Annotated in this window: 101 protein-coding genes, 3 tRNA genes and 1 riboswitch (2 of these 105 only partly in view); of the genes, 43 read left to right on the forward strand and 61 right to left on the reverse strand. The window is 68.6% G+C overall.

Features of this window, described 5'->3' with window-relative positions; translation table 11 throughout:
• The 5 genes in view from PV396_RS19300 to pdhA are tightly spaced (at most 55 nt apart) and all read right to left on the reverse strand, a layout consistent with a single transcriptional unit that may run on beyond the window.
• Positions 1-1,025, reverse strand: partial view of a molybdopterin molybdotransferase MoeA gene (locus PV396_RS19300; RefSeq protein WP_319206083.1) — the 5' portion only. Its footprint begins 409 nt before the window's first position; only the first 1,025 of its 1,434 coding nucleotides appear in the window; the start codon lies at positions 1,023-1,025; its stop codon lies beyond the left edge, outside the window.
• Positions 1,022-1,948, reverse strand: a complete 927-nt coding sequence (locus PV396_RS19305) for an NTP transferase domain-containing protein (RefSeq protein ID WP_319206085.1) — start codon at positions 1,946-1,948, stop codon at positions 1,022-1,024. The genes PV396_RS19300 and PV396_RS19305 overlap by 4 nt, the downstream gene beginning before the upstream one ends.
• Before the next feature lie 55 nt (positions 1,949-2,003).
• Complete coding sequence (locus tag PV396_RS19310) at positions 2,004-3,341, reverse strand: dihydrolipoamide acetyltransferase family protein (protein ID WP_319206087.1); 1,338 nt, start codon at positions 3,339-3,341, stop codon at positions 2,004-2,006.
• Positions 3,341-4,345 carry an alpha-ketoacid dehydrogenase subunit beta gene (locus PV396_RS19315; RefSeq protein ID WP_319206089.1) on the reverse strand — a complete coding sequence of 335 codons (1,005 nt, stop codon included), beginning with the start codon at positions 4,343-4,345 and terminating at the stop codon, positions 3,341-3,343. Before PV396_RS19315 ends, PV396_RS19310 begins: the two co-directional genes overlap by 1 nt.
• Positions 4,345-5,478, reverse strand: coding sequence for a pyruvate dehydrogenase (acetyl-transferring) E1 component subunit alpha (gene pdhA / locus PV396_RS19320; protein ID WP_319206091.1), 1,134 nt, complete (start codon positions 5,476-5,478; stop codon positions 4,345-4,347). Before pdhA ends, PV396_RS19315 begins: the two co-directional genes overlap by 1 nt.
• Positions 5,479-5,652: 174 nt before the next feature.
• Between pdhA and PV396_RS19325 the strand changes: the two genes are divergently transcribed.
• Positions 5,653-6,153, forward strand: coding sequence for an Lrp/AsnC family transcriptional regulator (locus PV396_RS19325; protein WP_416071433.1), 501 nt, complete (start codon positions 5,653-5,655; stop codon positions 6,151-6,153).
• A 295-nt stretch (positions 6,154-6,448) separates the two neighbouring features.
• On the opposite strand, the gene PV396_RS19330 is transcribed toward PV396_RS19325, so the two are convergent.
• Together PV396_RS19330 and PV396_RS19335 are read right to left on the reverse strand one after the other, a co-directional pair.
• Positions 6,449-7,036, reverse strand: a complete 588-nt coding sequence (locus PV396_RS19330; protein ID WP_319206093.1) for a TetR/AcrR family transcriptional regulator — start codon at positions 7,034-7,036, stop codon at positions 6,449-6,451.
• Entirely contained in the window at positions 7,033-8,547 is a 1,515-nt protein-coding gene (locus PV396_RS19335; protein WP_319206095.1) for a 3-hydroxyacyl-CoA dehydrogenase, read from the reverse strand. Before PV396_RS19335 ends, PV396_RS19330 begins: the two co-directional genes overlap by 4 nt.
• 149 nt (positions 8,548-8,696) lie before the next feature.
• Between PV396_RS19335 and paaN the strand changes: the two genes are divergently transcribed.
• Positions 8,697-10,388 carry a phenylacetic acid degradation protein PaaN gene (gene paaN, locus PV396_RS19340; protein ID WP_319206097.1) on the forward strand — a complete coding sequence of 564 codons (1,692 nt, stop codon included), beginning with the start codon at positions 8,697-8,699 and terminating at the stop codon, positions 10,386-10,388.
• Here paaN and PV396_RS19345 read toward each other — a convergent pair.
• From PV396_RS19345 to PV396_RS19355, 3 genes are read right to left on the reverse strand one after another with little or no spacing between them, the layout of a single operon-like run.
• Positions 10,385-11,158: a TrmH family RNA methyltransferase gene (locus PV396_RS19345; RefSeq protein ID WP_319206098.1), complete on the reverse strand. Its 774-nt coding sequence runs from the start codon at positions 11,156-11,158 to the stop codon at positions 10,385-10,387. The genes paaN and PV396_RS19345 overlap by 4 nt on opposite strands.
• A 10-nt stretch (positions 11,159-11,168) precedes the next feature.
• Positions 11,169-12,470, reverse strand: a complete 1,302-nt coding sequence (locus tag PV396_RS19350; protein WP_319206099.1) for an HTTM domain-containing protein — start codon at positions 12,468-12,470, stop codon at positions 11,169-11,171.
• Positions 12,467-13,288 carry a DUF5819 family protein gene (locus PV396_RS19355; RefSeq protein ID WP_319206101.1) on the reverse strand — a complete coding sequence of 274 codons (822 nt, stop codon included), beginning with the start codon at positions 13,286-13,288 and terminating at the stop codon, positions 12,467-12,469. The genes PV396_RS19350 and PV396_RS19355 overlap by 4 nt, the downstream gene beginning before the upstream one ends.
• Before the next feature lie 291 nt (positions 13,289-13,579).
• Here PV396_RS19355 and PV396_RS19360 point away from each other — a divergent pair, with 291 nt between their 5' ends.
• Positions 13,580-14,728 (forward strand): acyl-CoA dehydrogenase family protein, encoded by a 1,149-nt coding sequence (locus PV396_RS19360; protein ID WP_319206103.1) that lies wholly within the window; start codon positions 13,580-13,582, stop codon positions 14,726-14,728.
• A 43-nt stretch (positions 14,729-14,771) separates the two neighbouring features.
• Here the strand turns inward: PV396_RS19360 and PV396_RS19365 are convergent, their stop codons facing one another.
• The 4 genes from PV396_RS19365 to PV396_RS19380 form a co-directional block, all read right to left on the reverse strand.
• Positions 14,772-15,101: a rhodanese-like domain-containing protein gene (locus PV396_RS19365; RefSeq protein ID WP_319206375.1), complete on the reverse strand. Its 330-nt coding sequence runs from the start codon at positions 15,099-15,101 to the stop codon at positions 14,772-14,774.
• 36 nt (positions 15,102-15,137) lie between these two features.
• A complete protein-coding gene (locus PV396_RS19370; protein WP_319206105.1) occupies positions 15,138-16,031 on the reverse strand; it encodes a hypothetical protein in 894 nt (297 codons plus the stop codon).
• A gap of 108 nt (positions 16,032-16,139) precedes the next feature.
• The gene (locus tag PV396_RS19375) at positions 16,140-17,594 is read right to left on the reverse strand and encodes a DUF2252 domain-containing protein (RefSeq protein WP_319206107.1); all 1,455 of its coding nucleotides are present in this window, start codon (positions 17,592-17,594) and stop codon (positions 16,140-16,142) included.
• Between the two features lie 247 nt (positions 17,595-17,841).
• A tRNA-Leu gene (locus PV396_RS19380) sits at positions 17,842-17,925 on the reverse strand.
• A 468-nt stretch (positions 17,926-18,393) separates the two neighbouring features.
• Between PV396_RS19380 and PV396_RS19385 the strand changes: the two genes are divergently transcribed.
• The 7 genes from PV396_RS19385 to PV396_RS19415 all read left to right on the forward strand — a co-directional run bounded on the left by PV396_RS19385 (position 18,394) and on the right by PV396_RS19415 (position 27,773).
• Entirely contained in the window at positions 18,394-19,245 is an 852-nt protein-coding gene (locus tag PV396_RS19385; protein WP_319206109.1) for a DUF3662 and FHA domain-containing protein, read from the forward strand.
• 10 nt (positions 19,246-19,255) lie between these two features.
• The gene (locus PV396_RS19390) at positions 19,256-19,783 is read left to right on the forward strand and encodes an FHA domain-containing protein (protein WP_319206111.1); all 528 of its coding nucleotides are present in this window, start codon (positions 19,256-19,258) and stop codon (positions 19,781-19,783) included.
• A 98-nt stretch (positions 19,784-19,881) separates the two neighbouring features.
• Positions 19,882-21,450, forward strand: coding sequence for a Stp1/IreP family PP2C-type Ser/Thr phosphatase (locus tag PV396_RS19395; protein ID WP_319206377.1), 1,569 nt, complete (start codon positions 19,882-19,884; stop codon positions 21,448-21,450).
• 27 nt (positions 21,451-21,477) lie between these two features.
• Positions 21,478-22,926 (forward strand): FtsW/RodA/SpoVE family cell cycle protein, encoded by a 1,449-nt coding sequence (locus PV396_RS19400; protein ID WP_319206113.1) that lies wholly within the window; start codon positions 21,478-21,480, stop codon positions 22,924-22,926.
• Positions 22,923-24,395 carry a penicillin-binding protein 2 gene (locus tag PV396_RS19405; RefSeq protein WP_319206115.1) on the forward strand — a complete coding sequence of 491 codons (1,473 nt, stop codon included), beginning with the start codon at positions 22,923-22,925 and terminating at the stop codon, positions 24,393-24,395. The genes PV396_RS19400 and PV396_RS19405 overlap by 4 nt, the downstream gene beginning before the upstream one ends.
• Positions 24,396-24,565: 170 nt before the next feature.
• Entirely contained in the window at positions 24,566-26,575 is a 2,010-nt protein-coding gene (pknB, locus tag PV396_RS19410) for a Stk1 family PASTA domain-containing Ser/Thr kinase (RefSeq protein WP_319206117.1), read from the forward strand.
• A gap of 142 nt (positions 26,576-26,717) precedes the next feature.
• Entirely contained in the window at positions 26,718-27,773 is a 1,056-nt protein-coding gene (locus PV396_RS19415; protein WP_319206119.1) for a restriction endonuclease, read from the forward strand.
• 94 nt (positions 27,774-27,867) lie between these two features.
• Here the strand turns inward: PV396_RS19415 and PV396_RS19420 are convergent, their stop codons facing one another.
• Genes PV396_RS19420 through PV396_RS19445 form a run of 6 tightly spaced genes read right to left on the reverse strand, consistent with a single transcriptional unit; the run spans position 27,868 to position 32,514 of the window.
• A complete protein-coding gene (locus PV396_RS19420) occupies positions 27,868-28,623 on the reverse strand; it encodes a class E sortase (RefSeq protein ID WP_319206121.1) in 756 nt (251 codons plus the stop codon).
• 50 nt (positions 28,624-28,673) lie between these two features.
• Complete coding sequence (locus tag PV396_RS19425; protein WP_319206123.1) at positions 28,674-30,101, reverse strand: class E sortase; 1,428 nt, start codon at positions 30,099-30,101, stop codon at positions 28,674-28,676.
• On the reverse strand, positions 30,098-30,736 hold the full coding sequence (locus tag PV396_RS19430) for an aminodeoxychorismate/anthranilate synthase component II (RefSeq protein WP_319206125.1): 639 nt from the start codon (positions 30,734-30,736) through the stop codon (positions 30,098-30,100). The genes PV396_RS19425 and PV396_RS19430 overlap by 4 nt, the downstream gene beginning before the upstream one ends.
• Positions 30,733-30,915 (reverse strand): hypothetical protein, encoded by a 183-nt coding sequence (locus PV396_RS19435; RefSeq protein WP_198539328.1) that lies wholly within the window; start codon positions 30,913-30,915, stop codon positions 30,733-30,735. Before PV396_RS19435 ends, PV396_RS19430 begins: the two co-directional genes overlap by 4 nt.
• A 44-nt stretch (positions 30,916-30,959) precedes the next feature.
• A complete protein-coding gene (locus PV396_RS19440; protein ID WP_319206127.1) occupies positions 30,960-31,688 on the reverse strand; it encodes a class E sortase in 729 nt (242 codons plus the stop codon).
• A gap of 46 nt (positions 31,689-31,734) precedes the next feature.
• Positions 31,735-32,514, reverse strand: a complete 780-nt coding sequence (locus tag PV396_RS19445; RefSeq protein WP_319206129.1) for a DUF881 domain-containing protein — start codon at positions 32,512-32,514, stop codon at positions 31,735-31,737.
• A 142-nt stretch (positions 32,515-32,656) separates the two neighbouring features.
• On the opposite strand from PV396_RS19445, the gene crgA reads away from it, so the two are divergent.
• A complete protein-coding gene (gene crgA, locus PV396_RS19450; protein WP_006383246.1) occupies positions 32,657-32,911 on the forward strand; it encodes a cell division protein CrgA in 255 nt (84 codons plus the stop codon).
• A 295-nt stretch (positions 32,912-33,206) separates the two neighbouring features.
• On the opposite strand, the gene PV396_RS19455 is transcribed toward crgA, so the two are convergent.
• Together PV396_RS19455 and PV396_RS19460 are read right to left on the reverse strand one after the other, a co-directional pair.
• A complete protein-coding gene (locus tag PV396_RS19455) occupies positions 33,207-34,103 on the reverse strand; it encodes a rhomboid family intramembrane serine protease (RefSeq protein ID WP_319206133.1) in 897 nt (298 codons plus the stop codon).
• A 140-nt stretch (positions 34,104-34,243) separates the two neighbouring features.
• The gene (locus tag PV396_RS19460; protein WP_319206135.1) at positions 34,244-34,777 is read right to left on the reverse strand and encodes a peptidylprolyl isomerase; all 534 of its coding nucleotides are present in this window, start codon (positions 34,775-34,777) and stop codon (positions 34,244-34,246) included.
• Between the two features lie 393 nt (positions 34,778-35,170).
• On the opposite strand from PV396_RS19460, the gene PV396_RS19465 reads away from it, so the two are divergent.
• Complete coding sequence (locus tag PV396_RS19465) at positions 35,171-35,875, forward strand: DUF5324 family protein (protein ID WP_319206137.1); 705 nt, start codon at positions 35,171-35,173, stop codon at positions 35,873-35,875.
• A 164-nt stretch (positions 35,876-36,039) separates the two neighbouring features.
• Here PV396_RS19465 and PV396_RS19470 read toward each other — a convergent pair whose 3' ends face one another.
• Positions 36,040-36,561 (reverse strand): GtrA family protein, encoded by a 522-nt coding sequence (locus PV396_RS19470; RefSeq protein ID WP_319206378.1) that lies wholly within the window; start codon positions 36,559-36,561, stop codon positions 36,040-36,042.
• A 393-nt stretch (positions 36,562-36,954) separates the two neighbouring features.
• Here PV396_RS19470 and PV396_RS19475 point away from each other — a divergent pair, with 393 nt between their 5' ends.
• Both PV396_RS19475 and PV396_RS19480 read left to right on the forward strand, forming a co-directional pair.
• Complete coding sequence (locus PV396_RS19475; protein ID WP_319206138.1) at positions 36,955-37,962, forward strand: sporulation protein; 1,008 nt, start codon at positions 36,955-36,957, stop codon at positions 37,960-37,962.
• Positions 37,963-38,044: 82 nt separating this feature from the next.
• Positions 38,045-38,500 carry a TerB family tellurite resistance protein gene (locus tag PV396_RS19480; protein WP_319206140.1) on the forward strand — a complete coding sequence of 152 codons (456 nt, stop codon included), beginning with the start codon at positions 38,045-38,047 and terminating at the stop codon, positions 38,498-38,500.
• Between the two features lie 356 nt (positions 38,501-38,856).
• On the opposite strand, the gene PV396_RS19485 is transcribed toward PV396_RS19480, so the two are convergent.
• A tRNA-Ala gene (locus tag PV396_RS19485) sits at positions 38,857-38,929 on the reverse strand.
• Positions 38,930-39,110: 181 nt separating this feature from the next.
• On the opposite strand from PV396_RS19485, the gene PV396_RS19490 reads away from it, so the two are divergent.
• The gene (locus PV396_RS19490; protein ID WP_319206142.1) at positions 39,111-39,659 is read left to right on the forward strand and encodes a DNA-binding protein; all 549 of its coding nucleotides are present in this window, start codon (positions 39,111-39,113) and stop codon (positions 39,657-39,659) included.
• Between the two features lie 220 nt (positions 39,660-39,879).
• Positions 39,880-41,817: a serine/threonine protein kinase gene (locus tag PV396_RS19495; protein WP_319206144.1), complete on the forward strand. Its 1,938-nt coding sequence runs from the start codon at positions 39,880-39,882 to the stop codon at positions 41,815-41,817.
• A gap of 1 nt (position 41,818) precedes the next feature.
• On the opposite strand, the gene PV396_RS19500 is transcribed toward PV396_RS19495, so the two are convergent.
• A complete protein-coding gene (locus PV396_RS19500) occupies positions 41,819-43,189 on the reverse strand; it encodes a hypothetical protein (protein ID WP_319206146.1) in 1,371 nt (456 codons plus the stop codon).
• Positions 43,190-43,491: 302 nt separating this feature from the next.
• Positions 43,492-43,620, reverse strand: a complete 129-nt coding sequence (locus PV396_RS19505; RefSeq protein WP_003999697.1) for a DLW-39 family protein — start codon at positions 43,618-43,620, stop codon at positions 43,492-43,494.
• A 348-nt stretch (positions 43,621-43,968) separates the two neighbouring features.
• On the opposite strand from PV396_RS19505, the gene PV396_RS19510 reads away from it, so the two are divergent.
• Positions 43,969-44,310, forward strand: coding sequence for a DUF6344 domain-containing protein (locus PV396_RS19510; RefSeq protein WP_319206148.1), 342 nt, complete (start codon positions 43,969-43,971; stop codon positions 44,308-44,310).
• Positions 44,311-44,458: 148 nt separating this feature from the next.
• Here the strand turns inward: PV396_RS19510 and PV396_RS19515 are convergent.
• The 9 genes from PV396_RS19515 to dnaA all read right to left on the reverse strand — a co-directional run bounded on the left by PV396_RS19515 (position 44,459) and on the right by dnaA (position 57,348).
• Positions 44,459-44,532: transfer RNA gene (locus PV396_RS19515), tRNA-Ile, on the reverse strand.
• 143 nt (positions 44,533-44,675) lie between these two features.
• Complete coding sequence (locus PV396_RS19520; protein WP_319206150.1) at positions 44,676-45,551, reverse strand: DUF3566 domain-containing protein; 876 nt, start codon at positions 45,549-45,551, stop codon at positions 44,676-44,678.
• 18 nt (positions 45,552-45,569) lie between these two features.
• Positions 45,570-48,149 carry a DNA gyrase subunit A gene (gene gyrA, locus PV396_RS19525; protein WP_319206152.1) on the reverse strand — a complete coding sequence of 860 codons (2,580 nt, stop codon included), beginning with the start codon at positions 48,147-48,149 and terminating at the stop codon, positions 45,570-45,572.
• Between the two features lie 66 nt (positions 48,150-48,215).
• Positions 48,216-50,285, reverse strand: coding sequence for a DNA topoisomerase (ATP-hydrolyzing) subunit B (gene gyrB / locus PV396_RS19530; RefSeq protein WP_319206381.1), 2,070 nt, complete (start codon positions 50,283-50,285; stop codon positions 48,216-48,218).
• Positions 50,286-50,656: 371 nt separating this feature from the next.
• Positions 50,657-51,214 (reverse strand): DUF721 domain-containing protein, encoded by a 558-nt coding sequence (locus PV396_RS19535; protein WP_319206154.1) that lies wholly within the window; start codon positions 51,212-51,214, stop codon positions 50,657-50,659.
• Entirely contained in the window at positions 51,211-52,332 is a 1,122-nt protein-coding gene (gene recF, locus PV396_RS19540) for a DNA replication/repair protein RecF (RefSeq protein WP_319206156.1), read from the reverse strand. Before recF ends, PV396_RS19535 begins: the two co-directional genes overlap by 4 nt.
• A gap of 52 nt (positions 52,333-52,384) precedes the next feature.
• Positions 52,385-53,260, reverse strand: a complete 876-nt coding sequence (gnd, locus tag PV396_RS19545) for a phosphogluconate dehydrogenase (NAD(+)-dependent, decarboxylating) (RefSeq protein ID WP_319206158.1) — start codon at positions 53,258-53,260, stop codon at positions 52,385-52,387.
• Positions 53,261-53,442: 182 nt separating this feature from the next.
• Complete coding sequence (dnaN, locus tag PV396_RS19550; RefSeq protein WP_319206383.1) at positions 53,443-54,573, reverse strand: DNA polymerase III subunit beta; 1,131 nt, start codon at positions 54,571-54,573, stop codon at positions 53,443-53,445.
• Positions 54,574-55,452: 879 nt separating this feature from the next.
• The gene (dnaA, locus tag PV396_RS19555) at positions 55,453-57,348 is read right to left on the reverse strand and encodes a chromosomal replication initiator protein DnaA (protein ID WP_319206159.1); all 1,896 of its coding nucleotides are present in this window, start codon (positions 57,346-57,348) and stop codon (positions 55,453-55,455) included.
• A gap of 386 nt (positions 57,349-57,734) precedes the next feature.
• Here dnaA and rpmH point away from each other — a divergent pair, with 386 nt between their 5' ends.
• The 9 genes from rpmH to PV396_RS19600 all read left to right on the forward strand — a co-directional run bounded on the left by rpmH (position 57,735) and on the right by PV396_RS19600 (position 64,747).
• Positions 57,735-57,872, forward strand: coding sequence for a 50S ribosomal protein L34 (rpmH, locus tag PV396_RS19560; RefSeq protein ID WP_006381191.1), 138 nt, complete (start codon positions 57,735-57,737; stop codon positions 57,870-57,872).
• A gap of 21 nt (positions 57,873-57,893) precedes the next feature.
• Entirely contained in the window at positions 57,894-58,265 is a 372-nt protein-coding gene (rnpA, locus tag PV396_RS19565; RefSeq protein ID WP_319206161.1) for a ribonuclease P protein component, read from the forward strand.
• Positions 58,262-58,615, forward strand: a complete 354-nt coding sequence (gene yidD / locus PV396_RS19570) for a membrane protein insertion efficiency factor YidD (protein ID WP_307627715.1) — start codon at positions 58,262-58,264, stop codon at positions 58,613-58,615. Before rnpA ends, yidD begins: the two co-directional genes overlap by 4 nt.
• Before the next feature lie 3 nt (positions 58,616-58,618).
• Positions 58,619-59,902 (forward strand): membrane protein insertase YidC, encoded by a 1,284-nt coding sequence (yidC, locus tag PV396_RS19575; protein ID WP_319206164.1) that lies wholly within the window; start codon positions 58,619-58,621, stop codon positions 59,900-59,902.
• Positions 59,903-59,917: 15 nt separating this feature from the next.
• Positions 59,918-60,433, forward strand: coding sequence for a protein jag (locus PV396_RS19580; RefSeq protein ID WP_053745998.1), 516 nt, complete (start codon positions 59,918-59,920; stop codon positions 60,431-60,433).
• A gap of 182 nt (positions 60,434-60,615) precedes the next feature.
• The gene (gene rsmG, locus PV396_RS19585) at positions 60,616-61,332 is read left to right on the forward strand and encodes a 16S rRNA (guanine(527)-N(7))-methyltransferase RsmG (protein WP_319206168.1); all 717 of its coding nucleotides are present in this window, start codon (positions 60,616-60,618) and stop codon (positions 61,330-61,332) included.
• 296 nt (positions 61,333-61,628) lie between these two features.
• Positions 61,629-62,702: a ParA family protein gene (locus PV396_RS19590; RefSeq protein ID WP_319206385.1), complete on the forward strand. Its 1,074-nt coding sequence runs from the start codon at positions 61,629-61,631 to the stop codon at positions 62,700-62,702.
• Positions 62,699-63,799 (forward strand): ParB/RepB/Spo0J family partition protein, encoded by a 1,101-nt coding sequence (locus tag PV396_RS19595; protein ID WP_319206170.1) that lies wholly within the window; start codon positions 62,699-62,701, stop codon positions 63,797-63,799. The genes PV396_RS19590 and PV396_RS19595 overlap by 4 nt, the downstream gene beginning before the upstream one ends.
• A 330-nt stretch (positions 63,800-64,129) precedes the next feature.
• Complete coding sequence (locus tag PV396_RS19600; RefSeq protein WP_319206172.1) at positions 64,130-64,747, forward strand: GNAT family N-acetyltransferase; 618 nt, start codon at positions 64,130-64,132, stop codon at positions 64,745-64,747.
• A 90-nt stretch (positions 64,748-64,837) separates the two neighbouring features.
• Here the strand turns inward: PV396_RS19600 and trxA are convergent, their stop codons facing one another.
• The 7 genes from trxA to PV396_RS19635 all read right to left on the reverse strand — a co-directional run bounded on the left by trxA (position 64,838) and on the right by PV396_RS19635 (position 74,464).
• The gene (gene trxA, locus PV396_RS19605) at positions 64,838-65,167 is read right to left on the reverse strand and encodes a thioredoxin (RefSeq protein WP_006374396.1); all 330 of its coding nucleotides are present in this window, start codon (positions 65,165-65,167) and stop codon (positions 64,838-64,840) included.
• 43 nt (positions 65,168-65,210) lie between these two features.
• Positions 65,211-66,182 carry a thioredoxin-disulfide reductase gene (gene trxB / locus PV396_RS19610; protein ID WP_319206174.1) on the reverse strand — a complete coding sequence of 324 codons (972 nt, stop codon included), beginning with the start codon at positions 66,180-66,182 and terminating at the stop codon, positions 65,211-65,213.
• Positions 66,183-66,351: 169 nt separating this feature from the next.
• Positions 66,352-67,236, reverse strand: a complete 885-nt coding sequence (locus tag PV396_RS19615) for a hypothetical protein (RefSeq protein WP_319206176.1) — start codon at positions 67,234-67,236, stop codon at positions 66,352-66,354.
• Complete coding sequence (sigM, locus tag PV396_RS19620) at positions 67,233-67,943, reverse strand: RNA polymerase sigma factor SigM (RefSeq protein WP_319206178.1); 711 nt, start codon at positions 67,941-67,943, stop codon at positions 67,233-67,235. The genes PV396_RS19615 and sigM overlap by 4 nt, the downstream gene beginning before the upstream one ends.
• Before the next feature lie 23 nt (positions 67,944-67,966).
• Complete coding sequence (locus tag PV396_RS19625; RefSeq protein WP_319206181.1) at positions 67,967-69,664, reverse strand: protein kinase family protein; 1,698 nt, start codon at positions 69,662-69,664, stop codon at positions 67,967-67,969.
• A gap of 118 nt (positions 69,665-69,782) precedes the next feature.
• Positions 69,783-72,044, reverse strand: a complete 2,262-nt coding sequence (gene murJ / locus PV396_RS19630; RefSeq protein ID WP_319206183.1) for a murein biosynthesis integral membrane protein MurJ — start codon at positions 72,042-72,044, stop codon at positions 69,783-69,785.
• A 47-nt stretch (positions 72,045-72,091) separates the two neighbouring features.
• The gene (locus PV396_RS19635; RefSeq protein WP_319206185.1) at positions 72,092-74,464 is read right to left on the reverse strand and encodes a DUF6049 family protein; all 2,373 of its coding nucleotides are present in this window, start codon (positions 74,462-74,464) and stop codon (positions 72,092-72,094) included.
• Positions 74,465-74,694: 230 nt separating this feature from the next.
• Between PV396_RS19635 and PV396_RS19640 the strand changes: the two genes are divergently transcribed.
• Positions 74,695-76,161 carry a CCA tRNA nucleotidyltransferase gene (locus PV396_RS19640; protein ID WP_319206187.1) on the forward strand — a complete coding sequence of 489 codons (1,467 nt, stop codon included), beginning with the start codon at positions 74,695-74,697 and terminating at the stop codon, positions 76,159-76,161.
• 396 nt (positions 76,162-76,557) lie between these two features.
• Here the strand turns inward: PV396_RS19640 and PV396_RS19645 are convergent, their stop codons facing one another.
• From PV396_RS19645 to PV396_RS19665, 5 genes are all read right to left on the reverse strand, one after another.
• Positions 76,558-77,331, reverse strand: coding sequence for a hypothetical protein (locus PV396_RS19645; protein ID WP_319206189.1), 774 nt, complete (start codon positions 77,329-77,331; stop codon positions 76,558-76,560).
• A gap of 935 nt (positions 77,332-78,266) precedes the next feature.
• Positions 78,267-78,719, reverse strand: coding sequence for a hypothetical protein (locus PV396_RS19650; protein WP_319206191.1), 453 nt, complete (start codon positions 78,717-78,719; stop codon positions 78,267-78,269).
• A gap of 115 nt (positions 78,720-78,834) precedes the next feature.
• The gene (locus PV396_RS19655) at positions 78,835-80,097 is read right to left on the reverse strand and encodes an MFS transporter (RefSeq protein ID WP_319206193.1); all 1,263 of its coding nucleotides are present in this window, start codon (positions 80,095-80,097) and stop codon (positions 78,835-78,837) included.
• Positions 80,098-80,203: 106 nt separating this feature from the next.
• Positions 80,204-81,286 carry an inositol-3-phosphate synthase gene (locus PV396_RS19660; RefSeq protein WP_319206195.1) on the reverse strand — a complete coding sequence of 361 codons (1,083 nt, stop codon included), beginning with the start codon at positions 81,284-81,286 and terminating at the stop codon, positions 80,204-80,206.
• Between the two features lie 43 nt (positions 81,287-81,329).
• Positions 81,330-82,016, reverse strand: coding sequence for a PadR family transcriptional regulator (locus PV396_RS19665; protein WP_319206197.1), 687 nt, complete (start codon positions 82,014-82,016; stop codon positions 81,330-81,332).
• Between the two features lie 383 nt (positions 82,017-82,399).
• Here PV396_RS19665 and PV396_RS19670 point away from each other — a divergent pair, with 383 nt between their 5' ends.
• Positions 82,400-85,171 (forward strand): transglycosylase domain-containing protein, encoded by a 2,772-nt coding sequence (locus PV396_RS19670; RefSeq protein WP_319206199.1) that lies wholly within the window; start codon positions 82,400-82,402, stop codon positions 85,169-85,171.
• A gap of 154 nt (positions 85,172-85,325) precedes the next feature.
• A complete protein-coding gene (locus PV396_RS19675; protein WP_319206201.1) occupies positions 85,326-86,834 on the forward strand; it encodes a glycosyltransferase family 87 protein in 1,509 nt (502 codons plus the stop codon).
• 79 nt (positions 86,835-86,913) lie between these two features.
• Here PV396_RS19675 and PV396_RS19680 read toward each other — a convergent pair whose 3' ends face one another.
• From PV396_RS19680 to PV396_RS19690, 3 genes are all read right to left on the reverse strand, one after another.
• Positions 86,914-87,945 (reverse strand): alanine racemase, encoded by a 1,032-nt coding sequence (locus PV396_RS19680; protein WP_319206202.1) that lies wholly within the window; start codon positions 87,943-87,945, stop codon positions 86,914-86,916.
• Between the two features lie 66 nt (positions 87,946-88,011).
• On the reverse strand, positions 88,012-89,133 hold the full coding sequence (femX, locus tag PV396_RS19685; protein ID WP_319206204.1) for a peptidoglycan bridge formation glycyltransferase FemX: 1,122 nt from the start codon (positions 89,131-89,133) through the stop codon (positions 88,012-88,014).
• A 151-nt stretch (positions 89,134-89,284) separates the two neighbouring features.
• On the reverse strand, positions 89,285-89,599 hold the full coding sequence (locus tag PV396_RS19690) for a hypothetical protein (protein ID WP_006381651.1): 315 nt from the start codon (positions 89,597-89,599) through the stop codon (positions 89,285-89,287).
• 264 nt (positions 89,600-89,863) lie between these two features.
• Between PV396_RS19690 and rpsF the strand changes: the two genes are divergently transcribed.
• The 4 genes from rpsF to rplI all read left to right on the forward strand — a co-directional run bounded on the left by rpsF (position 89,864) and on the right by rplI (position 91,581).
• On the forward strand, positions 89,864-90,154 hold the full coding sequence (rpsF, locus tag PV396_RS19695; protein ID WP_146481131.1) for a 30S ribosomal protein S6: 291 nt from the start codon (positions 89,864-89,866) through the stop codon (positions 90,152-90,154).
• An 80-nt stretch (positions 90,155-90,234) separates the two neighbouring features.
• Positions 90,235-90,822 carry a single-stranded DNA-binding protein gene (locus PV396_RS19700; RefSeq protein WP_319206207.1) on the forward strand — a complete coding sequence of 196 codons (588 nt, stop codon included), beginning with the start codon at positions 90,235-90,237 and terminating at the stop codon, positions 90,820-90,822.
• A gap of 57 nt (positions 90,823-90,879) precedes the next feature.
• A complete protein-coding gene (rpsR, locus tag PV396_RS19705) occupies positions 90,880-91,116 on the forward strand; it encodes a 30S ribosomal protein S18 (RefSeq protein WP_003949403.1) in 237 nt (78 codons plus the stop codon).
• An 18-nt stretch (positions 91,117-91,134) separates the two neighbouring features.
• Positions 91,135-91,581: a 50S ribosomal protein L9 gene (rplI, locus tag PV396_RS19710; protein ID WP_319206209.1), complete on the forward strand. Its 447-nt coding sequence runs from the start codon at positions 91,135-91,137 to the stop codon at positions 91,579-91,581.
• Between the two features lie 160 nt (positions 91,582-91,741).
• Here rplI and PV396_RS19715 read toward each other — a convergent pair whose 3' ends face one another.
• A complete protein-coding gene (locus PV396_RS19715) occupies positions 91,742-93,079 on the reverse strand; it encodes an MATE family efflux transporter (protein WP_319206211.1) in 1,338 nt (445 codons plus the stop codon).
• 459 nt (positions 93,080-93,538) lie between these two features.
• Between PV396_RS19715 and dnaB the strand changes: the two genes are divergently transcribed.
• Together dnaB and PV396_RS19725 are read left to right on the forward strand one after the other, a co-directional pair.
• Positions 93,539-95,014 carry a replicative DNA helicase gene (gene dnaB / locus PV396_RS19720; protein WP_319206213.1) on the forward strand — a complete coding sequence of 492 codons (1,476 nt, stop codon included), beginning with the start codon at positions 93,539-93,541 and terminating at the stop codon, positions 95,012-95,014.
• A gap of 64 nt (positions 95,015-95,078) precedes the next feature.
• Positions 95,079-96,464 carry a serine hydrolase domain-containing protein gene (locus PV396_RS19725; protein WP_319206215.1) on the forward strand — a complete coding sequence of 462 codons (1,386 nt, stop codon included), beginning with the start codon at positions 95,079-95,081 and terminating at the stop codon, positions 96,462-96,464.
• A 57-nt stretch (positions 96,465-96,521) separates the two neighbouring features.
• On the opposite strand, the gene PV396_RS19730 is transcribed toward PV396_RS19725, so the two are convergent.
• Positions 96,522-96,974, reverse strand: a complete 453-nt coding sequence (locus tag PV396_RS19730; protein ID WP_319206217.1) for a GNAT family N-acetyltransferase — start codon at positions 96,972-96,974, stop codon at positions 96,522-96,524.
• Between the two features lie 92 nt (positions 96,975-97,066).
• On the reverse strand, positions 97,067-97,933 hold the full coding sequence (locus PV396_RS19735) for a GNAT family N-acetyltransferase (RefSeq protein ID WP_319206219.1): 867 nt from the start codon (positions 97,931-97,933) through the stop codon (positions 97,067-97,069).
• Positions 97,934-98,095: 162 nt separating this feature from the next.
• Between PV396_RS19735 and PV396_RS19740 the strand changes: the two genes are divergently transcribed.
• The gene (locus PV396_RS19740; RefSeq protein ID WP_319206221.1) at positions 98,096-98,728 is read left to right on the forward strand and encodes an HAD-IB family phosphatase; all 633 of its coding nucleotides are present in this window, start codon (positions 98,096-98,098) and stop codon (positions 98,726-98,728) included.
• A gap of 393 nt (positions 98,729-99,121) precedes the next feature.
• Positions 99,122-100,786 carry a globin domain-containing protein gene (locus tag PV396_RS19745; RefSeq protein WP_416071434.1) on the forward strand — a complete coding sequence of 555 codons (1,665 nt, stop codon included), beginning with the start codon at positions 99,122-99,124 and terminating at the stop codon, positions 100,784-100,786.
• Between the two features lie 15 nt (positions 100,787-100,801).
• Here PV396_RS19745 and PV396_RS19750 read toward each other — a convergent pair whose 3' ends face one another.
• The 4 genes from PV396_RS19750 to PV396_RS19765 form a co-directional block, all read right to left on the reverse strand.
• Positions 100,802-101,284 carry an NUDIX hydrolase gene (locus PV396_RS19750; protein WP_319206225.1) on the reverse strand — a complete coding sequence of 161 codons (483 nt, stop codon included), beginning with the start codon at positions 101,282-101,284 and terminating at the stop codon, positions 100,802-100,804.
• 205 nt (positions 101,285-101,489) lie between these two features.
• Entirely contained in the window at positions 101,490-102,659 is a 1,170-nt protein-coding gene (locus tag PV396_RS19755) for a cystathionine gamma-lyase (RefSeq protein WP_319206227.1), read from the reverse strand.
• Entirely contained in the window at positions 102,656-103,147 is a 492-nt protein-coding gene (locus PV396_RS19760) for a low molecular weight protein-tyrosine-phosphatase (protein ID WP_319206229.1), read from the reverse strand. The genes PV396_RS19755 and PV396_RS19760 overlap by 4 nt, the downstream gene beginning before the upstream one ends.
• A gap of 8 nt (positions 103,148-103,155) precedes the next feature.
• A complete protein-coding gene (locus PV396_RS19765; protein ID WP_319206231.1) occupies positions 103,156-103,533 on the reverse strand; it encodes a phage holin family protein in 378 nt (125 codons plus the stop codon).
• Positions 103,534-103,581: 48 nt separating this feature from the next.
• On the opposite strand from PV396_RS19765, the gene PV396_RS19770 reads away from it, so the two are divergent.
• From PV396_RS19770 to PV396_RS19785, 4 genes are all read left to right on the forward strand, one after another.
• Entirely contained in the window at positions 103,582-103,899 is a 318-nt protein-coding gene (locus PV396_RS19770) for a cupin domain-containing protein (RefSeq protein WP_164408297.1), read from the forward strand.
• Positions 103,900-104,073: 174 nt separating this feature from the next.
• Complete coding sequence (locus PV396_RS19775) at positions 104,074-104,286, forward strand: DUF5326 family protein (RefSeq protein WP_319206233.1); 213 nt, start codon at positions 104,074-104,076, stop codon at positions 104,284-104,286.
• A 427-nt stretch (positions 104,287-104,713) separates the two neighbouring features.
• Positions 104,714-105,448: an IclR family transcriptional regulator gene (locus PV396_RS19780; RefSeq protein ID WP_416071442.1), complete on the forward strand. Its 735-nt coding sequence runs from the start codon at positions 104,714-104,716 to the stop codon at positions 105,446-105,448.
• Between the two features lie 100 nt (positions 105,449-105,548).
• Positions 105,549-105,986 (forward strand): SsgA family sporulation/cell division regulator, encoded by a 438-nt coding sequence (locus PV396_RS19785; RefSeq protein ID WP_319206237.1) that lies wholly within the window; start codon positions 105,549-105,551, stop codon positions 105,984-105,986.
• Between the two features lie 107 nt (positions 105,987-106,093).
• On the opposite strand, the gene PV396_RS19790 is transcribed toward PV396_RS19785, so the two are convergent.
• Positions 106,094-107,971, reverse strand: coding sequence for a YibE/F family protein (locus tag PV396_RS19790; protein ID WP_319206239.1), 1,878 nt, complete (start codon positions 107,969-107,971; stop codon positions 106,094-106,096).
• Positions 107,972-108,042: 71 nt separating this feature from the next.
• Positions 108,043-108,230: riboswitch (TPP riboswitch) on the forward strand.
• On the opposite strand from PV396_RS19790, the gene thiC reads away from it, so the two are divergent.
• Positions 108,223-110,043, forward strand: a complete 1,821-nt coding sequence (gene thiC / locus PV396_RS19795; protein ID WP_319206241.1) for a phosphomethylpyrimidine synthase ThiC — start codon at positions 108,223-108,225, stop codon at positions 110,041-110,043. Its footprint overlaps the riboswitch before it by 8 nt.
• 158 nt (positions 110,044-110,201) lie before the next feature.
• Here the strand turns inward: thiC and PV396_RS19800 are convergent, their stop codons facing one another.
• From PV396_RS19800 to PV396_RS19810, 3 genes are all read right to left on the reverse strand, one after another.
• Complete coding sequence (locus PV396_RS19800; RefSeq protein ID WP_319206243.1) at positions 110,202-111,077, reverse strand: hypothetical protein; 876 nt, start codon at positions 111,075-111,077, stop codon at positions 110,202-110,204.
• 205 nt (positions 111,078-111,282) lie between these two features.
• Positions 111,283-112,416 (reverse strand): metallophosphoesterase, encoded by a 1,134-nt coding sequence (locus PV396_RS19805; RefSeq protein ID WP_416071435.1) that lies wholly within the window; start codon positions 112,414-112,416, stop codon positions 111,283-111,285.
• 387 nt (positions 112,417-112,803) lie between these two features.
• Positions 112,804-113,916 (reverse strand): LacI family DNA-binding transcriptional regulator, encoded by a 1,113-nt coding sequence (locus tag PV396_RS19810; protein WP_319206247.1) that lies wholly within the window; start codon positions 113,914-113,916, stop codon positions 112,804-112,806.
• A gap of 470 nt (positions 113,917-114,386) precedes the next feature.
• On the opposite strand from PV396_RS19810, the gene hisC reads away from it, so the two are divergent.
• A protein-coding gene (hisC, locus tag PV396_RS19815) for a histidinol-phosphate transaminase (protein WP_319206249.1) crosses the window boundary here: on the forward strand, positions 114,387-115,343 show its 5' portion. Its footprint extends 123 nt past the window's final position; only the first 957 of its 1,080 coding nucleotides appear in the window; its start codon is at positions 114,387-114,389; the stop codon falls past the right edge of the window.

Raw genomic sequence — 115,343 nt, forward strand, 5'->3', positions numbered from 1 at the left:
ACGAGCAACTCGGCGCCGAGGCGGCGCAGCGTGGGGTGGACGTGGTCGACGGGTCCGGCGGCGGTACCGCCGGTGGTGACGACGATCTCGGCGGGGGAGTTCCTCAGGGCTTGATAAAGCGCCTCGGCGTCGTCCCCGAGTCTGCGTACGGCGATGACGTCGGCGCCGAGCGAGCGCAGCCAGGGCGGCAGCATCGGGCCGAGGGCGTCCCGGATCAGACCGTCGTGCGGCAGCCCCTCGGTGAGCAACTCGTCGCCCAGAACGAGGACTTCGGCCCGGGGCCGAGGGATCGCGGCGAGGGTGTCGTATCCGGCGGCGGCGGCGAGCCCGAGGACGGCCGGGGTCACGAAGGCGCCGGTGGGCAGCAGCTGGTCGCCGGTGCGGCACTCCTGGCCGCGCGGACGGATGTCCTGGCCGTGGCTCATCTCCCGGGTCGCGTGCAGCCTGCCCTGATCGTCCGTGCGGCCGTGCTCGCTGCGCAGTACGGCGGTCGTGTCGTGCGGGATACGGGCGCCCGTCGCGATCCGTACCGCCTCGCCGTCGGTGAGCGGCTCGGGCTGCGCGTGCCCGGCGAGCACACCGGCCTCGCGCACGTCCCAGGGACCGGGGCCCGCGACCGCCCAGCCGTCCATCGCGGAGGTGTCGAAGGAGGGGAGGTCGGTGAGGGCCGCGAGCGGGGCGGCGAGGACCAGGCCGAGAGCGGCCTCGACGGGTACGGAGATCGGCGCCGAGGCGGTACGGGAGACCCGGCGGGCAGCGCGCTCGGCGATGGCGCGGGCCTGGGGCCACGGGGTGGCCCGGAGGCGCTCGGAGGCGGGTTCGGGCGTGGGGGCGGGGTCGGCGCCGGTTCCGGCGGGGCGCGGCTGGTCGGCCTCCACGTCGTAGACCCCGTCCCCTGCGGGGGCCGGGGCCTCGGCGCCTCCTGGAGTGGGTCCCGCGCCCTGCTTGCGGCCACTGTTGCCTTGGTTCACGAGGGCGAGGGCCTCCTCGGCGCCGAGGTCGTCCAGGTCGCTGCGGGCGGTCATCCGGCGTCCGGGCTGTCGGGGGCCTTGCCCGCGGCGGGCCCGGCGTCGGCGGCCGCGGCCTCGTCGGCCCAGCGCAGCGCGAGGTCGACGGCCTTGCGGGTGGCCTCGGCGACCGCCTCGGGGCCTCCCCCGGCCCGGCCCGCCGCGTATCCGACGAGGAACGTCGTCAGGGGGGCGGCCGGCCTGGCCACACCGTGCGCGGCGTCACGGGCGAGGTCGAGAAGGAGGCCGGTGTCGACGTCCAGGTCGATGCCCAGTTCGTCCTTGGCTGCGGAAATCCATTCGTCCAACACGTGCCCATGCTCCCTGATGCGTGCTCTGGCGGCGGCGATGTCGTCCCAGGTGTCGCAGTCGAAGGACGCGACGGGGTCGGACACACGGGTGAGTTCCAGCGCGGCGGTCAGCCGGCGCAGCGGCAGGCCGGTGAGGCCGCCGTGTTCGAGGGTGAGCGCGCCCAGCTCCCGGCGCAGCGCGGACGCCCGGTACGCGGCCACGAGCGGCTGGTCCCGGCCGCCGGTGTCGGTGAGCAGCGCACCCTCGGCGCCGCTCGTGCGCAGGGCGCCGAGAAGCCGTCGCACGGTCGCCGGTCCGAGGAACGGGAGATCGGCGGAGAGTACGACGACATGCTCGGCCATGGTGTTCCGCAGACCCGCGTCGAGCGCGGCGACGGGTCCGCCGCCCGGCGGGTCCTCGTGGGCCCAGGTCACGGGCCGTGCGGTGGGCCGGGGGCCGGCGACGACCACGGTGGTGGCGGCGTCGGCGCAACTGGCGAGCACTCGGTCGAGCAGCGCGCGCCCGCCCACCCGTACACCGGGCTTGTCCGCGCCACCGAGCCGTCGGGCGGCCCCGCCCGCGAGCACCACGGCGTCGTAGCCGTCGGCGCCGGGAGTCGTCCCTGAGGGCGGGGGCTCGTAGGCGGTCACCCTCCGAGTATGCGGGCCGCCGCCGATCACAGGGAACGTGTGCGCGTCACCCGCGTCACAGGCTCCGCAGCAGCACCGCCGGTTGTTCGACGCAGTCCGCCACATAGCGCAGGAAACCGCCCGCCGTACCGCCGTCGCACACCCGGTGGTCGAAGGTGAGCGACAGCTGGACGACCTGTCGCACCGCAAGTTCTCCCTCGTGCACCCATGGCTTGGGGACGATCCGGCCGACGCCGAGCATGGCCGCCTCGGGGTGGTTGATGATCGGCGTGGAGCCGTCGACGCCGAACACGCCATAGTTGTTCAACGTGAAGGTGCCGCCGGTGAGTTCGGCGGGTGTGAGGGTGCCGGTCCTGGCCGACTCGGTCAGCCGCGCGATCTCCGCGCCGAGCCCCTCGGCGTTCCTGCTGTGCGCGTCCCGGACGACGGGGACGACGAGCCCGCGTTCGGTCTGCGCGGCGAAGCCGAGGTGGACGCGGTCGAGCCGGACGATCTCCCTGGCCTCCAGGTCGACCGTGGAGTTCAGGTCGGGGTGGCGGGCGAGGGCGGCCGTGCAGATACGGGCGAGCAGCGCGAGGAGGGAGACCTTCGCGGCCCCGCCGGCGTTCATGTGTGCGCGTGCCCGCATCAGCTCCGTGGCGTCGGCATCCACCCAGCAGGTCGCGTCCGGGATTTCGCGCCGACTGCGGGAGAGCTTGTCGGCGACGGCACCCCGGATGCCCTTCAGGGGCACGCGCGTGCCCTCGGTGGCGGCGGTGACTGCGGCGGGGTGCGCCGCAGGAACAGGAGCCGGCGCCGGCGCCGGGGACTCGGTTCGCGTGGCGGCGCCCGCGTGCAGCGCGCGCTCCACGTCGGCGCGCAGGATCAGTCCGTCGGGCCCGGAGCCCGCCAGCTCCCGCAGATCCAGGCCGTTCTCGCGGGCGAGCCGGCGAACGAGCGGCGAGATGACCGGAACGGGCCCGTCGACGCGGCCGGGAGCGGGGGCGGGGGCTTGCCCGGCCGTGCCCTCGAGGGCCGCCGGAGCGGCGGGCGCCGCCTGTTCCCGCCGCACCCTCCGTCGCCGCGCGGGCGCCTCGGAGGTGCCGTATCCGACAAGCACGTTGCCGGAGCCCTCGGCCGCGTCACCGGCGGGGTCCGGGTGGGCCGGGGTGCCGACCGCGACCGTCACCAGGGGTGACCCGACGGGCAGTTCGGTGCCCTCCTCGCCGAAGCGGGCGGTGACGACACCCCCGTAGGGACACGGCACGTCGACCATCGCCTTCGCCGTCTCGACCTCGACGACCGGCTGGTCCACGGCGACGACCTCGCCGACCTCGACCAGCCAGCGCACGATCAGCGCCTCGGTGAGCCCCTCGCCGAGGTCGGGGAGCCTGAACTCCAGTACCTGTGCCATCAGCGTTCCGCCTCCCACTGCAGCCGTCCCACGGCGTCCAGGACGCGGTCGACGCCGGGCAGGTGGTGCCGCTCCAGCATCGGCGGCGGGTACGGGATGTCGAACCCGGCGACGCGCAGCACCGGCGCCTCCAGGTGGTGGAAGCAGCGCTCCGTGACACGGGCCGCGATCTCCCCGCCGGGGCCGCCGAAACCGCCCGACTCGTGGACGACCAGGGCCCGCCCGGTCCGCCGTACGGAGGCGCATACCGTCTCGTCGTCGAAGGGGACCAGGGAACGCAGGTCGACCACTTCCAGGTCCCAGCCCTCCGCCTCCGCGGCCCGGGCCGCCTCCAGGCAGACGGGCAGGGACGGCCCGTACGTGATGAGCGTGGCGCTGCGGCCCGGGCGGCGGACCACCGCGCGTCCGATCGGTTCGACGGCCGACGGCTCGTCCGGGTTCCAGGAGTCCTTCGACCAGTACAGGCGCTTGGGCTCCAGGAAGACCACGGGGTCGTCGGAGGCGATGGCGGCCCGCAGCAGGCCGTACGCGTCGGCGACCGTGGCGGGCGTGACGACGTGGAGGCCCGGGGTCGCCATGTAGTACGCCTCGGAGGAGTCGCTGTGGTGTTCGACGCCGCCGATGCCGCCGCCGTAGGGCACGCGGACGGTGATCGGCAGGGGCATGGCCCCGCGCGTGCGGTTGCGCATCCGGGAGACGTGCGAGATCAGCTGCTCGAACGCGGGGTAGGCGAACGCGTCGAACTGCATCTCCACGACCGGGCGCAGACCGTACATGGCCATGCCGACGGCAGCGCCGAGGATGCCCGCCTCGGCCAGCGGGGTGTCCGTGCAGCGGTCGTCGCCGAACTCCTTGGCGAGTCCGTCGGTGACCCGGAAGACCCCGCCGAGGGTGCCGACGTCCTCGCCCATGACGTGCACGGTGGGGTCGGTGGCCATGGCGTCGCGCATCGCGCGCGTGAGGGCCTGTGCCATGGTCGCGGGCTTGAGGGCGACGGTGGTCATCAGTGCGCCCCTTCCGCCTCGGCCTCGAGCTCGGCCCGCAACTGGGCCCGCTGCTCGCGCAGCTGGGGAGTGTGTTCGGCGTACACCTGGGCGAACAGGTCCATGGGGTCGAGCACCGGGTCCTGGTTCATCCGGGCGCGCAGGTCGGCGGCGAGCGCCTCGGCGTCCTCGCGCGCGGCCCTGATGCCGTCCTCGTCGAGCAGCCCGCGCGCGGTGAGCTCCCGTTCCAGGAGGTCGATCGGGTCGTGCTCGCGCCAGGCGGTGACCTCGGAGTCGGCCCGGTAGCGCTTGTCGTCGTCGGCGTTGGTGTGTGCCTCCACGCGGTAGGTCACCGCCTCGACGAGCGTGGGACCACCACCCGCGCGCGCGTGGCGCACGGCGTCGCTGAGGACGTCGTACATGGCGACCGCGTCGTTGCCGTCGACCAGGCGGCCCGGCATCCCGTAGCCGACGGCCTTGTGGGCCAGCGACGGGGCGGCGGTCTGCTTGGCGAGCGGCACGGAGATCGCGAAGCCGTTGTTCTGGACCAGGAAGACCACCGGCGCCTGCCACACGGCGGCGAAGTTCAGCGCCTCGTGGAAGTCGCCCTCGCTGGTGCCGCCGTCCCCGACCATGGCCAGCGCCACCACGTCGTCGCCCTTGAGACGGGCGGCGTGCGCGAGCCCGACGGCGTGCGGCAGCTGCGTCGCGAGCGGGGTGCACAGCGGCGCCACCCGGTGCTCACGCGGGTTGTACCCGGTGTGCCAGTCACCGCGCAGCAGCGTCAGCGCCTGTACGGGGTCCACGCCCCGGGCGACCACGGCGAGCGTGTCCCGGTAGCTGGGGAAGAGCCAGTCACGGTCCTCCAGGACGAGCGCGGCGGCCACCTCGCAGGCCTCCTGGCCGACGCTGGAGGGGTACACGGCGAGCCTGCCCTGCTTGGTGAGGGCGGTGGCCTGCGCGTTGTACCGGCGCCCGCGCACCAGCTGCGCGTACAGCCGGCGCAGCAGCCCGGCATCCGCCCGCGCCGCCGCCTCGGTACCGAGGACGCGGTACGGCTCCGTGTCGGGCAGCAGCGGCGCGGGGTCGGTCCGGGGCTGCCAGGCGGGCGGCGGCGTGGGGCGGTACGCACCCCGCTGCTCCATGACCGTCATGCGGCACCTCCTCGTGGGAGACGGCTCCGGGCGGGCCACGGTTGTGACTCGCCTCACCTACCGATTGTTCGGTCGTCGGCACATTTTGGCTACAGGCGCCGCCAGGCTGTGGACAAACGGTTCTCCACAGCCTGAGATGGACGCAGTACGTCCATGGCAGGGAGGCGGGGGCACATGGCACCTGAACAAATGGCCGAGCGCACGGAAGGCGGCCCCGCCCTGCCGCCCCCACGGCCGCTGGACGCCATTGATCAGGACATCCTGCAGATGCTCCAGGCGGACGGCCGCGCCTCGATCCGTTCCGTGGCCGAACGCGTGCACGTATCGCGGGCCAATGCCTACGCGCGCATCAACCGCCTCATCGAGGACGGCGTGATCCGCGGTTTCGGCGCCCGCGTGGACCACGAACGCGCCGGGCAGGGCACCTCGGCGTACATCACCCTGAAGATCGTCCAGAACTCCTGGCGCACCGTCCGCGAACAACTGCGGCAGCTCCCGGGCGCCGACCACATCGCCCTGGTGGGCGGCGACTTCGACGTGCTCCTGCTGGTCCACACCCCCGACAACAAGGCGCTGCGCGAGCTGGTGCTGATGCGCCTGCAGGCGATGCCGGAGGTGCTCAGCACACGCACACTGCTGGTGTTCGAGGAGGAGGACCTGGACCTGGAGGGCTGAGGCACCGTTCCTGAGACTGAGCGGGCGTGAGTCCGTTCAGCCGCGCGCCCCGAACGGTCTTGGGCGATCCCCCAGAGGGGGTGCCCCCAGTCCCCGGCGTACTCGACCCCGGGTGGCGACACGCATCCTGTGCGTGGCCCGGGCCCGGGAGGCCCCCGCGGCCGGAGGCCGCTGTCAAACACAGCCCTGCGCGACCTGGTCAGGTGAGTACGGCCAGAGGCGACGGGGAGGCCCTGAACCATCGTCCTTGTGTGCACCCCTTGCCGAGCAGCTACCAACCCCCCACGGAGTCCCGCTACGGGTTGCGCAGCCCCCCGAAGACCAGCCGCGCCACCGCGTCGGCGACCTCCCGCTCACCCATGCCGCGCGCGTCGGGCCGGTACCACTCCACGACCGAGTTGATCATCCCGAAGACGAGCCGCGTCGCGAGCCGCACCTCCACGTCACCGCGTATGTCCCCCTCGGCGGCGGCGGCCTTGAGCAGCTCGGCGACCCGGTGGTCGAAGTCACGGCGCCGTTCCAGGGCCCGGCGCTCGGTCTCGGTGTTGCCGCGCACCCGCAGCAGCAGCGTCACGTACGGCAGTTCGGCGATGAGCACCTCGACCATGCGCCGTACGACGTACTCCAGCCGTCCGGCGGCGGGCCCCACGCGCGCGTGCTCCTCGTCGAGGATCCCGAACAGCCCGTCCAGGGCGCGGTCGACGGCAAGGCGCAGCAGCTCCTCCTTGCCGGTGATGTGGTGGTAGATCGACGACTTGGAGATGCCCGCCGCCTTGGACAGGTGCTCCATGGAGGTGCCGTCGTAGCCGCGCTCGTTGAACACCTGCACGGCGACCTGGAGCAGGGTCTGCGTGGTGTAGGTGTCGCGCTTGGCGGTGGTCATGGGGTGCCCTCCCGCTTGTCGGTGGCGTACGCGTGGCGGTAGAGCGCGAGGGACGGCGCGTACCGTCCGCTCGGGTCGCGCTGGTGGAGTTCGTCGAGGATCTCGTGCGCCCAGCTCCGGCCGAGCCGGCGGCTCCACTCGAAGGGCCCGAGCGGGTAGTTGACGCCGAGGCGCATCGCCGTGTCGACGTCCTCCTCGGTGGCGACGCCCTTGGCGACGGCGTCGTGCGCGAGGTCGATGATCCGGGCCACCGTGCGGGCGACGATCATGCCGGGCGCGTCCCCGAGGACACTGACGTCCTTGCCGAGCGCCTGGAAGAGGCCGATGGCCTCGGTCAGGGTCTGCGGCTGGGTGTCCTGGGAGGCGGACAGGGCGATGCGGGTGGCCCGCCGGTAGTCGAGGGCGAGGTCGAAGTAAACGACGTCACGGAACTCGACGCTGGTCTGCCCGTCGGCGAGGACCAGCTGACCGCCGCTGGGCAGCACCAGCCGGGTGCCGTGGTCCTCCTCGTCCTCGCGGACGGGAACGCCCGCCTCACGGATCAGCGCGAGCAGGTCGGCCGCCGGGCCCAGGTCACCCTCGGCGACGACGTACGCGGGCGGCTGGGCCGCTTCCGCGGTGTGCGGTTCGGCGCGCTCGGCGTCGTCCCCGTACTCGTACCAGCCCTGACCGGTCTTGCGGCCGAGCCGGCCCGACTCGACGAGCCGCCGCTGGGCGAGCGAGGGCGTGAACCGCACGTCCTGGAAGAAGGCCTGCCACACGGAGTGGGTGACGGCCTCGTTGACGTCCTGCCCGATGAGGTCGGTCAGCTCGAAGGCGCCCATTTTGAACCCGCCGCACTCGCGCAGCACCGCGTCGATGGTGGCGGGGTCGGCGGACTGGGCCTCGTACGCGGCGAACGCCTCCGCGTAGAAGGGCCGGGCGAGGCGGTTGACGATGAACCCGGGGGTGTCGGCGCAGGCGACCGGCGTCTTGCCCCAGGCGCGGGCCATCTCGTACGCGCGCGTGGCCGACGTGACGTCGGTGGCGAACCCGGAGACGACCTCCACGAGGGGCAGCAGCGGCGCCGGGTTGAAGAAGTGCAGCCCCACGAACCTCCCGGGGTTGCGCAGGACGCCGCCGATGGCGGTGACGGACAGGGACGAGGTGTTGGTGGCGAGCAGACAGTCGTCGTCGACCACCTCCTCGAGGGCGCGCAGCAGCTCCTGCTTCACGTCGAGCTGTTCGAGGACGGCCTCGACGACGAGGGAGCAGTCGGCGAGTTCGGCGAGGCTCCCCGCGGCGTGCAGGCGGCCCCGCGCCGCGTCCCGGTCGGCCGGCGCGAGCCTGTCCTTCGCCACGAGCCGGTCGAGGCGCGCGCCGATCGCGGCGGCGGCCTCCTGGGCCCGCCCGGGCGCGGCATCGAACAGCCGTACGTGATGACCGGCGGCCAGCGCGACCTGGGCGATGCCCTGGCCCATGGTGCCGGTGCCGACGACGGCCACGGGGCTGCTGAGGTCGAGTGCTGTCATGTGCGCGATCCTCCCGCACGAGGTTGTCCACAGATGCGGCGGACCCCCTTGTCCCGACCGATCGTTCGGTTACTCTAGCCCTGTCATCCCTTTTCTGCCCAGGTCATGAGCTCGACGAAGTGCTCTTGAGACGAGGAGTTGGTCCCCCGATGGCCGCCGAACTCACCGCGCACCAGCTGATCGCCCAGCACCGGCCCACCCTCGATCAGGCGCTGGAAGCGATCCGCACGCGCGCGTACTGGTCCCCGCACCCCGAACACCCCAAGGCGTACGGGGAGGACGGCAGCCTGGACCTGGCCGCGGGCAAGGCCGCCTTCGACGCGGTCCTCAACACCCGCCTCGAACTGGACCAGCCCGGCACCGACGGCTGGGTGGGCGGCGAGGTGTCCCCGTACGGCATCGAGCTGGGCGTCACCTATCCGCACGCGGACGTCGACGTGCTGCTGCCCGCCATGAAGGCCGGACAGCGCGCGTGGCGCGACGCGGGCGCGGAGGTCCGCGCGGTGGTCTGCCTGGAGATCCTCCGGCGGATCAGCCGCCGCACGCACGAGTTCGCGCACGCGGTCATGCACACCAGCGGCCAGGCCTTCATGATGGCGTTCCAGGCGGGCGGCCCGCACGCCCAGGACCGCGGCCTGGAGGCGGTGGCGTACGCGTACGCGGAGCAGGTCCGCACCCCCGGCACCGCGGAGTGGACCAAGCCCCAGGGCAAGCGCGACCCGCTGGCCCTCACCAAGGAGTTCACGCCGGTCCCGCGCGGCATCGCCCTCCTCATCGGCTGCAACACCTTCCCCACGTGGAACGGCTACCCGGGCCTGTTCGCCTCTTTGGCCACGGGCAACCCGGTCCTCGTCAAGCCCCACCCGCGCGCGGTACTGCCGCTCGCGCTGACGGTCGCCGTCGCGCGCGAGGTCCTGACCGAGACCGGCTTCGACCCCAACCTCGTCGCCCTGGCGGCCGAGCGCCCCGGCGAGGGCATCGCCAAGACCCTGGCGACCCGCCCGGAGATCCGGATCATCGACTACACGGGATCGACGTCGTTCGGCGACTGGCTGGAGGCCAACGCCCGCCAGGCGCAGGTCTACACGGAGAAGGCCGGCGTCAACACGGTGATCGTGGAGTCGACCGGCGACTACAAGGGCATGCTGTCGAACCTCGCGTTCGCCCTCTCCCTGTACAGCGGCCAGATGTGCACCACCCCGCAGAACCTCCTCATCCCCCGCGACGGCATCCGTACGGAGGAGGGCCACAAGTCGTACGACGAGGTGGTCTCCGGCCTCGCCGCGGCCGTCAGCGGCCTGCTGGGCGACGACGCGCGCGCGAACGGGCTGCTGGGCGCGATCGTCAACCCCGACGTGAAGGCCCGGCTGGAGGCGGCGGCCGGCCTCGGCGAAGTCGCCCTGCCCTCACGGGAGATCGTGAACCCCGACTTCCCCGAAGCGGTGGTCCGCACGCCGGTCGTCGTGAAGCTCGACGGCGCCAAGCCAGACTCCGAGGCCGCCTACATGAGCGAGTGCTTCGGCCCGGTCTCCTTCGCCGTCGCGGTCGACTCGGCGACGGACGCGGTGCAGTTGCTGCGGCGGACCATCCGGGACAAGGGCGCGATGACGGTCGGCGCGTACACGACCGACCCCGAGTTCGAACAGACCGTCCAGGAGGCCTGTTTCGACGAGTGCGCCCAGCTGTCGCTGAACCTGACCGGCGGGGTGTACGTCAACCAGACGGCCGCCTTCTCCGACTTCCACGGCTCGGGCGGCAACCCGGCGGCGAACGCGGCCCTGTGCGACGGGGCGTTCGTGGCGAACCGCTTCCGGGTGGTCGAGGTGCGCCGGGAGGCCTAGAAGGCCGCGTCGCCGGTGAGGCTCCAGTGGTACAGCGTCATGGCCACGCTGGTCGCGAGGTTGTAGCTGGAGACCTGGGGGCGCATCGGCAGGGACACCAGACGGTCGGCACGCGCGCGCAGTTCGGGCGACAGCCCGCTGCGCTCGGAGCCGAAGGCGAGGAGGGCGTCGTCCGGGAGCTTCAGCCCCCGAATGTCGTCGCCCTCCGGATCGAGCGCGAACACCGGCCCGGGCGGCAGCTCGGCCACCGTCAGCCGCTCCACGGCCGTCGCGAAGTGCAGCCCCGCCCCACCGCGTACGACGGTGGGGTGCCAGGGGTCGACGGTCCCGGTGGTGACGACGCCGGTCGCGCCGAATCCGGCCGCGAGCCGGATCACCGCCCCGGCGTTGCCGAGGTTGCGCGGGTCGTCGAGGACGACGACGGGCGCACTGCGGGGCATGCGCGCGAGCGCCTCCAGGTTGGCGCCGCGCGAGGGCCGTACGGCCAGGGCGGCCACCGCCGTGGGATGCGCGCGCGGCACCAGCGAGGTGTACGTCGTCTCCGGCACCTCGGCCAGGAGGGCGTCCAGGGTGTCCCGTACGTCCGGAGCCAGCTCGTCGGCGAGATCCAGGGCCGCCAGTCGGTCGGTGGTCACGGCCACCGGGATGCGCGCGCCGAAACGGACGGCGTGCTTGAGGGCGTGGAAGCCGTCGAGCAGGACGGATGCGCCCGAGAGCCGGTGCCAGTCGGTCACCGCGGCGCTCGCCGGCCCTGTTGCTGAGTCCGTCATGCCGTGCAGCCTACGTGCGCGTGTGCGCCGTCTCGTCCGCCTCCGCCTCGTCGGCCGCTGTCTCGTCCGCCGTCCCGGCGGTCCGACGGCCCGGCAGCCGGGAGACAAGGCGCACGCGCGCGCGTGCGGCACCGTCACCGAGTCGGCGCAGGAACGAGGTGGGCAGGAACACGGCGTCCGCGGCGATCATCGCGAGGGAGAAGAAGGGCAGCCCGAGGACGACGGCGATGACGGCGTGCTCGGTCATCATCACGGCCAGCAGGACGTTCTTGACCCGCCGGTTGAAGAGCGTGAAGGGGAAGGCGACCTGCACGACCACCGTCCCGTACGTCACCAGCATCACCATCGTGCCGCTCGACGCCATCAGGTCGGAGAGGGCGGGCCACGGGGAGAAGTAGTCGAGGTGGAGCGGGTAGTAGACGGCGGTGCCGTCCTGCCAGCGCGAGCCCTGGATCTTGTACCAGCCGGCCGTCGCGTAGATCAGACAGGCCTCGGCCATGATCACGAAAAGGGCCGCGTTGTGCACGACGTTGCCGACTATGTCGAGCAGCATCCGGAGCCCGCCGGGCTGCTCGCCTCCCTGCTCGCCGTCTTGCCCGCTCCCTGGCTCGCCGCCCGGCGCCCGGCGCGCGACGACCCACCACACGCCCATGGCCAGCCACATCCCCCACAGGATCACCGGAACCAGTGGGTCGCCGTCGAGCTTCCCGGCCGCGGTACCGGCGACCAGGAGCGACCCGAGGACGGCCCAGAGCGCGGGGCCCACTCGGTCGGGGGCGGCGAACAGCACACGCGCGCGTGCCCTGCGGGCTCGTCGCGCGTCCAGGGACCACACCTGGCCACAGCGCGTGAACACCAGGTAGAGGGACATCAGGTGCAGGACGTTGTCGCCGCCGTCCCCCACGAAGATGCTGCGGTTCTGGAGCGAGAGCACACCGACCATGAAGACCACGGACAGCGTGCGGGTGCGCCAGCCGAGCAGCAGAAGAAGACTGGCGAGGACGGCGAGCACGTAGACGAGCTCGAACCAGACCCGGCTGCCGGACCACATGAGCACGGTGAAGGCGCCGTTGTCCGAGATGAGCTGCTGGGCGAGATCCCAGCTCCAGGGCCCGTCCGGGCCGTACAGCTCCTGCCGGTGCGGGAATTCGCGCAGCAGGAACAGCAGCCACGTCGCTGAGAAGCCGATCCGCACGACGGCGGCCTGGTAGGGGCCCAGCGCGGTCTCGGTGACACGGCCGATACCCAGGGAGGCCGCTCGCGAGAAGGAACGGAAGAGCGAACGGGAGGCCGTGGGCTCGACGGAGGTCATGAGCCGTCCCCCTTAGCCTTGTCGTCCGTGCCCGCCGCCTGCGGCGCCTCGTCGTCGGGGACGGGCCACCAGGGCAGTACGCGGTACGTGGGCTTCTCGGGCACCTGCTCCTGGCTCCACTCGGGGGGTCGGACGTTCGTGCTGCGCGAGCGGACCTGGACGCGGTCGATCGTGCCGCCCGGGCCGACCGCGCCCTCGCGCTCGAGACGCATGACGACGATGCGGCGCAGGTACGCCTCGGAGAGGGCACCGCGCAGGCCCGAGGGACGGTTCTGGGCGTCGTGCGAGCCGGCGAGGAAGTCCCACGCCCGGCGCAGCTCGTTCTGCTGGGTGTGACTCGGCACCGGATTGCCGTGGATGGCCTTCCCGTCCAGCGCGGAGAGGTCGTACCAGCCGGTCGTCCGGGCCCCGCCGTCCGCCGTACGGACATCGGCGCGGACCTCGACTGCGATGTTCTGCTGCAGCGGGTTGGGGGCGAAGAGCTTCCAGTTCTGTTCGAACTCCGGGTAGATCCAGTCGTCGATCGCCGACGCGTGCTCCCTGGTGACCGTGTTCGAGGGCGCGACGTGCAGAAACACCATCCCGAGGTGGACACACACGACCACGGCGACCACCGCGACGGCCAGGGCCGCGCCCACCTGGTACGGGAGAGACAGAGCGGCCAGGGACGGGCGCGGCGCTTCCCGGGGCGGTGGCGGGGGGTCGTCGAGCATGGAGCTCTCGGCCTCGCCGGGCTCAACGACCTCGTCGACCTCGTCGACCTCGCCGGGCTGGTCGCGCCCGTGTCGGGCGGTCGAGTCTGCCTCGTACGCGTCCATTGCGCCCCGCCTCCCGATACCCGGTCCCATCGCACCCACGGCGTGCGCACGGGCACGGTACTCAGGGCAGCCCGCCCGGCGCAGCCCCCTCCGCACGCCCGCACACGCCGTGCACGGTGCCCGGACAGCCCGCTGACACCCTACGGCCCACCGTTGGAGCACCGATTCGAACAAATCGAACAGTCTGCCGCTGCCGCGCACCCCACGGTCCGATCCGTTCCCTTCTTCTAGAACCTGTTCTATCTTGACGCCCCGTCAGGTCACCCGCCCCCGGGCCGAGAGGACAGCACCGTGGACTTCAGGTTCAGCGAGGAGCAGCAGGCGGCGGTCGAGGCGGCCCGGGCGGTCTTCGGCGGGGTCGCACCGGACGGCGTACCCAGCCCGTCGCTCGTCCCGGGTGCCGTCGCCGACGACTTCGACCGCGCCCTGTGGGAGAGGCTCGCCGGTGCGGACCTGCTGAGCCTGCTGCTCGACGACGAGTTCGGCGGCGCCGGCCTCGACGCCATCGCCCTGTGCCTCGTCCTGCGCGAGTCCGCGAAGGTACTGGCCCGGGTCCCCCTGCTGGAGAGCTGCGCCGCCGCCGCGGCCGTACAGGCATTCGGCGACGGGGTACTGCGGGACGAGGTGCTGCGCCGGGCCGGGACCGGCGACCTCGTCCTCACCGTCGCCGCACACGGCCGCACCGGCCACGACGCCGCCGAACTCGCCGTGACCGCAAGCCGGGACGGCGACCTGTGGGTGCTCGACGGAGTGCAGACGGCGGTGCCCTGGGCGCACAACGCCGACTTCGTGCTCGTACCCGCCCGCACCGGCACCGACCGGACCGTCCTCGCTCTGGTCCCCCGCCTTAACGAAGGGGCCCCGCTCGACGGCCTGACCCTCGCCGAGCAGATCTCCACCGCCGGCGAACGGCTCGCCGAGCTACGCCTGGATTCCGTGTGTGTGCCGGACCACTACGTCCTCGACACCGAGGACGCCTGGCCCTGGCTGCGCGACCTGCTCACCGTCGGGACCTGCGCACAGGCCCTCGGACTGGGGACCGCCGTACTGGGCATGACCAGCGACTACACCGGCAAACGGGAACAGTTCGGGCATCCGCTGGCGACGTTCCAGGCCGTCGCCGTCCAGGCCGCCGACCGGTACATCGACCTGCGCGCCATGGAGGCCACACTCTGGCAGGCGGCATGGCGCATCAGTACCGGGGCGAGCGGCGCGCTGCCGGTCTCCGGAGACGTGGCCGTCGCCAAGATCTGGGCCTCGGAAGGGGTACGCCGGGTCGTGCAGACCGCGCAGCACCTGCACGGCGGCTTCGGCGCCGACACCGACTATCCGCTGCACCGCTACCACGCCTGGGCCAAACACCTGGAGCTGTCCCTCGGCCCGGCGGCGGCACACGAGGAGACACTCGGCGACCTGCTCTCGGCCCACCAACTGGCCTGAAGGCCGACGCCGAGCCCTCACACACCCCGGGCTCGGGTTCGGCTCAGGCTACGAAGCCCGGCGCACCCTCGTCGGTGACGACCGGGCGGCCCGCCGCCTCCCACACCTGCATACCGCCGCCGACGTTCACGGCGTCGATGCCCTGCTGGACCAGGTAGTTCGTGACCTGCGCCGACCGGCCCCCGGAACGGCAGATCACGTTCACCCGACCGTCCTGCGGCGCCGCCTCCGTCAACTCGCCGAAGCGCGCGACGAACTCGCTCATGGGGATGTGCAACGCCCCCTCGGCATGCCCCGCCTGCCACTCCTCGTCCTCACGGACATCCAGCAAGAAGTCGTCGTCCTTGAGGTCCGCGACCTCGACCGTGGGCACACCAGAACCGAAACTCATGCCCCGACGATACCCACGTCACCGCCCGAGCAGCGCCGCGAGTTCCGCCTCACGCTGCGCGACCTGCGCCAGCAACTGCTCCGCGATCTCCTCCAGGAGACGGTCGGGGTCGTCCGGAGCGAGCTTCAGCATCGCGCCGATCGCACCCTCCTCCAGGTCCCTCGCGACCAGCGTGAGCAGCTCCTTGCGCTGAGCCAGCCACTCGAGGCGGGCGTAGAGCTCCTCGCTGTGACTCGGCTGCCACTCGGCGGGCGCCGGACCGGCCGCCCACTCCTCGGCCAGCTCCCGCAGCGACACCTCGTCGCCCCGCCCGTAGGCCGTGTTGACCCGGGCGATGAACTCGTCGCGCCGCGCCCGCTCCGCCTCGTCCTGCGCCAGGTCCGGATGGGCCTTGCGCACCAGCTCCCGGTAGACCTTGCGGGCCTCGTCGCTCGGGCGCACCCGCTGCGGGGGCCGCACCGGCTGCTCGGTGAGCATCGCCGCGGCCTCCGGGAACAGTCCCTCCGAGTCCATCCAGCCGTGGAACAGCTCCTCGACCCCGGGCATCGGCATGACCCGCGCCCGAGCCTCCCGCGCCGCCCGCGCGTCCTCGGGGTCACCGCTGCGCGCGGCCTTCGCCTCGGCGATCTCGGCGTCCAGCTCGTCGAGGCGGGTGTACATCGGGCCGAGCTTCTGGTGGTGCAGCCGGGAGAAGTTCTCGACCTCGATACGGAACGTCTCGACCGCGATCTCGTACTCGATGAGCGCCTGCTCGGCGACCCGTACGGCCCGCTCCAACCGCTCCTCGGGCCGAGCACCCTCGGCCTGACCGGCCGCGCCGGCCGCCGCCTGCGCGTCAGGCGCGTCAGGAGACTCCCGCGCCCCTTCGGCTTCGGGCACGGACGAGGACTGCTCAGCTTCCGGGGTCGTCACCCGCCCAAGCGTAGGCCACGGCTCCGGCGCCCACCCAAGGTCACCGAACAGACCCCGAAGTCACCCCACACCCGTCACACTCCGCCCCGGCGACCACCGCCCCGACCCTCACACCCCCATCTCCGCGGCGATCCGCCCCGCCCGCACAGCCCCCACCAGAACCGCGTGATCCGCCTCCGTACGGTCGGCGTAGGCCGTCGCGAACGTCGCCACCGCCTCGTCCAGCTCGTCGCTCTTGCCGCAGTACCCGGCGATCAGACGAGGATCGGCACTGTGGGCGTGCGCCCGGGCCAGCAGGGCGCCCGTCATCCGTCCGTAGTCGTCGATCTGGTCGGCGGACAGGGCGGCCGGGTCGACGCTGCCCTTGCGGTTGCGGAACTGCCGCACCTGGAAAGGCAGTCCGTCGACCGTCGTCCACCCGAGAAGAATGTCGCTGACGACCTGCATGCGCTTCTGCCCGAGCACCACCCGGCGCCCCTCGTGCACCGCGCCTGCCGCCTCCACCGGATCCCAGCCGGCGGTCGCCAGATGCGGGACCAGCGCCGACGGACGGGCCTCCTTCACCTGGAGGACGAGCGACTCCCCCTTGTGATCCAGCAGCAGGACGACGTACGACCGCGCACCCACACTCCCCGTGCCGACGATCCGGAACGCCACATCGTGCACCGAGTGCCGCTCCAGCAACGGAAGACGGTCCTCCGAGAGCGTCCCCGCATACTCCTCCAGGGACGCCGCCACCGCCGCGGCCTCCGCGTCCGGCACCCGCTGCAGCACCGGAAGAGCGTCGACGAAGCGCCGCCCGCCGTCCTCGGTGACCTCCGTCGACCTGGCCGCGAACCGCCCGCTGGTGTTGCCCCGCGCCTTCTCGGACACCCGCTCGAGCGTGCCGATCAGGTCATGGGCGTCCGTGTAGGAGACAAGCTCCTCGTCCGCGATGGCGTTCCACGCGTCCAGCACCGAAAGCTTCGCCAGCAGCCGCATCGTCCGGCGGTACGCCCCGACCGCGCCGTGCGCAGCCTTGCGGCAGATGTCCTCGTCCGCGCCCGCCTCCCGGCCCGCGAGCACCAGCGAGGCGGCAAGCCGCTTGAGGTCCCACTCCCAGGGGCCCTGGACCGTCTCGTCGAAGTCGTTCAGATCGATGACCAGACCGCCACGCGCGTCACCGTAGAGACCGAAGTTGCCCGCATGGGCGTCGCCGCAGATCTGCGCGCCGATCCTGGTCATCGGCGTACGCGCCAGGTCGTAAGCCATCAGGCCCGCCGAACCCCGCAGGAAGGCGAACGGGGTCGCCGCCATCCTGCCCACCCTTATCGGGGCCAACTCGGGGATACGACCACGGTTGGACTCCCTGACCGCCGTCTCCGCATCCGGACGTGAACCGTCCGCGCCCCCGTCGAACAAGGCGTGCGCGCCACGCGGAACCCGCTGCCGCAACGCCTTCCCCTCCTCCTTGGGGGAGGAGCCCTCCGCCTGCCACTGGGCGAACCCCCGCACCCGGGGAAGCCCCCGCGCCCGGCTGCGCACCACCGTGGCCCCCGCCGACTCCGTACCGACCTCGGTCATCGCGACCGCCTCCCCCACTCCCCACACCGCCACCAACATCAACTGGCGACGACCGTACCGCCACACATCCCCATCAGGTGAGACCCTGTGGATAAGTCGGGCAACCCGTGGGACGCACCTCATATGAGAGAGACCTCACATCCCCGTGACGGCGTGGTGAGATGCACGCGGGCAATGAGAACCACGAGAACGATGAGTGCAACGAGAAACGGCCCTCATCGTGATCACGATGAGGGCCGTTCACTTGTGCGCGAGGGGGGAGTTGAACCCCCACGCCCTTGCGGGCACTGGAACCTGAATCCAGCGCGTCTGCCTATTCCGCCACCCGCGCATTGGGTGTGTCCTCCGGCCCTGCTCCCTGCGGTGCTGGGGCCTTCCGACATCGAGAAGATTAGCACGCTGGAGGTGGTGGGTTCACATCCCTTTCCCCCGCCCCCACCCACCCCGGAACCGCCCCGGACCCGCCGACCAAGCCGGACCGGCGGCGACTACGTATCAACACGAGCCTGTTCACGTATCAACCTCGTACCGGTCAAGCCCATCTCCTATGGAGGCGGGCAAGGTGCACAGTCAGGTGCGGGACACTGGTTTGGCGCCGCCTCTACGATCTGGGTAGGGCCCGAGGAGTTCGAAGGGGAGCTTCACAGGGAACTTCGTCAGGCGTCGACACCTGTCGACCGGGCTGACAGGGGGAACCAGCCGTTTTCCCCGCGCGTGGATACGATCAGTAAGCAGTACCAGGCACGACAGGCACGGCACGCACGGCTCAGACAGAGCAGCAACTTGGAGGAGGTGCCCCATGGGAGTCCTGAAGAAGTTCGAGCAGCGTCTCGAAGGTCTGGTCAACGGCACCTTCGCCAAAGTGTTCAAGTCCGAGGTCCAGCCCGTGGAGATCGCGGGCGCGCTGCAGCGCGAGTGCGACAACAACGCGACCATCTGGAACCGCGACCGGACCGTCGTACCCAACGACTTCATCGTGGAACTGAGCGCCCCGGACTACGAGCGCCTCAGCCCCTACTCCGGACAGCTCGGCGACGAGCTCGCCGGGATGGTGCGGGACTACGCCAAGCAGCAGCGGTACACCTTCATGGGCAACGTCAAGGTGCACCTGGAGAAGGCCGACGACCTCGACACCGGCCTGTACCGGGTCCGCAGCCGTACGCTCGCCTCCTCCACCAACCAGCAGGCCCCCGGCGGACCCGGCCCCGCCGCCCCCGCGGCCCCGCCCAGAGGCAGGCCCGCGGCCGGCGGCTACGGCTATCCGCCCGCCGCACCACCCCCGATGCCGGCCGCACCACCGCCCGGCGGACGCCCCGGCGCCGCCCCGGCGGGCCCGCCCATGGGCCAGCGGCCCACGGCCGGCGCGGGCCGACTGCGCTCCTGGGTCGAGATCAACGGCGCCCGCCACCAGATCTCCGGCCCCACCCTGGTACTGGGCCGCAGCACCGAGGCAGACGTACGGATCGACGACCCCGGCGTCTCCCGCCGGCACTGCGAGATCCGGCCCGGAACGCCCCCGACGATCCAGGACCTCGGGTCCACCAACGGCATCGTGGTGGACGGGACGCACACCACCCGCGCTACGCTCCGCGACGGCTCGCGGATCGTCGTGGGCAGCACCACCATCATTTACCGGCAAGCCGAAGGGTGAAGCGGGGGCAATGTCAGAGCTGACCCTCACGGTCATGCGGCTGGGTTTCCTGGCCGTACTGTGGCTGTTCGTGATCGTGGCCGTGCAGGTCATCCGCAGCGATCTGTTCGGTACGCGTGTCACCCAGCGCGGGTCGAGGCGTGACAGCGGCCGCCAGCAACAGGCGACCGCCCGGCAGACAGCCGCGCCACCCCAGCAGCGCCAGCAGCAGCCGTCCGGCGGCGGCGGCAGGCAGCGCCGGGGCGCCCCCAGCAAACTGGTCGTCTCCGAAGGCACCCTGACGGGCACCACCGTCGCCCTCCAGGGGCAGACGGTAACCCTCGGCCGGGCCCACGACTCGACCATCGTGCTGGACGACGACTACGCCTCCAGCAGGCATGCCAGGATCTACCCGGACCGGGACGGCCAGTGGATCGTCGAGGACCTCGGGTCCACCAACGGCACCTACCTCGACCGGACCCGGCTGACGACTCCGACACCGATTCCGCTGGGCGCGCCGATCCGCATCGGCAAGACCGTCATCGAGCTGCGGAAGTAGTGCTGCATCATGAATAGGCGCGAGCGGAGCGAGCAGGCGGCGGCGGTCCATGCGAAGGGCCCCGGCGCGCTCCCGACCGGAGGGTGGGCACCGTGCGGATGTACCCGGAGCCGACGGGCGAGGTGCGCATGAGTCTGTCACTGCGCTTCGCCGCCGGATCGCACAAAGGCATGATCCGCGAGGGCAACGAGGACTCCGGCTACGCCGGTCCCCGCCTCCTCGCCATCGCCGACGGCATGGGCGGCCAGGCCGCCGGTGAGGTCGCCTCCTCCGAGGTGATCTCCACGATCGTCGCCCTCGACGACGACGTCCCTGGCTCCGACATCCTCACCTCGCTCGGCACCGCCGTGCAGCGGGCCAACGACCAGCTCCGGATGATGGTCGAGGAGGACCCCCAGCTGGAGGGCATGGGCACCACGCTCACCGCCCTCCTGTGGACGGGACAGCGCCTCGGCCTCGTACACGTGGGCGACTCACGCGCGTACCTCCTCCGGGACGGCGTCCTCACCCAGATCACGCAGGACCACACCTGGGTACAGCGCCTCGTCGACGAGGGACGCATCACCGAGGAAGAGGCCACCACCCACCCGCAGCGCTCGCTCCTCATGCGCGCGCTGGGCAGCGGCGACCATGTCGAACCCGACCTCTCCATCCGCGAAGTCCGCGCCGGCGACCGCTACTTGATCTGCTCCGACGGGCTGAGCGGAGTCGTGTCCCACCAGACCATGGAGGACACCCTCGCCAGCTACCAGGGCCCCCAGGAGACCGTGCAGCAGCTCATCGAGCTGGCGCTGCGCGGCGGCGGCCCCGACAACATCACCGTGATCATCGCCGACGTCCTGGACCTCGACACCGGGGACACCCTCGCCGGACAGCTGTCCGACGTACCCGTCGTCGTCGGCGCGGTCGCCGAGAACCAGCACAACCAGCACCACATGCACGACGGCGGCGCCATGCAGACGCCCGCCGGACGCGCCTCCGGGCTCGGCCGGCAACGGCCCGCGCACGGCGGCGGCGGCGGCGAGTTCGGCCCGCCCGGCTCCGGCGACACCACCGGCTACATCCAGACCGGCGGCTTCGGCGGCTACAGCGACGACGACTTCGTCAAACCCAGCGCCGGCCGCAAGTGGTTCAAGAGAACCCTCTACATCACCCTCGCCCTCGCCGTCATCGGCGGAGGCCTGTACGGCGGCTACCGCTGGACCCAGACGCAGTACTACGTCGGTGCCAGCGACGACCACGTCGCGCTGTACCGGGGGATCAACCAGGACCTGGCCTGGATCTCGCTCTCGAAGGTCGAGAAGGACCACCCCGAGATCGAACTCAAGTACCTGCCCGCCTACCAGCAGAAGCAGGTCGAGGGCACCATCACGGAGGGCGGCCTCAAGGACGCCCAGTCGAAGATCTCCGAACTGGCCACCCAGGCCTCCGCATGCAAGAAGCAGGAACAACGGCGCGCGGCCGACAACGCGAACAACGCCAAGACCGGCGAAGGCGAGGCAGGAGGCACCACGGGAACCACCCGTACCGCCGCCGCGTCCAAGGCAACGCCGAGCCCGACGCCGTCCGGATCGGCGTCCCCGTCCACAACCGCACCCACTCCCACACCCGGCCCCAGCCTCTCCGAGGAAGAGCAGAAGCTGGTCTCGCTGTGCGGTAAGCAGTAGGCAAGCCGTGAGGGGCCACTTCATACGATGAGCAGTACAACCAACACCTCGCAGCACCACACGTCCACGATCGGCGCGATCGGCACCCCGAGCCGTCGCAACACCGAACTGGCGCTCCTGGCATTCGCCGTCCTCATCCCGGTCTTCGCCTACGCCAACGTGGGCCTGGCCATCGACGACAAGATCCCCACGGGCCTCCTCAGCTACGGCCTCGGCCTCGGCCTGATCGCCGCCGTCGGCCACCTCGTCGTACGCAAGTTCGCCCCGTACGCGGACCCACTGCTGCTGCCCCTGGCCACACTGCTCAACGGCATCGGGCTGGTGGTCATCTGGCGACTGGACCAGTCCGAAAAACTCCAGCAGAGGAGGGAGTTCATCGAGGCGGCCCCCCGCCAGCTGCTGAACTCCGCACTGGGCGTCGCCCTGTTCGTGCTGGTGCTGGTCCTCCTCAAGGACCACCGCATCCTCCAGCGCTACACGTACATCTCCATGGCCGGAGCCATCGTCCTGCTGATCCTGCCGCTGGTGCCGGGCCTTGGCTTCGACAACTTCGGTGCCAAGATCTGGATCAGGATCCCCGGCCTGGGCAGCGTCCAGCCCGGCGAGTTCGCAAAAATCGCTCTCGCCGTCTTCTTCGCCGGCTATCTGATGGTGAAACGCGACGCCCTCGCCCTCGCCAGCCGCCGTTTCATGGGCCTGTACCTGCCCCGCGGTCGCGACCTCGGTCCGATCATCGTGGTCTGGATCATCTCGATCCTGATCCTGGTCTTCGAGACCGACCTTGGTACGTCGCTGCTGTTCTTCGGAATGTTCATCATCATGCTGTACGTCGCCACCGAGCGGACCAGCTGGATCGTCTTCGGTCTGCTGATGTCGGCGGTCGGCGCGGTCAGCGTGGCGAGTTTCGAGCCGCACATCCAGACGCGTGTGCAGGCCTGGCTCAACCCGTTGAACGAGTACAAGCTCAGCCAATCCGGGGTCCAGGACGGCATCCTCCACTCCGAACAGGCGATGCAGGCCCTGTGGGCCTTCGGCTCCGGCGGCACCCTCGGTACCGGGCTCGGCCAGGGCAACTCCGACCTCATCGGCTTCGCCGCCAACTCCGACTTCATCCTCGCCACCTTCGGCGAGGAACTCGGCCTGGCCGGCGTCATGGCGATCCTGCTCATCTACGGTCTGATCGTGGAACGCGGCGTCCGCACCGCCCTCGCCGCCCGCGACCCCTTCGGCAAGCTGCTGGCCATCGGCCTGTCCGGTGCCTTCGCACTCCAGGTCTTCGTCGTCGCCGGTGGCGTCATGGGCCTGATCCCGCTCACCGGTATGACGATGCCGTTCCTCGCGGCAGGTGGCTCCTCCGTCATCGCCAACTGGGCCCTCATCGCCATCCTGCTCAGGATCAGCGACACCGCACGCCGTCCCGCGCCCGCCCCGGCCCCCAACCCCGACGCCGAGATGACCCAGGTGGTCCGACCGTGAACAAGCCCCTGCGCCGGATCGCGATCTTCTGCGGGCTCCTCGTACTCGCCCTGCTCGTCCGCGACAACTGGCTCCAGTACGTCCGGGCGGACACCCTCAAGAACGACACGCTCAACCGACGCGTCGCCATCGAGCGGTACGCCACACCCCGCGGCAACATCATCGTCGACGGAGAGGCCATCACCGGCTCCGTCGCGTCCAGCAGCAGCGACTACGAGTACAAGCGCAGCTACAAGGACGGCCCCATGTGGGCCCCCGTCACGGGCTACGCCTCACAGGCGTTCGGCGCGACCCAGCTCGAGTCCATCGACGACGGCATCCTCACCGGCAACGACGACCGGCTCTTCTTCCGCAACACCCTCGACATGATCACGGGCAAGAAGAAGCAGGGCGGCAACGTCGTCACCACCCTCAACGCCGCAGCCCAGAAAGCCGCGTACGACGGCCTCAAGGACCGCGGCAAGGGCGCGGTGGCCGCGATCGACCCATCCACCGGCGCGATCCTGGCCCTGGCCTCCTTCCCCTCCTACGACCCCTCGACGTTCGCCGGGAACTCGAGCAAGGACTCGGAGGCCTGGCAGAAGCTTCAGAAGAAGGCCGACCCGAACGACCCCCTGCTCAACCGGGCCCTGCGCGACATCTATCCCCCCGGCTCCACCTTCAAGGTCGTGACGGCGGCCGCCGCCCTTGAGAACGGCCTGTACACGGACGCCGACGAGAAGACGGACTCGCCGTTCCCCTACAACCTGCCGACCACCACGACGCCGTTGAAGAACGAGGGGACCATCCCCTGCAAGAACGCGACGATGCGCGTCGCCCTTCAGTACTCCTGCAACACCGTCTTCGGCAAGATCGGCGCCGACCTCGGCAAGGACAAGATGCTCGACGAGGCCAAGAAGTTCGGCTTCAACGAGGAGCAGTTCATCCCGGTCCGTGCCTCCGCCTCCAACTTCCCCGAGAAGATGGACCAGCCGCAGACCGCGCTCAGCTCCATCGGCCAGTTCGAGACCGCGACGACACCGCTGCAGATGGCCATGGTCGCCTCAGCGATCGCCAACGACGGCAAACTGATGAAGCCGTACATGGTCGACAAGCTCCAGGCCCCCAACCTCGACGTGCTCCAGCAGACCGAGCCCGAGGAGATGAGCCAGCCTCTGTCCTCCAAGAACGCCCAGACCCTCCAGTCGATGATGGAGACGGTCGTCAAGGACGGCACCGGCAAGAACGCCCAGATCAGCGGCGTGACCGTCGGCGGCAAGACCGGCACCGCCCAGCACGGCGTCGACAACAGCGAGAAGCCGTACGCCTGGTTCATCTCCTACGCCAAGCTCGCCGACGGCAGCTCACCGGTCGCCGTCGCGGTCGTCGTCGAGGACGAGGGCGCCGTCCGCGACAACATCTCGGGCGGCGGTCTGGCCGCGCCCATCGCCAAGAGCGTGATGGAGGCGGTCATCAAGAGCAAGCGGTGAGAGCCCCGTCACGTCCCCTTCACATCGGTGCACGTTGCGATACCGGTCCGGTATCGGCTGACGGGCTTGGCCAGGTCACACAAATGAACCCGGGTACCGTATGCCCGGACGGCACAGCCGGACCACACACAGGTGCGGTCGGGACCGACGGAGAGGGCTGGTAGGAAGCTATGGAAGAGCCGCGTCGCCTCGGCGGCCGGTACGAGCTGGGTCACGTGCTCGGCCGTGGTGGCATGGCGGAGGTATACCTCGCACATGACACCCGCCTGGGCCGCACCGTGGCAGTGAAGACGTTGCGCGCCGACCTCGCGCGCGACCCTTCCTTCCAGGCCCGGTTCCGCCGGGAGGCCCAGTCGGCCGCCTCGCTCAACCATCCCGCGATCGTCGCCGTGTACGACACCGGCGAGGACTACATCGACGGGACGTCCATCCCGTACATCGTGATGGAGTACGTGGACGGTTCCACGCTCCGCGAGCTCCTCCACTCGGGCCGCAAGCTGCTGCCCGAGCGGACGCTGGAGATGACCATCGGGATCCTCCAGGCATTGGAGTACTCCCACAGAAGCGGCATCGTCCACCGCGACATCAAACCGGCCAACGTCATGCTCACACGCAACGGCCAGGTCAAGGTCATGGACTTCGGCATCGCCCGCGCCATGGGCGACTCCGGCATGACGATGACGCAGACGTCCGCGGTCATAGGAACGGCCCAGTACCTCTCGCCGGAACAGGCGAAGGGCGAACAGGTGGACGCGAGGTCCGACCTGTACTCGTCCGGCTGCCTGCTCTACGAACTGCTGACCGTCCGGCCCCCGTTCATCGGGGACTCCCCGGTCGCGGTGGCATACCAGCACGTACGGGAAGAACCCCAGCCCCCATCGGTGTTCGACCCCGAGATCACCCCCGAGATGGACGCCATCGTCCTCAAGGCCCTCGTCAAGGACCCGGACTACCGCTACCAGTCCGCCGACGAGATGCGCCTCGACATCGAGGCCTGCCTCGACGGCCAGCCCGTCGCGGCCACCGCGGCCATGGGCTCGGTCGGCTACGGCGCCTACGGCTACCCCGACGACCAGGCCACCACCGCCCTGCGCTCCGACGCCGGCGCGACCACCATGCTCCCCCCGATGAGCCCGGACGACGGCGGCTTCGGCTACGACGACCGGGGTCCCCGACGACGCCAGCAGCAGAAGAAGTCGAACACCTCGACGATCCTGCTGGCCGTGGCGGGCGCGCTGGTGCTGGTCGGCGCCATCCTGATCGGCAAGTGGGTGTTCGACGGGCAGGGTGTGAAGGACACCACCCTCAAGAACCCGAACTTCGTCAGCCAGACCAAGAGCGACGCCGAGAAGGCGGCGGTGAACGTCGAACTGAAACTGACGTTCACCGACAAGGCCTGCGAGAACGAGCCCAAGGGCAACATCTGCTCCCAGAGTCCCGGGCCCGGCGCGGACGTGAAAAAGGGCGACACCATCGCGCTGGTGCTCTCCACCGGGGCGCCGAAGGTCGTCGTACCGAGTGTGCTCGGCGAGCAGGTGGACGACGCCACCAAGGAACTCGAGAGCGACAAGTACCAGCTCGACGTCAAGACGGTGACCAAGGAGTCCCCCGAGGACCCGGGCAAGGTCCTCGAACAGTCCCTGGACGTCGGCGACGAGGTGGAGAAGGGCACGACGATCACCCTCACGGTCGCCAAGGAGGAAGAGAAGTCGACGGTCCCGGCGGTCATCGGCCAGGACTGTGACGCGGCCAAGCAGCAGATGCAGGCCAACGACCTCGTCGGCGAGTGCACGGAGATCGAGACCACCGACGACAACCAGGTCGGCAAGGTCATCTCCACCGTCCCGAACGCGGGCACCCAGGCCGACCCGGGCGACACCGTGACCATCCAGATCGGCAAGAAGGCCGAGGTCCAGAAGACCCCCGTCCCGGACGTCACCCGGAAGACCGTGGGCGAGGCCAAGCAGATCCTGCAGGCGGCCGGCTTCAACCAGATCCAGTTCGCCAACGGCAGCGACCCGAGCGACACCGCACTGGTCATCGCCCAGGATCCGCAGGGCGGCAACGGCAACGAGGTCGAGGATCCGGGCAACACCCCGATCACGCTGCAGACCATCAACTTCGGCGGCGGCAACAACGGCGGCGACAACGGCGGAAACGGCGGCAACCCCTTCGGCTGACCGCCTGTCACACAAGTGAGCCCCGGCGCCTTCCCAGGCACCGGGGCTCACCCATACCCGTGTACGAAGTCCGACCACACCTTCATATGCCTGGACTCGTTGGACCGGTGAGGAAAACCCGACGAGTCGAGGGGAACGGAACGTGATCAACGAAACAGCTCTGCTGGAGTCCAAGGCACTGCGCGAGAGTGCGCTGGAACGGACAGAAGTGCTCGACAGGGTGAAGGTGCTGTCACTGCTGCCCGACGGCATGCATGTGACGACGGCGATGGTGGCGACGTACTTCGGCGTCACTGTCGAGGTCGTGAGGCAGCTGAAAGCACGCCATCACGATGAGCTGTCGATTAACGGGATGGTGACGCTCAAAGGTCATGACCTGGCGGAATTCAAGCGTGACATCCTGTCACGCTTTTCCGGAGGTTATCCACAGCCTCGCTCGAGCCTCACCCTCTACTCCCGCCGAGCCGTCCTCAACATCGCCATGCTCCTGCGCGACAGCGAGATCGCCCGCCAGGTGCGCACCTACCTGCTCGACATGGAATCCCTGGCACGCGCACAAGCACAACCTGTCGAAGGCCCTGTCTCCCCCGACATGTCCTCCCTCGACGCCCGCATCGACCAGCGCATCACCCACGTCCTCGGGAAAACCGTCGTCCCTATGTTCAACGCACTGATCGAAACCTCGGGCGAGCACCGCAAGGAGCTGACCGCCCTGCGGACGGGAGTCCAACGCATCGAACGACGGCTCCACCAGCACCACGCCCGCCTGCAACGGCTCGAAGGGACGCGAGACGACCGCCCGGCCGTCGGAGTCATGGCAGCCATGGACGCCATGAACGGCCGCACGTTCGAGCACCACATCGCCAAACTGCTGCGCCGCGACGGCTGCACCAACGTCGTCGTGCAGGGCGGTCACGGAGACCGTGGCGTCGACATCATCGCGCTCACAGCCGACGGGCGTCGTCTCGTCGTCCAGTGCAAGAGGTTCGCGCCCTACCTCAACATCACCAGCCCCGACGTCCAGAAATTCGTGGGGTCGGCCAAGGTGCTGTACCGCGCGGAAGTCGCGCTCTACGTGGCCACGTGCCCCTTCACGCCGGAGGCACTGAGCATCGCCTCCGAGGCCGGGATCACCGCCGTACACCGTGGGGTGCTGGAGGAGTGGAGCGCGGGCGAAACCCTGAGCATCCTGGAGTGAACTACGTGCGCGAAGGGGCCCGAAGTCGCAAGGAGAAGTTGCGGCTTCGGGCCCAGCTCATGTGGAGAGTGACAGGATGTCACTCTCGGACTGCTTACCGAAGTTCCTTCGGCGGCGTTCGCTGGCTGTCCACAGCATCCACCCGCACCAGTTCCCCCCACACGATGTACCGGTACTCCGACGTGAACACCGGCGTGCAGGTCGTCAGTGTGATGTAGCGGCCCGGCTTGCGCTTGCCCGACTCCTTCGGGACCGCCGACAGCACCTGGACGTTGTACTTCGAGGTCTCGGGGAGGATGTCGTAGACCTTGTAGACGTACCAGTCGTCCTTCGTCTCGAAGACGATCGGGTCGCCCTTCTTGAGCTTGTCGATGTTGTGGAACTTGGCGCCATGGCCGTCCCGGTGCGCCGCCAGCGTGAAATTGCCCTGCTTCGCCTCGGGGAGCGCCGACTTGATCGGGTCCACGTAGTACCCGGCGACGCCGTCGTTCAGGACCTTCGACGACGTGCCCTTCTTGACCAGGACCTCGCCGTTCCTCATCGCCGGGACGTGCAGGAAGCCGATGCCGTCCTTGGTGTCCAGCGCGCCCGGGCCCGTGTCCGCGTTGCCGTCGGCCCAGTGGTCGCGCACCTGGTCGCCCTGTTTGTTCGCCTCGCGGTCCGCGACGACGTTCGTCCACCAGAGCGAGTACGCGACGAACAACCCCAGCACCAGACCCGCCGTGATGAGGAGTTCCCCGAACAGGCTCACCGCGGCGGCCAGTCTGCCGCCCGTGCGCCGCGGGCGGGCCTGCGACGGGGAAACCGGGGCGTCGGCGGTCTGTTCGTCGTGGTCCGTCGTCGCTGCCACTCTTCATCTGCCCTAACTGCTACTGCGCGAGCCCGCCACCATCGCCGCCACTACAGCAACGCATCCGGCTTGCCCTTGCTGCGCGGCCGTTCCTCGACCATCTTGCCCCACACGATCATCCGGTACTTGCTCGTGAACTCGGGCGTACACGTCGTGAGAGTGATGTACCGGCCGGGCTCGGTGAACCCCGAACCGTTCGGAATCGGGTCCAGCACGCTCGTGTTGCTCGGCGACGTGACCGGCAGGATCGACTCCATCTTGTAGACGTAGTACTTGTCCTGCGTCTCCACGACGATCGCGTCGCCCTTCTTCAGCCGGTTGATGTACCGGAACGGCTCGCCGTGCGTGTTGCGGTGGCCCGCGAGCCCGAAGTTGCCGGTCGCCGCGGACGGCATCGCCGTGGTGAGGCCACCCTCCGCGTAGTGGCCGACCATGCCCCGGTCCAGCACCTTCTTCTTGCTGGTGCCCTCCGCGATCGGCACCACCACGTCCAGTTTCGGGATGTCCAGGATGGCGAAACCCTGCCCCGGCTCGAACACCCCCGGCGCACGCTTCCCGCTCGCCCAGTCGTCCTGGAGGCTGCTCGCCTCGCTCCCGGCCTGCGCGTGGGCACGTACGTTCGTCCACCACAGCTGATAGGTCACGAACAGCAGCATCAGCACGCCGGTCGTGATGAACACCTCACCGATCGCACGGCTCGCCATCACCGCCATGCCCGGCTTCTGCGCCCGGGCGGCCTGCCGCGCCGCCATCCGCGAAAGAGGCGCCCCGGCCGCCGCGGACTCGGCGGGCGCGTCCTCCGATGCCTCCTGCGGGCCCCCAGGGCGGCCGTGGCGGGCCTTGGCCGCCTTACGGCGCGCCGCACGCCCCCCGCCCACCGAAGAGCCCTCAGAGGCGCCTGTGACCCCTGCGGCGGCCGAGGCCCCGGAAGTCGAGTCCTCGTCCGCTGTTCGCGACGCTTCGGGACGCAGATCGGGCGGCAAATCCTTCAGCCGGAGCGCCACCGTCTCCTCGTCGATGGGCGGAAGGACGACAGTGGGCGGTGCGGGAGCGGCCACGGGCGCCGGAGCTGCCGGTGCCGGGGCCGGGGTCGAAGGGGCCACAGAGTCCGGAGGCGCCGTGGGAGGCACATACGGCGCCTGCTCCTCGTAAACCCCGACCTGCCAGTCCTGCGCGTACCCCCGTGACTCGTACCCGGACTCGGGTCCCGGGTCCCGGTGCTCCGTCGCCCCGCGCTCGGCCGAGGCGTCGTACGGGCGCGCATGACTGCGCCGGCTGCGCCGCCCGCGCGCGCGGGCCGGCGGCGGATCGTTCCGCTGCCCGGGCAACGGGTCGCTCAGCGGGTCCGCCAGCCCGTCCACCGCCGCCTCGAACGCGCCGGGCACCTCGTACGGCTGCTGCTGCCCGTACGAGGTTGCCTGGTCGCCGGTGTCTCCGTACGCGGAGCCGGACTCGCGCTCGGGGCGCAGGGCGGTCACGCCGTGGCCCTGCCCACCACCGGAGCGAGCCCCGCGGACCTCGACACAGCACCCCGGTCACCGCACTCCGCCAGCCAGTTGGCCAGCATCAGGTGACCGTGCTCCGTCAGCACCGACTCGGGGTGGAACTGCACACCCTCGACCGGGAGCTCACGGTGTCGCAGACCCATGATGATGCCGTCGTGCGTACGCGCGGTCACCTCGAGCTCGGCCGGCACCGTCTCCGGCTCCGCCGCCAGGGAGTGGTAGCGGGTCGCCGTGAAAGGGCTCGGCAGACCGGCGAACACACCCCTGCCGCCGTGCTCCACGAGGGACGTCTTGCCGTGCAGCAACTCGGGCGCACGGTCCACCACACCGCCGTACGCCACCTGCATCGACTGCATGCCCAGGCAGACCCCGAACACCGGCACCCCGGTGGCCGCGCAGTGGCGGACCATCTCGATGCAGACCCCGGCCTCCTCGGGCGTACCCGGGCCCGGCGACAGCAGCACACCGTCGAAACCGTCCTGCGCGTGCGCCGTCGACACCTCGTCGTTGCGCAGCACCTCGCACTCCGCACCCAGCTGGTACAGGTACTGGACCAGGTTGAAGACGAAGCTGTCGTAGTTGTCGACGACGAGAATCCGAGCGCTCACTGGTCGTTCACCGTCACATCGTTGAAGGGGAGAAGAGGCTCGGCCCACGGGAAGACGTACTGGAAGAGCACGTAGACAACCGCCAGCGCCAGCACGAGGGAAAGCAACGCCTTCACCCACGCGTTCCCTGGCAGATGCCGCCAGATCCAGCCGTACATGCCGTCCCTTCCGTCGCCCACGGCACCCGACTCGCGGCACCGGACTCACGCCGTACCTCACCAGATTAACGGCGCAGCGCCGCGGGTTTCCCGGCCTCCACAGGCTGTGTGGAATCCAGGTGCGCCCAGACGATCAGCCGATGACTGTGTCCCCACTCCGGATCGCACGTGGTCAGGGTCAGATAACGGCCCGAACGCGTGTACCCGCTCTTACGTGGCACAGGATCGATCACCTCAATGTCCGTGGGCACGGTTTTGTAGGGCCCTTTGTCGATCCGATACGTGAACCACGTCGTCCCGTCCGTCAGCACCACCGCGTCCCCCCGGCGCAGCCTCGGGAAGTCCTTGAACGGATCGCCGTACGTACGACGGTGACCGGCCACCGAGAAGTTGCCCTCCTGGCCGAGCCGCGTGGTGGTCGCGTAGTGGCCAAGGCCCTTCTTCAGGGTGCTCGTCCTCGTGCCTTCGAGCACGGGCTTGTTCCACGTGAAACCAAGCCGCGGGATGTACATGATCGCGAAGGGTTTGCCCGAGGAGTAGGGCCCAGGGGGCTTCGGGCCGCTCGAGCCGGTCGGGCTCGCGGTGCTCGCCGGGTTGGCCGAGGTCGGCGGCGGCCCCTGCGACACCGCGTCGCCCTTGGACCACTGTTCCTGTAACTGGTGGATCTGGTCGTCCATGACGCTGTCGGCCTTCACGCCCGTCCAGAACAGCACGTACACGACGAAGAGCACGATCACCGTGCCCACGGTGACGCACAGCTCGCTGACCGTCCTGATGATCACGCGCCCCGACACAGGCCCCCCAGCGGTGAGCTACCGGCTGCTTCAACAGCTGTCCCAGCTACTCCACAGGCTTCGCGTAGTGCAGGTCCACTGTGCCCGAGTAGCCGGGCAGAGTCACCGTCCCGTCCTCGTCGACCTGCCAGCCGAGCCCGTAGACGTTGACGTACACCATGTAGTTCTGGATCGCCTTGGACGCCGTGAGCGAGCTCCTCAGCTTCTCCGGGTCACCGATCGCCGTGATCTTGTACGGGGGCGAGTAGACGCGTCCCTGCAGGATCAGGGTGTTGCCCACGCAGCGGACCGCGCTGGTGGAGATCAGTCGCTGGTCCATGACCTTGATGCCCTTGGCCCCGCCCTGCCACAGCGCGTTCACCACGGCCTGCAGATCCTGCTGGTGGATGACCAGATAGTCGGGCTGCGGCTCCGGATAGCCGGGGAGCTTCGCTGTGGCGTTCGGCGGAGCGTCGTTGAGGGTGACCGTGAGGGCCTTGCCCTTGAGCTTCTGGGTGCCCGCGGCCTTCTCCAGCGCCGCCAGCCTGGCGTCCTCGGCCTCGGTGCTGCCGTCGTCGCGCTCGGCGAGCGCCTCGACGTCGTCGCGCAGGGTCGCGTTGGACTCGTCGAGCCGGCCGTTCTTGTGACTGCGCTCCTGGATGAGGTCCGAGAGCTTCAGCAGGGAGGAGTCCGTGCGGATGTTCGTGCCCTTGGCCGTGTCGAAGCTCGTGAAGAAGATCAGCCCGGCGAGGGCGAAGACCCCCACGGTGAGCACCCGCACCGGGCGGAAACGGCGGTTACGGGACGGACTGGAACCCGTCCCGGGAGAGTCGGCAGAATTGCTCAACGTACCCTTATCTCCTTCGGCGCCGCGGAAGCACTACGCTAACGGACGCCCGGGGGAGTGCTGAGTGTCCCCTTGTACGCTGCTCCGGAGCCCCAATCAGTTCCCTGCGCGGCCACGCAGCGCATCGACAGGAGAGACCCTCGTGCCGAAGTCACGTATCCGCAAGAAGGCCGACTACACGCCGCCGCCCGCCAAGCAGGCGACAGCCATCAAGCTGAACAGCCGCGGCTGGGTCGCACCGGTCATGCTGGCCATGTTCCTCATCGGCCTGGCCTGGATCGTCCTCTTCTATGTGACCGACGGCACGCTGCCGATCGACTCACTGGACAACTGGAACATCGTCGTGGGCTTCGGCTTCATCGCCGCGGGATTCGGTGTCTCCACACAGTGGAAGTAGGGCTTTGCCCAGGGCTTTCCGCTGAGTTATCCACAGCCGTGGTTGATTTTCCACACCCCACCTGGGGAAAAGACGACGATCTGTGGATAACTCATCGAGCGTTGACACCGGTATGACTGACACACCGGCAATCGCAAGCACGTTCGCCCCCTGCCTGACCTGGGGAAACTCCGGTCGGTGACAGGGGGCACAGCTGTTCCCGCACACTGTGCACAGGCGGCACCACGGACTGTGGACAACAGGCACTCAGTGACAGGTCACGTGGGGGCGGAGACCCACGTGAGGGCCCGGCGCGCTAGATGAGCTGGCCCGTGCGGATCAGGGTCATGACGACCACCGCCACCAAAACCACCCCGCACACGCCGTACTGGACCAGAGCCCGGCGCTCGCGCGGGGCGTGGACCATGGCGTACCCGATGACGACTCCGGCGACCAGTCCGCCGATGTGGGCCTGCCAGGCAATGTTGCTCATGCCGAAGGTGAAGATGAGGTTGATCACCAGCAGGGCGATGATCGGACGCATGTCGTAGTTCAGGCGGCGCATCAGCACGGCGGTCGCGCCGAAGAGGCCGAAGATGGCACCGGACGCGCCGAGCGAGGGCTGGAGCGGGGACTCGAGCAGATACGTCAGCGCGCTGCCCGCGAGTCCGGAGACCAGGTAGAGCGTGAGGTAGCGGGCGCGGCCGAGGGCGGCTTCCAGAGGGCCGCCGATCCACCACAGGCTGAGCATGTTGAAGAGGATGTGCATGGGGCTGGCGTGCAGGAACATCGACGTCAGCAGCCGATACCACTGCCCCTCCGCGACACCCTCCATCGAGCCCAGGCTCGGTACGTAGGCGCTGCCGAGGAGTTGGAAACGGTCCGTGAATTCGTCGCCGAGCGACATCTGGAGCAGATAGAAGGCGACGTTGAGGCCGATGAGGATCTTGGTGAGGAGGCGGGGGTCGGCCGTGATGGTGCCGCCGGCGAGCGTGCGGGGGGTGGTGGCGCTCGGCGCGTGTCCTGTGCCGGAGCCGTTGCGCACGCATTCCGGGCACTGGAAGCCGACGGAAGCGCTGACCATGCACTCGGGGCAGATCGGGCGTTCGCAGCGGGTGCAGCGGATGCCCGTCTCGCGGTCCGGGTGTCGGTAGCAGGTGGGCAGGGCCTGGGCGTCCTGCGGGCCCTGTGGGCTGCCTGGCGCCTGATCCATGAGGTCCCCTAAGTCGGTCAAATCCGTCGTCGTGTGCAATGCAACGCACCGCCCCGCCCATCCTTACGGATGAGCGGGGCGTTTGGTTCCCTGCGGAAGGGCTACCGGGCTCAGCTCGCGGGTCTCAGACCTTGCTGGTCTCAGGCCTGGCGGGTCTCGACGACGACCGACTCGATGACGACGTCGTTGACCGGGCGGTCGGTGCGCGGGTTGGTCGCCGTGGTCGCGATGGCGTCCACGAGCTTCTGGCTGGCCGCGTCGGTGACCTCACCGAAGATGGTGTGCTTGCGGGTCAGCCAGGCCGTCGGCGAGACGGTGATGAAGAACTGCGAACCGTTGGTACCCGGGCCGGCGTTGGCCATGGCCAGCAGGTACGGCTTGTCGAAGCGGAGGTCCGGGTGGAACTCGTCCTCGAACTGGTAGCCGGGGCCACCGGTGCCGTTGCCGAGGGGGTCACCGCCCTGGATCATGAAGCCGCTGATCACTCGGTGGAAGATTGTGCCGTCGTAGAGCTTGTCGGTGGACTTCTCACCCGTCTCCGGGTTGGTCCACTCACGCTCGCCGGTGGCGAGTTCGACGAAGTTACGGACCGTCTTGGGCGCGTGGTTCGGCAGGAGCCGGATTTCGATGTCGCCTTGGTTGGTCTTCAGGGTGGCGTAAAGCTGCTCGGCCACGGTCTGCCTTCCGTTGTCCTCTTGTGACGCCCCGATCCTCGCACGGTCCACGAACGTCCGTCGCCCGACGCCCTCCTCCGAGGGGAATTCCGGCGCTTTCGCTTGCGCGCGGCCGCTCCACAAGAAAACGGTCGAGTGGGTACGGGACGGGAGCGCGGGGCGTCGATCCGTGGCATTGTCGACCACAAGCTCCCCTTGCCCTGTTTGCAGCGCTATTACATGTGATCGTCATCCGCTGTCAGATGTGCTCGGTTCGGTGCCCTCGGTTTCGCGTGAACGGCCCGTCCATGACCCGGATGGCCGCCCGCGCATGCCTCGCGGCGTATTGCGGGGCATGATCCGTAAAAGGGTGGAGAGTCGAATACTGTACGCCACCGAGGAGGAGGAGATCCCGTGACCCGCATTGAAAGCGTGCGCGCCGCTACCGGCTCGGCGAAGGACAGCGTCCTGCACGCCGCGGACGTGGTGGCGCCTTACGCCGACACGGCCAAGGACAAGGCCACTCTGTACGCACACGAGGCACGCGTACGGCTTGCGCCCAGGGTGTCCCAGGCTGCGGAACAGGCCCGTGTCCAGTACGGCGCGCATCTCGCGCCGCGGTTGGAGCAGGCCCGTACGCATGTGCCGCCGAAGGTCGACCATGCCGCCCATGAAGCCGCCGTCCGTACCGCCAAGGCCGCTCGGCAGGCCGCCGAGTACACCGCTCCGCGTGTGGAGCGGGCTGTCGCGGCGGCCGGTCCCGTACGAGAGGAGGCGGCCGCTCGCGGTGCCGCCGCGCTGGCCGCGCTGCGTGGTCAGGTCACTCCGCAGGAGATCAGGAAGCTGGCCCGTAAGCACCAGCGGCGGGCGCGGGCCGGCCGGCTCGCCAAGGGGTTGGCCGCGCTGGGCATCCTGGCGGGTGGCGCCTTCGCCGCGTGGAAGTGGTGGGACAAGCAGGCCAACCCGGACTGGCTGGTCGAGCCGCCTGCGGCGACCGAGGTCCCGGAGACGGGCCGTCTGACGTCGGTGGACGGCACCGGCCAGTCGGTTCTGGACCCGGAGGTCCAGGCGAAGGAGGCCGAGTCCGACTCGGCGGATGACGACGAGAACCGCCGCTGACGATTTCTGTGTGCTGGTTCGTGTGTGGTGTCACCTGTGATGCCCGCACGTGATGGCGCTGTGGGGCGGGAGGCCTGAGAGCTTCTCGCCCCACAGCCATGTTTCACGTGAAACGTGACCCGGCGGCGCGCGTGTGTCCGGAGCGGTGTTTCACGTGAAACACCTCAGGCGACGGCCAGCCGCGGGCTCACCCTGAGGCCGCCGCCGAGCCCCTTCAGCGCCGGGGCCGGGCGAACGTGGTGGGCGGGCCTGTTCCGGTCGGCAGCGAAGACGAACAGGCGCAGAACCAGGAAACGTCCTATGCCGGCGAGGCCGGAGGCACTGAGATAGACGATCTGCTCGGTCAGCATGCCGGGCGAGGACTGGACCAGGTGCAGCACCAGCATCGCGAGGCAGGTGACGACGTAGGCAGCGGTGGCCGAGCCTGCCGACTGCCAGTGCTGGCGCCATCCGGCGCGCTTGCCGGCGCCGAAGGTGAAGCGGGCGTGGAGTTCGGTGCACAGGATGGTCGAGGCGACCGTGATCAGCGCGTTCGCCAGCACCCAGGGCATCGTCACGGCGAGCAGCGCGACGGCTGAGCTGGACAGGAGCCCGACGCCACCGCCGCACAGCACGAATCGCGCGAAGGAGGAGAGCGGTCCGGGAGCAGCAGCGGCGCCGGTTGTCGCCGTCGCTCCGGCCGTCACTCCGGACGCCTCTGCGGACAGCGCCGCGCCGGTCGTCCTCGGGTTCGACGGGAGCAGCGACTTCACGGCGGTTTCCTTCCGGGCGGCGGGCTGTGAACCCCTGTGGATCACGGGGATCGGCTGGGTCCAACGATGCCGTCGCGCGCTCGGGGAAACGATGACGTGTACTCCCGGACCGGGGGTGTAGCCAGCCCTACCTTCGGGGTCCGGGAGGCCCCACGGCCCGGACGAGGGAGCCGGACGAGGGAGTTGGCCGTATGTGATCGGTGCCCGCGCCCGCTCTTCCGGCACACTTCTAACCTTCTACATGCTCGTAGAAGCACTCGCAGAAGCACCAGTAGAAGCACGCGGTCGCGGAACAGTGACGCGGAACATGAAGGAGTGGACGCCACGATGGTGTTCAAGAGGCTGCTCGGATCGCTCGGTGTGGGCGGACCCACGGTGGACACGGTCCTGGACCCTGGCCCGGTCCGGCCCGGGGGCACACTGTCCGGGCAGGTCCGTCTCCTGGGCGGCGGGGCCGACTTCGACGTCGAACAGATCACGCTGGAGCTGGTGGCCCGGGTCGAGGCCGAGCACGCGGAGGGCGAGAGTCAGGGTGCCGTCACCTTCGAACGGTTCGTCGTCGGGGGCGGTTTCCGGCTGGCCGAGGGTGAGCAGCGCAGCGTCCCCTTCGGCGTGGTCCTGCCCTGGGAGACGCCGATCACCGAGTTGTACGGGCAGGGGCTGGGCATCGTCCTCGGTCTGCGCACGGAGTTGTCGGTCGCGGGCGCCCGTGACAAGGGCGACCTCGACTCGCTGGCCGTGACCCCGCTGCCCGTACAGGAGGCGATCCTGGAGGCCCTCGGCCGACTCGGCTTCGGTTTCAGGTCCGCCGATCTGGAGTACGGGCGCATCGGCGGCACCGGCCAGCGGCTCCCCTTCTACCAGGAGCTCGAGCTCACCCCGGCCCCGCAGTACGCGCACGCGGCCAACGAGATCGAGCTGACCTTCCTGGCCACGGCGTCCGGCATGGACGTGATCCTGGAGGCCGACAAGCGCACCCCGTACAGCTCGTACGGCGCCCAGGGCTCTCACACCTCTCACAGCGACGACCCGCTGGCCCGCTTCACCGTCTCCCACGAGCTGACTGCCCACCAGGACTGGACCGCGCTGGTCGACGGCTGGATCCGGCAACTGGTCGAGCACCGGCGGGACCCTTATGGGCAGTACGGCCTTCAAGGGCACGAGTACGAGCAGCACGGTTCGTCGGGTCCGGGCATGGGGGCGGCCGTCGCGGCGGGCGCGGCCGGGCTGGCCGTCGGTGTCGTCGGCGGGATGGTGGCGGCCGAAGTCGTCGACGAGGTGGGCGACTTCTTCGAAGGGGACGACGAAGGGGAAGAGGATGAGGATGAGGGCTAGCGGGAGGGCGACGGGCGACTGATAACTTCTACAAGACCGTAGAAACACCAGCGGAACCGACGTCGAGCAACAAGGAGTTCTCATGGCCCTGTGGGACCGCATCAAGGAGTCCGCATCGACGATGCAGACCCAACTGGAGGCGAAGAAGAACGACTTGAAGAGCGGCGCGTTCCGGGACGCCAGCATGGCGATGTGTGCCCTGGTCGCCGCGGCCGACGGCACGATCGACCCGGCGGAGCGGCAGCGCGTGGCCCAGCTCATCGCGACCAACGAGGTCCTGCAGAACTTCCCCGCCGACGATCTGCGCCGCCGGTTCGACGAGAACATCGGCAAGCTGACGGCGGACTTCGCCTTCGGCAAGGTGAGCGTGCTGCAGGAGGTCGCCAAGGCCAAGAAGAAGCCGGCGGAGGCGCGTGCCGTCATCCAGATCGGCATCATCATCGGCGGCGCGGACGGCGACTTCGACAAGACCGAACAGGCGGTCGTACGGGAGGCCTGCTTCGCGCTCGACCTGCCGCCGCACGAGTTCGACCTCTGACCCGACCTCCGTCCCGGCCCCCGACAGAGAGAGCGTCCTCAAGGCCACGGCCCTCCGTACCTCGGAGGGGCGTGGCCGTACGTCTTCCGGCCGGGTTGACCGAAAACAGCGCATCTCACAAGAAGCCGTAGGGCACTACGGCCCGGACCGAGGTGCCCTGATTCTTGTCCTCGACCTCCCCTCGAGCCTCACCGTCACCGTCGGCCCCACCGGCGCCCTCGCGACCCGCCAGGGGCCGGCGCCGTGGATCAGGCCTGGCACAACACGCGCCGTGAGCACGGGCGCACTCGGGTGCCGACCCTTGCAAAAAATGCCCTCTGAGCTGCGTTTCCGCAGTTCAGAGGGCATTTCGGGGGTGGAGCCTAGGGGAGTCGAACCCCTGACATCTGCCATGCAAAGACAGCGCTCTACCAACTGAGCTAAGGCCCCGAACGGGAGGCGTCCGCCCAGAACAACCAGGTACTGGTGGGCGCCGCAGACCAGAGTACCGGTTCATCCCCGGTATCTCGCAAAAGGATTGGGGTCCCCGTGAACGACCACTCTCCGTAAGATGCTCGACGTGGTTCGCGACAGCGAACCGCGGTATTTGGGGAAGCGATGGGGAGACGCAATGGATGCCGCACAGCAGGAAGCAACCGCAAGAGCGCGGGAGCTTCAGCGGAACTGGTACGGGGAGCCGCTGGGGGCGCTCTTCCGTAAGCTAATCGACGATCTTGGTCTCAACCAGGCTCGTCTCGCGGGGGTACTGGGTCTGTCCGCGCCGATGCTGTCACAGCTGATGAGTGGCCAGCGGGCCAAGATCGGCAATCCGGCAGTGGTGCAGCGCGTGCAGTTGCTGCAGGATCTGGCCGGTCAGGTCGCGGACGGCAGCGTCAGCGCCGCCGAGGCGACCGAGCGGATGGACGAGATCAAGAAGTCGCAGGGGGGGTCGGTGCTCAGCAACACCGCGCAGTCGACGACGAGTTCGGGGGCGCCCACGGTCAAGCGGGTGGTCCGCGAGATCCAGTCGTTGCTGCGCTCGGTGGCGGCCGCCGGGGACATCATCGAGGCGGCTGACACTCTCGCCCCGACCCACCCGGAACTGGCAGAGTTCCTCCGGGTGTACGGCGCGGGCCGCACGTCCGACGCCGTGACGCACTACCAGTCCCACCAGAGCTGAGCCGCCGGCCCGGCCGCCGACCGGGGGTTCGGCGGCCGGGCTACGGCTCAGCACACAGGGGGGCGGGGGAGACGGAGAACACCTGGGGGAAAACAGGTACGGAGACAGGTTCTGGATGAGCGGGGTGACAGTGGGCTCCGGAGCGGGGTAGGAGGAGCCGTACCACCCGCCGTTCCGGAACCGACCGAGCGGGGATCCGAAGGGGGATCGACGCAGAGCCATGGGTGAGGTCTTCGCCGGCCGGTACGAACTGGCCGACCCGATCGGGCGCGGGGGAGTCGGCGCCGTCTGGCGCGCCTGGGACCACCGACGCCGCCGGTACGTGGCCGCCAAGGTCCTGCAGCAGAGCGACGCCCACTCACTGCTGCGCTTCGTGCGCGAACAGGCGCTGCGGATCGACCACCCGCATGTCCTCGCCCCGGCCAGCTGGGCCGCCGACGACGACAAGGTCCTGTTCACCATGGATCTGGTCGCCGGGGGCTCGCTCGTCCATCTGATCGCCGACTACGGCCCGCTGCCGCCCACGTTCGTCTGCACCCTGCTCGACCAGCTCCTCTCGGGCCTGGCCGCCGTGCACGCGGAGGGGGTCGTCCACCGCGACATCAAGCCCGCGAACGTGCTGCTCGAGGCGACCGGCACGGGCCGCCCGCGGCTGCGGCTGTCCGACTTCGGTATCGCCATGCGGCTGGGCGAGCCCCGGCTGACGGAGACCGACTACGTGGTGGGCACGCCCGGTTACTTCGCCCCCGAGCAAATGCTGGGCGCGGACCCGGACTTCCCGTCCGACCTGTTCGCCGTGGGCCTGGTCGCCCTCTATCTCCTCGAGGGCGCCAAACCGGACTCCAAGGCTCTCATCGAGTATTTCGCGGAACACGGCACGCCCAGCGCCCCGCAGGGCATACCGGAGCCGCTGTGGCAGGTCGTGGCCACGCTGCTGCAGCCGGACCCACAGGCGCGGTTCCGCACCGCCACAGGCGCGCGCAAGGCCCTCGCCCAGGCCGCCGAACTGTTGCCCGAGCCCGGTCCGGACGACGAGCTGATCGAGATCTTCGACCAACTCGGCCCCCTGCCGGGAGGCTTCGCCCCGACCGGCCCCCTCAAACGGTCCCCCGACGTGACCACGAGCGGCTCGCGCGCCGGCACGGCGACGGGCACGGGAGCAGCGGGCGGACCGGCCTCGGGCGCCGGACGCGGCGAGCCGGACGGCATGCACACCGGCTCACACACCGACTCGCACACGGGCACACACACCGGCCCGGGATCGGTCCGCCGGTACGACCCGTACCGCGAACCGAACTCGGACGGCACGCCCACCGGCCCCGCGACCGGCGGTACGCACACGGGTCCGGGGCCCAGTCCGCTGCCGGGTTCGGCGCCGGGTCCGTGGCCCGGTCGGACACCGGAGCCTGTGCCCAGTCCCCCGCTGCCTCCGAGAAACGTTTCCCCACCGCCCGTACCAGGCCCGGGTGCCATACCCTCCAGGCCCGCCAAGGACCCCGAGCCCGCAAGCTCCGGCTCCGCCACCGACCAACCGTGGCAGCCCTCCGGCGCCACCCCGACGGGGCCCGGAGCCGACTCTGCGGTGAGCCGCCCCGCCCCACAGTCCGCCCAGCACAACGGCATCCCGCCCCGGCCGGACATCGCGCCACCGCGCCCCACTCACCCGCCGACGGTGGTCCCGCCCCAGCCGTCCGGCATGTCGGACACGGGCAGCTTCCATCTGCCCCCTCCCCGGGTCACAGGCGCCGCCACTCCCCCCGCAGCCGTCCCGCTACCGGCGCCCGCCGCGGCCCACGTACCCCCGCCCTACGAAGTGCCGTCCTTCGCAACTCCGCCGTTCGAGCCCACACCGGCGCTGACCCTCCGGCCCCACCCAGCCCATACGGCCCACACGCACCGGGCCGCCGCCCAGGCACCGACACAGACGCAGACCCCGACCGCGACCCCCACTCCGACGCTGGCGCAGGACACGTACAGCTCTTCCTCGTACGCCGAACGGTCGCCGCAGGTCCCGCAGTCCCCCCAGACAGTGCCGCAGCGCCGCGCCCGACGTCGGCGCCAGCGTCGTCCCGGGCCGTCCGCGAAGGTGGCGATACCGGTCCTGTTCCTTGCCCTGGCCTGCTACGCCGTGGGTTTCTGGGCCCTGTTCCAGATCTGAACTACGCGCGCCCGGCCCGGCGCCGGGCGATCACCGTCCACAGCCCGAGCCCCAGCACCAGCAGGCTCCCCGTCCCGATCCCGCTCGCCGCGACCACCCGCATCGCGGCGTCACCGTTCCCGCCGCTCCCCCCGCCGTGGCCGGCGGCGACGCCCTGGTCCTCTCCCGTGACGTCCGCCCACCCGGCGGCCGCCTCCCGGTCCCGGTCCGTGACCGCGAACGTGTCCCGGGGCACGGACTGCCCCAGGTACGCGGGCGCGTCCTGCGCCGCACCGGTCACCTGCACCCTCAGCGTCAGCCCGTACGGCCCCGGGCCGAATCGTTGCGTCATCTGCTCGCCGAGATGGACGACCAGGTAGTACGAGCCGGCGAACCGCATCCCGCTCACGCGGTCGCCCGAGCCGTAGCGGTTGGCGTACGCGACCGGTGGCAGCGGATCGAGCGCGGCCGAGGTCTGGCGCCCGTCATAGAGGAGGCTCTCGTCGTCGACGTACCCACGCGCGGGGTTGTAGAGCGACATGACGAGCGCGGAGCTGACGTGCCGACCGCCACCGCCGGCACCGACACCGGAACTGCCCAGTTCGGCGACCGCGTACAGGTGCTGCCCCCAGTCGACCGGCACCCGGTAGAACAGCGTCCGGCCGGGCGTGATGTCGTCCCGCCAGACTCCCTTGCCCACCGGCGTGGCCGTGGCGAAGCCGGCGCCTCCCGGGCGGCGGACCGCGTCGCCGGTGAGCGGGTCGGGCGAGGCGGAGTCCCAGGACTCGTCGGACCCGGGGGACTCGGGCGCCTCTGTCGAACTCTTGTTCACAAGGCCGGGCTCCGACACATACGTCAGCTCGATGTCCCAGTCGTCGGACGACGAGCCCGGCGAGTCGATGCGCTCCACGACGACGTAGTACGTACCCGCGCTCTGGCAGGCCGTCGTCTCGCCGTCGGTCACCCGTGACGCCCAGGCGGCGACGGGGTGCGGGCTGCGGGAGGGCCCGAAGCGTGTGCTGTCGTAGGAGCAGGAACGGGCGTCGGTGTCCTGCACGGACACCTTGACGCCGTCGGTCGAGGCCACCGTCGCGCCCTGCCGGGGGACGGCGGTGGCGGAGACGTACGCGTTCGACGTGGCGTCCAGTGCCAGGCGGAAGTAGAGCTGCCCGTTGACGGGGAGGGTGCTGCGGTAGACGCCGCCGGGCTCCAGGCCCACGGCATCCGCAGTGCTCGCGGCCCCCTCGACGGTGCGGGCGCCGTCGGCGAAGTCGTAGGCGTACGCGTCCGGCGCGGCGACCGCCTCGAAGCCTGCGCCCGGGCCCACGCCCGCACCCACCACCACGCACAGCACCGCCGCCACGACCGCGCCCCGTACCGTGCGCCGCCCCATCACGCGCCCCCCTCGTCCTGTTCGCCGCCCCAGCTGTCCGCAAGGCCCTGCCGGTCCGGGCACGATCTGTGCCCGGACCGCCGCCTCATCCTGCCCCGCCGACCGCCCCGCCATCGCACAATTCGCACGACCGCCCGAAACAGGCGCCCCTGAGACACTCCGATTTGCCCCAGCAAGGTTTCTCTTCACGACGGCGAACCACTGGCACCCACTGAGCGACACCGCCCGGCACGCCGTCCCGGACAACACAAAACCCCGACCGCGTCGGCGGCCGGGGTCTGTTCACAGACTGCTGTCGATACTCAGGAACCCGTGGGCACGGAGTCGGTCGCCTCCGTCCACAGATCCTGCTCGGCGCGATCCGCCTGGATCTGGCGGTACACGAGGAGCCCGCCGATGGCGGCCAGTGCGACCAGGAGAAGCTTCTTCACCGTGCGACCTCGTCTTTCCTTGACGTAGGGGACCTCTGGCGCCCGACTATACCCTCCGGCCGAGACCGATCGGTGACCTACGCCGGTCGCCAACTCCCGCCGGGAGCACCGCAGTAGAAGCGGACGACACCGCTCCGATCGGAGGGTGATCACATCTCCACGTTCAGTGATTTTTCGGCACAGATCATCTCTTCTGCTCCCAAGGTTCCCCTTTTCGACCCCCTTGCACCCATCCGAGTGGTGTTCATCAGAAGATCGACGCGCCATGGGCGTTGGTCCACCACTTACCGGCCGCCATACACATGATGAGGAAAGTACGCAAATCGCCCAACCCGAAAGTGAGGGGCCATGGCCCAGAACAAGGTCATGAAGCTGTGGACCGCCGTCGTCACCGCCTTCCTGGCGCTGTGCACGACCCTCGGCCTGATCACGACGACCGCCACCGCGGCGGTAGCCGAGAGCCGGCCGGCGCGCAACTGCACCGCGTCTCCGGCGCTGCCACCGACAGCCGACTGGGCCTGGTCCTACGCCCGGTCCCTGCCCCCCACGATGAAGCAGCGCATCGGAGCCGAGGCCCACGGCTCCTCCCCGAGCTGCCGCCACCGCTCACCCGCGGACACGGACGCGGACACGGAAGCCGCCCCGGAGACCGACGCGGACGCGGAGAGAGCGCCCCAGCCGCTCTCCTGACCCTCTGGCGCGACCCCGCATCCGTCCCCCCTGACCCTGTAGCGCCTCCCCTCCCCCGTAGCGGCGAACTTGCGTACAAAGCCACAAGGAGAAGCACCAGGACAGACGAAAGACCCCCAACCATCACTGGCTGGGGGCCTTTTCACTGTGGGGCTAACAGGATTTGAACCTGTGGCCTCATCCTTATCAGGGATGCGCTCTAACCAACTGAGCTATAGCCCCGCCGCGCTCTGCGGTGTATGTCCCGCGCGCTGACCTCTGAAGATTAGCGCACGACGCGGCCAGTCCCAAAATCGATAGTCGGACGATGTTTGGGACCGGGCCCCACCCGCGCCCTACCCGCGGTTCACCTGCTCGTCACCGGCTCACTCGTCCTCGGCGAGCGTCAGCTCGACGCCGCCGACGAAGCCCGCGGAGAGGTTGTAGATGAACGCGCCGAGGGTCGCCAGCGCCGTCGCGAGGACGACGTCGATGACCGCGATGACCGACGTGAACATCAGGACGTGGGGGAGCGACAGGAAGGACTGGAGGTCGAAGCCGTTCGACTCGTTCGAACCGGTGGCCTCCGAGATCGTGCCGCCGACCGTCGAGAAGACGCCCATCGCGTCCATGACCATCCACAGGACCACCGCCGCCACGATCGTGCAGATGCCCAGCGCGATCGACAGCAGGAAGCTGACCTTCATCACCGACCAGGGATCGGCCTTGGACACGCGCAGACGCGCCTTGCGCGTACGGGGCAGAGTGCTCGCCCCCGTGCGCGGCCGCCTTACGGCGCCTCCCGCCGGACTGCCCGCCTGCGCCTGGACCGGCGCCTGCACCGGGGCCGCGGGGCCCCCGGCGGGGGCCGCCGGGTAGGCCTGCGGCGGGTGGTAGGGCCCCGCGTGCTGCTGCGGCTGCCGCTCGCCGGGCAACGGCGATCCCTGCGGCGGCGTGGCGGCGCGCTGCGCGGCCGGGCCCGCGCCGGCCCCGTACTGCTGGGTCTGCGGACCTCTGGCGTCCGTCACGGTTCCCCCCTGGGATCCCTGCGATCCATGTGTGTCGGGCGAGCGCTTGCCGGTCGTACGCGGCTTGATGGCCTGCAGGTTGGTCGTGTGCGGATCTGTCGCGCTCTGCGCGTCCCTCGCACCCTGCCCATCGGTCGCCCGCGCGGCGGAGCCACGACCGCCGCCCTCATTGCCCGTACCGGTCGAGGGACCGGACGAACTGCCAGAAGAACCGGCGCCCGTGGCTCCGCTCACGATGACTCACTCCTCGCGCTACTCCGACGAGGACTGATCGCCCTCGTCCGTGCCGATGGTCACGGCACCCTCGGCCGACTCGTCGACGGCTTCCTCGCCGTCGACCTCCTCGGCCTCACGTCCCGCCTCGGCGTTTCGTGCGATGCCGACAACGGCATCGCGCTTGCCCAGGTTGATCAGTTGGACGCCCATGGTGTCACGGCCCGTCTCCCTGACCTCATTGACCCGTGTACGGATCACGCCGCCGGAGAGCGTGATGGCGAGGATCTCGTCGGTCTCCTCGACCACCAGCGCACCGACGAGAGAACCGCGGTCCTCGACGATCTTGGCGGCCTTGATACCGAGGCCGCCGCGCCCCTGGACGCGGTACTCGTCGACCGCGGTCCGCTTCGCGTATCCGCCGTCGGTAGCAGTGAACACGAACGTACCGGGTCGAACAACATTCATCGAGAGCAGCTGGTCTCCCTCACGGAAGCTCATGCCCTTGACACCCGAGGTGGCCCGGCCCATCGGACGCAGTGCGTCGTCCGTCGCCGTGAACCTGATCGACTGTGCCTTCCTGCTGATCAGCAGGAGATCGTCCTCGGCCGAGACGAGTTCGGCTCCGATCAGTTCGTCGTCGGAACCGTCCTCCGTCTCACGGAGGTTGATCGCGATGACACCGCCCGAACGCGGGGAATCGTAATCCTTCAGAGGCGTCTTCTTCACGAGACCGCCCTTGGTGGCAAGCACCAGGTAGGGCGCCGCCTCGTAGTCGCGGATCGCGAGGATCTCCGCGATCGCCTCGTCCGGCTGGAAGGCCAACAGGTTGGCGACGTGCTGTCCACGCGCGTCACGTCCGGCGTCGGGCAGCTCGTACGCCTTCGCGCGGTAGACCCGGCCCTTGTTGGTGAAGAACAGCAGCCAGTGGTGCGTGGTCGACACGAAGAAGTGGTCGACGATGTCGTCTTCCTTGAGCTTCGTGCCGCGTACGCCCTTGCCGCCGCGCTTCTGCGAGCGGTAGTCCTCCGTCTTGGTGCGCTTGACGTAGCCACCGCGCGAGATCGTGACGACGATGTCCTCTTCGGCGATCAGGTCCTCGATGGACATGTCACCGTCGAACGGGACCAGCTTGGAACGGCGGTCGTCGCCGAACTTCTCGACGATCGCGGCGAGTTCCTCGCTGATGATGCCCCGCTGCCGCACCGGCGAGGCGAGGATCGCGTTGTACTCACGGATCTTGGCCTGCAGTTCGTCGTGCTCGGCGACGATCTTCTGGCGCTCCAGGGCCGCCAGCCGGCGCAGCTGCATCTCCAGGATGGCGTTGGCCTGGATGTCGTCGATCTCCAGGAGGCCCATCAGGCCCTCGCGCGCGATCTCGACCGTGTCACTGCGCCGGATCAGCGCGATGACCTCGTCGATGGCGTCCAGGGCCTTCAGCAGGCCGCGCAGGATGTGCGCCCGCTCCTCGGCCTTGCGCAGCCTGAACCGCGTACGCCGGACGATGACCTCGATCTGGTGCGTCACCCAGTGCCGGATGAACGCGTCCAGGGACAGGGTCCGCGGTACGCCGTCCACCAGCGCCAGCATGTTCGCGCCGAAGTTGGTCTGCAGGTCGGTGTGCTTGTACAGGTTGTTCAGCACGACCTTGGCGACCGCGTCCCGCTTCAGGACGATCACCAGGCGCTGGCCCGTACGGGACGACGTCTCGTCGCGGACGTCCGCGATGCCGCCGATCTTGCCGTCCTTCACCAGGTCGGCGATCTTCTGCGCGAGGTTGTCCGGGTTGACCTGGTAGGGGAGTTCGGTGACCACCAGGCACTGGCGGTTCTGGATCTCCTCGACGTCGACGACCGCGCGCATCGTGATGGAGCCGCGGCCGGTGCGGTACGCCTCCTCGATGCCCTTACGGCCCACCACAAGGGCACCGCTGGGGAAGTCGGGGCCCTTGATGCGCTCGATCAGGGCATCGAGCAGCTCCTCGTGGGAGGCCTCGGGGTTCTCCAGGTACCACTGGGCGCCCGCCGCGACCTCACGGAGGTTGTGCGGCGGGATGTTGGTCGCCATACCGACCGCGATGCCCGCCGAGCCGTTGATCAGCAGGTTCGGGAACCGGGCCGGCAGAACCGTCGGCTCCTGGTTGCGGCCGTCGTAGTTGTCCGTGAAGTCGACGGTCTCCTCGTCGATGTCACGGACCATCTCCATGGACAGCGGCTTCAGCTTGCACTCGGTGTACCGCATGGCGGCGGCCGGGTCGTTGCCGGGAGAGCCGAAGTTGCCGTTGGAGTCCACCAGCGGCATCCGCATCGACCACGGCTGCGCGAGACGGACCAGCGCGTCGTAGATCGAGGAGTCGCCGTGCGGGTGGTAGGTACCCATGACGTCACCGACGACACGGGCGCACTTGTAGAAGCCCTTCTCGGGCCGGTAACCGCCGTCGTACATCGCGTACAGGACGCGGCGGTGGACGGGCTTGAGGCCGTCCCGTACGTCGGGCAGCGCGCGCGACACGATGACGGACATCGCGTAGTCGAGGTACGAGCGCTGCATCTCGGTCTCGAGCCCGACGGGCTCGACGCGCAGGGCGACCTCGCCCTCTTCAGGGGTGCTCGGATCCATGGGGGAAGGTGTTTCGTCGGCCATTGCTGGTGAAGATCCTTTCTGGTGCGGTCAGCTGAGACCGACTCAGATGTCGAGGAAGCGGACGTCCTTGGCGTTGCGCTGGATGAACGCGCGGCGTGCCTCGACGTCCTCGCCCATCAGGACCGAGAACAGGTCGTCGGCCTGCGCGGCGTCGTCGAGCGTGACCTGGCCGAGGACCCGGTGCTCCTGGTCCATCGTCGTGACACGCAGCTCCTCGGCGTTCATCTCGCCGAGGCCCTTGAAGCGCTGGATCGAGTCCTCGCGGACCCGCTTGCCGTTCTGCCGGCCCAGCTCGATCAGGGCGTCGCGCTCCCGGTCCGAGTACGCGTACTCGAAGTCGTCCCGACCCCACTTGATCTTGTACAGCGGAGGACGGGACAGGAACACGTGTCCGGCCTCGACCAGCGGGCGCATGAAGCGGAACAGGAAGGTCAGCAGCAGGGTGTTGATGTGCTGGCCGTCCACGTCGGCGTCCGCCATCAGGATGATCTTGTGATAGCGCAGCTTCTCGATGTCGAAGTCCTCGTGGACCCCGGTACCGAAGGCCGAGATCAGCGCCTGGATCTCCTGGTTCTGCAGGATCTTGTCGATCCGCGCCTTCTCGACGTTCAGGATCTTGCCGCGGATCGGGAGGATCGCCTGGTACTGCGGGTTGCGGCCGGACTTGGCCGAACCACCGGCGGAGTCACCCTCGACGATGAAGATCTCGCACTTGGTGGGGTCGTTCGACTGGCAGTCGGACAGCTTGCCCGGCAGTGACGCCGTCTCCAGCAGACCCTTGCGACGCGTGAGGTCACGCGCCTTACGGGCCGCCACGCGCGCGGTGGCCGCCTGGATGCCCTTGCGGATGATGTCCGAGGCCTCGACCGGATTGCGGTCCAGCCAGTCGTTGAGGTGCTCGTAGACCGCCTTCTGCACGAAGGTCTTGGCCTCCGTGTTGCCCAGCTTGGTCTTCGTCTGGCCCTCGAACTGCGGCTCGGCCAGCTTGACCGAGATGATCGCGGTCAGACCCTCGCGGATGTCGTCGCCCGTGAGGTTGTCGTCCTTCTCACGCAGCAGCTTCTTGTCGCGCGCGTACTTGTTGATCAGCGAGGTCAGCGCCGCCCGGAAGCCCTCCTCGTGCGTACCGCCCTCATGCGTGTGGATGATGTTGGCGAAGGAGTAGACGCCCTCCGTGTAGCCACTGTTCCACTGCATCGCGACCTCGAGGGACAGGCTCTTGTCCTTGTCCTCCGCCTCCAGGTCGATGACGGTCGGGTGCACCACGTCCCCCTTGCGGGAGTTGAGGTACGTCACATAGTCGACGATGCCGCCCTCGTAGTGGTACGAGACGGTCCTGACCTCGTCCTTCTCGTCGGCGCCCGCCTCGTCCGCGCCGATCGTGGCCTTCGCCACCTCACGCTCGTCGGTGAGGTTGATCGTCAGGCCCTTGTTGAGGAACGCCATCTCCTGGAAGCGCCGCGAGAGCGTCTCGAAGGAGTACTCGGTGGTCTCGAAGATGTCGCCGTCGGCCCAGAAGGTGACCGACGTCCCGTGCTCGGCCGTCGCCTCGTGCTGGGCCAGCGGGGCCGTCGGGACACCCAGTTTGTAGTCCTGCGTCCAGCGGTAGCCGTCGGTCCTCACCTCGACCGCGACCCTGCTGGACAGGGCGTTCACGACGGAGACACCGACGCCGTGCAGACCGCCGGAGACCGCGTAGCCGCCGCCGCCGAACTTGCCGCCCGCGTGCAGCACGGTCAGCACGACCTCGAGGGCCGGTTTGCCCTCGGACGGGACGATGCCCACCGGGATGCCTCGGCCGTTGTCGATGACGCGCACACCGCCGTCGGCGAGGATCGTCACGTCGATGGTGTCCGCGTGACCGGCCAGCGCCTCGTCGACGGAGTTGTCGACGACCTCCTGCACCAGGTGGTGCAGACCACGCTCACCGGTCGAACCGATGTACATGCCGGGTCGCTTGCGGACCGCGTCCAGACCCTCGAGGACGGTGATGGCGCTGGCGTCGTACGCCGTGGCTGAGCCCTCGGCCGTACCGGCCAGGGCCTCGGTGGACGGGATGTTCTCGTTGGGGTTGCCGGAATCGGCCACGAAGCGCCCTTTCTGGCACAGCACAAGCCGAACTCCCGGCGGTGGCCGGAGCGGCTGCGGCATGTTGCGTTGGTAAGCCTTAGTCAGCGGTGCACACCATTTCCCGGTGATCCCCTCCAATGGGGCGGGATTAGCTTCCAGTCTACCGGTAGCGCCGACAGTGATGGGGGTTTGCCGGTACCTGAGTCCGCATGTGCCGCCCTCAACCGGTCTCTCCCGAGTCCCCATATGCGGAGCAGGGCTCCAAGAGGCTTGGAGAGGCACTCAGCGCTTCCGGGTGTCAACCCTTGGCTACCGGGGAGTCACGTACGGATTCGCGAACGCGCGCACCGTAGGCGACCCGCCCCCGGCCCGCTTTGCATGTGACACACCTCACCCACCAGGAGTGCCGCGGCTCACCCGTAGGTGTCCCCGGGACCCGTGCTCCCGGGCGCCCGCAACGGGCCGAACCGACGGGCCGGACCACCCGGACCGAGCACCTTGAGGAACCGCACCCGGCCCTGCCCCAGGTCCTCGTTCAACCGTGCCACCAACTGCGGCGCGAGCAGCCGCACATTCGTCGCCCACGCCGTCGAGTCGCAGCGCACGGTCAGCACCCGCTCGTCCTCGTCGTACGACTCCGGCTCACAGTGCTTGGCCAGGTCGTCCCCGACGAGCTGCGGCCACCGGCCCATCACCCCGCCCACCGCGGCCGGCGCCTCCCACCCGCGCTCCGTGACCAACCGGTTGATCGCCGCACCGAGCGCCATCGGGTCACGCCCGTCGCCCCCCGAGGAGCGCGGACCTCCCCCGCGCCGCGGCTGCCGCTTCTGCTGGGCCCCGTCCCCACGCGCGCGTGCCGCGTCCTTCGCCGCCCGCAGCGCCACACGCGCGAGATCCACCCCGGAGGGCTCGGGGATCGGCCTCGGGGATACCTCCGGGCTCTCCCCGGACGCGGCCCGGTCGGCCGTCATGCGCACTCCACCGCCCCGTCCGACACCGAATACCGCGTCCCCGCCAGGACATGCGGTACGTCGTCCTCGACCGCGGCCGTCACCAGCACCTGCTCGCCCGGCGCCACCAGCTCCGCCAACCGCTCCCGGCGCCGGGTGTCCAGTTCCGCGAACACATCGTCGAGAACCAGCACCGGCTCGTTCCCCTCGGCCCTCAACAGATCGTACGAGGCCAGCCGCAACGCCAGCGCGTACGACCACGACTCACCGTGCGACGCGTACCCCTTGGCGGGCAGCGAGCCGAGCTTGAGATGCAGATCGTCCCGATGCGGCCCCACCAGGGTGACCCCCCGCTCGATCTCCTGCTTGCGCACCTCGGCCAGCGCCCCCATCAGCTGCTCGTACAGCTCCTCGCGCGCGTGCGCCTCACCCGGCGCCGACGGCTTGTACTCCAGGGCCACCGGACCACCGCCGGGCGCCAGTTGCTCGTACGCCTTGTCGGCCAGCGGCTGGATCGCCGCGATCAGGTCGAGCCGCTGGGCCAGCAACTCCGCCCCCACGCGCGCGAGATGCTGGTCCCACACGTCGAGCGTCGACAGATCCATCGTGCGCCCGCCGTGCCGCCTGGCCAGCGCGGCCGACTTCAGAAGCGTGTTGCGCTGCTTGAGGACCCGGTCGTAGTCGGAGCGCACGCCCGCCATCCGCGGCGAGCGCGCAGTGATCAACTCGTCGAGGAACCGCCGCCGCTCACCCGGGTCGCCCTTCACCAGGGCGAGATCCTCGGGCGCGAACAGCACCGTCCGTACGATCCCCAGCACGTCACGAGGTCTGACCTGCGACGACCTGTTGATGCGGGCCCGGTTGGCCCGGCCGGGGTTCAGCTCCAGTTCGACCAGCTGCTGCCGCCCGCCCTGCCTGACCTGTGCCCGGATGATCGCCCGGTCGGCGCCCATGCGGACCAGGGGCGCGTCCGAGGAGACCCGGTGGCTGCCCAGCGTGGCGAGATAGCCGACCGCCTCCACCAGGTTGGTCTTGCCCTGCCCGTTGGGCCCCACGAACGCGGTGACGCCCGGCTCGAGCGGAACCTCGACCCGGGCGTACGAGCGGAAGTCGGCCAGCGACAGATGGGTGACGTGCATGGTCGCCGCCGACCTCCCCCGCACTTGTGGACCGCGGAAGCGGCCCTGTGGATTACTTCGCCTCGACCGCGTGGCCGCCGAACTGGTTGCGCAGCGCCGCGATCATCTTCATCTGCGGGGAGTCGTCCTGCCGGGACGCGAACCGCGCGAACAGCGACGCGGTGATCGCGGGCAGCGGAACGGAGTGGTCGATCGCGGCCTCCACCGTCCAGCGGCCCTCCCCGGAGTCCGCCGCGAACCCGCGCAGCCTGTCCAGGTGCTCGTCCTCGTCGAGAGCGTTCACCGCCAGGTCGAGCAGCCAGGAACGGATGACGGTGCCCTCCTGCCAGGACCGGAAGACCTCGCGCACGTCGGTGACGGAGTCGACCTTCTCCAGCAGCTCCCAGCCCTCGGCGTAGGCCTGCATCATCGCGTACTCGATGCCGTTGTGGACCATCTTCGAGAAGTGCCCCGAGCCCACCTTGCCCGCGTGCACCGCGCCGAACTCGCCCTTGGGCTTGAGGGCGTCGAAGACCGGCTGCACCTTCGCGATGTGCTCGGCGTCGCCGCCGTACATCAGCGCATAGCCGTTCTCCAGGCCCCAGACGCCGCCCGAGACACCGCAGTCGACGAAACCTATGCCCTTGGCCGCGAGCTCCTCGGCGTGCTTCTCGTCGTCCGTCCAGCGCGAGTTGCCGCCGTCCACGACGACGTCACCGGGCTCCAGGAGCTCGGCGAGCTCGTCGACGGTGGACTGGGTCGGCGCGCCGGCCGGGACCATCACCCACACGACGCGCGGGGCGCTGAGCCCTTCCACAAGCTCCTTGAGGCTGTGGACATCGGCGACGTCCGGGTTGCGGTCGTATCCGATGACGGTGAGACCTGCGCGGCGGATCCGCTCGCGCATGTTGCCGCCCATCTTGCCGAGGCCGACGAGACCGAGCTCCATCAGTTGTTCCTTAGGTTGCGACGTGGCATGAGGGCACTCCTGTTGCTCGTGCCCACGTCCGAGCCTAAACCCGGACGCTCATGCACACCTGTGGGCATACGCGCTCAAACGTATGCCCCCACCTGCGGCGTTTCCTTCGGAGGCGATCAGCTGTTCGAAACAGCTCGGGCGCACTCGGGCACTCAGCCGCTGAGGCGCACCGGCATGATCAGGTACTTGTACGCCTCGTCCGCCTCGGCGTCGACGGCCGGCTTGCCGCTGAGCAGCGCGGGCTTCGTGGACGTCGTGAAGGAAAGCTGCGCCACCGGGGAGTCGATCGCGCTCAGGCCGTCCAGCAGGAACGTCGGGTTGAAGGCGATCGAGACGTCGTCACCCTCCAGCTGGGCGTCCACCCTTTCCACAGCCTGTGCGTCGTCGCTGGAACCGGCCTCCAGGATCAGCACACCCTGCTCGAAGCTGAGCCGCACCGGGGTGTTCCGCTCGGCCACCAGGGCCACACGCTTGACGGCCTCCACGAAGGGGGCGGTCTCGATCACGGCGATGGAGTTGAACTCCGTCGGGAACAGCGAGCGGTACTTCGGGAGGTCGCCCTCCAGCAGGCGCGTCGTCGTACGACGGCCGGCGCCCTCGAAACCGATGAGGCCCTCGCCCGCGCCCGAGCCGGACAGCGCCAGGATCACGCTGTCGCCGCTCGTGAGCGCCTTGGCGGTGTCCAGGAGCGTCTTGGCGGGCACCAGGGCCACCGCGGACGCGTCCGGGTTCTCCGGCTTCCACAGGAACTCGCGGACCGCGAAGCGGTAGCGGTCGGTTGACGCCAGCGTCACCGTGTCGCCCTCGATCTCGATGCGCACACCGGTCAGGACGGGCAGCGTGTCGTCACGGCCGGCCGCGATGGCCACCTGGGCGGCGGCGGACGCGAAGACCTCACCGGGCACCGTGCCGGTCGCGGTCGGCATCTGCGGCAGCGCCGGGTACTCCTCCACAGGCAGTGTGTGCAGGGTGAAGCGGGAGGAGCCGCACACCACGGTCGCCCGTACACCGTCTGTGGAAATCTCCACCGGGCGGTTGGGCAGGGCGCGGCAGATGTCGGCGAGGAGCCGGCCGGACACCAGGACCGTGCCCACCTCCTCGACCTCGGCCTCCACCGAGACCCGCGCGGAGACCTCGTAGTCGAAGCTCGACAGGCTCAGCTGGCCGTCCTCGGCCTTCAGCAGGAGTCCGGCGAGGACAGGGGCCGGCGGACGGGCCGGGAGGCTGCGCGCCGCCCAGGCAACTGCCTCCGCGAGTACGTCGCGTTCCACCCGGATCTTCACTGTTGCCGCCTCCTGCTGTTGCCGGCGCTTCTCGGCCTGCCTGGCTTCGTCGTCTGTCTCGGTGTCGTCGGTCCCCGTGCTGGGAAGGACACCGGGAACAGTCTGACGCACGGCACTGACAGTAGGTGCCTGTCGGGGTCAAGTCGTGACGAGGGGCGGTCGGGCTCCCGAGAGCGAGTTGTGCACAGGACCCACTTCGAAACGGATATCCAGCTCTCTCTAGTTGTCAGTAGTAGTAGGGGCTGTGGATACCGTGGATAACCCCGTTTTCGCAGCTCAGGCGCGAGATTTTGTGCACAGAGCCTGTGGGTGGAGGCGGTGGACAACTCACCGTCTCTGTGGAGAACAGAAAGTTCTGCACACCCCATGCACAGACGAGGGGTACTTCTCCCCAGGGCCGTCCCCAGCTTTACCCATCTTTCCCACAGCCCAACCTGGCAGCTTGGTGTGACGGCTTTCACTCGGTTCGGTGAGGAGGCGCGTCGTGTTGCCGAACAGTGGACAGAGCTGTGGAGAAGCTGGTGATCGTTGGGGACAACGGGGCCCAGCCTGTGGGCCGCCGGTGGACAACTCCGTGCACAGCCTGTGGATCAATTTCTTGTCCACAGGCTGTGGAGATCTTCTGTCCACCGATCCACAGCCAGTTGACCTGGTCTGATGATCTATCACCAGCACGGCCTGTGGACACAGTCTGGACAACTTCGCGGTCCCCAGGGTGTGGACGCGAGAAAGTCAGCGAATCTGTGGAGGGAGGCCGTAACCCCGACGGCATTCGAACAGGGGGTTGCGGCCGGGCAACGGCCGATGGGCGCCGGAAACGGCGAAGGCGCCCTCGGGAACTCGTCCCGGGGCGCCCTCTGTGCCGTGACTCGGCCGCTGTCAGCCGTTCTTGATGCGGTTGGTCAGCTCGGTGACCTGGTTGTAGATGGAGCGGCGCTCAGCCATCAGCGCGCGGATCTTGCGGTCGGCGTGCATGACGGTCGTGTGGTCGCGGCCGCCGAACTGCGCCCCGATCTTCGGCAGCGAGAGGTCCGTGAGCTCGCGGCACAGGTACATGGCGATCTGGCGGGCCGTCACCAGCTGGCGGCCGCGTGAGCTGCCGCACAGGTCCTCGACCGTGAGGCCGAAGTAGTCGGCCGTGGCCGCCATGATGGCCGGCGCGGTGATCTCGGGGGTCGAGTCCTCGCCGCCCGGGATCAGGTCCTTGAGGACGATCTCGGTCAGGCCGAGGTCCACCGGCTGCCGGTTGAGCGACGCGAACGCCGTCACCCGGATCAGCGCCCCCTCCAGCTCGCGGATGTTGCGCGAGATGCGGGAGGCGATGAACTCGAGGACCTCCGGCGGGGCGTTGAGCTGCTCCTGGACCGCCTTCTTACGGAGGATGGCGATGCGGGTCTCCAGCTCGGGTGGCTGGACGTCGGTGATCAGACCCCACTCGAAACGGTTCCGCAGCCGGTCCTCCAGGGTGACCAGCTGCTTCGGCGGCCGGTCGCTGGACAGCACGATCTGCTTGTTGGCGTTGTGGAGCGTGTTGAAGGTGTGGAAGAACTCCTCCTGCGTCGACTCCTTGTCCGCGAGGAACTGGATGTCGTCGACGAGCAGGATGTCCATCTCGCGGTAGCGCTTGCGGAAACTGTCGCCCTTGCCGTCGCGGATGGAGTTGATGAACTCGTTGGTGAACTCCTCCGAGCTCACATATCGCACGCGCGTGCCGGGGTAGAGGCTGCGCGCGTAGTGTCCGATCGCGTGCAGCAGGTGGGTCTTGCCGAGGCCCGACTCCCCGTAGATGAAGAGCGGGTTGTATGCCTTCGCGGGTGCCTCGGCGACGGCGACGGCGGCCGCGTGGGCGAAACGGTTCGACGCCCCGATGACAAAGGTGTCGAACAGGTACTTGGGGTTCAGGCGTGCGGTGGGTTCACCGGGCCCGGGTGCCGGGGTCTGCCGGGAAGCCGGCGAGCCGGGGGCGCCGCCGCCGGGTCGTACGGAGCCGCCGGGGCCCGAGGGCCCGCCGCGGTGTGCGTGGCCGCCGACCGACGGGGATTCCGGCAGGTCGCGGCGGCCGTCGCGCTGCTCGTACTCCGAGCGCTGCTGTCCGTAGTCGCCGCGCTGCGGTTCGTACTCGGAGCGCGGCTGGTCGTACTCGGGACGCTGTTGTTCGTACGGCGAGCGGTCGCGTGGTGGCTGCGGGCGGTAGTCCGAGGACGGCGACGCGTACGGGTCGCGCTCCGGGAAGCCGAGGCGGGGCTGCTGCCAGCCGTAGTCGTCCTGGGTCGGCCGGGGCCAGGCGCCCGGTTCGGGGCGCTGGTACTCGGAGGGGTAGGCGGGGCGGGCGGTCGGCAGCTGGTCCGTGTGGGAGGGCTGCTGGCCGTCGCGCGGCTGGGGGTGGTCGTCGGCGCGGTGGCGGCCGTACCCCTGGTACTGGTCGCGGGTGGGCGGGAGGTCGGGCTCCTCGTAGCGCGACTGCTGCGGGACGGAGGGGGTGGGCGGCATGGGCTCGCCGACGGAGTCGTCCACGGTGATCGCGATGCGGATCGGGCGCCCGCACTCACGGCTGAGGGTTTCGCTGACGATCGGTGCGAGGCGGCCTTCGAGCACGCCTTTCGCAAATTCGTTCGGTACGGCGAGCAGTGCGGTGTCCGCGACCAGGGCCAGCGGCTGGCAGCGCCTGATCCAGCGCTCGTCCTTGACCTCGACGCCCTGTCCACGCCCTTCGCCGAGGAGATGTTCCAGCACTCGTGGCCACACTGCGGCAAGATCGGCAGGTACGTCAGCCACAGGGCACGCTCTCTCACGGGGTCCCACGAACGTGTGGTTCTGGGACGTATCGGGATGTACTTCGGGTGGAACGGGCGGATGGGAGTCCGGCCACGGTAGTCAGGGCGACGGGTGCGGTTCAAGTTGTTGTCCCCAGCCTGTGGACAGTGTCTCGCCCTGGGTGCTGGTTTGACCGGATGGCGTAGCCCCGCGTACCGTGACCAGGTCGAGTTGTCGATGGCTGCTGCCGCCTGCCTCCGATGGGCATAGATCACGACAGTGCTCCTACCAGGGCACCTTCCAGTGATCGGTAGCGGTGCACTCGGGCGTAAGCGAGCTACTCGTGGGCGCACGGTGACAGCCAAGACGGCACCCCGGTACCTACCGATTCTTTCTGGAGCCCCCGAGTGAGCAAGCGCACCTTCCAGCCGAACAACCGTCGCCGCGCGAAGACCCATGGCTTCCGCCTGCGGATGCGTACCCGTGCCGGTCGCGCGATTCTCGCGAACCGCCGTGGCAAGGGTCGCGCGAGCCTGTCCGCCTGATCCTGATCAGGTCATGACGTCGTGCTGCCTACCGAGCATCGGCTGAGGCGGCGCGAGGAATTCGCGACCGCGGTACGACGGGGTCGCCGGGCCGGCCGCCCGCTCCTCGTCGTCCATCTTCGTAGCGGTACCACGGACCCGCACGCGCCTGGGGAGAGCGCTCCCCCGACGCGTGCGGGTTTCGTCGTCAGCAAGGCAGTGGGCGGTGCGGTCGTCCGTACGAAGGTGAAGCGCAGGCTTCGCCATCTGATGCGGGACCGAGTCGCCGAGCTGCCCCCCGGTAGCCTGGTAGTCGTACGAGCGTTGCCCGGTGCGGGCGATGCCGACCATGCACAGCTGGCCCGAGACCTGGACGCCGCTCTGCAGCGGCTGCTGGGAGGGGGCGCGCGATGAAGTACCCGCTGCTGGCTCTGATCAAGCTGTACCAGTGGACGATCAGTCCGCTGCTCGGGCCTGTGTGCAAGTACTACCCGTCGTGCTCCCACTACGGCTATACGGCCATCGACCGGCACGGTGCGGTCAAGGGAACGGCACTCACCGGTTGGCGCATTCTGCGGTGCAATCCGTGGTCGCTGGGCGGGGTGGACCACGTCCCGCCGCGCAAGCGTCCGCGGTGGCACGAAATGCTGCGCAACACCTGGCGTGCACGCAAGGGCGGGACCTCCGCCGCCGGCGCGGCCATCGAGGGGCAGAATCCTTCGAGCCCGGCCGCCGAGACCCCGTCCCATGTCCAAGGAGCATGATTAGTGGACACGATTGCCAGCATTTTCAGCTTCATCACGACACCCGTTTCCTGGGTCATCGTCCAGTTCCACACGGTGTACGGCGCGATCTTCGGCGACGACACGGGGTGGGCCTGGGGCTTGTCCATCGTGTCCCTGGTGATCCTGATCCGCATCTGTCTGATCCCGCTCTTCGTGAAGCAGATCAAGGCGACCCGGGCCATGCAGACGCTGCAGCCCGAGATGAAGAAGATCCAGGAGCGCTACAAGAACGACAAGCAGCGCCAGTCCGAAGAGATGATGAAGCTGTACAAGGAGACGGGCACCAACCCGCTCTCCTCGTGCCTTCCCATCCTGGCGCAGTCGCCGTTCTTCTTCGCCCTGTACCACGTGCTCAACGGCATCGCGTCGGGCGACAAGATCGGCGTCATCAACACCGAGCTGCTGGAGAGCGCGCGCAAGGCCCACATCTTCGGTGCTCCGCTGGCCTCGAAGTTCACCGAGAGCGCGTCGAAGGTGGAGGCGCTCGGTGCCTCCATCACCGATGTCCGCGTCGTCACGGCCGTCATGATCGTCCTGATGTCGGCGTCGCAGTTCTACACGCAGCGCCAGCTGATGACGAAGAACGTCGACACCACGGTGAAGACACCGTTCATGCAGCAGCAGAAGATGCTGATGTACGTCTTCCCGATCATGTTCGCCGTCTTCGGTATCAACTTCCCGGTCGGTGTCCTCGTCTACTGGCTGACCACCAACGTGTGGACCATGGGCCAGCAGATGTACGTCATCCGCAACAACCCGACGCCGGGCAGCAAGGCGCAGGCCGCCTACCTGGAGCGCCTGCACAAGCACGTCACGCACCACGGCAAGACCCGCAGCCGCGGTGAGCGCGCCATCGTCAAGGCCATCGTCGCCAAGGGCCGCGACCGCAACGAGTTCGAGCGCAAGTTCATCAACGGTCTGAACAAGGCGGGCCTGGCGGCCCAGCCCGACGGCACGGTGACGAAGGGCGTGAACCCGGAGGTCACCGAGACCGAGGACGGTACGCCTGTCACCGGTACCGCCAAGCGCCAGCAGCCCAAGCGCCAGAGCAAGTCCCAGCGTCAGTCGGGTGCCAAGCCCGCGGGCGGTTCCGAGCCGGACGAGCCCACGACGTCGCTGGTCAAGTCCGACAAGCCCGAGGACGCCAAGCCGGCCGGAGGGGCCGCCAAGCAGACCGCCTCCAAGTCCGGTTCCGGCACCCGCAGCAAGGCCCAGTCCGGACAGCGCAAGGGCCCGCAGCGTCCCAAGTCCCCGTCCAAGAAGTAAGAAGGAGCCCATCCCGTGACGGAAGGCACCACCACCTCCGCCGCAGCCGAGGGTGTCGACACCCTGTCTCGCCTGGAGCAGGAGGGCGAGATCGCGGCGGACTACCTCGAGGGTCTGCTCGACATCGCCGACCTCGACGGTGACATCGACATGGATGTCGAGGCCGACCGCGCCGCTGTCTCGATCATCAGCGACGCGGGCAGCCGCGACCTGCAGAAGCTGGTCGGCCGGGACGGCGAGGTGCTGGAGGCCCTCCAGGAGCTCACGCGCCTTGCCGTGAACCGGGAGACCGGGGACCGCAGCCGGCTGATGCTCGACATCGCCGGCTACCGCGCCAAGAAGCGCGAGGAGCTCTCGGAACTGGGTGCCAAGGCCGCGGCCGAGGTCAAGAGTTCCGGCGAGCCCGTCAAGATGAAGCCGATGACGCCGTTCGAGCGCAAGGTCGTGCACGACGCGGTCAAGGCCGCCGGTCTGCGCAGCGAGTCCGAGGGCGAGGAGCCCCAGCGCTTCGTCGTCGTCCTTCCCGCCTGATCGGTACGTACGTCCCTCGGCCCCGTCTGTAGCGCAGACGGGGCCGAACTTTGTCAGCCTGTGGTTCCCGGCAGCTGTTGGTCCCCGGTTCGTCCCCCTGCGGTCCTCGACAGCTCCAGTCCCCTGATAGTCCTGGTGATCAGCGCCCAGTGCGCTCATGCGGTACGGAAGGACGGTCCCCCGTGACGGAGGCAGCGGAGCTCCCCCCGGCGCCCGAGCAGGCGCGTCAGGTGTTCGGCGATCGCTTCGCGGACGCGGTCCGATACGCGGAACTGCTTGCCGAGGCGGGTGTGCAGCGCGGTCTGATCGGCCCACGCGAAGTGCCCCGCCTGTGGGAGCGGCACCTGTTGAACTGTGCGGTGCTCTCCGAGGTCGTGCCGGAGAACGTGACGGTGTGCGATGTCGGCTCGGGCGCGGGTCTGCCCGGTATTCCGCTGGCGCTGGTCCGGGAGGACCTGAAGATCACGCTGCTCGAACCGCTGCTGCGCCGGACCAATTTCCTCAGCGAGGTCGTGGAGCTGCTGGGCCTGAACCATGTGACGGTCGTCCGTGGCCGTGCGGAGGAGGTCATGGGGTCGCTTCAGCCGGTGCATGTGGTGACAGCCCGTGCCGTGGCGCCGCTGGACCGTCTGGCCACCTGGGGCATCCCGCTGCTGCGTCCGTACGGGGAGATGCTCGCCCTCAAGGGGGACACGGCGGAGGAGGAGCTGAAGGCTTCGGCTACCGCGCTGAGCAAGCTCGGGGCGGTCGAGACGTCCATCCTGCAGGTCGGCGAGGGCGTGGTGGACCCGCTGTCCACCGTCGTGCGGGTCGAGGTGGGGGAGAGTCCGGGCGGAGTGCGGTTCGCGGCGAAGCGGGCCAAGGCTGCCCGGACCGGGCGGGCACGGCGGCGGCGCTGATCGTCCGCATCGATGGCGTCTCGTTCGTTGATCCGTCCTGACGAAGAGCCGTACTCCACACAAGCTGTCAAACCTACACATCTCGGAGTGTCGCGCCGCCGGGTAGCTCACGGCTGGGCATCTTGTTTCACGTGAAACGTCGCTCACTGCTGCACGGCATTATCAGTCGCGGCCGGGCCGCGGCCGCACCCCGCGACCGAAAGCCTCTCGGTTCACCCGCAGAGGTAACGGAGTTGTCCACAGAGGTGGATTTCTCCACAGAACCCCAGGCCTCACTGGTTCACGACCCCGAAGACATGGCAGGCTCTGTTCATTGCGAGCCTGAAGTCGAGGAGAGTGAATCCTTGCGGTCCAACGCCAACATCGCGGGACCGATGACCGATCCGGTCCCCGGTCCCCGAACCGAGTCGATCGGGGCGGATGTTTCACGTGAAACACCGCCCCCGATGGACGACACTCCCATTGGTCGTGCTGCCCAACTGGCGGTGGAGGCTCTGGGGCGGGCCGGCGAAGGCCTGCCACGGCCGGAGCGGACCCGTGTCATGGTGGTCGCCAACCAGAAGGGCGGAGTGGGGAAGACGACGACAACCGTCAACCTCGCCGCCTCGCTGGCCCTGCACGGGGCCCGCGTCCTGGTCGTGGACCTCGACCCTCAGGGCAACGCTTCCACGGCACTGGGAATCGACCATCACGCCGATGTTCCTTCCATCTATGACGTGTTGATCGACAGCAGGCCACTCTCGGAAGTCGTTCAGCCGGTCCCCGACGTCGAGGGCCTCTTCTGCGCACCCGCCACCATCGATCTCGCCGGTGCGGAGATCGAGCTGGTGTCACTGGTGGCGCGTGAGAGCCGGCTCGAGCGCGCGATCCAGGCGTACGAGCAGCCCCTGGACTACATCCTCATCGACTGTCCGCCCTCGCTGGGTCTGTTGACGGTCAACGCGCTCGTTGCCGGTGCCGAGGTGCTCATCCCGATCCAGTGCGAGTACTACGCGCTGGAAGGCCTCGGCCAGCTGCTGCGCAACGTCGATCTGGTGCGGGCACACCTCAACCGGGACCTGCAGGTGACGACGATCCTGCTCACCATGTACGACGGCCGGACGCGCCTCGCGTCCCAGGTCGCGGACGAGGTGCGCAACCACTTCGGCGACGAGGTGCTGCGGACGAGCATTCCGCGCTCGGTCCGTATCTCGGAGGCGCCGAGCTATGGACAGACGGTGCTCACCTACGATCCAGGATCGAGTGGGGCCCTGTCCTACCTTGAGGCGGCCCGGGAAATCGCGCTGAAGGGTGTCGGCGTCAGCTATGACGCGCAGCACGCCCCTATCGGCGCACAGAGCGAACAGAGCATCGTGGAGGGTATCCAGTGAGCGAGCGACGGAGGGGGTTGGGCCGTGGTCTCGGCGCACTGATCCCAGCGGCACCGACCGGAGACAGGCCGACGCCACCGGCGATGGGAGGCGGCGCCTCCACCTCACCGGCTGCGGTTCCCGTACTCACGGCCGAGCGTGGAGTGGCCGCGGCGAAGGTGGCCACGCTGCCGACTGTTTCACGTGAAACAGAGGATCCCTACGCGAACGAGTTCGGGGAGGCCCCGGCGCCTCCCATCGGGGCCCATTTCGCCGAGCTTCCCCTTGACTCCATCACGCCGAACCCGCGACAGCCGCGTGATGTGTTCGACGAGGACGCGCTGGCGGAGCTGGTCACGTCGATCAAGGAGGTCGGTCTCCTCCAGCCCGTCGTGGTGCGGCAGGTGGGTCCGGTCAGCTACGAGCTCATCATGGGCGAGCGGCGCTGGCGGGCCTGCCGTGAAGCGGGCCTGGAGGCGATTCCCGCGATCGTGCGGGCCACGGATGACGAGAAGCTTCTCCTGGACGCGCTGCTGGAGAACCTCCATCGGGCTCAGCTGAACCCGCTCGAAGAGGCGGCGGCCTACGACCAGCTGCTCAAGGACTTCCACTGCACGCACGATCAGCTGGCGGACCGGATCGGCCGTTCCCGTCCCCAGGTCTCCAACACCCTGCGTCTGCTGAAGCTCTCGCCGGCGGTGCAGCGCCGTGTCGCGGCGGGAGTCCTCTCCGCCGGGCACGCCAGGGCGCTTCTCTCCGTGGACGACTCGGAGGAGCAGGACAGGCTGGCTCACCGGATCGTGGCCGAGGGGCTTTCGGTACGGGCCGTCGAGGAGATCGTGACCCTGATGGGCTCGCGGCCCAAGGCGGCTACGAGGGCCAAGGGGCCGCGGGCCGGTGCCCTGGTGTCTCCGGCGCTGAACGATCTCGCCGGCCGTCTCTCGGATCGTTTCGAGACGCGGGTGAAGGTCGACCTGGGACAGAAGAAAGGCAAGATCACCGTCGAGTTCGCTTCGATGGAAGACCTTGAGCGCATCCTCAGCTCCCTTGCCCCCGGTGAGGGACCGGTCCTCCAGAAGAGTCTTCTGGACGACGACTTCGAGGACTCGGAGGACTGAGTCCTCGGTCGGCCGGGCGGTTCTCGCTCGATCGGCTTCCAGAGCGGGCCGTGTTCCGGTGCTCACCGGAACACGGCCCGCTCTTTGCTGTCAGTCGGTGTCGATGCATTCGCTTCGTGGATACGATGCGTTGGGTATTGGCGCATCCACCTGGCAGCACCTCGGAGTTGGGGAGGCGGGGTCCATGCGAACGGTGAGCCGCACCGGACTGGTGAGCGCGGGTCTGGGACTGGGCGCCGTCGGCGGGTTCGTCGGCAGTCTGCTCAGGGAACGGAGTGCTCTGACAGCCGCCCGCGACGCTGCGGGCGAAGGAAGCGAGGAACAGCCTTCATGGGGCGTCGGCTCGTACCGCTCACGCTGGACAACCTTCAGGACCTTCCCAAGCGCTGTCGCGCGTGTGTCTTCTGGGAGCTGGACCCCGTCAGCGGGGAAGCCGCGGTAAAGATGGGAACACCCGCGCAGGAGAAGGAAGCGTGGATCTCGGCCGTGCTGCTCGACTGGGGTTCCTGCGGACGGGTCGTCTATGTCGACGACAATCCGGTGGGGTTCGTGCTCTACGCCCCTCCGGCCTACGTTCCCCGGTCCACGGCGTTTCCCACGAGCCCGGTCTCGCCGGACGCGGTGCAGCTGATGACCGGCTTCATCATGCCGGGCTACCAGGGGCAGGGACTGGGGCGCGTGATGGTGCAGACGGTCGCCAAGGACCTGCTGCGCCGGGGCTTCAAGGCGATTGAGGCCTTTGGGGACGCTCGCTGGAAGGAGCCGGCTTGCCTCCTGCCGGCTGACCATCTGCTGGCCGTGGGCTTCAAGACGGTGCGGCACCATCCCGTGCATCCCCGGCTGCGGTTGGAGTTGCGGACGACCCTCTCCTGGAAGGAAGACGTGGAGTTGGCGCTCGACCGGCTGCTGGGAGCCGTGCAGAAGGAACCGGTTCTTCGGCCGCTCTAGGGGCCGCTCCAGGTGCGGAAAGAGAAGTGGGCCGGCCCTTTCGGGTCGGCCCACTCGATGTTTCACGTGAAACATCGCCCACTGCGACGACTAGCCGATGAAGTCCTCAAGGTCACGCACGATCGCGGCCTTCGGCTTGGCACCGACGATGGTCTTGGCGACCTCGCCACCCTGGTAAACGTTCAGGGTCGGGATGGACATCACGCCGTACTTGGCGGCGATGCCGGGGTTCTCGTCGATGTTGAGCTTGACGACCTCGATCTTGTCGCCGTACTCAGCGGCGATGGCCTCGAGCGACGGGGCGATCTGGCGGCACGGTCCGCACCAGGCGGCCCAGAAGTCCACCAGGACGGGCTTGTCGTTCTTGAGGACGTCCTCGTCAAAGGAATCGTCGGTCACGTTCTTCAGGGTGCCGGCCACAGGGGCTCTCCTTAACTCGATGCTGCGGTGGGGCGGATGGGGGTCAGACAGAGGTCTTCTCGGGCTCGGCCTGCTCCTCGTGGTCCGCCAGGGCGGCGAGGAAGCGCTCGGCGTCCAGAGCTGAGGCGCAGCCGGTGCCGGAGGCGGTGATCGCCTGCCGGTAGGTGTGGTCAACCACGTCGCCGGCGCCGAAGACGCCACTCAGGTTGGTCCGGGTCGAGGGCGCGTCGACCTTCAGGTAGCCCTCTTCGTCGAGGTCCAGCTGACCCTTGAAGAGTTCGGTACGCGGGTCGTGGCCGACTGCGATGAACAGGCCCGTCACGGCCAGGTCGGACAGTTCGCCGGTCTTGAGGTTCCGCAGCTTCAGTCCGGAGAGCTTCGGGTCGCCCTGGATCTCGGCGACCTCGCTGTCCCAGACGAACTTGATCTTCGGGTCGGCGAAGGCGCGCTCCTGCATCGTCTTGGAGGCGCGCAGGGTGTCCCGGCGGTGGACGATCGTCACGGACTTGGCGAAGCGCGAGAGGAAGGTCGCCTCCTCCATCGCGGTGTCGCCGCCGCCGATCACGGCGATGTCCTGGTCCTTGAAGAAGAAGCCGTCGCAGGTCGCACACCACGAGACACCGCGCCCGGACAAGGCGTCCTCGTTCGGCAGGCCGAGCTTGCGGTGCTGCGAGCCGGTGGCGACGATGACGGCCTTCGCCTTGTGCACGATGCCCGCGGTGTCCGTGACGGTCTTGATGTCACCCGTGAGGTCGACGGCGACGATGTCGTCCGCCACGAGCTCGGCACCGAAGCGCTCGGACTGGGCGCGCATGTTGTCCATGAGCTCGGGGCCCATGATGCCGTCCTGGAAGCCGGGGTAGTTCTCCACGTCAGTGGTGTTCATGAGCGCGCCACCGGCGGTCACGGCGCCTTCGAAGACCAGCGGCTTCAGCGACGCGCGTGCGGTATAGAGCGCCGCCGTGTAGCCGGCGGGCCCGGAGCCGATGATGATCACGTTACGGACGTCGCTCACGGCGTGTTTCCTCGTTTCTGGACGGCTTCGTCGACCGGTGGGAGCCTCTCTCAGAACTCTCACCCCACCCAACGGATCCTACGGGGCCCGCATTCCCGCTGTGTCCGGGCACACAGGGGCGCCGCTCGGTACGGGGCACCAGGGAGGGAGGAGTACGAAGCGTCCGCGCTCAGGAACGCGCGTAGGACCGCGTCAGCAGAACCTTGCCCGGAGGGGTCGACGGCTGTTTCGCACAGGCCGAGTCGACGACATAGGCGGTGACCCGAGTGCTGTCACCCGCTGCGGGCAGGACCACGAGGTAGGCGTCCGTGCCGTCGTAGGCGCCTTGCTTGACGCCGATGATCGACGTGTCGGTCCGGCCGATGCCTTCCATGACGCAGTCGGGCACCGCTGTCGGAAGGCTCTTGACGAGACCCTCGTGTTCATTGGTCCCAGGCTCGCCGGTGTGGGACTCGATGCCCACCGACGGTTTTCCGCTCCGGGGACCCTTCTTTACGTCAGTGCCCTTGAGTAGTTCGGCGACCTGGCTCTCGATCTTCTGCCCGGCGAACGTGCTCGCGGCCTCGGGCTGCTTGTTGTCGTCTCCCAGTGACGAGACCAGCAGAGAGCCGATGCCCAGGGCAGCGGCGGTGAAGACGGTGCCCAGGACGACGGTCCGGCGTCGCCCACGTTGCGCGCGGTCCTTGCGTCCCGGCCCGGTGGCCGCGTGAGCGTGGCCCGTGGGGCGGCTCGGATGTCGGTCGGCGGGCGTCGATGTTTCACGTGAAACATCGACGTGCTCCATCTCGCCGGGGACCCCGGCCGGCATCGCGGCCTCGGCGGCGAGCGCCGCGCCGATTCGGTCGGCCACGTCGTCGGGCATGTGCACAGGGCTCGGTACGGAGCCGAGGAGACCGCGGATCTCCTCCAGGGAGACATACACGTCGGCGCAGAGAATGCACTCGTTCAGATGCCGTCGTACGTCTGCGGTCCGGGATGGTGTGAGCAGGCCTTCGGTGAGGTCGGAGAGCTCCGTGACGTCCGGGTGCCCGGCCGGGTCGGTCGTGGATGTCACGTTCGCCCACCTCCGCCCTTCACAGCCGCTGAATCGTTTGGCCCTGCATCCGTTGGTCCCGCTGCGGGTGGGACGGATGTCCCCTCCGCCCGGTTCCGTCCGTCGCCCGATTCCTTGTCGTCGCCAGTTTTTTCCGGCCGCAGATGGGTGAGCAGCGGCAGCAGTCTGGCTCTGCCCCGGGCGCAGCGGCTCTTCACCGTCCCGGTGGGCACGTCAAGGACCCGGGCGGCCTCCGCGACCGGGTACCCCTGCATGTCCACCAGGACGAGGGCGGCGCGCTGGTCCGGTGGGAGGGTGCCGAGGGCTTCGATGAGCTGGCGGTGCAGATCGTTGCGCTCGGCGGGGGCCGACGCCGACTCGTGCGGCTCGAGCAGCTGCTCCAGCCGTTCGGTGTCGTCGACCGGGGAGGTCTTGCGAGAGGCGGCTTTGCGGGCGCGGTCCAGGCAGGCGTTCACCGTGATGCGGTGCAACCAGGTCGTGACGGCCGACTGGCCCCGGAATGTATGGGCGGCCCGGTAGGCGGAGACGAGGGCGTCCTGGACGGCGTCAGCGGCCTCCTCGCGGTCCCCCAGCGTGCGCAGGGCCACCGCCCAGAGCCGGTCCCGATGCCGACGCACGATCTCACCGAAGGCGTCGGGGTCGCCTTCTACATGCCGGGCAAGGAGGTCCTGGTCACTTGTGTCACCGTATGCGTTGCCATCTGCCATCGGACCTCCTTCCCCTTCACTTCTCAGCTGCTCACTTTGACGTCCACGATCCTGCCGCGGAACTTGCCGTCGTCTGCCTGTTTCGGCAGATCGGTCAGCCAGACCAGAAGATAGCGGGACTTGAGGGTCTTGCCGGGCTTGAGTGTCACACTCGCGCCCGAACCTTCGGCCACCTTGTTGTAACCATCGAGAGACGTCGGTTCTGTACCGGTGTCTCCCGAGGCGGCACGGAGTTCGACAGAGGTGTTCCCGACGAAAGTGACAGTCACCTTTCCGACCTGCTGGACGTTGCCGAGATCGAGGACGACTCCGACACCTGATTTCAACCGTCCGAAGTCGGAGCTTGTGTAGTAGCTCGTCTCCCAGTACGTGCCCGGAGCGGTGTCGTAAACCTTGTCTATTTCGTCTGGGTTCTCAGAACCGTCCGAACCGAACGGGTCGAAATCGTGGGCACCTTCGATGGCGACGGGCTTGCTGACAGGCTTCGCCGGGCTCTTGTCCCCATCGTCCGTCGTCTGCGTCTGGTCGGTGTCCGCGGACTTGCTGCTCCGGTCCATGAGCGCGTCCGCCAGTTGCCAACTCCCCAGGCCCAGTGCGGCGATCAGCAACGCCGACACGGCCCACTTCAAGGCCTTGCCGGTACGGCTCTGCAGCGGGGGCGGCGGGGTGGGCAAGGGCTGCGTGACGCCCGGGTTGGGGGCCTGACGGCCGTACGAGCCCTGCTGGTACGTGGTGCGCTGGTAGTCCGGCGGGGCGGTGAACACCGGCTCGGGCGGGCGGATGCGGGGCATCTCGCCGATCGCCTTGACCAGTTCCTCGGGTGTCGTGCACGCGGACTCGTGGCGTGAGGCGGTGGCACCGTCGTTGGCGAGCGCGCGCATCGCGAGCTCGGACAGGCCGCGGTGGACCCCGGCCCGCACCTGGTCGGGCGGGATGAGACCGACGCCCTTGGGCAGGCCGGACAGGCCGTACGCGTCGTTCTCGTAGGGCCAGCGCTGGGTGAGGGAGGCGTACAGCAGGGCGCCGATCGCCTCCGTGTCGGTGCGCTGCGGGGCGTCGGAAGTGATGCCGCGCAGCGCCGCGTTGACCGCGAGGCCCCGCACACGCCACTGGCCCGACGAGCTCCGCAGGATGGTGCCCGGGGTCAGGCGCAGATGTGCGAGGCCCTCACGGTGGGCGGCGGCCATGGCGGAGGCGATCTGACTGACCATCTGGTAGGCGTCGTGGGGCTCCAGTGGGCCGGCGGCCAGGAGCGAGGTCAGCTCCGTGGCGTCGGGCAGCCACTCGTGGACCACGTACACGAGGTCGTTCTCCTCGACTGCGTCGAGGACCTGCACGAAGCGGGGGTCGCCGAGCAGCGCCGAGGAGCGGGCCGCGGCCAGCACGGAACGTGCCCGTGAGTGGTCCGCGGGCAGGATGTGCACGCCGACGGCGCGACGAAGTTTCTCGTCGACCGCGCGCCAGCTGCTGAATCCGTCCAGACGGGTGACGCACTCCTCCAGGCGGTAGCGCCTGGCGAGTTTGTGGCCGCTGTGCAGTTCGGGCGGTGAGGCCTTTCCGGGACTCTCGGTCCCGCCGCTCCCCTGTGCCTCGTCGTTCTCCGTGTCCCGCTCCCGGTTCTGGGCCGCGCCGTCGGCCGTGGACTCGTCCGCCTGCGCGGCCAGCGGCTCGTCGCCGCTGTTGGCTGCCACGTCGACGGCAGCCGTGCTCCGATCCGCCACCGTCGCTCCTGCCTCCCCATTCTGTGCGAGCTCTCCGACGCCAAACCCAATTGTGCCCACACTCCGTCGCTCTGCACGACACGCGGTGGCCGACGATGGTTGTGCGCTTGCCCTCGACTCACCGTCCCAGTCGCCCGCGCACCATACCCACCAACGAGTTCAGTTCTTCAATGCGCATACGGCGGGCGGCGACGTAGAAGACGACCAGGAGGACGGCGCCGCCGCCGAGCAGCGAGAGAAGCGAGCCGCCGACGCCCTGGCCGAGAGTGTGGCCGATGCCGTAGCAGGCGGCACCGCTGAGCAATGCCGCCGGTACCGAGGCGATGCCCAGCCGGGCGTAGGTCCGCAGGACGCGGGTGCCGTCGAGGTCGCCGTCCAGCCGCTTGCGCAGCCGGTTCCAGGCGACGCCCACGCCGATCGCGTAGGCGAGCCCGTAGGAGGCCGCCATGCCGACCACGGCCCAGCGGGAGGGGAGCACGAAAAAGCAGAGGGCGGAGGCCGTCGCGTTGACGGCGGCCACGATCACCGTGTTGTAGAAGGGGGTGCGGGTGTCCTCGTACGCGTAGAAGGCACGCAGGACGACGTACTGCACGGAGTAGGGGATCAGGCCGAGGGCGAAGGCCATCAGCATGAAGCCCATGTTGGTGGCGCCGGTGGTGCCCGAGGAGCCGAAGATCAGGGTGCAGATGGGGATGCCGAGCGCCACGAAGCCGAAGGCGATGGGCACGATCGCGACGGCGGTGGTGCGCAGTCCCTGGGAGATGTCGTCGCGGACCGCGCCGCTGTCCCCCTCGTGGGCGGAGCGGGCCAGCCGCGGCAGCAGGGCGGCCATCAGGGAGACCGTGATGATGGCCTGCGGCAGGCCCCAGACGAGCTGGGCGTTGGCGTAGGCCGCGAAGCCGGTGCCCTTGATCTTGGGGTTCTCGCCGGTGGCGGCGGTGGCCAGCTGGGTGACCACGAGGGCGCCGGCCTGGTTGGCGAGGACGAACAGGACCGTCCACTTGGCGAGCATCGCGGCCTTGCCGAGGCCGTGGCCCTTCCAGTCGAAGCGCAGCCGCATCCTGAAGCCGGTCTCACGCAGATACGGAATCATCGCGAGGGCCTGGACGACGAGGCCGAGCAGCACGCCGATGCCGAGGAGCCGCTGGCCCTCCGGCGGGATGGTGGTGACCTCCATCCCGGAGTCCGCCGCGCTGCCGTACACCCAGATGAACGTGCCGAGGGTGACGATGATGACGATGTTGTTCAGGACCGGCGTCCACATCATCGCGCCGAACTTTCCGCGCGCGTTGAGGATCTGGCCCATCACGACGTGGATGCCCATGAAGAAGATCGTGGGCAGGAAGTAGCGGGTGAAGGTGACGGCGACCTCGTTGGCCGCCGGATCGTCGGCGATCTCCACCGACAGGGCGCGGACAAGGAGGGGAGCCGCGAAGACGGCGAGTGCGGTGAGTGCGCCGAGGGCCAGCATGACGAGGGTCAGCAGGCGGTTGGCGAACGCCTCGCCGTTGTCGTCGTCCTCCTTCATGGCGCGCACGAGCTGCGGGACGAAGACGGAGTTGAGGCCTCCGCCCACGGTGAGGATGTAGATCATGGTGGGCAGTTGGTAGGCGACCTGGAAGGAGTCGCCCAGCATGCCCAGGCCGAGGGCGGACACGATCAGCGCTGAGCGGACGAAGCCGGTGAGGCGGGAGACCATCGTGCCCGCCGCCATGACGGCGCTCGACTTCAGCAGACCCGCGGCCCGACCACCCTTCTTGGCGGCAGCCGGTGCAGCCGTGGCTGCTGCTGTGGGGGTGAGCTGCATCGTGGCGTCGGACGCCGGGGGCTGGATCCGCGGGACCGGGCCGTGGCCCGGGGTGGGCGAGGGGGACGGGCCGGGCACCGCCGGGGGCTCCACGGGGTCCTGTCCGCCGCCCTGCTGCTGGTCCCGGAACAGATGGGCGAAGGCGTCCGGCTCGTGCCGTTGTTCGCCGGCCTGGGAGACCAGGGCGTCGACCCCCACGTACTGCGTCGTGCGCGGGTTGTCTCCGTACGGCAGGTACTGCGTGGCCCCGTCCGGCTCGGGGGCCGGGGTCTGGGCCCACACCTGCGGGTCGGGGGCGTACGGCGACTGGGCGGGCTGTCCGTAGAGCGGAGGCTGCGGCTGATACGACCCGGGGGGCGGCGGGGGGTGCGCGGCACGGTCGTAGAGCGCCTCGGCCACCGGGTCCTGGGCGGAGAGGTCCTGTGCCCGGTACGGGTCCTGGGTGTAGGCGTCCTGCAGGTACATGTCGGTGGGGGGCTGCGCCGGCACCTGGCCGTGCTCGGGCGGCGGGCCCTCGGGGTAGCCCGAGTCGCCCGCGCCCTGACCGCGGTCACCGTCGTACGGCGCGTTCATGGTTACCCCACCTCATCGTTCACCGGGCCCACCGGCCACGACATAGCTCAACGGTCCACTCTCTCACCCGTCCCGGAGGAGTCGGTGTTTTCCGCAGCGGTGTCCGGCGTCGGGTCACTCGGCTGCTCCGGGGCTTCTGCCCGTGATGCCGGGTCGGATTCCCCCTGCGGACGGCTCTCGGGGCCGTCGTGGGTTTCGCTGTCGTCGGCGTTCTCCACCCTGGCCTCGTCCTCGTTGCCAGGGTGCTCCTCGGCGCGCCGGGCGGCGGCGCGCTTGCGCTGGGTGTACATGCGCAGGCCGGCGAGTACGAGCAGCAGGAAGCCGCCGCCGATCACCAGCATCGCCATGGCCGTGAACTCGGTGACCCGCACCTCGAAGGACACCTCACCGCCGTACTTCTGACCGTCCTTCGTGTACAGCTGGGCGGTCACCGTGATCGGGCCGTTGGCGTTGGACGTCGTGGTGAACTTCACCGACTGGCTGTGCCCACCGGAGACCGCGACGGACTGCTCCTGGTAGTCGTCGTTGCCGATCTTGAGTCGGGTCGGGTTCGTCGAGGTGACCCGCAGCACGAGGTTGTCGACGGGCTGAACGAGGTTGTTCTGGACGGTCACCGGAATGGTGGCGCTGCCGCCGGACAGCTTCGTCTCGGACTTGTCGATCAGCTTGACCTGCTTGGTGAGGACGTCGAGGTACGACTCCACACCCTCGCGGAAATCGTGGGCCGCAACGGACTGACCGCGCCAGGACGTGGCCATCTCACTGTTGATGGCCCGCCCGAAGGGGGTCTCCACACGGGTCTTGTCGGTAAGGATGATCTTGAATTTGTCGAGCTCGCCCTGCGTGGCCGCGATCCGGGCGAAGGCCGACTCAGGGAGCTGCTGCCTGCGCAGTGCGGCGGGGTAGGAGGACGCGGCAGGCACTTTGGTGTTGGCGCCCGGGTCCGGCTTGGCGTCCGCGGTCGCGGTGAGTTCCTGGGGCTGGGACCAGGTCGAGTTCTGGAGGTCGCTGATCGCCTTCGCCATCGTCTGGGCCTGGCTCGCGGACGGCATGCGCTGCGGAGCAACGACGACGGTGCGCTGCTTGTTCGACTGGAGGGTGGCCGTGAGGCTCTGGGCGAGGAACCTCTGCACCGAGAGCGTGGCACTGCCGGCGTTCGTCATGTCGCCCTGGAAAGCCGTGGACAGTCGCATGTCCGCGACCACCGCCGTGGTGCCGCCACCGATGGGCCGGGCCGCGGAGGGCGTGTAAGGCAGGTCGCCGGTCTCCTTCAGGCTGTCGCTGCGCACGATCACCTTGTCGGCACCCGCCGAGGTGGCGATCTTGACGATCGACGGGTCGACGGCACCGCTCGCCGGCCATGCGAAGTCGGTGCTGGGTGTGATGTGGAGGATCGTCTCGACGGTGGTGGCGGCGACGTCCGTGGCGTTCTTGAGATGGTTCAGCGTGCCGGTGACGTTCTTGCCGTTGTGCGCGATGGAGGCGAGGTCGGGGTCGGCGAAGGGAAGGGCGACGACCTCCTTGCCCGCGACCGCGTCCTGGAGTTCGGCGAGCCACTGTTTGGCGACCGCCTGCCCCGTGCCGGGTGTGTTGGTGCCGTCCGTGTTCTGGATGCCGTAGCTGCCGATCATCGCGTCGACGGAGGCCAGCAGGTCGGGGTCGATCACCCAGGTGACGTCGAGGTTCCGGCCCAGGGAGAGCATCTGCTCGAGGCGTCCGCCCGGGGAGATCTCCGCGGTGAGGTCGTCGTTGAGGAAGACAGGCGTCTGCTGCTCTCCCGGTCCGGTCTCCGCCGTCATGTGCACCGTGGAGATCAGCGGCCACAGATACGTCGTCCGCGTCCTCGTGTCCGCCTCGTCGGGCTGCCACGGCAGGAACGTCCGCTGGATCCCGAGCACGTGCTCGTACGGTTCCGCGGCGGTCTCGCCTGACAGGGAGACGCCGATCTGGTAGACGCCGTCCTGGCCGAGATCCAGCTTGTCGACCGGTACGGAGAGGGTGAACGGCTGGGCGACGCCCGGGGTGAGCGTCGAGAACTTCTCGACGTACTTGCCGCCGATCTCTGTTCCGTCCGCGCCGGGTAGGTAGTCGGTGCGCGCGGCGACGTCGTCGATCGCCGATCGGGTGGTCAGTACCTGTCCCACGCGCAGGTCCACGTGCGCGGCCGTGACCGCTCGTTTGCCCTTGTTCAGCACCGTGCCGGACACGGTCAGGGTGTCCCCGTCCGTGGGGGCGCTGGGGGTGAGCGAATCGACGGAGACGACCACTGGATCCGAGGTGGCGGCATACGCGGGCTGTCCGGCGGGAAGCTGGAGCAGACCGGCCAGGAGGGGCGCCCCCGCGAGCAGCATCCCGGCTCGCCGGAACCACCGGCGCGCGGGAGAGGGAGTCAGCCCCGGGAAGTCTGCCGCCTCGGCCACGCGTTCGCCCGTCCCTAGTCGTCAGTGGTCGTCGGAATGTGCGTCCACGCATGGTAACGATGCGCGCTGAGGGGAAGTGCCGCGGACTGGTCCACAAGATCGTGGAACACCGGTCGACTGTCCCCTATGTACGTGTATTGAGGGAGGAGTCCGCTGAGGAGCCCCGGCGGAGCGCGTGGACGTTTTATGGAGGCGCGGGCCGTCGCCCGGGCCACGTACCCTTTTCTGTTGTGCCGAACGCCAACGAAGACAATGCCAGCGCCCTGAGCCAGGCCCAGCAACAAGCCGTGAGTGAGCTGCTGCGGGTGGCTCCGGTCGCTGACGACCTCGCCCGCCGTTTCCAGGAGGCCGGGTTCTCGCTCGCCCTGGTCGGCGGGTCCGTCCGGGACGCGCTGCTGGGCCGGCTCGGCAACGACCTGGACTTCACGACCGACGCCCGGCCCGAGGACGTACTGAAGATCGTCCGGCCCTGGGCGGATTCCGTGTGGGACGTCGGGATCGCCTTCGGCACGGTCGGGGCACAGAAGGATGCCCGCGTCGGAGACGCTGATCGAAACTTCCAGATCGAGGTGACGACCTATCGGTCGGAGGCGTACGACCGGACCTCGCGCAAGCCCGAGGTGTCGTACGGCGACTCCATCGAGGAGGACCTCGTACGGCGTGACTTCACGGTGAACGCGATGGCTGTGGCGCTTCCGGAAAAGGTGTTCATTGATCCGCACGGTGGACGTGAGGACCTGGCGAGGCGGGTACTGCGCACACCGGGGACGCCCGAGGACTCCTTCTCGGACGACCCGCTGCGGATGATGCGGGCTGCCCGGTTCGCCGCCCAGCTCGACTTCGAGGTGGCGCCCGAGGTCGTCGCCGCGATGACGGACATGGCGGGGCGCATCGAGATCGTCTCGGCCGAGCGGGTACGGGACGAGCTGAACAAGCTGATCCTTTCCGCGCACCCGCGCAAGGGCCTGACACTGCTCGTGGACACCGGCCTGGCCGGTCATGTCCTGCCCGAGCTGCCCGCGCTGCGCCTGGAGCGCGACGAGCACCACCGGCACAAGGACGTCTACGAGCACACGCTGATCGTTCTGGAGCAGGCGATCGAGCTGGAGACGGATGGCCCCGATCTAGTTCTGAGGCTGGCCGCGCTGCTGCACGACATCGGCAAGCCGCGCACTCGGCGCTTCGAGGAGGACGGGCGAGTCTCGTTCCACCACCATGAAGTGGTCGGGGCGAAGATGACCAAGAAGCGGATGACGGCGCTCAAGTACTCCAACGAACTGGTGAAGGACGTCTCGAGGTTGGTCGAACTCCACCTGCGCTTCCACGGGTACGGCACCGGCGAATGGACGGACTCGGCGGTCCGCCGTTACGTCCGGGACGCGGGCCCCCTCCTCGACCGCCTCCACAAGCTGACTCGCTCGGACTGCACCACGCGGAACAAGCGCAGGGCCACGGCACTCTCACGGGCGTACGACGGCCTGGAGGAGCGCATCGCCCAGCTCCAGGATCAGGAGGAACTGGACGCGATCCGCCCCGACCTCGACGGCAACCAGATCATGGAGATCCTGGGCGTCGGACCGGGGCCGGCGATTGGGCAGGCGTACAAGTTTCTGCTGGAGCTGCGGCTGGAGAACGGACCGATGGAGCGGGAGGCAGCGGTGGCGGCACTCAAGGAGTGGTGGGCCGAGCAGGGCTGAGGCGTGAAACGGTGCGATGTTTCACGTGAAACATCGGCCTTCACCGTGCCATAGCCGCTGAGCTTCCTTCGGGCAGAGCGGCCCTATTCGGTCGCCGCAGTCAGGAGTCGTGGCCAGCCGGTGTTGTCGCGCACGCCGCCGGACCAGCAACGAGGCCAGAGAGAAACGCTGCTTCGTGCGCGTCTGGGCAGCGGGCATCCGGCTTTCTTTTGTCCGTAGCCGCGACCGTCACCGATAACCAAGAATCGGACGACCGGGATAAAACCGGAGCCCCGGAAAATGGGAGCCGGGCCCCATCTGACGCGACACTCGAGCTGGCTGCCTGCCTACACTTAGCCATCCAATGTGAAACGGTCCGCCGACTTCGTCGGCGGACCGTCAAGAGAGAAATTAGGGTTAGTTCAGAGCTCCGCCGCCTCCACCGGTCTTGTTGCTCCAGACCTCTTCGGGCGCAGTCCAGGAGGAACCCGTTTTGAGTTTCGCTGTCCACACGGTCGATGCGTGTGCCACCCCGGCCGCATTAATCCATGTGTCAGGCTTGGTGTTCGAGAATTCACTCAAGGGCACGAAGTTCTTGTGCCCGGCCTCGGCCTTGTAGATTTTGTCGATCTTCGTGGTGGTCTTGTGGAACAGTATGGAAATCTTGACCTGGGCCACCTTAATGCCCAGGACTTTGTCGCTCTTGACGTACCAGGAAGATCTGTCCCCAGCGCGGATGGCGCCGAAGGAGCCGTATCCGTCCTGCCACGTGTCGGACGCGGCGGCTTCGGAGGGAGCAGCCGTCCCCTCGGCGCTCGTCTCCGCGTTGGACTCGCCGCTCTCAGATTCGAACAGCACATTTTCGACGCTGCGGCTCTTCGTCTTGAAATTCTCTGCCACGTCTGTGGTGGACTGGCTCGCGAACTTGATGAAGTTTGCGGCATGTTCGGGGTCGCTGATGATCTGGAGAAACTTCACCTGATCGTCAGCAGAGAGTTCCTTGAACTGCTGGAGCGTTTCGGCGGCCCCGCCCCCAGGTGCTTCCGATTCCTGTCCTGCGAGCCACGCCATGTAGGAGGATGGCGTCGATGTCGGATTCTCGGCAGCAGACGCGGCCCCACCGGATGCCATGAGAGAAATCGCGCAGAACAATCCCGCGACTCCAGAGGTCAGAATCGAATTTACCTTCACTATTTCCCCTCGGATTTTTCTGGCCGCCGCCCAAAATGGACCAAAGGAATCTACGAAAGAGACTGGTCAGGTCTCCCGGTGGAGGATTCCGGCGAGCGATGTGATGGCCATATCGAGTTGACGCCCGCGGCGGGGGGCGCACGTCGAATTCTGAGCTCGATTTGAGCTTCCAGAGCTCCGGGGAGTTCCCTAAATTCTGTGGTGGCTGGGGCGACGGAAGGTTGGGCTGGTCGTAGGCGGTGGTAGGAGTCAACTGCCTCTGGGGACCGAAGATGACTGCTCGCCGTCTTGTCGGTCTGCGCCGGGTCCGTTGGGTGGACTACGCGGCCCCGTTCGACGACCTTTCTTCAGCCTGACGTAGCGGCAAGAGTTCCGCGAGTACCGGACCGGGCTGCTGGTGCTGAAGGAGCGCAACAAGAGGCCGAGTTGGTGAACAAGCGAGGCTTCAGCTGCTGCGCGAGGAGCCAGCGACGACTGATACCTCGCCCTATGCGAGATCGGCCTGGCCTATGTGGTCGCGCTCAAGTCGCACTGCGACACCTGGGCTCCAGCCGATCTGCCGCACGCGACCATCGAAGCGACCCATGTCCTGACCTGGTAGGACGCGAAGCGTGCCAGCGTCTTGACACCTGTGGAGCGTCACTTCAGTGACGGGCAGACCCAGACCTGTGAGTCGCCGATGCCGACATCGGCGACTCCAGCTCCGACTCGCCGGCCGACTGGTCGTAGCCCCCACCGGCTGATGGTCGCAGTGGTGACCAACCCCGCCAGCCTGCCGGAGATGACCACCTGGTGTCCGGCCACCGACCTTGCTCACCCCTACACGCCCATGGGCCCCTGGCTCGCACCCGTCGGCCTACTTCGCCGAGATCATCCCCCTCCGGGCGGTGTTTCACGTGAAACACCGCCCGCCGTGCATAACAGTGTCCGAGTGCCTACTTGGTTTCCTTCAGGCAGAGGACAACATCGTGGCCGCCACCCGACTGGATGTAGGCAACGGTGTATCCACTGACGGTCTCGCACTTGTTCTCATCGGTGCTGTTGTCGAACTTCCCGAGCACCGAGTACTGAGCCTCGCCTGAGGAGCAGTCGACCTCGTTGAGGTCGGCGTCGGAGTCCGTGCCGTCGTTGTGCAAGCAAGCACCCACCGACGTCGTCTCCGCGTCGCTCTGGCTGAAGTACCACTTGCCGCCGGCGATGGCTATCGCGACCACGATGAACACACCTATGCGCAGCAGTTTCTTGCCGAAGCGGTTGGCCGGCGCGGGCGGCGGGACCGGAACTCCCTGGAATGGTGCCCCCTGGTGCGGCGGGTACGGCTGCTGGGGCGCCGTCGGGTCGACGGGAGCAGGAGTGTTCGGGTTCTGGTCCTGCGGCGGAGTGGTCACTTGGGAGTCCCCCCTGGGTATGGGCGTGCTTGGTGTGAAGTAAGACGCACGTAAATTACCGGGACCCACTGACAACTCTGTACCGCAGAGAGGCTCTGTGGCCTTCATGTGACACTTACTGACGTTCAAAGCGGGCCATAGCCGCTGCAATTGCCCCGTAGATAACGGCGATTGTGACCAAGAGAGGCACCGATCGTCCGTCGGAGGGCAGCATCAGGGCCGCCACACCGGCCGCGCCGACGAAGGCGACGTTGAACAGGACGTCGTAGACGGAGAAGATCCGGCCGCGGAAGCCGTCGTCGACGGAGGACTGGACGATCGTGTCCGTGGCGATCTTCGAGCCCTGGGTGACGAGACCCAGAACGAACGCCGCGATCAGCATGGGTGCCTCGGTGAACGCCAGCCCGAGGCTCGGCACCAGAACCGTCGCCGCCGCGGCGCAGACCACGATCCAACCGCCCGGACCGAGTCGTCCGGCGGCAGCCGGCGTGATCACGGCAGCGACGAAGAAGCCCGCCCCGGAGATGCCTACGGCGAGGCCCAGCAGGGCCAGCCCGTCGTCCGAGCCGTCGGACCAGGCGTACCGGCAGAGCATCAGCACCATGACCGTCAGGGCGCCGTAGCAGAACCGCATCAGCGTCATTGCCGCCAACGACCAGGCGGCCTCCCGGCGTTGCGGCTCGGTGAGATGCCGTACGCCTGCCGCCAGGCCGCGAGCGGTGCCGGTAAGCGCTGCCCCCAACCGGGGCTGCATCAACTCGGGGTCGGGACCGAGCAGCGCCGGGTCGAGACGGAGGGAGGCGAGTGCCGCGCAGAGGTACAGCGCCGCGCCCAGCAGGACCACTGCGGCGTCCGAGTCGGAAGCCACCAGCCGTACGACGAAGGCCAGTCCGCCGCCCGCCGTGGCGGCGAGCGTGCCGGCCGTCGGGGAGAGCGAGTTGGCGATCACCAGGCGGTCGTCGTCGACCACACGCGGCAAGGACGCCGAAAGCCCCGACAGCACGAAGCGGTTGACGGCGGTGACGCAGAGGGCCGAGACGTAGAAGAGCCAGTCGGGGACATGGCTCAGCATCAGGACGGCCGTCACGCATGCCAGGAGGGCGCGCAGCAGGTTGCCGTAGAGGAAGACCTGGCGGCGGCGCCAGCGGTCCAGCAGGACGCCCGCGAAGGGGCCGACCACGGAGTAGGGCAGGAGCAGGACCGCCATCGCGGAGGCGATCGCGGCCGGCGAGGTCTGCTTCTCCGGCGAGAAGACGACGTATGCGGCGAGCGCGACCTGAAAGACGCCGTCGGCGCCCTGGGAGAGCAGCCGTACCGCGAGCAGGCGTCGGAAGTTCCTCAGACGCAGGAGCACCCGCAGGTCACGTACGACAGCCATGGGGCAAAGCCTCACATACGAGGAAGGTCCCCGGGCGGATGACCCGGGGACCCTCGACGGGCAGGAGCGACAAGCCTGTTGGGGCTTGATCGGCGCTGGACTCCTCTCAGCGCTCGACTTCGCCCTTGATGAACTTCTCGACGTTCTCCCGTGCCTCGTCGTCGAAGTACTGGACCGGCGGGGACTTCATGAAGTAGCTCGACGCGGAAAGGATCGGGCCGCCGATACCGCGGTCCTTGGCGATCTTCGCGGCGCGCACGGCGTCGATGATGACACCGGCCGAGTTCGGGGAGTCCCAGACCTCCAGCTTGTACTCCAGGTTCAGCGGCACGTCGCCGAACGCGCGGCCTTCGAGGCGGACGTACGCCCACTTGCGGTCGTCGAGCCAGGCCACGTAGTCCGACGGGCCGATGTGGACGTTGTCGGCGCCGAGCTCGCGGTCCCGGATCTGGGAGGTGACGGCCTGCGTCTTGGAGATCTTCTTGGACTCCAGGCGGTCACGCTCGAGCATGTTCTTGAAGTCCATGTTGCCGCCGACGTTCAGCTGCATCGTGCGGTCCAGGACCACTCCCCGGTCCTCGAACAGCTTCGCCATCACGCGGTGCGTGATCGTGGCACCGACCTGCGACTTGATGTCGTCGCCGACGATCGGGACGCCCGCCTCGGTGAACTTGTCCGCCCACTCCTTGGTGCCGGCGATGAAGACCGGGAGGGCGTTGACGAAGGCGACCTTGGCGTCGATGGCGCACTGGGCGTAGAACTTCGCCGCGGCCTCGGAACCGACGGGCAGGTAGCAGACGAGGACGTCGACCTGCTTCTTCTTGAGGATCTTGACGACGTCGACCGGCTCGGCCTCGGACTCCTCGATGGTCTCGCGGTAGTACTTGCCGAGACCGTCGAGGGTGTGGCCGCGCCGGACCTTCACACCGGTGTTCGGCACGTCGCAGATCTTGATGGTGTTGTTCTCGGAGGCGCCGATGGCGTCCGCCAGGTCGAGGCCGACCTTCTTGGCGTCCACGTCGAACGCGGCGACGAACTCGATGTCCTTGACGTGGTAGTCCCCGAACTGCACATGCATGAGACCCGGGACCCTGGACGCCGGATCGGCGTCCTTGTAGTACTCGACTCCCTGTACCAGCGACGCGGCGCAGTTGCCCACGCCGACGACGGCTACGCGAATGGAACCCATTCGGTTGCTCCCTGTGTTGTACGAGTGGGGACCTGAGCGGCCCTCACGTGGCGGTGTCGTCGGACGGACCGGTCCGGGAGTCGTCCTCCCGGGACCGGGGCAGGCCGCCCGGCGCTCCAGATGTGGTGTCCTGCGAGTCGGGTTCCCCGGAGACGGCACCCTTGAGGTCCCGCCCGGCCCGCTCGCTCTCGATGAGCTCGTTCAGCCAGCGCACTTCGCGCTCCACGGACTCCATTCCGTGGCGCTGGAGCTCAAGGGTGTAGTCGTCGAGGCGTTCGCGCGTACGCGCCAAAGAGGCGCGCATTTTCTCCAGGCGCTCCTCCAGCCGGCCGCGGCGGCCCTCGAGCACGCGCATGCGTACATCGCGGGACGTCTGTCCGAAGAAGGCGAAACGAGCGGCGAAGTGCTCGTCCTCGTACGCGTCCGGACCTGTCTGCGAGAGCAGCTCCTCGAAGTGCTCCTTACCTTCCGCCGTCAACCGATAGACGATCTTGGCGCGGCGTCCGGTGAGCGGAGCGGCGAGCGCGTCCTCGGGCGCACCCCCGGACTCCTCGATCAACCAGCCGCTCGCGACCAGCGTCTTGAGGCAGGGATACAGCGTGCCGTAGCTGAAGGCGCGGAACACACCCAGTGACGTATTGAGTCGTTTGCGCAGCTCATAGCCGTGCATCGGGGACTCGCGGAGCAGGCCGAGGACAGCGAACTCGAGGATCCCGGAACGCCGGCTCATCGTCGCCTCCTCTCTCCCACGGTCCGACCGTGACGCCTTCGGCACTGTTTATGCCGAGCTGATGTATCGACTCGATACATCCAGACGATAGAACGGCCCTGTGGATGGGACAAGAGGGGAAGTCGTGAACGGGATCACATCACCGATTCGTAGGATGCAAGTTGCCTGATTTGGGGTGAACTTCGGGGCTGGACAGGTTTTGACGGTGCGTAGTCTGTGCGCCATGCAGTCCACCGGGAACCGAGTGACGTTTGGGGACGTCGTCGTGCTTGGTGCGGTACGGGTGAATGCGAACACGGCCGCATCCGTACCTTGGGGGGACCGGAAACCAGCCGCCGTTTCCAGGCGCGCACGGGTGCGCCTGCCCAAGGAGTAGTCGTTCGATGAGCGAGCACCGTCGCAAACCGCCGCAGCCGCAGGGAGGCGGACGTGCCGAGACCCGGCGCGGCCAGTCCGGCTCGTCCTCCGGCCGCCGCGCGGCACCGCGAGGCGCCACCGAGTCTCCTTCCGACTCCTATGGATCGGGTTCCTACGGGTTGGGTCCCTACGGAGCAGAAGGTGACGAGCGCCAGTCCGGAGGCCGGGCCGATGCCCGGCGCGCAGCCCAGAGAAGTTCTGGTGGGCGTCGCAGAGCGGCCGAGGGCGCGGGCGGCGGACGCCGTGGCGGTCCTGGCCCGAACGGGCCCGGACGAGGCAGAGGGCGTGCGGCGGGGCCTCCACCCCAGAAGCGCTTCATCGACTATCCGCGCGCGGGCAAGTACGGAGCGGCGCGCTGGATGCCGTCGTGGCGGCAGGTGACGGGACTGTTCATCGGCTTCGTCGGCAGTCTGGTGGCAGTGGCCGGCATCGGCTACGCCCTGGTGGGCGTGCCGGATGTCGCGAAGGCCGCCAACGCGCAGAACAACGTCTACTACTGGTCCGACGGCAGCCAGATGGTGGCGACCGGTGGTGAGACGAACCGCCAGATCATCGGCTACGAGCAGATCCCCGCGTCGATGCGGTACGCCGTGATGTCCGCCGAGAACAAGACGTTCGAGACCGACAGCGGTGTCGACCCCAGGGGCATCGCCCGAGCCCTGTTCAACATGGCCAAGGGCGGTCAGACACAGGGTGGTTCGACCATCACCCAGCAGTACGTGAAGAACGCCCGCCTGGACGATCAGTCGCAGACGCTCACGCGGAAGTTCAAGGAGCTGTTCATCTCCATCAAGGTCGGGACGAACGTCTCGAAGGAGGAGATCATGGCCGGCTACCTGAACACCGCCTACTTCGGTCGTGACTCCTACGGCTTGCAGGCAGCCGCCCGTGCGTACTTCAACCAGGACGCCAAGGATCTGGACGCCAGTCAGTGCGCCTTCCTGGCCGCGGTCCTGAAGGGCGCCACGTACTACGACCCGGCGGGCAACGTGGCCGTCGACCCCGTGAACGCCACCCCCAAGGCCAACAAGAAGCGGGTAGTGGAGCGGTGGAGGTGGATCCTCGACGAGGAGGTCAAGGACGGGCGCATGACCGCAGCCAAGCGTGGCCAGTACACGACCTTCCCGAAGACCCAGAACCCGCGTTCCAACACCGCGCTGAGCGGCCAGATCGGTTACCTCGTCGACCTGGCCAAGGGCTACCTCATCAACAACACCGACAAGACCGGGATCACCGCCGACGAACTGCAGCAGGGCGGCTACTCGATCTACACGACCTTCGACAAGAAGAAGGTCGCGGCGTTGGAGAAGTCGGTCAAGGCCGTCGAGAAGGCGAACATCAAGCCCGACAAGCGGCCGAAGACCGACAAGTTCGTCCAGTTCGGCGGCGCTTCCGTGGATCCGACGACAGGCGCCATCAAGGCCATCTACGGCGGTGAGGACGCGACCAAGCACTTCACCAACAACGCCGACACGACGGGCGCCCAGGTGGGTTCGACGTTCAAGGCCTTCGTACTCGCCGCCGCGATGAAGTGGGGCGTACGGGATCCGGATCTGGGCGCGGAGCAGGCCCAGGACGAGCGCACCCAGGTCTCCCCGGAAAGCATCTACAGCGGCAAGAACAAGCTGAAGATCAAGAACTACGACAACACGGTCTGGAAGGACAAGGACGACAAGGAGTGGCTGCAGCGCAACGACGGCGACGAGTCGTACAACCCGCCCAGCTTCCGGATCGACCTGCGTGAGGCGATGCGGGTCTCCTCCAACTCCGCCTACGTCCAGCTCGGCATGGACGTCGGTCTGGACAAGGTCAGGGAGTCCGCGACCGACGCGGGCATTCTCGACAGCAGCCTGGCGAGTGCCGACTTCCCGTCGTTCTCGATCGGTACCTCCAGCCCGAGCGCGATCCGTATGGCCGGTGCCTACGCGACCTTTGCGGCCAGCGGCAAGCAGAACACCCCGTACTCGGTCGAGAAGGTCACCGACAAGACCGGCACGACCTTCGATCACCAGAGGATCGCCAAGGCCAAGCAGGTGTTCACCGCCCAGGTCGCCGACAACGTCACCGATGTCCTCAAGACCGTGGTCGACGACGGAACGGGTACGGCGGCCCAGCTGAGCGGTCGGGAGGTGGCCGGCAAGACCGGTACCACCGACGGCAACAAGTCGGCCTGGTTCGTCGGGTACACCCCGCAGCTGTCCACCGCGATCAGCATGTTCCGGATGGACGACGACGAGACCAACAAGAACCGCGAGTTCCTGGAGATGTACGGCACGGGTGGCCAGGAGAAGATCCACGGAGCCTCGTTCCCCGCGGAGATCTGGCACGACTACATGGAGCAGGCGCTCCAGGGCGCGCCGGTGGAGGACTTCCCGACTCCCGAGCCCTACGGCGAGGTCGTCGACGAGGACCCGCTGCCCAGCCCGACCCCCTCTGTCACCGAGAGCGAGGAATCGACGCCCACGCCGAGCCCGACGCCCACCGAGAGCGAGGTCGTGCCCTCTCCCACACCCACGCCGACCAATTCCTGCGGCCCGTTCAACGTCAACTGCCAAGGCGCCGGGGGTGCCGACTCGGGTGGCGCAGACGCAGGCACTACGGACGGCGGAGTGACATTCAGTCCATCCCCCACGCCGACCGACGGGCAGGACAGTGGCAACGCGAACGGTAACGGCGGGGTGGACGGGGGCGATGGCGGTAACGGCGGTAATGGCGGTAACGGAGGCATCTTCGGCTGACGGAAAGGTTGGCAGGAGCGTCGCCCGGCGCGTGTGTTTCACGTGAAACATCGACCCGATTCACGCTGTTTCACGTGAAACATGGGGGCCGTCGTACCGACCAGGTACGGCGGCCCTCGGCGTATTCCCAGGCGCGTACGGCAGGATGTGGCCCATGCCCAGTGCAGAGACGACGCAAGCGAGCGTGCGCGAGCCGGATCCGGTACGGCCGACCAAGGACGACGAGGTCGCCGTGGCCGGCAGTGAGCTGATCGGCGGTCCCATCGGTCGACGTGCCCTGCTGGGGACGTCCTGGTGGACTCCCGTACGAGTGGTCGCGCTCGTGGCGATCGGCATGTTCGCGCTCGGCCTGGTCCAGAAGGCGCCCTGCTACAACGGCGGCTGGTTCTTCGGGGCCGGCACGCAGTACACGCACGCCTGCTACTCCGACATTCCGCACCTCTATCAGGGCCGCGGATTCGCCGACGGGCTCGTGCCGTACTTCGACAAGATCTCCGGCGACATGGAGTACCTCGAGTACCCGGTGCTGACCGGCGTGTTCATGGAGGTGGCCGCCTGGCTCACGCCTGGCAGCGGCACCATCCAGCACCAGGAGCAGTGGTACTGGTTCGTCAACGCCGGAATGCTGATGGTGTGCGCGGCGATCATCGTCGTATGCGTCTCACGCACCCAGGCGCGGCGTCCCTGGGACGGTCTGCTGGTCGCTCTGGCGCCCGCCTTCGCGCTCACCGCCACCATCAACTGGGACCTTCTGGCTGTCGCTCTGACGGCTGCGGCGATGCTGATGTGGTCCCGCGGGCGGTCCCTCGCGTTCGGCGTCCTGCTGGGGCTCGCAACGGCCGCCAAGCTCTATCCCTTCCTGCTGCTTGGCCCGCTGTTCGTGCTGTGCTGGCGCGCGGGCAAATGGCGGCCGTTCGGCAACGCGCTGGGCGGTGCCGTCCTCGCCTGGGTCGCCGTGAACCTGCCGGTGATGGTCTTCGCCTTCGACGGCTGGTCGAAGTTCTACACGTTCAGCCAGGAGCGGGGCGTCGACTTCGGCTCCTTCTGGCTGATCATCGCCCAGCGTTTCAACTACCCGTTCACCACGGAGACCGTCAACACCTTCGCGACGCTGCTGATGCTGGCCTCGGCCGTGGGTATCGCGGCACTCACGCTGACAGCACCGCGCCGTCCTCGCTTCGCCCAGCTGGCCTTCCTGATCGTCGCGGCCTTCATCCTCACCAACAAGGTCTACTCACCCCAATACGTCCTGTGGTTGGTCCCCCTCGCCGTACTGGCCCGCCCGAAGTGGCGAGACTTCCTGATCTGGCAGGCGTGCGAGGTCGCGTACTTCCTGGGGATCTGGATGTACCTCGCGTACACGACCAGCGGTGACGCTCACAAGGGACTGCCCACCGAGGGCTACCAGTTCGTCATCGCCGTCCACCTGGCGGGCACGCTGTACCTGTGCGCCGTGATCGTCCGGGACATCCTCGTGCCCGAGCGGGACGTGGTGCACCGGGCCGGCGACGACGACCCGTCCGGGGGCGTGCTCGACGGTGCGCAGGACGTCTTCGTACTCGGCCCCGCGGCCCGTCCGCCGCTGCACGCCAGTCCCTTCGCCGGGCCACAGGTGGAGTGGGGCAGCCGACGGGTGGGGGAGGACGAGGAGCGTTCGCTCTGAGCGAACGCTGCGGAGAGAGCATGTGAAAGGCCGTACACGGAGCCCGTGTACGGCCTTTCGCGCAATGTCGGCTAGCGGGTCAGCGGTCGACTATCCGGTCGAACTGTGTGGTGGTGTGCCGCAGATGGGCCACCAACTCCTCACCGACCTTCGGCTCCGGGGCGTCCGAGGGGACGAAGAGGATCGAGACCTGCATGTGCGGCGGCTCGGCGAACCAGCGCTGCTTGCCGCCCCAGACGAACGGGGCGAGGTTCCGGTTGACCGTGGCGAGGCCGGCGCGGGCGACGCCCTTGGCGCGCGGCATGACGCCGTGGAGGGCCTTGGGGGCCTCCAGGCCCACCCCGTGCGACGTACCGCCTGCGACGACCACCAGATAGCCGTCGGAGGCCGCCTTCTGCTGCCGGTAGCCGAAGCGGTCGCCCTTGGCCACGTGCGTGACGTCCAGGACCGCGCCGCGGTACTCGGTGGCCTCGTGGTCACCCAGCCAAAGCCGCGTGCCGATACGGGCGCGGAAGCGGGTCTGCGGGAACTGCTGCTGAAGCCGCGCGAGGTCCTCGGCCTTGAGATGGCTGACGAACATGGTGTGCAGAGGCAGCCGGGCCGCGCGCAGCCGGTCCATCCAGCCGATGACCTCCTCCACGGCGTCCGAGCCGTCGGTACGGTCCAGCGGCAGGTGGATCGCGAAGCCTTCGAGCCGCACGTCCTCTATCGCGGCGTGCAGTTGGGGCAGTTCCTGCTCGGTCACCCCGTGACGCTTCATGGAGGACATGACCTCGATGACGACACGGGCACCGACGAGCCCGTGCACCCCGTCCACCGACGACACCGAGCGGATGACGCGGTCGGGCAGCGGCACGGGCTCCTCGCCCCGTCTGAAGGGCGTCAGCACCAGCAGGTCACCGCCGAACCAGTCCTTGGTCCGTGCGGCCTCGTAGGTCGTGCCGACGGCCAGGATGTCCGAGCCCAGCCGGGTGGCCTCCTCCGCCAGCCGCTCGTGCCCGAAGCCGTAGCCGTTGCCCTTGCAGACCGGGACGAGCCCCGGAAACTGCTCGGACACGTGCTTGTGGTGCGCACGCCAGCGCGCGGTGTCGACGTAGAGCGTGAGCGCCATGGCCGGGACCTGGAACCTTTCTCGTGGCTGTGGTGCATCAGAGGTATGAGTGGAAACGCAGGTCGATCAGCGGCGTGACATGTAGATGTCGAGCGCCTTGTGGAGCAGCTTGTTGAGCGGGAAGTCCCACTCGCCGAGGTACTCGGCAGCCTGCCCACCCGTGCCCACCTTGAACTGGATCAGACCGAAGAGGTGATCCGTCTCGTCCAGGGAGTCGGAGATACCACGCAGGTCGTAGACCGTGGCGCCCAGCGCATAGGCGTCGCGGAGCATCCGCCACTGCATGGCGTTCGAGGGACGGACCTCTCGCCCGATGTTGTCCGAGGCACCGTAGGAGTACCAGACGTGCCCGCCGACGATCAGCATCGTCGCGGCCGAAAGGTTCACTCCGTTGTGGCGGGCGAAGTAGAGCCGCATGCGGTTGGGGTCCTCGGTGTTGAGGGCCGTCCACATGCGCTGGAAGTACGACAGCGGGCGGGGCCGGAAGTGGTCGCGCACCGCGGTGATCTCGTACAGCCGCTGCCACTCCTCGAGGTCGTGGTAGCCGCCCTGGACGACTTCGACACCGGCCTTCTCGGCCTTCTTGATGTTGCGGCGCCACAACTGGTTGAAGTTCTTGTGGACCTCTTCCAGCGAGCGGTTCGCGAGCGGTACCTGATAGACGTAGCGCGGCTGTACGTCGCCGAAGCCGGCCCCGCCGTCCTCGCCCTGCTGCCAGCCCATACGGCGCAGCTTGTCGGCGACCTCGAAGGCCCGCGGTTCGATGAAGTCGGCCTCGATGTCGCGCAGCCGCTTCACGTCCTGGCTCTGGATGCCCGCCTTGATGGACGTGGCCTCCCAGCGCCGGATGATCACCGGTGGGCCCATCTTCACGGAGAAGGCACCCTGCTGCTTGAGGTGCGCCAGCATCGGCTGGATCCAGTCGTCGAGATTCGGCGCGAACCAGTTGATGACCGGGCCTTCGGGCAGATACGCGAGATACCGCTTGATCTTGGGCAGCTGGCGGTACAGCACGAGACCCGCGCCGACCATCTCGCCCGTCCGGTCGTCGAACCACCCGAGGTTCTCGGAGCGCCACTCCGCCTTGACGTCCGCCCAGGCCGGAACCTGCATGTGGCTCGCCGACGGCAGGCTCTGGATGTACGCCAGATGCTGCTCTCGGCTGATCGTCCTCAGGGTCAGGCTCATTCGGGGGGCTCCTCGGGCTGGTGTGTCCCCATGGGTACAGGGGCTCCGGCTCTCGCGCCGAAGCCTACTGCGCCCTGCGAGCGCCTCGACTGGCCGTATGGCACCTGTGCCCCGACCCTGCGTCGGGCCGGGGCACCAGGAGGCGGTCCGCTCAGCCGATCACGCCACCGAAGAGGCCGCCGTGTGCCATGCCGAGGAAGAAGCCGACCGCTGCGGCGCCGAGGCCCAGGATCAGTCCGAAGCGTTCGCGGGTCGTCTCCGAGACGAACTGGCCGTACGCGCCGGTGAGGATCCCCACCAGGCCGGTCCAGGAACTGAGCAGATGCAGACTGTGGAACATCGCCGTGACGAAGGCCGTCAGTCCGAGCACCAGCGTCACAGCGAGCAGGCTGTCCTGGAGCGGATGGGGTTTGCCGTCGGTGGCGAAGAGAGAACCGGCGGTATTGGGTCGCAATGCCTGTGCCATCTGGCACCTCCTGCGGAAGGCGGCGCATCGTAGCGCCATACACACCCGATGTGTACAGATTGACGCTCACAGGGGCCGGATTACAACCCGAAGGCGCCGTGCGGGTAGGCTGTACCGTCTGCACCGGTGTCTGCCCAGGCCATGGCGCGGAGTCCCCTGGGGAACCTCCGACTGTCAGTGGTCGCCGATACCGTTGCGTACGCATAACAACCCTCCTGCCACGGAACGACCGTGGCCGCTGAGTCCAAAGGAGGTGGGTTCCACATGCGTCACTACGAAGTGATGGTCATCCTCGACCCCGAGCTGGAGGAGCGCGCTGTCGCCCCTCTGATCGAGAACTTCCTCTCCGTCGTCCGCGAGGGCAACGGCAAGGTGGAGAAGGTCGACACCTGGGGCCGTCGTCGTCTCTCGTACGAGATCAAGAAGAAGCCCGAGGGCATCTACTCGGTCATCGACCTGCAGGCCGAGCCTGCGGTCGTCAAGGAGCTCGACCGCCAGATGAACCTGAACGAGTCGGTCCTCCGGACCAAGGTCCTCCGCCCCGAGACCCACTGAGCTTCCCGCTCAGCCGATCTCGGGATTTCGAGTAGCAGCACCAAAAGCAGCCAGCAGCAAACCCGCCGAGAGGTTCCCCTATGGCAGGCGAGACCGTCATCACGGTCGTCGGCAATCTTGTCGACGACCCCGAGCTGCGCTTCACCCCCTCCGGTGCGGCGGTCGCGAAGTTCCGTGTCGCGTCCACCCCCCGCACCTTCGACCGTCAGACGAACGAGTGGAAGGACGGCGAAAGCCTGTTCCTGACCTGCTCGGTCTGGCGTCAGGCGGCGGAGAACGTCGCGGAGTCGCTCCAGCGAGGCATGCGCGTCATCGTGCAGGGCCGACTGAAGCAGCGGTCCTACGAGGACCGTGAGGGTGTCAAGCGCACGGTCTACGAGCTGGACGTCGAAGAAGTCGGCGCCAGCTTGAAGAACGCCACGGCCAAGGTCACCAAGACCGCCGGCCGAGGCGGCCAGGGCGGTTACGGCGGCGGTGGCGGTGGCGGCCAGCAGGGCGGCGGCTGGGGTGGGAACTCCGGCGGCGCTCCGCAGGGCGGCGGCGCTCCGGCCGACGACCCCTGGGCGACCGGCGCTCCCGCCGGTGGCAACCAGGGCGGCGGCGGTGGCGGCTGGGGTGGAAACTCCGGCGGCAGTGGCGGCGGCTACTCGGACGAGCCCCCCTTCTAGGCCTTCGGGCCCAGGGCGGGTCGTACCCATACTTCTTGATCACACAGGAGAAACACCATGGCGAAGCCGCCTGTGCGCAAGCCTAAGAAAAAGGTCTGCGCTTTCTGCAAGGACAAGGTCACGTACGTGGACTACAAGGACACGAACATGCTGCGGAAGTTCATTTCCGACCGCGGCAAGATCCGTGCCCGCCGCGTGACCGGCAACTGCACGCAGCACCAGCGTGACGTCGCCACGGCTGTCAAGAACAGCCGTGAGATGGCGCTGCTGCCCTACACCTCCACCGCGCGATAAGGGAAGGGTGACCGACCAATGAAGATCATCCTCACCCACGAGGTCACCGGCCTCGGTGCCGCGGGCGACGTCGTCGACGTCAAGGACGGCTACGCTCGCAACTACCTGATCCCGCGGAACTTCGCGATCCGTTGGACCAAGGGCGGCGAGAAGGACGTCGAGCAGATTCGTCGCGCTCGCAAGATCCACGAGATCCAGACCATCGAGCAGGCCAACGACGTCAAGGCCCGCCTCGAAGGCGTCAAGGTCCGTCTGGCCGTCCGCTCCGGCGACGCCGGTCGTCTCTTCGGTTCCGTTACCCCGGCCGACATCGCCACGGCGATCAAGGCTTCCGGTGGCCCCGAGGTCGACAAGCGCCGCATCGAGCTCGGTGCGCCGATCAAGACGCTCGGCGCCCACGAGACGTCGGTGCGTCTGCACCCCGAGGTTGCCGCCAAGGTCAACATCGAGGTCGTCGCTGCCTGAGTGCCGCGATTGCTGAAGCAGTCTCAGGGCCGCATCCTTCGGGGTGCGGCCTTTCTGCGTGGGGGCGATGTTTCACGTGAAACGGCGGAAACCTGGTCGATGTTTCACGTGAAACAAGGGGCACCCAGAGCGAGGTGGAGCGCGTCCCCGGGCTGCGCCTTCAGCGGACGGCGCCCGTGACCAGCCAGCGGCCCGATCGGGCCCGCAGCCACAGAGTCAGCATGCGGACGATCATCATGAGCGCCATGGCTACCCAGAGGGCGGTCAGGCCGCCGCCGAAGGCCGGCACCAGCAGGGCCACCGGTGCGAACGTGGCCAGGGTGATGAGCATCGCCCAGGCGAGGTAAGGGCCGTCACCCGCGCCCATCAGTACGCCGTCGAGGACGAAGACGATCCCGCAGATCGGTTGCGACAACGCGACCACGAACAGGGCCGGCAGCGCGGTGTCCTTGACCACGGAGTCACCAGTGAACAGAGGCAGGAACAACGGACGGCTGACGATCACCAGCAGGCCGAGCACGATCCCGGTGGCGATGCCCCACTCGACCATGCGCCGGCAGGCTTCTCTGGCTCCCCGGATGTCGTTCGCGCCGAGGTAACGCCCGATGATGGCCTGCCCGGCGATGGCGATCGCGTCGAGGGCGAAGGCGAGCAGGCTCCACAGGGACAGGATGATCTGGTGTGCGGCGACGTCCGCGTCCCCGAGCTGCGCGGCGACGGCCGTGGCGATCATCAGGATCGCGCGCAGGGAGAGCGTACGCACAAGAAGCGGCACGCCTGCCTGGGCGGAGGCCCGTACTCCCGCGATGTCGGGGCGCAGCGAGGCGCCGTGCAGACGCGCGCCGCGAACCACGACCGTGAGATAGGCCGCTGCCATGCCCCACTGGGCGATGACGGTGCCCCAGGCGGAACCCGCGATGCCGAGGTCCGCACCGTAGACGAGGCCCGCGTTCAGGACGGCGTTGGCGACGAAGCCCGCGATGGCGACGTACAGCGGGGTCCTGGTGTCCTGGAGGCCGCGCAGTACGCCGGTGGCGGCGAGGACGACGAGCATGGCCGGGATGCCGATCGCCGAGATCCGCAGATAGGTGGCCGCGTACGGGGCTGCGGTGTCCGAGGCGCCCAGGAGGCCTACGAGGCCGGATGCCGAGGGCAGGATGACGGCGATGACAACGGCGCCGAGCAGCAGGGCGAGCCAGATGCCGTCCACTCCCTGGCGGATGGCGGCCTGGAGATCGCCCGCGCCGACGCGCCGGGCGACGGCGGCCGTGGTGGCGTACGCGAGGAAGACGAAGACACTGACGGCTGTGGTCAGCAGGACGGAGGCGATGCCGAGTCCGGCCAGTTGAGCTGTGCCCAGGTGACCGACGATCGCACTGTCGGCGAGCACGAAGAGGGGCTCGGCGACAAGCGCGCCGAAGGCAGGAACGGCCAGTGCGACGATCTCACGGTCGTGCCGTCGCCGTGCCGTCCTGAGTCCAGCGGGAGCCTGTGTCATGACCACCAATCTAATCTTCCACAGGTAAGTGACGCAATCCGCATGTGACCATTACCATCCGCGTTGAGGTGCGTGCTTCCGCGTGCCGCTCGCGGAGATCTTGGCCAGTTGGGGAAAGTTTTTCTTCTGCACAGCCGGTGGACGGGATAAGTGCTGGTCAGTGGCCCTGGATGGGAACTCGCGAAAGCTTGTTCACAGGGCTGTCCACCGGGTCGTACACAGGTTTTGCCGAGTTCTCCACAGCATCTGGGCCGTCGTCCACATGGCCTGTGGATAACCAGATTGGCTGACGGTGGCGACAGGCCTACGGTGGTCCGACGCCCACTCTGTTCCGCGGCCTCGGAAACGTCACAAAACCGACGCGCCAGAACCGGAGTTGGGCCTCTTATTTGTCAGTGTCGTGCCGTAGAAAAGAGGGGCACGGCGAGGTCCGCTCGGCGGACGGGAGGAGGTGGCTCGGTGAGTATTTCCGAGCCCTTGGACGATCCATGGGCCGACAGCGGTCCAAGCGATCGTCTGCCCCCCTCCCGGCAGCGCCGCGAAGGGGGCCGGGGCCGCGACGAACAGCACGACCGCGGTCGCGACAACGGGGAGTGGGACAGCGAGGGCACGTCCTTCGAGCGGGTACCGCCGCAGGACCTCGACGCCGAGCAGTCCGTCCTCGGCGGCATGCTGCTGTCCAAGGACGCCATCGCCGACGTCGTCGAGGTGCTCAAGGGCCACGACTTCTACCGGCCCGCGCACGAGATCATCTACGGGGCGATCCTCGATCTCTATGCGAAGGGCGAGCCGGCCGACCCCATCACGGTCGCGGCCGAGCTCACCAGACGGGGCGAGATCACCAAGGTCGGCGGCGCGCCCTATCTGCACGCGCTGGTACAGACGGTGCCGACGGCGGCCAACGCCGAGTACTACGCGGAGATCGTGCACGAGCGCGCCGTCCTGCGACGCCTGGTCGAGGCCGGGACCCGCATCACTCAGATGGGATACGCGGCCGACGGCGACGTGGACGAGATCGTCAACAGCGCCCAGGCCGAGATCTACGCGGTCACCGAGCAGCGCACCACGGAGGACTATCTGCCGCTCGGCGACATCATGGAAGGTGCGCTCGACGAGATCGAGGCGATCGGGTCGCGTTCCGGGGAGATGACCGGTGTGCCGACCGGGTTCACCGACCTCGACCAGCTCACCAACGGTCTGCACCCCGGTCAGATGATCATCATCGCGGCGCGCCCCGCCATGGGTAAGTCGACACTGGCACTGGACTTCGCTAGGGCCTGCTCCATCAAGCACAACATGCCCAGCGTGATCTTCTCCCTCGAAATGGGCCGCAACGAGATCGCCATGCGCCTGCTCTCCGCAGAGGCACGCGTGGCCCTTCACCACATGCGCTCCGGCACGATGACCGACGAGGACTGGACCCGGCTCGCCCGCCGGATGCCTGATGTCTCGGCAGCCCCGCTGTACATCGACGACTCTCCGAACCTGTCGATGATGGAGATCCGTGCCAAGTGCCGCCGCCTCAAGCAGCGCGCGGACCTGAAGCTCGTGGTCATCGACTACCTCCAGCTGATGCAGTCCGGCGGCAAGCGTTCCGAGAGCCGCCAGCAGGAGGTCTCCGACATGTCGCGAAACCTGAAGCTCCTGGCCAAGGAGCTGGAGCTGCCGGTGATCGCACTGTCGCAGCTGAACCGTGGCCCCGAGCAGCGTACGGACAAGAAGCCCATGGTCTCCGACCTGCGAGAGTCCGGCTCCATCGAGCAGGACGCGGACATGGTGATCCTGCTGCACCGCGAGGACGCGTACGAGAAGGAATCACCGCGCGCGGGCGAGGCGGACATCATCGTCGGCAAGCACCGAAACGGCCCGACGGCGACGATCACGGTCGCCTTCCAGGGTCACTATTCGCGGTTCGTGGACATGGCCCAGACGTGAGCGGTGCCCGAAGCGGAGCATAAATCCGCTCGACTCAGCGCCGCCCGACCGATGGACTTGCCCCATGACAACACCTCAGGACGAGCTGCTTCCCAGTACGCGGCGGGCGTTGCTGCATCGGATCGCTGTCGCGCAGCGTGAAGGGCGGGCGCCGTCGTTGGTCGCGGCAGTGGTGCGGGGCGGCGAAACGGTGTGGACGGGGGCGCGAAGCTCGGTGGACGGGCATGCGCCCGACGCGAACGTTCAGTACCGGATCGGGTCGATCACCAAGACCTTCACCGCCGTACTCGTGATGCGGCTGCGCGACGAGGGGCTTCTCGATCTGGTCGACCCGCTGGAGAAGCATCTGCCGGGTACGGGTGTGGGGGATGTCACCATCGCTGAACTGCTGGCGCACACAGGTGGGTTGGCGGCAGAGTCGCCCGCGCCGTGGTGGGAACGGACCCCTGGATCACTGCGGCCCGAGCTGTCCGACGTGCTGGGAGAGCGGCCGTTGCTGCATCCCGTGGGTCGACGCCACCACTACTCGAACCCCGGCTACAGCATCCTCGGTGCGCTGGTCGAGGAGCTGCGCGGTGCTCCGTGGGAGGACGTACTGCGGCGCGAGGTACTGGAACCCCTCGGGCTGCAACGGACGAGCGGACAGCCGCAGGCACCGCACGCGGGCGGCTGGGCGGTGCATCCGTGGGCCGACGTACTGCTGCCGGAGCCGACCGAGGACCTCGGACGCATGGCCGCGGCCGGTCAACTCTGGTCGACGTCAGGCGATTTGGCGCGCTTCGCCGCCTTTCTCGCTTGTGGGGACGACCGGGTGCTGAGCTCCGCGTCCGTGGCGGAGATGCGTACGCCGGCTGCTCCGGCCGAAGCGGAGGACGTGGCTGCGGGCTCGGCGTACGGCCTCGGTATGCAGGTCCAGTACCGGGACGGCCGTCTGCTCGTGGGCCACGGTGGATCGTTGCCCGGCTTTTTGGCGAGCCTCACCATCAGCGTGGCGGACGACCTCGCGGCAGTCGTCCTGGCCAATTGCACCTCTGGTCCGCTGGTGTCCGCGGTCGCCGCCGAGCTTGTGAAGATCGTCGCGGAGGCAGAGCCCCGAATTCCCGAGCCGTGGCGCCCGTTGCCCGAAGTCGACAGGTCCGTACTGGAGTTGACGGGTCAGTGGTACTGGGGGACCGCCCCCTATGCCCTGCGGCTGTCGGCCGATGGGGGTGTCACGCTGGGGCCTTTGGCCGGCCTCGGCCGTCGTTCGCGCTTCACGGCGAACGGTGACGGCACCTGGACGGGCCTGGACGGTTACTTCGCCGGCGAGCTTCTGCGGGCCGTACGGCGGCCGAATGGGGCGGTGGAGCACCTGGACCTGGGGTCGTTCGTCTTCGTGCGTCAGCCGTACGAGGAGGGCGCGTCTGTGCCGGGCGGGGTGGATCCACAGGGGTGGCGCGGACTCAGGTAGGTGCCGGTCCGTGGCGAAGGGTCATGTTTCACGTGAAACATGACCCTTCCTGAGGGCTCAGACCTGGAGTTTGAAGCCCACGTGCGAAGGCATGAATCCGAGCCGTTCATAGAAACGGTGGGCGTCCGTACGGGTGGCATCCGAGGTCAGCTGGACCAGCTGGCAGTTTTCTCGGCGTGACGTGGCGATGGCCCATTCGATGAGCCGAGTGCCCAGGCCGCTGCCGCGTTCGCTGGCGTGGACCCGCACGCCTTCGACGATCGATCGGGTCGCCCCCATGCGGGACAACCCGGGAATGATCGTGAGCTGGAGCGTGCCCACCACGCGACCCTCGCGGACCGCGACGACCAGGTGCTGGTTCGGGTCGGCGGTCAGACGGTCCAGCGCGGTCAGGTACGGGGTCAAGTCGTCCGGTGACTCGCACTGCGCGCCCAGGGCGTCGTCGGCGAGCATGCCGACGATCGCGGGAACGTCCGCAGTCGTCGCGGGACGTATCTCAAGATCTCCCATGAACACAGCCTATGCGGGCAGTCCGTTGGCGGTCAGGAGCGTTGGCGCTGTGCCCGTTGAGAGTCGATGAGCAGTTCACAGGCGCAGTCTTCTCAGCCCGCGGCCACCGTCAGGGGCGCGAATCGCCGTGTCCAGTCACCCGGCAGTTCGGTCATCCCATACGTCATCACCGCGTTGAAGGTCAGCGGAGCCAGCCCCTGTTCCTTCACCCAGGCCAGTAGTTCCTCGTGCCGTACATCGATGTCCGTACGCAACGGACGGTCGCTGCGGGCGGCGAGTGAGGCGATGAGCGACTGCGCCGTCTCCGTGTCACGAGCGATCAGTGGACCGACGACATGGGTGTCCATGTTGGGCCATGCGGCCGCGTAACCGATGATCCGGCCGTTCTTCTCGGCGACGCGCAACTGGTCGGCGAAGGCGGGCAGCCGAGTGATCATGTGCGTGCGGTCGGTGCCGAACACCTCTTCGTCGAGCCGGATGATCCCGGCGAGATCCTCGGCCGTGGCCGCGCGCGTGCAGGCCTCGGGCGCCCGCCCGTTCGGAGTGAAGCGTCCGCGCACCATCTCGGCCTTGCCGGTGACCTTGAAGCCGAGTTGTTCGTAGAGCGGGAGGCCGTTCGGAGTCGCGTGAAGTGTCAGGGGTGTGGTGCCCATCGCGGTGATGACGTGCTGCATCAGCCGGCGTCCGACACCCTGACGAGCATGCCGCTCGGCGACCAGCACCATGCCGATGGCTCCCATCTCAGGGTGTCCGTACAGCCCGTACTCCGTGACGACGCATGCGGCCACGAGCCCGCCGCCGGGGTCATCGATGCCGTAGCCCTTCCCGGCTGTCAGCAGGAGACCCCACTTGTGCTCCTCACGGGGCCAACCTCGGTCCTCGGACAAGTCGGCGCAGGCGGTGAGATCGCGATGCGTCAGACGGCGGATGGGCAGTTCAGCGGAGGAAGGAGTCGGCACGCAGGCCAGGCTGTCCGACCGACACCCTCGGCGTCCACCTGTTTGCGCTCGAACGCATGCTCATTTGGCCATGTCGAGCCGGTCCGTACAGCGCGTGGACAGATGTTTCACGTGAAACGCTGCTCATCGATCATCGGGCGACAGTCGCTAGCCTCGGCACACATGACGCGACTGCATCTCTTCGACCTCGACGGAACGCTGATTTATGGCTCGGCTGCCCCCGTCGAGATATCGCGGCAACTGGGGCTCGACCGCGAAATAGCCGAGCTGGAAAGGGCTTTCGTGGCGCGCCGTGTCTCACCTGCGCAGTATGCCCGGCAGGTGCACCTGCTCTGGGCGGAGCTGACTGTGGCCCATGTGGACGCGGCCTTCGCGGGAGCGCCCTGGCTGCGGCGGATCAGGGAAACCTGGGCCGAGATCAGGAGTCGAGGGGAGTACTGCGCCGTTGTCTCTCTGTCCCCGTCGTTCTTCGTCGAACGGTTGAGTGGCTGGGGCGCGCATGCGGTGCATGGCTCGCGCTTCCCCGCGGTGCCCTTCGTGGAGCCGCTGGATCCCACCGGAATCCTGACGCCCACGGCCAAGGTGGAGATCGCGGACCAACTCTGTGCGCAGTTCGGGCTGACCCGGGGCGACTGTGTCGCGTACGGCGACTCGCTCTCCGACGCTGAACTCTTCGGGGTCGTGCCGGTCTCTGTCGCGGTCAATGCCGACGGGCATCTGGCCGGCCTCGCGACCCACACCTACGCCGGGCGGGATTTGTGGGATGCCTATGAATTGGTGTGTGGCGCCCGGTAATTGAGGGATTCGATGGTTCGCCCGTTGCTCTTTCGTGGGGAGGAAGGGCCGGACTTGTGCGCTCGGCGACGGCCGGTATGGTCGACTCCGGTTCTTGTCCGCTTCGGGGGTGCGTATCTCCGCGCACAGGGCGAGGGCGGGGCAATGCAGCCTAAGGGGACGGAGAGATCGAAGACTCGCATTTCCGGTTACACGGTGGAGGTGTTCGTCCACGGTGGGACGCTGCGGTGGGGGCGCCGCGAGCAATGTCACACTCTGGCCTTACTTGTCCGCACGGAGTGGTGATCCGGGTTGAATGCGGCCGCATCGGACGGGGGCCGAACGGGGAAAAGTAAGCCGTCAGCGGGGGACGGGGCACATTCCGACCGAGGAAACGTGCATACCGACCGAAAGATGTTTGAGGCGAGGCAGACCATGGACGCTCCGACCACAACGTCGGCCGACAACGGCACTTCCGGCGGTAGCGGCGGGGGCGGCTGGTTCAAGCCGCGCAAGCAGCCGGAAGCGCCCCCGGGCGGCGAGCAGGAGGCGACGGAAGGCAGTCGACTGGCCGCGCTGCGTCCTGTGGGAAGGCCGACGACAGGCGGCGCGACGGGGTCCTCTCCGGACGCAGGTGACCGCCCGGACGTGACCGGGCCTCCGCCGGATCAGGCACGAATACCCCCGTCGGAGCCCCCTGAACTCCCGGCGGCCCCTCCGACTTCCGCGCCTCTGCCTCCCCTGCCCCCCGCTCCCGCGTCGCCGCTTCCCGCGCCCTTCGCTCCCGCGCCCACGGGCAACGAGCCCCCGGCTCGCCCGCCTTTCGCCTCTGAGCCCTACACCTCCGCGCCCCCGCCCGCCGCCCAGTCGGCCGGCCCACTCGAGCCCGCTCCCCCCGCGCCGCACTCCGACCCGCGTATGCCTCGGCAGCGGCCCGCTCCGGTCTCCGAGCCGCTTGAGCATGCATCTCCGGACGCAGTGCTCATCCGCCGGACCATGGACGCGGTAGGTCCAGTCGCCGACAAGACGACCTCGTACTTCTACGCGCTCCTCTTCGTTCGCCATCCCGAACTGCGCTCACTCTTCCCAGCCGCGATGGACACCCAACGGGACCGGCTGCTGAAGGCACTGCTCACCGCCGCAGAGCACATCGACAACACCGAGGTCCTGGTCGCGTACTTGCAGAACTTGGGCCGCGGCCACCGCAAGTACGGCACCCGGCCCGAGCACTACCCGGCGGTCGGCGAGTGCCTCATCGGCGCGCTGAGCCGCTACGCCGCCGCGATATGGGACCAGGAGACCGAAGCGGCCTGGGTACGGGCGTACACGACGATGTCGCAGGTGATGATCGACGCGGCGGCCGGCGACGAACGGCGCGCTCCGGCCTGGTGGCACGGGGAAGTGGTCTCGCACGACCTCAGGACACCGGACATCGCCGTCATCACCGTCCGGCCCGATCAGCCGTACCCGTTCCTCGCCGGGCAGTACACGAGTCTGGAGACGCCGTGGTGGCCCCGGATCTGGCGGCACTACTCCTTCGCCTCGGCGCCCAGGTCCGACGGTCTGCTCTCGTTCCACGTGAAGGCGGTGCCCGCCGGCTGGGTCTCCAACGCGCTGGTGCACCGCGCGCGGCCCGGAAACGTGGTCCGGCTCGGCCCTCCCGCCGGCACGATGACCGTCGATCACACCACCAGCAGCGGCCTGCTCTGTCTGGGGGGCGGCACCGGCATCGCCCCCATCAAGGCCCTGGTCGAGGATGTGGCCGAGCACGGTGACCGGCGGCGGGTCGAGGTGTTCTACGGCGCCCGCACGGATCTCGATCTGTACGACATCGACACCATGCTGCGGCTTCAGCAGAGCCACTCCTGGCTCACGGTGCGCGCGGTCATCGACGAGCAGTCGCACCTCCAGCTCCCCGACGCCGTACGCGAGTACGGGCCCTGGTACGAGTACGACGCCTATCTGTCGGGCCCTCCCGGGATGATCCGCAGTGGTGTGGAGGCGTTGCGTAGCGCCGGCTTTCCCGCTGAGCGGATCCGTCATGACTCGGTGGAGGAACTGCTCGCCCCCGGGAGCTGACTCGCCCGCGCCTTGTCAGCCCAGGTCAGGGGCGTGCATGGCCCGTACGCCCTCGATGTTTCCGTCCAGGTAGTGGCGCAGCGACAGCGGTACAAGGTGGACGGAGGCGATGCCGACCCGAGTGAAGGGGACGCGGACGATCTCGTACTCGCCGCATGGCTCGTCGACCTCGGGGCCATGTCGCAGCGTGGGATCCATGGATGCCAGACGGCAGACGAAGAAGTGCTGAACCTTCACGCCCGTGGCGCCCCCGTCCGCACCGATGTGCTCCACGGTGTCCACGAAGCAGGGGACCACGTCGGTGATCTTGGCGCCCAGTTCTTCATGCACTTCGCGGTGCAACGCGTCGACGACGGTCGCATCATCCGGTTCGACACCGCCACCCGGGGTGAGCCAGTAGGGATCGACGCTCGGCTTGGTCCGCTTGATCAGGATCAGGTCGTCGCCATCGAGCAGAATGGCGCGTGCGGTGCGCTTGACCACGGGTCGGACGGTCATGGGAGAAATGTGGCCCGGCTGGTTCCACGTGAAACATGTCTACTCCCTGCGAAGCGAGGGCGCGTGACCTGCATGAGTGAAATGCGGTGTTTCACGTGAAACATTGCGAAGTTCGCAGACGGTCCCGACGAAGACCGAGGCCCAGTAGGTTCTGGAACCGCGCCGGCGGTCCGAGCCACGAGGGGGGAGGCTCGGACCACTCCCGTCAGTCCGACGATGTCTCCAGTGCGCGCAGCACATCGGCCACCAGGTCCTCCGGGTCCTCTGCGCCGACCGAGAAACGGATGAACCCCTCCGGCACGGCGTCTCCGCCCCACCTGCCGCGCCGTTCGGCAGTGGACCGCACGCCGCCGAAACTGGTCGCGTCGTCCACGAGCCGCAGCGCACCGAGAAAGCGGTCGGCACGCGCGGGCGTGGGCAGGACGAAGGAAACGACACACCCGTAGCGCCGCATCTGCTGCGAAGCGATCTTGTGCGATGGATCGTCCGGCAGCCCCGGATAGCGCAACCCCGTCACTTCGGGCCGCCCGCGCAGAGCCTCGGCAAGGGTCAGGGCGGTGGCGTCCTGCCGGTCGACACGCAGGGGAAGCGTGGCGATCGACCGGTGTGCGAGCCAGGCCTCCATGGGCCCGGGAATCGCCCCGGCGATCTTGCGCCAACGTCGTACGGCGGCCATCGCGGAGGGATCCGCACCGGTGACGTAACCGAGCAGTACGTCGCCGTGCCCGGTGAGCTGCTTGGTTCCGCTGGCCACGGAGAAGTCGGCGCCGAGCTCCAGCGGGCGCTGACCGAGCGGTGTCGCCAGGGTGTTGTCGACGGCCACGAGACAGCCACGCGTGTGGGCCGCCTCGGCGAGCCGTCGTACGTCGCACACGTCCAGCCCCGGGTTCGACGGGGTCTCGATCCACAGCAGCCGCGCGCCGTCGAGAACGTCAAGCTGAGCGTCGCCGCCGGTCGGAGCGGTACGTACCTCGATGCCGTAGGCCTCGAGCTGTGCGCGCACCAGGGGCAGCGCCTGGTAGCCGTCGTTCGGCAGGACGACCGCGTCCCCGGTGCGCAGCTGGGAGAAGAGCACCGACGACACGGCGGCCATGCCGGAGGCGAAGACGAGTGTCTCGACGCCGTCCTGGTCCGGTGCCTCCAGCTCGCCGATGGCGCGCTCCAGCAGGGTCCAGGTCGGGTTCTCGTCGCGGCCGTACGTGTACGGACCGGTGGGGGCGCCCGGCAGATGATAGTGGGCCGCGAACACCGGACCGGGGAGGGTCGGTTCGTGCTTGACCGGCTCGGGCAGTCCCGCCCGCACCGCGCGCGTGCTGTCACCCAAACCCGAGTTCGCATGTGTGCCCGAGTTCTCGCTCGCAGCCGGATCGTTCATGCCGCTTGTCCCTCCACTTCCGCCCGGACCGCGGCGAGCAGACCGGCACTCGCCGTCTCCACCATCGCAAGGCACTCCTCAAAGCCGTCCATACCCCCGTAGTACGGGTCCGGGACGTCGAGATCAACGCCCGCGGCGGGATCGTACGAGCGCAACAGGCGCACCTTCTCCGCGTCCCGCGGAGTGGGCGCCAGACGGCGCAGGGCCGTCAGATGGCCTGCGTCGAGGGCGATGACGAGGTCGAGGCGGGCGAACCACGCGGCCCGGAACTGGCGGGCCACGTGATCGCTGTCGTAGCCGGCTGCCTCCAGCACGGAGACCGTGCGTGGGTCGGCGCCGTCACCTTCGTGCCAGCCACCCGTGCCGGCGCTGTCGACCTCGACGAGGCCGGCCAGCCCGGCCTCCTCCACGCCCGCGCGGAAGACGGACTCCGCCATCGGGGAGCGGCATATGTTGCCAGTGCATACAAAACAGACACGGTAGGCCATCGGAGTCCTCAGTCCTCGTCGGGCAGGACGATGTGCAGCGCCCAGGAGACGATCGAGATGATCAGGCCGCCCAGGACTGCCGTCCAGAAGCCCTCGACGTGGAAGCTCAGGTCGAACTTGTCGGCCAGCCACGAGGTGAGCAGCAGCATCAGGGCGTTGACCACCAGGGTGATCAGGCCGAGCGTGAGGATGAACAGCGGGAAGGTGAGCACCTTCACAATCGGCTTGACCAGGAAGTTCACCAGGCCGAACAGGAGGGCGACGACGATCAGCGTGCCGACCTTCTTGCCCGTGCTGTCACCGGTCAGGGTGATCTTGTCGAGTACCCATACGGCCACGCCGAGGGCGCCCGCGTTGGCGATCGTCTTGACTACGAAATTCTTCATGTGTCTGATCGTGGCAGAAGAGATCGGTTACGAGTGTGGGCGAGGGCGATGAAGGCATTCCGGTTGGATGAACTGGAGGCGGAACGTGCCGCCAACGACGGCGCCTACCTGCAGTTCCTGCGCGAACGGAACATGTCGGTCGGCCTGTACGCGTTGGACGCGGGCGAGCAGGACCCGCAGCAGCCCCATCGGCAGGACGAGGTGTACTTCGTGGTGAGTGGACGGGCCGCGATCACCGTCGGGATGGAGACGACTCAGGTGGCGCGCGGCAGCGTCGTGTACGTGCCGGCCGGCGTGGCCCACAAGTTCCATCACATCAGCGAGGATCTGCGGGTCATGGTGGTCTTCTCTCCGCCCGAGAGCTGACCTCCTGCCTCAGGGTTCCCTAGGGGATCGATCAGGGGAGGGCAAGGGATGCGGGGCCCCCACCGGGCCCCCTGTCGCCCTAGCATCGAAGGCGGAACATCGAATGTCCCGGCACGAGCGAAGGGCACAGGCCCCGTGCGGATGCGACGGGCAAAAGACGTAAGGAAAAGGGCGATGCGAGAGATCTTCGCGGGAATGCCGTGGTGGGTGAAGTGGGTCGCGGTGCCGGTCATCGCCCTCGTCGTGTTCGGCGGGTTGATAGCGACCGTCGTCGGCTTCGTCATCGGGCTGCTCTTCAAGGCGCTGGTCTTCGTCGCCCTGGTCGGCGGGCTCATCTACGTCGTACGGAAGTTCACGGCGAGTTCGTCGTCGCGCAGCGACTGGTGAGAGCGGTGGGGCGGCGGGGACACGGGAGTCGCCGGGCGAGGCGTCGCGGGCGCCGGTAACAGAAATCACCGGTTCCCTCGGGCGGGGGAAGTTTCCCGTACGGGCGGTCTGTGCGCGGTGACAGGCCGTTAGAGTCCGGAATTCGACGCGGGGACGACCCTCGCGGACGGCGTACCCCCTCCTCCCGTGTCCTTCGGCACGGGCAGCCCCCTCGCCTTCGAGAGTGACCCTCGCCATGGTCGACATCGCATCCGCGGAACCACAGGCTCCACCCGTACAGCGCCGGCCGAAGCAGCGGAGCGCGCCCTTGCCGGGGACGCGCGTCCGGGCCGCCGAGAGACCCGTGTCGGCCCGCGCACCCGAACAGGTCCCACCGCCTGTTCCCGCGCTCGTACCGCCCGCCGAGCCACACCCCACGGCGACTCTCATCGGCTCCGTACAGCGCGCGATGCATCTGCTGGAGTCCGTTGCCGCGCACGAGCACGGAGCCCCCGCCAAGCAGCTGGCCCGGGAGACCGGCCTCGCGCTGCCGACCGCGTACCACCTGCTGCGAACGCTCGTCTTCGAGGGCTATCTCCGGCGCGAGAAAGGGCTGTTCTTCCTCGGTGAGGCAGCCGAGCGGCTGGGCAGCAGCGGGGCGAGGCAGAAACGTCGCAGCACGGTGGTGGACGCGCTCGCCCATTGGCGGGACACGATCGGCGTACCCGTGTACTACGCGGTGTACCGCGACGGCGAGATCGAAGTCATGTGCGTCTCGGACACGCCCAGCAACCCGGCGGTCGAGGAATGGGCGGACTTCCGCGAGACCGGGCACGCACACGCCGTCGGACAGTGTCTGCTCTCCCAGCTGGACGAGCAGGACCGCCGGGACCATCTCGACCGGCACCCCGTACAGGCGGTCACCCCCTACACCGTCCGGGACAGCCACTCACTGCTGCGCCGCCTGGACCGGATGCGACGCATGGAGCTTGTCGTGGAGCGTCAGGAGTACGCGCTGGGGACGGTCTGCGCGGCGATTCCGATCACTATCGGTGACACGGCCGCCACTTTGGCCATTTCTCTTCCTTCACAGCAGACCGATCGACTGCTAGTCGCGGCACAGCAGCTGCAGACAGAGGTCGGAAGACTGCTCGGATCGCTCGCGATCTCTATCAGTATCTGAAAACTCACTCCTTGTGATTCATCGTGTACTTTCAGCAAGATTCGAGCAGTATCAGAGCGATGATTCCAGGCCAGTCCGCGGCAAGTGACAGGGATAGGCGATGCGCGAGTCGGTGCAGGCAGAAGTCATGATGAGCTTTCTTGTCTCGGAGGAGCTCTCCTTCCGTATTCCGGTGGAGCTGCGTTACGAGACCTGTGATCCCTATGCCGTCCGGCTGACCTTCCATCTGCCCGGCGACGCTCCTGTGACCTGGGCCTTCGGGCGCGAGCTGCTGATCGATGGCGTGGGGCGACCGTGCGGGGACGGGGATGTGCGGATCTCGCCCGCCGACAGCGAGGTCCTGGGCGAGGTGCTGATCCGGCTTCAGGTCGGCGGTGACCAGGCGCTGTTCCGCTCGGGTGCGGCGCCGCTGGTGGCGTTCCTCGACCGTACGGACAAGCTTGTGCCGCTGGGGCAGGAGCGTTCCCTCGCCGACTTCGACGCCCACCTCGACGAGGCGCTGGACCGCATTCTGGCGGAGGAACAGAGCGCGGGCTGAACCGGGTCCCGGGAGAGCTCCCGACGGTGGTGTAACGCTTCTCCTCGGAGGCAGGAGAAGCGCGCGGCCGTAGTCCAGGCGCGCGGTCTGTGTGCCCTACGGCTCAGTCAGTGCTTGCGGCGACGGCCCTTCCCGGCGCGGGCCTGGGCCGCGGCTCCCGCGCCCGCTTCAGCCCCGGCTGCGGGCCCTCCTCCGAGTCCCGTTCCCCCTGCCCCCGCTGTGGCGGCGAGCGGTTCCGTACCCGGGCGGTCGGCCGAGACCATCAGCGCAGCCAGGAGGGTGGTCACCGGTACGGACGCGACCAGGCCGATCGAGCCCACCAGGGTCCGTACGATCTCCTCCGCGACGAGTTCACTGTTGGCGACCGCCCCGACGCTGCTCTGGGCGATGGAGAAGAGCAGCAGCAGCGGCAACGCGGCGCCCGCGTAGGCGAGGACGAGGGTGTTGACGACGGACGCGATGTGGTCGCGGCCGATACGGATACCGGCGCGGTACAGCCCGCGCCACCCCATCGTCGGGTTGGCCTCGTGAAGCTCCCAGACCGCCGATGTCTGCGTGACCGTCACATCGTCCAGGACGCCGAGCGAACCGATGATGACGCCGGCCAGCAGCAGACCGCTCATGTCGATGGACGGATACAGGCCATGGATCAGGCCCGTGTTGTCGTCCGTGTTGCCGGTCAGCGCGGCCCAGCCGATGAACATCGAGCCCAGGATGCCGATCAGTACCAGCGAGATCAGGGTCCCGAGCACTGCCACCGACGTACGGGCCGAGAGGCCATGGCACATGTAGAGCGCGATGAGCATGATGGCGCTGGCCCCGACGACCGCCACGATCAGCGGGTTCGAGCCCTGCAGAATCGCCGGCAGGATGAAGAAGGTCAGCACCATGAAGCTGACGGCCAGCGCGACCAGCGCCATCACACCGCGCATGCGTCCGACGACCACGACGGCGAGCGCGAAGATCCCGGCCAGCAGGGCCATGGGGAAGCGGCGGTTCACGTCGGCCACCGAGTACTGGAGGTCCTTCGGCGCCGAGGGCTCGTAGGCCACCACGACCTTCTCGCCCTCGTGCAACTGCCGTGACTGGTCCGGCTGGACGATCTCCGTGAACGTACGGCCCTTGTCGTTGCCGGTGTCGACCCGGATCGTCGCCCGCTTGCACTCGCCGGTCGCCTGCTGCTGTGCGTAGGAGCCCTCGGCGGTGGACGTGCCGCCGGTCGGGGTGTCCCCCGAGGCGTTGACGGACTTGCAGTCGACTGCGACGACCTCGGTGACCGTGGCCTCCTGGGTCTGCCGGTCGAATCCCACGCCGGTGCGCTCGTGTGCCGGGGCACCCCCGGGCCACAACACCGCCAGCCCGACCACGACCGCCGCGGCGAAGGGGATCAGAATCGCCCCGATGATCTTCCGCAAGTGGATGGACACAGGGGCGGCCGGGCCATGACTGTGACTGTGGCCGTGCGAGTGGCCGTCGTGATGGTCGTCGGGTCCGGGGCCGCCACCGTGCCCGGGCCCTCCTCCCCCGTGCGAGTCACCCGGACCGGGACCGTGCCCGCCACCGGAACTGCCGCCAGGCCCGCCACGGTCTCCGTCCCCCTGCCCGTGGCCGTGGTGCGCATAGTGCCCAGGGTCGGCGCTCTGTCCCCGGCCGGTTCCGTGATCGTGTCCACCGCCTGCTCCCGGACCAGGACCTCGACCGCCGTCGGAAACGGGAAAGGGGTCGAACTGACCGGTCCCCGGCCCCTCAGCCCCGAAATCCGGGCCCTGACGGCCATCGGGGCTCCTACGGCCGCCTTGACCCGTGCGCGCTGCCGGCCCGTAGCCGCGGTCGAACGTCCGGCCGGGACCGTATCCGGGACCGCCTCTCGAACCGGTCGCTCCGCCGGTGCCGCCGTCTGCGCTGCCCGGTCCGGAGCCGCGCTGGGCACCGCTTCCGCGCGGGGGCTCGGAGGACGGGTACGGGGGTCCTTGCGTCGTGGTCACCGCCCGATCATCGCAAGAACGGCAGGGGCCCTCTGTTCACCTCGCCCAAATTAACGCTAGCGTGGAGGCACCTTTGCACACGCGGGAGCTCGGAGCACCGGGCTGAGAGGGCGCTGACCTCCGTCTTAGCAATGTTTCACGTGGAACATCGTGGAACGAGTGATGTTTCACATGAAACATCGGCAGACGGGATCCGCTGCGTCGACCGCTGAACCTGTTACCGGGTAATGCCGGCGTAGGGAGTAGGTCTCATGACCATCAAGGACACACGCACGCCTGCCTCCGTCCAGGACGAACAGCCCGTTGAGGGCAATGAGTCCCAGGGGGCCGGGAAGTCCATCGGCTGGCACAAAGGGTATGTCGAGGGCTCCCGCCCCGACCTTCGGGTGCCAGTCCGACAGGTGCATCTCACCAACGGGAAGTCGGTCACTCTGTACGACACTTCCGGTCCGTACACCGATCCGCTGGTCGACACCGACGTCCGCCGGGGACTGGCTCCGCTGCGCGACAACTGGATCATCGCCCGTGGCGACACCGAGGAGTACGCGGGCCGTCCCGTCCGTCCGGAGGACGACGGGATCAAACACACCTCGCCGCGCGGAGGGCTCAGGAACCTCGACGCGGTGTTCCCGGGACGGCCCCGGCAGCCGCGCCGGAGCCGGAGCGGTCAGGCGGTGACGCAACTCGCGTACGCCCGCCGCGGGGAGACAACGCCCGAGATGGAGTTCGTGGCCGTCCGGGAGAACGTCGACCCCGAGGTGGTCCGTGAGGAGATCGCAGCCGGGCGTGCCGTGCTGCCCGCGAACGTCAACCATCCGGAGATCGAGCCGATGATCATCGGCAAACGATTTCTGGTGAAGGTCAACGCCAACATCGGCAACTCCGCGGTCACCTCCTCCATCGAGGAAGAGGTCGAGAAGATGACCTGGGCGACGCGCTGGGGCGCCGACACGGTCATGGACCTGTCGACCGGCCGCAATATCCACACCACCCGTGAATGGGTGCTGCGCAACTCTCCTGTTCCCATCGGCACAGTGCCGCTCTACCAGGCGTTGGAGAAGGTGGACGGCCGGGCCGAGGAACTCACCTGGGAGATCTACAAGGACACGGTCATCGAACAGGCCGAACAGGGCGTGGACTACATGACCGTCCACGCGGGCGTCCGCCTGGCGTACGTACCGCTCACCGCCAACCGCAAGACCGGCATCGTCTCGCGCGGTGGCTCGATCATGGCGGCCTGGTGTCTCGCGCACCACAAGGAGTCGTTCCTGTACGAGAATTTCGAAGAACTGTGCGAGATTCTCGCCGCGTACGACGTCACGTACTCACTCGGCGACGGACTGCGGCCCGGATCGATCGCCGACGCCAACGACCAGGCACAGTTCGCGGAGTTGCGGACGCTCGGGGAACTCAACAGGATCGCGAAGCGTTTTCACGTACAGACGATGATCGAAGGCCCGGGCCACGTCCCGATGCACAAGATCAAGGAGAACATCGACCTCCAGCAGGAGATCTGTGATGAAGCACCGTTCTATACGCTCGGCCCGCTGACGACGGACGTCGCGCCGGCGTACGACCACATCACTTCCGGTATCGGTGCCGCGATGATCGCTTGGTGGGGCACGGCCATGCTCTGCTATGTCACACCCAAGGAGCACTTGGGTCTGCCCAATCGTGACGACGTCAAGACGGGTGTCATCACCTACAAGATCGCCGCCCACGCAGCCGACCTCGCCAAAGGGCACCCAGGTGCGCAGGAATGGGATGACGCGCTGTCCGACGCCCGCTTCGAGTTCCGGTGGGAGGACCAGTTCAACCTGGCGCTCGACCCGGACACGGCACGCGAGTTCCACGACGAGACCCTGCCGGCGGAACCCGCCAAGACGGCCCACTTCTGTTCGATGTGCGGACCGAAGTTCTGCAGCATGAAGATCAGCCAGAGCATCACCGAGCAGTTCGGTGGTACCGCGGCTGCGGGGGCGACGGCTGAGGAGGTCGCCGAGGGGATGCTTCAGAAATCGAAGGAGTTTGCGGCAAGCGGAAACCGGGTGTACCTGCCGCTGGCGGACTGAGCGGATCAGTACTCGGTCGAACCCGCGGCCTGTCCGCAGGCCGTGGGTTCGACGGGCAGCCCGGATGGTGAGGCGGCGTCAGCGGCCGCCCTCTCCAGCTGAGTCCTGGGTTCGCCCACAGCCCAGAGTTCCGTGCCTCGTATCCGGAGACCCGCCGGTCACTCCGGCGGGTGGTCCGGGCCTCCGAAGTCCGGGCTGGTGAAGTCCGGGCTCGTGAAGCTGGGGCGGTGGTGGCTCGTCGTCGGGCCGCCGTCGGGGCTGGTGAAGCCGGGCCGGTTGTAGCCGAGTTGGGGCATACGGCCGGTGGTGGGTTGCGGGGCCGGCTTGCGCTTCATCGCCGCGGTACCGGGGTCGGCGAGGGCCTCGCGGAGGAACGGCAGGATGCCGCGCTCCAACAGGGCCTCGCGCCAGGCTTCCCTGGCCAGCGCCACCTCCTCGGTCAGTTCGCCGTAGGCTCCGTCCTCCTCCGCTTCTGGGCTGTTGCGCAGGGCGGTGATGAGAAGGCCGACCGCGGCGACGAGTATCGCCACTGCGGTCACCGCACCGAACACCCATCCGGTCGTGAGCATGGTCTGGGCGAACGCCGGCTCGGGGTTGAGCATCTTGAGGATGTAGCCCACGAGCAGGAAGATCGCCGCCGCCGTGCCGGCGAGGACAGGAGCCAGGACCGCGACGACGGCGACGGCACCCGCCCCGGCGGTCTCGGCGGCCTCGCCCAGCGTGGTGGCGAGCCCCAACGTGCCCGCGCTCGACTCGGTGGAGCCGGTTTCGTGGACGGACGTCGGGGTGGACGGCGCCGGGTGGCGCAGTTCGTCGCGGACCTTCACGTAGTGCTGGTATTCGCTCGCCGCCGCGACCGTGATGAGAGCAGTGGCGTTGAGTGCCATGGTGCGCAGTTGTTCGGGGTTCAGCCGCTCACCGACGGCGGCCAGTTCCGGGCGGTGTGGGGCGGAGCGCAGCGCCTCATCGAGGATCCGCTCGTATTCCTGGCGGTCCTCGTTCAGCAGGTGCTGCGGAACGCTGTTCATGTGCATCCCCCGATGCTCCGTAGGGCTTGGGGCTCGGCATGCTGACGAGCCGTCGGGCAGAAACGGAGGGGAGCCTGCTACGGATAAGCCGATGGTAGAGCGGCGACGGCGCGCGGTGACAGGGGATTTGAAGAAATTGCCGTCCGACTGTCCCCCGTCCGGTGCGGTAGGTCGTCGAAGCACGTCTGTCCAGGGAACGCCCGGGCAGGCATCAGAGTTCGAGCGGAAGCTCCTGGACCAGCAGTTTTCCGGCCATGGTCACTCCGCCGTCCATCGCGATGGCGAGTCCGTCGGCGTAGACGTGCGGATGTTCGATGTTCGGGCCGGAACTGTCCTCACCGTCGTCCTCGGTGCCGACATCGCCCACCAGATACGGGATGGGGCTGTGACCGTGCACGATGCGGGTGCCGCCGTACGTGTCGAGGAGGGAGCGTACGGCCTCGGCACCGCCCTCGTCGCGGAAGGAGAAGCGCTTGGTGAACTTGCGGAACAGATCCCACACCTCGTCCGCGTCGTTGCGCGTGATCGTCTCGCGGACGGTGTCGTTGACCGCCTCGATCGAGTCGCCGTAGTCGAGGTAGGCGGTGGTGTCCGAGTGCACGAGCAGGTGGCCGTCGACCTCCTCGATCGCGTCGAGACGGGCCATCCACTGGAGGTGGTGGTCCTGAAGTCGGTCCATGTCGGTCTTCTGGCCGCCGTTCAGCAGCCAGGCCGCCTGGAAGGTGGCAGTGCCCGCGCCCGAGTTGACGGGGAGGTCACCGAACCGCTTGGCGCCCAGCAGCAGCAGCTCGTGGTTGCCCATGAGCGCCTTGCAGTAGCCGCCGGCCGCGGCTGCCTCGGCGGACAGCCGCATGACGAGGTCGATGACGCCGATGCCGTCCGGACCGCGGTCGGTGAAGTCGCCGAGGAACCAGAGCCGGGCGGTGCCCGCGGACCAGTTGCCCGCACTGTCGATGAGGCCCTGTTCCTGAAGGGCGCTCACCAGTTCGTCGAGGTAGCCGTGGACGTCCCCGACGACGAACAGCGGTCCCGCGCCCTCGGCTGCCGAAGCCGCGGGGTCGACGGTCACCTGAAGCGTGTCGCCGCGGTTGATGATCGGGAGGTCGCGCTGGGTGGGTGTGTACCCGTCCGGGTATTCCTCCAGGTCATCCGGGGTTTGCGTGCCCGCCGGAATCTCCGGGACCTCGGTGTCGGCCGCCCCGGCGGTGATGTCGCCGGCCGCCGTGCCATCGGCGTACGGACCGGTCTCATGGACGTACGCGGGCACCCGGAAGTCGCGTGACGTCGCCGTCCGCGTCACCTCGGGTCCCTGACCGGCCCCCTGAGTCATCGACCCCTCCACCATCGCGCCGCATCTGCACCGCATCGGACTGCCTGGTCGCAGCGGCCCGCGGTGTCGTGGGCCCATCATAGGAATGCGGATCGCGCCATGTGATGACCCAGGGGTGGTGAATCGGCGAAGGAGCCCAGTTCACCGCGGCTTTCGCCCCGATTCGGAGGGGCTTTCCCGTACGGGCCCGGCCTGCACTTCCCCGCTTCGTGCCTCGGACATCGACGCTTCGTACGATCATGACACCGGCGCCTGTCGGCCGTGGCGGCTCTGGGGAGCCCGTGTGCCTGAACGGGGCCGGGCTCCCGTTCCCCGACGGGGCCGACCCCTCGTACGGCCCCGCTCCTCGGGAGCCGGCCCCGCGCAAGCCCACGGTCCCCGCCCCTCACCACGGCCCCCGGATCACCCTTTCTCGGGCGACCGCGGTGGACTGACCGTCGTACGCGGCGGACGGCGCTGCGAGGACGTCCGCACGATCAGCTCGGTCGGTATCACCTGCTCGACGGGGAGGTCCGAGTCGACGTTCTCGATGGCGTCGATCAGGAGTTGGATCACCGCCGTGCCGATACGCCGCGGCTTCAGGGAGAGTGTGGTGATCGGCGGCTCCGTGTTGGCGTACACCGTGGACTCGCTGCAGCAGACCAACAGGAGGTCCTCCGGGACGCGCAGGCCGTAGCGGCGGGCCGCGGCGAGCAGGTCCGTGCCGTTCGGGTCGAAGAGGCCGTAGACGGCGTCAGGGCGGTCCGGGCGGGCCAGCAGCCGGTCGGCGGCCACGGCGCCGGCGCACGGGTCGTGGGCCGGGTAGGACTCGTACACGGGGTCCTGGCCGACCCGCTCGCACCAGCGCAGGTACGCGGTGGTGGAGAGGTGGGTGTAGGTGTCGGTGGAGGTCCCCGTGAGGAGGCCGATGCGGCGGGCGCCGGCGGCGGCCAGGTGGTCGAGGATGCCCAGGACGGCCGCCTCGTGATCGTTGTCGACCCACGCGGTCACCGGGAGCGAGCCGGCCGGGCGGCCGTCGGAGACCACGGGCAGCCCCTGTCGGACGAGTTCGCTGACCACCGGGTCCTGGTCGGACGGGTCGATGACGACGGTGCCGTCCAGCGCGACGTTCGACCACACGTCGTGGCGGGAGGTCGCGGGGAGGATGACCAGGGCGTAGCCCCGGGCGAGCGCGGCGGAGGTGGCGGCCCTCGCCATCTCCGCGAAGTACGCGAACTCGGTGAAGGTGAAAGGTTCATCCCCGTATGTCGTCACGGTCAGACCGATCAGTCCGGACTTGCCGGTACGGAGGGTTCGGGCCGCGGCCGACGGGCGGTAGCCCAGCCGGTCGGCGACCTCGCGGACATGGCGTCGGGTGGCGTCCGGGAGCCGGCCCTTTCCGTTGAGGGCGTCGGAGACGGTCGTGATCGAGACGCCGGCGGCGGCGGCCACGTCTCTGATGCCCGCCCGGCCCGGCCGGCTGGCTCGTCGGGTTGTCTCCGCGCGGCTCACCTGGTGCTTCCCTGCTGCTGTCATGGCGAGCCGATAGTAGGGCTCATGCGGTGGGGTAGTGCGGACGCATATGCAGCCGTTGGCAGGCACGTTTCTGCAAGGTCAATTGCGGTCAACTGGCTTAGAAAGAAAGGTAGTTGAACGATATTACTGACCTACGTGACTTGTCGGCGCGCAAAGGCCTGCCAAGTGGCCGATGTCTCGAAGAGGTCTCAACTCACCTCTACGAGGGATGCGCGCCACGGCGTGAGCCACCGGCGCGTGCCGAAACACACAATGCGCCCCCTGATTCGTACAACTTTGTACAGCGATACCCCCGATGCGTGAGGGACCGGCGGGACGGGGGAGGCGGGCACACCTTCGTCGGACTCGTCTCGGAGACGACCGACCCGTACGCGCCGACGCCGAATCCTCATAAGGTGAGAAGCATTGGTACCCGGTAACCGGCAGCGGGTGGCCGTGTCGAGCCGGTGGTGGTCACGAGGAGGACTGTGGTGAGCGAGACAAGCCCCAGGCTGCGCGCCGAGCTGGAGGGTATCCCCACCTACAAGCCGGGCAGGCCGGCCGCGGCCGACGGTCCGGTGGCCTACAAGCTGTCCTCCAACGAGAACCCCTATCCGCCGCTGCCCGGCGTGCTGGAGACCGTGACGGCGGCGGCGGGGACCTTCAACCGCTACCCGGACATGGCCTGTACGGAGCTCATGAGCGAGCTGGCCGAACGTTTCGCCGTGCCGGCCTCCCATGTCGCCACCGGTACCGGCTCGGTCGGTGTCGCACAGCAGCTGGTCCAGTCGACCAGTGGGCCCGGTGACGAGGTGATCTACGCCTGGCGGTCCTTCGAGGCCTATCCGATCATCACTCAGATCAGTGGTGCCACGTCGGTCAAGGTCCCGTTGACGCCAGGGGATGTGCACGACCTCGACGCGATGGCGGACGCGATCACCGACCGGACCCGGCTGATCTTCGTCTGCAACCCCAACAACCCGACCGGAACGGCCGTCCGGCGGACCGAGCTGGAGCGGTTCCTGGACCGGGTGCCCAGCGACGTTCTGGTGGTGCTGGACGAGGCGTACAAGGAGTTCGTGCGCGACGTCGAGGTGCCGGACGGGGTCACGCTCTACCGCGACCGGCCGAACGTCTGTGTGCTTCGGACGTTCTCCAAGGCGTACGGTCTCGCCGGGCTCAGGGTCGGTTTCGCCATCGCGCACGAGCCGGTGGCGGCGGCGCTGCGCAAGACGGCGGTGCCGTTCGGTGTGAGCCAGCTCGCCCAGGACGCGGCGGTGGCCTCGCTGCGGGCCGAGGACGCGCTGCTGGGCCGCGTCGGTTCGCTGGTGGTGGAGCGCACGCGGGTGGTCGACGGTCTGCGTGGCCAGGGCTGGACGGTGCCCGACAGCCAGGCGAACTTCGTGTGGCTGCGGCTGGGGGAGCGCACGGTGGACTTCGCGGCGGTG

The organism is Streptomyces sp. ME02-8801-2C, from assembly GCF_033793965.1.
Classification (GTDB): domain Bacteria; phylum Actinomycetota; class Actinomycetes; order Streptomycetales; family Streptomycetaceae; genus Streptomyces.

Excerpts from the sequence above, each read along its gene's own strand:
- sigM (WP_319206178.1), bottom strand. The coding sequence starts at position 67,943 with ATGGCAGATGGCAACGCATACGGTGACACAAGTGACCAGGACCTCCTT.
- PV396_RS19350 (WP_319206099.1), bottom strand. The coding sequence starts at position 12,470 with ATGACCTCCGTCGAGCCCACGGCCTCCCGTTCGCTCTTCCGTTCCTTC.
- PV396_RS19345 (WP_319206098.1), bottom strand. The coding sequence starts at position 11,158 with ATGACGGACTCAGCAACAGGGCCGGCGAGCGCCGCGGTGACCGACTGG.
- PV396_RS19660 (WP_319206195.1), bottom strand. The coding sequence starts at position 81,286 with ATGGGTTCCATTCGCGTAGCCGTCGTCGGCGTGGGCAACTGCGCCGCG.
- PV396_RS19770 (WP_164408297.1), top strand. The coding sequence starts at position 103,582 with ATGAAGGCATTCCGGTTGGATGAACTGGAGGCGGAACGTGCCGCCAAC.
- PV396_RS19390 (WP_319206111.1), top strand. The coding sequence starts at position 19,256 with ATGTCAGAGCTGACCCTCACGGTCATGCGGCTGGGTTTCCTGGCCGTA.
- pdhA (WP_319206091.1), bottom strand. The coding sequence starts at position 5,478 with ATGACGGTCATGGAGCAGCGGGGTGCGTACCGCCCCACGCCGCCGCCC.
- thiC (WP_319206241.1), top strand. The coding sequence starts at position 108,223 with ATGACCATCAAGGACACACGCACGCCTGCCTCCGTCCAGGACGAACAG.
- rpsR (WP_003949403.1), top strand. The coding sequence starts at position 90,880 with ATGGCGAAGCCGCCTGTGCGCAAGCCTAAGAAAAAGGTCTGCGCTTTC.
- PV396_RS19755 (WP_319206227.1), bottom strand. The coding sequence starts at position 102,659 with ATGAACGATCCGGCTGCGAGCGAGAACTCGGGCACACATGCGAACTCG.
- PV396_RS19760 (WP_319206229.1), bottom strand. The coding sequence starts at position 103,147 with ATGGCCTACCGTGTCTGTTTTGTATGCACTGGCAACATATGCCGCTCC.
- recF (WP_319206156.1), bottom strand. The coding sequence starts at position 52,332 with ATGCACGTCACCCATCTGTCGCTGGCCGACTTCCGCTCGTACGCCCGG.
- PV396_RS19800 (WP_319206243.1), bottom strand. The coding sequence starts at position 111,077 with ATGCACATGAACAGCGTTCCGCAGCACCTGCTGAACGAGGACCGCCAG.
- yidD (WP_307627715.1), top strand. The coding sequence starts at position 58,262 with ATGAAGTACCCGCTGCTGGCTCTGATCAAGCTGTACCAGTGGACGATC.
- PV396_RS19385 (WP_319206109.1), top strand. The coding sequence starts at position 18,394 with ATGGGAGTCCTGAAGAAGTTCGAGCAGCGTCTCGAAGGTCTGGTCAAC.
- PV396_RS19500 (WP_319206146.1), bottom strand. The coding sequence starts at position 43,189 with ATGGGGCGGCGCACGGTACGGGGCGCGGTCGTGGCGGCGGTGCTGTGC.
- PV396_RS19375 (WP_319206107.1), bottom strand. The coding sequence starts at position 17,594 with ATGACCGAGGTCGGTACGGAGTCGGCGGGGGCCACGGTGGTGCGCAGC.
- PV396_RS19725 (WP_319206215.1), top strand. The coding sequence starts at position 95,079 with ATGACAACACCTCAGGACGAGCTGCTTCCCAGTACGCGGCGGGCGTTG.
- PV396_RS19490 (WP_319206142.1), top strand. The coding sequence starts at position 39,111 with ATGGATGCCGCACAGCAGGAAGCAACCGCAAGAGCGCGGGAGCTTCAG.
- PV396_RS19675 (WP_319206201.1), top strand. The coding sequence starts at position 85,326 with ATGCCCAGTGCAGAGACGACGCAAGCGAGCGTGCGCGAGCCGGATCCG.
- pknB (WP_319206117.1), top strand. The coding sequence starts at position 24,566 with ATGGAAGAGCCGCGTCGCCTCGGCGGCCGGTACGAGCTGGGTCACGTG.
- murJ (WP_319206183.1), bottom strand. The coding sequence starts at position 72,044 with ATGAACGCGCCGTACGACGGTGACCGCGGTCAGGGCGCGGGCGACTCG.
- PV396_RS19690 (WP_006381651.1), bottom strand. The coding sequence starts at position 89,599 with ATGGCACAGGCATTGCGACCCAATACCGCCGGTTCTCTCTTCGCCACC.
- PV396_RS19335 (WP_319206095.1), bottom strand. The coding sequence starts at position 8,547 with ATGACAGCACTCGACCTCAGCAGCCCCGTGGCCGTCGTCGGCACCGGC.
- PV396_RS19535 (WP_319206154.1), bottom strand. The coding sequence starts at position 51,214 with ATGACGGCCGACCGGGCCGCGTCCGGGGAGAGCCCGGAGGTATCCCCG.
- PV396_RS19665 (WP_319206197.1), bottom strand. The coding sequence starts at position 82,016 with ATGAGCCGGCGTTCCGGGATCCTCGAGTTCGCTGTCCTCGGCCTGCTC.
- PV396_RS19715 (WP_319206211.1), bottom strand. The coding sequence starts at position 93,079 with ATGACACAGGCTCCCGCTGGACTCAGGACGGCACGGCGACGGCACGAC.
- PV396_RS19750 (WP_319206225.1), bottom strand. The coding sequence starts at position 101,284 with ATGACCGTCCGACCCGTGGTCAAGCGCACCGCACGCGCCATTCTGCTC.
- PV396_RS19330 (WP_319206093.1), bottom strand. The coding sequence starts at position 7,036 with ATGACCACCGCCAAGCGCGACACCTACACCACGCAGACCCTGCTCCAG.
- PV396_RS19785 (WP_319206237.1), top strand. The coding sequence starts at position 105,549 with ATGCGCGAGTCGGTGCAGGCAGAAGTCATGATGAGCTTTCTTGTCTCG.
- PV396_RS19805 (WP_416071435.1), bottom strand. The coding sequence starts at position 112,416 with ATGGTGGAGGGGTCGATGACTCAGGGGGCCGGTCAGGGACCCGAGGTG.
- PV396_RS19510 (WP_319206148.1), top strand. The coding sequence starts at position 43,969 with ATGGCCCAGAACAAGGTCATGAAGCTGTGGACCGCCGTCGTCACCGCC.
- femX (WP_319206204.1), bottom strand. The coding sequence starts at position 89,133 with ATGAGCCTGACCCTGAGGACGATCAGCCGAGAGCAGCATCTGGCGTAC.
- paaN (WP_319206097.1), top strand. The coding sequence starts at position 8,697 with ATGGCCGCCGAACTCACCGCGCACCAGCTGATCGCCCAGCACCGGCCC.
- rplI (WP_319206209.1), top strand. The coding sequence starts at position 91,135 with ATGAAGATCATCCTCACCCACGAGGTCACCGGCCTCGGTGCCGCGGGC.
- PV396_RS19740 (WP_319206221.1), top strand. The coding sequence starts at position 98,096 with ATGACGCGACTGCATCTCTTCGACCTCGACGGAACGCTGATTTATGGC.
- PV396_RS19315 (WP_319206089.1), bottom strand. The coding sequence starts at position 4,345 with ATGACCACCGTCGCCCTCAAGCCCGCGACCATGGCACAGGCCCTCACG.
- PV396_RS19600 (WP_319206172.1), top strand. The coding sequence starts at position 64,130 with ATGGGGCGTCGGCTCGTACCGCTCACGCTGGACAACCTTCAGGACCTT.
- gnd (WP_319206158.1), bottom strand. The coding sequence starts at position 53,260 with ATGGAGCTCGGTCTCGTCGGCCTCGGCAAGATGGGCGGCAACATGCGC.
- PV396_RS19670 (WP_319206199.1), top strand. The coding sequence starts at position 82,400 with ATGAGCGAGCACCGTCGCAAACCGCCGCAGCCGCAGGGAGGCGGACGT.
- PV396_RS19355 (WP_319206101.1), bottom strand. The coding sequence starts at position 13,288 with ATGGACGCGTACGAGGCAGACTCGACCGCCCGACACGGGCGCGACCAG.
- PV396_RS19700 (WP_319206207.1), top strand. The coding sequence starts at position 90,235 with ATGGCAGGCGAGACCGTCATCACGGTCGTCGGCAATCTTGTCGACGAC.
- PV396_RS19400 (WP_319206113.1), top strand. The coding sequence starts at position 21,478 with ATGAGCAGTACAACCAACACCTCGCAGCACCACACGTCCACGATCGGC.
- PV396_RS19475 (WP_319206138.1), top strand. The coding sequence starts at position 36,955 with ATGGTGTTCAAGAGGCTGCTCGGATCGCTCGGTGTGGGCGGACCCACG.
- PV396_RS19455 (WP_319206133.1), bottom strand. The coding sequence starts at position 34,103 with ATGGATCAGGCGCCAGGCAGCCCACAGGGCCCGCAGGACGCCCAGGCC.
- PV396_RS19325 (WP_416071433.1), top strand. The coding sequence starts at position 5,653 with ATGGCACCTGAACAAATGGCCGAGCGCACGGAAGGCGGCCCCGCCCTG.
- PV396_RS19495 (WP_319206144.1), top strand. The coding sequence starts at position 39,880 with ATGGGTGAGGTCTTCGCCGGCCGGTACGAACTGGCCGACCCGATCGGG.
- rpsF (WP_146481131.1), top strand. The coding sequence starts at position 89,864 with ATGCGTCACTACGAAGTGATGGTCATCCTCGACCCCGAGCTGGAGGAG.
- PV396_RS19810 (WP_319206247.1), bottom strand. The coding sequence starts at position 113,916 with ATGACAGCAGCAGGGAAGCACCAGGTGAGCCGCGCGGAGACAACCCGA.
- PV396_RS19480 (WP_319206140.1), top strand. The coding sequence starts at position 38,045 with ATGGCCCTGTGGGACCGCATCAAGGAGTCCGCATCGACGATGCAGACC.
- PV396_RS19730 (WP_319206217.1), bottom strand. The coding sequence starts at position 96,974 with ATGGGAGATCTTGAGATACGTCCCGCGACGACTGCGGACGTTCCCGCG.
- PV396_RS19680 (WP_319206202.1), bottom strand. The coding sequence starts at position 87,945 with ATGGCGCTCACGCTCTACGTCGACACCGCGCGCTGGCGTGCGCACCAC.
- PV396_RS19765 (WP_319206231.1), bottom strand. The coding sequence starts at position 103,533 with ATGAAGAATTTCGTAGTCAAGACGATCGCCAACGCGGGCGCCCTCGGC.
- PV396_RS19745 (WP_416071434.1), top strand. The coding sequence starts at position 99,122 with ATGTTTGAGGCGAGGCAGACCATGGACGCTCCGACCACAACGTCGGCC.
- PV396_RS19655 (WP_319206193.1), bottom strand. The coding sequence starts at position 80,097 with ATGGCTGTCGTACGTGACCTGCGGGTGCTCCTGCGTCTGAGGAACTTC.
- PV396_RS19310 (WP_319206087.1), bottom strand. The coding sequence starts at position 3,341 with ATGGCACAGGTACTGGAGTTCAGGCTCCCCGACCTCGGCGAGGGGCTC.
- PV396_RS19395 (WP_319206377.1), top strand. The coding sequence starts at position 19,882 with ATGTACCCGGAGCCGACGGGCGAGGTGCGCATGAGTCTGTCACTGCGC.
- gyrA (WP_319206152.1), bottom strand. The coding sequence starts at position 48,149 with ATGGATCCGAGCACCCCTGAAGAGGGCGAGGTCGCCCTGCGCGTCGAG.
- PV396_RS19775 (WP_319206233.1), top strand. The coding sequence starts at position 104,074 with ATGCGAGAGATCTTCGCGGGAATGCCGTGGTGGGTGAAGTGGGTCGCG.
- PV396_RS19590 (WP_319206385.1), top strand. The coding sequence starts at position 61,629 with ATGGCAGGCTCTGTTCATTGCGAGCCTGAAGTCGAGGAGAGTGAATCC.